General features: G+C 73.3%; 71 protein-coding genes and 2 pseudogenes (1 of these 73 running past the window's edge). 33 read left to right on the forward strand and 40 right to left on the reverse strand.

Going from position 1 to position 115,343, the window contains the following annotated elements; translation table 11 throughout:
* Positions 1 to 102 precede the first annotated feature (102 nt).
* The 5 genes and pseudogenes from EWH70_RS25865 to EWH70_RS25885 all read left to right on the forward strand — a co-directional run.
* Positions 103 to 7,248, forward strand: a pseudogene (locus tag EWH70_RS25865) (SDR family NAD(P)-dependent oxidoreductase); the annotation flags it as partial.
* Complete coding sequence (locus EWH70_RS36300; RefSeq protein ID WP_130478136.1) at positions 7,245 to 16,118, forward strand: type I polyketide synthase; 8,874 nt, start codon at positions 7,245 to 7,247, stop codon at positions 16,116 to 16,118. The pseudogene EWH70_RS25865 and the gene EWH70_RS36300, both read left to right, overlap by 4 nt.
* Before the next feature lie 103 nt (positions 16,119 to 16,221).
* Positions 16,222 to 21,795, forward strand: a pseudogene (locus EWH70_RS25875) (SDR family NAD(P)-dependent oxidoreductase); the annotation flags it as partial.
* Positions 21,792 to 22,997, forward strand: coding sequence for a cytochrome P450 (locus EWH70_RS25880; RefSeq protein WP_130478138.1), 1,206 nt, complete (start codon positions 21,792 to 21,794; stop codon positions 22,995 to 22,997). The pseudogene EWH70_RS25875 and the gene EWH70_RS25880, both read left to right, overlap by 4 nt.
* Position 22,998: 1 nt before the next feature.
* A complete protein-coding gene (locus EWH70_RS25885) occupies positions 22,999 to 24,033 on the forward strand; it encodes a ketoacyl-ACP synthase III family protein (RefSeq protein ID WP_130478139.1) in 1,035 nt (344 codons plus the stop codon).
* Here EWH70_RS25885 and EWH70_RS25890 read toward each other — a convergent pair.
* A complete protein-coding gene (locus EWH70_RS25890; protein ID WP_130478140.1) occupies positions 23,964 to 25,202 on the reverse strand; it encodes a glycosyltransferase in 1,239 nt (412 codons plus the stop codon). The two genes, EWH70_RS25885 and EWH70_RS25890, sit on opposite strands and share 70 nt — an antisense overlap.
* A 76-nt stretch (positions 25,203 to 25,278) precedes the next feature.
* On the opposite strand from EWH70_RS25890, the gene EWH70_RS25895 reads away from it, so the two are divergent.
* On the forward strand, positions 25,279 to 26,454 hold the full coding sequence (locus EWH70_RS25895; RefSeq protein ID WP_130478141.1) for a glycosyltransferase: 1,176 nt from the start codon (positions 25,279 to 25,281) through the stop codon (positions 26,452 to 26,454).
* On the opposite strand, the gene rox is transcribed toward EWH70_RS25895, so the two are convergent.
* The 4 genes from rox to EWH70_RS25915 form a co-directional block, all read right to left on the reverse strand.
* On the reverse strand, positions 26,441 to 27,871 hold the full coding sequence (gene rox, locus EWH70_RS25900; protein WP_130478142.1) for a rifampin monooxygenase: 1,431 nt from the start codon (positions 27,869 to 27,871) through the stop codon (positions 26,441 to 26,443). The two genes, EWH70_RS25895 and rox, sit on opposite strands and share 14 nt — an antisense overlap.
* A 676-nt stretch (positions 27,872 to 28,547) precedes the next feature.
* Entirely contained in the window at positions 28,548 to 29,723 is a 1,176-nt protein-coding gene (gene yidC, locus EWH70_RS25905; protein WP_130478262.1) for a membrane protein insertase YidC, read from the reverse strand.
* A 127-nt stretch (positions 29,724 to 29,850) separates the two neighbouring features.
* On the reverse strand, positions 29,851 to 31,140 hold the full coding sequence (locus EWH70_RS25910; RefSeq protein ID WP_240687234.1) for an alginate lyase family protein: 1,290 nt from the start codon (positions 31,138 to 31,140) through the stop codon (positions 29,851 to 29,853).
* A gap of 89 nt (positions 31,141 to 31,229) precedes the next feature.
* Positions 31,230 to 32,438: an ROK family transcriptional regulator gene (locus EWH70_RS25915; RefSeq protein WP_130478143.1), complete on the reverse strand. Its 1,209-nt coding sequence runs from the start codon at positions 32,436 to 32,438 to the stop codon at positions 31,230 to 31,232.
* Between the two features lie 74 nt (positions 32,439 to 32,512).
* Here EWH70_RS25915 and xylA point away from each other — a divergent pair, with 74 nt between their 5' ends.
* Both xylA and EWH70_RS25925 read left to right on the forward strand, forming a co-directional pair.
* Positions 32,513 to 33,685, forward strand: a complete 1,173-nt coding sequence (gene xylA, locus EWH70_RS25920; RefSeq protein ID WP_130478264.1) for a xylose isomerase — start codon at positions 32,513 to 32,515, stop codon at positions 33,683 to 33,685.
* 849 nt (positions 33,686 to 34,534) lie between these two features.
* On the forward strand, positions 34,535 to 35,134 hold the full coding sequence (locus tag EWH70_RS25925) for a class I SAM-dependent methyltransferase (protein ID WP_130478144.1): 600 nt from the start codon (positions 34,535 to 34,537) through the stop codon (positions 35,132 to 35,134).
* On the opposite strand, the gene EWH70_RS25930 is transcribed toward EWH70_RS25925, so the two are convergent.
* The 16 genes from EWH70_RS25930 to EWH70_RS26005 all read right to left on the reverse strand — a co-directional run bounded on the left by EWH70_RS25930 (position 35,124) and on the right by EWH70_RS26005 (position 62,890).
* Positions 35,124 to 35,972, reverse strand: coding sequence for a hypothetical protein (locus EWH70_RS25930; protein ID WP_130478145.1), 849 nt, complete (start codon positions 35,970 to 35,972; stop codon positions 35,124 to 35,126). The two genes, EWH70_RS25925 and EWH70_RS25930, sit on opposite strands and share 11 nt — an antisense overlap.
* Positions 35,969 to 37,774: a class I SAM-dependent methyltransferase gene (locus EWH70_RS36305; RefSeq protein ID WP_240687235.1), complete on the reverse strand. Its 1,806-nt coding sequence runs from the start codon at positions 37,772 to 37,774 to the stop codon at positions 35,969 to 35,971. The genes EWH70_RS25930 and EWH70_RS36305 overlap by 4 nt, the downstream gene beginning before the upstream one ends.
* Positions 37,771 to 38,913 carry a glycosyltransferase gene (locus EWH70_RS25940; RefSeq protein ID WP_130478146.1) on the reverse strand — a complete coding sequence of 381 codons (1,143 nt, stop codon included), beginning with the start codon at positions 38,911 to 38,913 and terminating at the stop codon, positions 37,771 to 37,773. Before EWH70_RS25940 ends, EWH70_RS36305 begins: the two co-directional genes overlap by 4 nt.
* On the reverse strand, positions 38,910 to 39,692 hold the full coding sequence (locus EWH70_RS25945) for an alpha/beta fold hydrolase (protein WP_130478147.1): 783 nt from the start codon (positions 39,690 to 39,692) through the stop codon (positions 38,910 to 38,912). The genes EWH70_RS25940 and EWH70_RS25945 overlap by 4 nt, the downstream gene beginning before the upstream one ends.
* A complete protein-coding gene (locus EWH70_RS25950; RefSeq protein ID WP_130478148.1) occupies positions 39,693 to 39,980 on the reverse strand; it encodes an acyl carrier protein in 288 nt (95 codons plus the stop codon). It lies immediately after the preceding gene.
* On the reverse strand, positions 39,977 to 43,846 hold the full coding sequence (locus EWH70_RS25955) for a type I polyketide synthase (protein ID WP_165436419.1): 3,870 nt from the start codon (positions 43,844 to 43,846) through the stop codon (positions 39,977 to 39,979). The genes EWH70_RS25950 and EWH70_RS25955 overlap by 4 nt, the downstream gene beginning before the upstream one ends.
* Positions 43,834 to 50,547, reverse strand: a complete 6,714-nt coding sequence (locus EWH70_RS25960; protein WP_240687236.1) for a type I polyketide synthase — start codon at positions 50,545 to 50,547, stop codon at positions 43,834 to 43,836. Before EWH70_RS25960 ends, EWH70_RS25955 begins: the two co-directional genes overlap by 13 nt.
* Before the next feature lie 622 nt (positions 50,548 to 51,169).
* Positions 51,170 to 52,612 (reverse strand): alpha/beta hydrolase, encoded by a 1,443-nt coding sequence (locus EWH70_RS25965; RefSeq protein WP_130478151.1) that lies wholly within the window; start codon positions 52,610 to 52,612, stop codon positions 51,170 to 51,172.
* Between the two features lie 156 nt (positions 52,613 to 52,768).
* A complete protein-coding gene (locus tag EWH70_RS25970) occupies positions 52,769 to 54,451 on the reverse strand; it encodes an HAL/PAL/TAL family ammonia-lyase (RefSeq protein WP_130478152.1) in 1,683 nt (560 codons plus the stop codon).
* Positions 54,360 to 55,727 (reverse strand): MFS transporter, encoded by a 1,368-nt coding sequence (locus EWH70_RS25975; protein WP_130478153.1) that lies wholly within the window; start codon positions 55,725 to 55,727, stop codon positions 54,360 to 54,362. The genes EWH70_RS25970 and EWH70_RS25975 overlap by 92 nt, the downstream gene beginning before the upstream one ends.
* Positions 55,728 to 55,751: 24 nt before the next feature.
* Entirely contained in the window at positions 55,752 to 57,011 is a 1,260-nt protein-coding gene (locus EWH70_RS25980) for a M20 family metallo-hydrolase (protein ID WP_130478154.1), read from the reverse strand.
* The gene (locus EWH70_RS25985; RefSeq protein ID WP_130478155.1) at positions 57,008 to 58,084 is read right to left on the reverse strand and encodes an S-methyl thiohydantoin desulfurase domain-containing protein; all 1,077 of its coding nucleotides are present in this window, start codon (positions 58,082 to 58,084) and stop codon (positions 57,008 to 57,010) included. The genes EWH70_RS25980 and EWH70_RS25985 overlap by 4 nt, the downstream gene beginning before the upstream one ends.
* Entirely contained in the window at positions 58,084 to 59,733 is a 1,650-nt protein-coding gene (gene hutU, locus EWH70_RS25990; RefSeq protein WP_130478156.1) for a urocanate hydratase, read from the reverse strand. Before hutU ends, EWH70_RS25985 begins: the two co-directional genes overlap by 1 nt.
* The gene (locus tag EWH70_RS25995) at positions 59,723 to 60,517 is read right to left on the reverse strand and encodes an IclR family transcriptional regulator (protein ID WP_130478266.1); all 795 of its coding nucleotides are present in this window, start codon (positions 60,515 to 60,517) and stop codon (positions 59,723 to 59,725) included. The genes hutU and EWH70_RS25995 overlap by 11 nt, the downstream gene beginning before the upstream one ends.
* A gap of 2 nt (positions 60,518 to 60,519) precedes the next feature.
* Entirely contained in the window at positions 60,520 to 61,863 is a 1,344-nt protein-coding gene (locus tag EWH70_RS26000; RefSeq protein ID WP_130478157.1) for a dihydroorotase, read from the reverse strand.
* A gap of 67 nt (positions 61,864 to 61,930) precedes the next feature.
* Positions 61,931 to 62,890 carry an acyl-CoA desaturase gene (locus tag EWH70_RS26005; protein WP_240687237.1) on the reverse strand — a complete coding sequence of 320 codons (960 nt, stop codon included), beginning with the start codon at positions 62,888 to 62,890 and terminating at the stop codon, positions 61,931 to 61,933.
* A 261-nt stretch (positions 62,891 to 63,151) separates the two neighbouring features.
* On the opposite strand from EWH70_RS26005, the gene EWH70_RS26010 reads away from it, so the two are divergent.
* From EWH70_RS26010 to EWH70_RS26020, 3 genes are all read left to right on the forward strand, one after another.
* The gene (locus EWH70_RS26010; RefSeq protein WP_130478158.1) at positions 63,152 to 63,361 is read left to right on the forward strand and encodes a hypothetical protein; all 210 of its coding nucleotides are present in this window, start codon (positions 63,152 to 63,154) and stop codon (positions 63,359 to 63,361) included.
* Between the two features lie 300 nt (positions 63,362 to 63,661).
* Positions 63,662 to 66,601 (forward strand): hypothetical protein, encoded by a 2,940-nt coding sequence (locus EWH70_RS26015; RefSeq protein ID WP_130478159.1) that lies wholly within the window; start codon positions 63,662 to 63,664, stop codon positions 66,599 to 66,601.
* A 7-nt stretch (positions 66,602 to 66,608) separates the two neighbouring features.
* Positions 66,609 to 67,139 (forward strand): hypothetical protein, encoded by a 531-nt coding sequence (locus EWH70_RS26020; RefSeq protein WP_130478160.1) that lies wholly within the window; start codon positions 66,609 to 66,611, stop codon positions 67,137 to 67,139.
* Here EWH70_RS26020 and EWH70_RS26025 read toward each other — a convergent pair.
* On the reverse strand, positions 67,094 to 68,482 hold the full coding sequence (locus EWH70_RS26025; protein ID WP_130478161.1) for a M20/M25/M40 family metallo-hydrolase: 1,389 nt from the start codon (positions 68,480 to 68,482) through the stop codon (positions 67,094 to 67,096). The genes EWH70_RS26020 and EWH70_RS26025 overlap by 46 nt on opposite strands.
* Before the next feature lie 16 nt (positions 68,483 to 68,498).
* Positions 68,499 to 69,062 carry a hypothetical protein gene (locus EWH70_RS26030; protein WP_130478162.1) on the reverse strand — a complete coding sequence of 188 codons (564 nt, stop codon included), beginning with the start codon at positions 69,060 to 69,062 and terminating at the stop codon, positions 68,499 to 68,501.
* Between the two features lie 184 nt (positions 69,063 to 69,246).
* Between EWH70_RS26030 and EWH70_RS26035 the strand changes: the two genes are divergently transcribed.
* The 4 genes from EWH70_RS26035 to ligA are packed head-to-tail and all read left to right on the forward strand — an operon-like array spanning position 69,247 to position 73,884.
* Positions 69,247 to 70,707 carry an aldehyde dehydrogenase family protein gene (locus tag EWH70_RS26035; protein ID WP_130478163.1) on the forward strand — a complete coding sequence of 487 codons (1,461 nt, stop codon included), beginning with the start codon at positions 69,247 to 69,249 and terminating at the stop codon, positions 70,705 to 70,707.
* Positions 70,708 to 70,729: 22 nt separating this feature from the next.
* Positions 70,730 to 70,972, forward strand: a complete 243-nt coding sequence (locus EWH70_RS26040; RefSeq protein WP_130478164.1) for a hypothetical protein — start codon at positions 70,730 to 70,732, stop codon at positions 70,970 to 70,972.
* Positions 70,969 to 71,841: an ADP-ribosylglycohydrolase family protein gene (locus EWH70_RS26045; protein ID WP_130478165.1), complete on the forward strand. Its 873-nt coding sequence runs from the start codon at positions 70,969 to 70,971 to the stop codon at positions 71,839 to 71,841. Before EWH70_RS26040 ends, EWH70_RS26045 begins: the two co-directional genes overlap by 4 nt.
* Before the next feature lie 51 nt (positions 71,842 to 71,892).
* Entirely contained in the window at positions 71,893 to 73,884 is a 1,992-nt protein-coding gene (ligA, locus tag EWH70_RS26050; protein ID WP_130478166.1) for an NAD-dependent DNA ligase LigA, read from the forward strand.
* A gap of 21 nt (positions 73,885 to 73,905) precedes the next feature.
* Here the strand turns inward: ligA and EWH70_RS26055 are convergent, their stop codons facing one another.
* The 4 genes from EWH70_RS26055 to EWH70_RS26070 form a co-directional block, all read right to left on the reverse strand.
* On the reverse strand, positions 73,906 to 75,807 hold the full coding sequence (locus EWH70_RS26055) for a hypothetical protein (RefSeq protein ID WP_130478167.1): 1,902 nt from the start codon (positions 75,805 to 75,807) through the stop codon (positions 73,906 to 73,908).
* 102 nt (positions 75,808 to 75,909) lie between these two features.
* Positions 75,910 to 80,055 (reverse strand): nSTAND1 domain-containing NTPase, encoded by a 4,146-nt coding sequence (locus tag EWH70_RS26060; RefSeq protein WP_130478168.1) that lies wholly within the window; start codon positions 80,053 to 80,055, stop codon positions 75,910 to 75,912.
* Between the two features lie 55 nt (positions 80,056 to 80,110).
* Positions 80,111 to 81,052: an SMP-30/gluconolactonase/LRE family protein gene (locus EWH70_RS26065; RefSeq protein WP_130478169.1), complete on the reverse strand. Its 942-nt coding sequence runs from the start codon at positions 81,050 to 81,052 to the stop codon at positions 80,111 to 80,113.
* Positions 81,053 to 81,061: 9 nt separating this feature from the next.
* Positions 81,062 to 82,429: a DHA2 family efflux MFS transporter permease subunit gene (locus tag EWH70_RS26070; protein ID WP_240687238.1), complete on the reverse strand. Its 1,368-nt coding sequence runs from the start codon at positions 82,427 to 82,429 to the stop codon at positions 81,062 to 81,064.
* Between the two features lie 82 nt (positions 82,430 to 82,511).
* Between EWH70_RS26070 and EWH70_RS26075 the strand changes: the two genes are divergently transcribed.
* Positions 82,512 to 83,135 carry a TetR/AcrR family transcriptional regulator gene (locus EWH70_RS26075; RefSeq protein ID WP_130478170.1) on the forward strand — a complete coding sequence of 208 codons (624 nt, stop codon included), beginning with the start codon at positions 82,512 to 82,514 and terminating at the stop codon, positions 83,133 to 83,135.
* Between the two features lie 100 nt (positions 83,136 to 83,235).
* The gene (locus EWH70_RS26080) at positions 83,236 to 84,489 is read left to right on the forward strand and encodes a GGDEF domain-containing protein (RefSeq protein WP_165436420.1); all 1,254 of its coding nucleotides are present in this window, start codon (positions 83,236 to 83,238) and stop codon (positions 84,487 to 84,489) included.
* 3 nt (positions 84,490 to 84,492) lie between these two features.
* On the opposite strand, the gene EWH70_RS26085 is transcribed toward EWH70_RS26080, so the two are convergent.
* Complete coding sequence (locus tag EWH70_RS26085; protein ID WP_130478172.1) at positions 84,493 to 85,437, reverse strand: NAD(P)-dependent alcohol dehydrogenase; 945 nt, start codon at positions 85,435 to 85,437, stop codon at positions 84,493 to 84,495.
* Positions 85,438 to 85,646: 209 nt separating this feature from the next.
* Here EWH70_RS26085 and EWH70_RS26090 point away from each other — a divergent pair, with 209 nt between their 5' ends.
* Both EWH70_RS26090 and EWH70_RS26095 read left to right on the forward strand, forming a co-directional pair.
* Positions 85,647 to 88,103: a beta-L-arabinofuranosidase domain-containing protein gene (locus tag EWH70_RS26090; RefSeq protein ID WP_130478173.1), complete on the forward strand. Its 2,457-nt coding sequence runs from the start codon at positions 85,647 to 85,649 to the stop codon at positions 88,101 to 88,103.
* 88 nt (positions 88,104 to 88,191) lie between these two features.
* A complete protein-coding gene (locus EWH70_RS26095) occupies positions 88,192 to 88,752 on the forward strand; it encodes a TetR/AcrR family transcriptional regulator (RefSeq protein WP_205669273.1) in 561 nt (186 codons plus the stop codon).
* A 134-nt stretch (positions 88,753 to 88,886) separates the two neighbouring features.
* On the opposite strand, the gene EWH70_RS36785 is transcribed toward EWH70_RS26095, so the two are convergent.
* Together EWH70_RS36785 and EWH70_RS26110 are read right to left on the reverse strand one after the other, a co-directional pair.
* Positions 88,887 to 90,653 (reverse strand): HNH endonuclease signature motif containing protein, encoded by a 1,767-nt coding sequence (locus EWH70_RS36785; RefSeq protein WP_476692393.1) that lies wholly within the window; start codon positions 90,651 to 90,653, stop codon positions 88,887 to 88,889.
* Between the two features lie 178 nt (positions 90,654 to 90,831).
* The gene (locus tag EWH70_RS26110) at positions 90,832 to 91,434 is read right to left on the reverse strand and encodes a TetR/AcrR family transcriptional regulator (protein ID WP_205669262.1); all 603 of its coding nucleotides are present in this window, start codon (positions 91,432 to 91,434) and stop codon (positions 90,832 to 90,834) included.
* Positions 91,435 to 91,493: 59 nt separating this feature from the next.
* Between EWH70_RS26110 and EWH70_RS26115 the strand changes: the two genes are divergently transcribed.
* The 4 genes from EWH70_RS26115 to EWH70_RS26130 are packed head-to-tail and all read left to right on the forward strand — an operon-like array spanning position 91,494 to position 94,125.
* A complete protein-coding gene (locus EWH70_RS26115; protein ID WP_130478176.1) occupies positions 91,494 to 92,282 on the forward strand; it encodes an SDR family oxidoreductase in 789 nt (262 codons plus the stop codon).
* Positions 92,283 to 92,291: 9 nt separating this feature from the next.
* Positions 92,292 to 93,359, forward strand: a complete 1,068-nt coding sequence (locus EWH70_RS26120; RefSeq protein ID WP_130478177.1) for an NAD(P)H-dependent amine dehydrogenase family protein — start codon at positions 92,292 to 92,294, stop codon at positions 93,357 to 93,359.
* Positions 93,360 to 93,415: 56 nt separating this feature from the next.
* A complete protein-coding gene (locus EWH70_RS26125; RefSeq protein WP_130478178.1) occupies positions 93,416 to 93,766 on the forward strand; it encodes an arsenate reductase family protein in 351 nt (116 codons plus the stop codon).
* 50 nt (positions 93,767 to 93,816) lie between these two features.
* Positions 93,817 to 94,125, forward strand: coding sequence for an antibiotic biosynthesis monooxygenase (locus tag EWH70_RS26130; protein ID WP_130478179.1), 309 nt, complete (start codon positions 93,817 to 93,819; stop codon positions 94,123 to 94,125).
* Positions 94,126 to 94,129: 4 nt separating this feature from the next.
* On the opposite strand, the gene EWH70_RS26135 is transcribed toward EWH70_RS26130, so the two are convergent.
* Positions 94,130 to 94,870, reverse strand: coding sequence for a hypothetical protein (locus EWH70_RS26135; protein ID WP_240687239.1), 741 nt, complete (start codon positions 94,868 to 94,870; stop codon positions 94,130 to 94,132).
* Positions 94,871 to 94,878: 8 nt separating this feature from the next.
* Positions 94,879 to 95,448, reverse strand: coding sequence for a papain-like cysteine protease family protein (locus tag EWH70_RS26140; protein ID WP_338078615.1), 570 nt, complete (start codon positions 95,446 to 95,448; stop codon positions 94,879 to 94,881).
* A gap of 198 nt (positions 95,449 to 95,646) precedes the next feature.
* Between EWH70_RS26140 and EWH70_RS26145 the strand changes: the two genes are divergently transcribed.
* Positions 95,647 to 96,609, forward strand: a complete 963-nt coding sequence (locus tag EWH70_RS26145; RefSeq protein ID WP_130478181.1) for a hypothetical protein — start codon at positions 95,647 to 95,649, stop codon at positions 96,607 to 96,609.
* Between the two features lie 87 nt (positions 96,610 to 96,696).
* A complete protein-coding gene (locus tag EWH70_RS26150; RefSeq protein ID WP_130478182.1) occupies positions 96,697 to 97,914 on the forward strand; it encodes a serine hydrolase domain-containing protein in 1,218 nt (405 codons plus the stop codon).
* Positions 97,915 to 97,923: 9 nt separating this feature from the next.
* Here EWH70_RS26150 and EWH70_RS26155 read toward each other — a convergent pair whose 3' ends face one another.
* Positions 97,924 to 98,736 (reverse strand): SAM-dependent methyltransferase, encoded by an 813-nt coding sequence (locus tag EWH70_RS26155; protein ID WP_130478183.1) that lies wholly within the window; start codon positions 98,734 to 98,736, stop codon positions 97,924 to 97,926.
* Between the two features lie 61 nt (positions 98,737 to 98,797).
* A complete protein-coding gene (locus tag EWH70_RS26160; protein WP_130478184.1) occupies positions 98,798 to 100,021 on the reverse strand; it encodes a sigma-54-dependent transcriptional regulator family protein in 1,224 nt (407 codons plus the stop codon).
* A gap of 143 nt (positions 100,022 to 100,164) precedes the next feature.
* On the opposite strand from EWH70_RS26160, the gene EWH70_RS26165 reads away from it, so the two are divergent.
* The 5 genes from EWH70_RS26165 (at position 100,165) to EWH70_RS26185 (ending at position 106,010) form a co-directional block, all read left to right on the forward strand.
* Positions 100,165 to 101,982 (forward strand): flavin-containing monooxygenase, encoded by a 1,818-nt coding sequence (locus EWH70_RS26165; protein ID WP_130478185.1) that lies wholly within the window; start codon positions 100,165 to 100,167, stop codon positions 101,980 to 101,982.
* 57 nt (positions 101,983 to 102,039) lie between these two features.
* Entirely contained in the window at positions 102,040 to 102,564 is a 525-nt protein-coding gene (locus tag EWH70_RS26170) for a MarR family winged helix-turn-helix transcriptional regulator (RefSeq protein ID WP_130478186.1), read from the forward strand.
* Positions 102,565 to 102,654: 90 nt separating this feature from the next.
* Positions 102,655 to 103,482, forward strand: a complete 828-nt coding sequence (locus EWH70_RS26175; RefSeq protein ID WP_130478187.1) for a hypothetical protein — start codon at positions 102,655 to 102,657, stop codon at positions 103,480 to 103,482.
* The gene (gene fahA, locus EWH70_RS26180) at positions 103,479 to 104,654 is read left to right on the forward strand and encodes a fumarylacetoacetase (RefSeq protein ID WP_130478188.1); all 1,176 of its coding nucleotides are present in this window, start codon (positions 103,479 to 103,481) and stop codon (positions 104,652 to 104,654) included. Before EWH70_RS26175 ends, fahA begins: the two co-directional genes overlap by 4 nt.
* A 93-nt stretch (positions 104,655 to 104,747) precedes the next feature.
* Positions 104,748 to 106,010: an RICIN domain-containing protein gene (locus EWH70_RS26185; protein WP_130478189.1), complete on the forward strand. Its 1,263-nt coding sequence runs from the start codon at positions 104,748 to 104,750 to the stop codon at positions 106,008 to 106,010.
* 707 nt (positions 106,011 to 106,717) lie between these two features.
* Here EWH70_RS26185 and katG read toward each other — a convergent pair.
* Genes katG through EWH70_RS26205 form a run of 4 tightly spaced genes read right to left on the reverse strand, consistent with a single transcriptional unit; the run spans position 106,718 to position 111,897 of the window.
* Positions 106,718 to 108,994 carry a catalase/peroxidase HPI gene (gene katG / locus EWH70_RS26190; RefSeq protein ID WP_130478190.1) on the reverse strand — a complete coding sequence of 759 codons (2,277 nt, stop codon included), beginning with the start codon at positions 108,992 to 108,994 and terminating at the stop codon, positions 106,718 to 106,720.
* Positions 108,995 to 109,435 carry a Fur family transcriptional regulator gene (locus EWH70_RS26195; protein ID WP_130478191.1) on the reverse strand — a complete coding sequence of 147 codons (441 nt, stop codon included), beginning with the start codon at positions 109,433 to 109,435 and terminating at the stop codon, positions 108,995 to 108,997.
* Positions 109,436 to 109,484: 49 nt separating this feature from the next.
* Entirely contained in the window at positions 109,485 to 110,735 is a 1,251-nt protein-coding gene (locus EWH70_RS26200) for an SLC13 family permease (RefSeq protein ID WP_205669263.1), read from the reverse strand.
* A 31-nt stretch (positions 110,736 to 110,766) separates the two neighbouring features.
* Positions 110,767 to 111,897, reverse strand: coding sequence for a PrpF domain-containing protein (locus EWH70_RS26205; RefSeq protein WP_130478192.1), 1,131 nt, complete (start codon positions 111,895 to 111,897; stop codon positions 110,767 to 110,769).
* Between the two features lie 116 nt (positions 111,898 to 112,013).
* On the opposite strand from EWH70_RS26205, the gene EWH70_RS26210 reads away from it, so the two are divergent.
* A complete protein-coding gene (locus EWH70_RS26210) occupies positions 112,014 to 112,967 on the forward strand; it encodes a LysR family transcriptional regulator (protein ID WP_130478272.1) in 954 nt (317 codons plus the stop codon).
* Between the two features lie 6 nt (positions 112,968 to 112,973).
* Here EWH70_RS26210 and EWH70_RS26215 read toward each other — a convergent pair whose 3' ends face one another.
* Positions 112,974 to 113,375, reverse strand: a complete 402-nt coding sequence (locus EWH70_RS26215; protein ID WP_130478193.1) for an arsenate reductase ArsC — start codon at positions 113,373 to 113,375, stop codon at positions 112,974 to 112,976.
* Positions 113,376 to 113,432: 57 nt separating this feature from the next.
* Between EWH70_RS26215 and EWH70_RS26220 the strand changes: the two genes are divergently transcribed.
* A complete protein-coding gene (locus EWH70_RS26220) occupies positions 113,433 to 113,753 on the forward strand; it encodes an ArsR/SmtB family transcription factor (RefSeq protein ID WP_130478194.1) in 321 nt (106 codons plus the stop codon).
* The gene (gene arsB, locus EWH70_RS26225) at positions 113,750 to 114,826 is read left to right on the forward strand and encodes an ACR3 family arsenite efflux transporter (RefSeq protein WP_276320578.1); all 1,077 of its coding nucleotides are present in this window, start codon (positions 113,750 to 113,752) and stop codon (positions 114,824 to 114,826) included. Before EWH70_RS26220 ends, arsB begins: the two co-directional genes overlap by 4 nt.
* A gap of 14 nt (positions 114,827 to 114,840) precedes the next feature.
* Here arsB and EWH70_RS26230 read toward each other — a convergent pair whose 3' ends face one another.
* Positions 114,841 to 115,343 carry the 3' portion of a LysR family transcriptional regulator gene (locus EWH70_RS26230; RefSeq protein ID WP_130478195.1) on the reverse strand. 346 nt of this gene lie beyond the right edge of the window, so the window shows 503 of its 849 coding nt (coding positions 347-849); the start codon falls outside the window, past its right edge; it ends in the stop codon at positions 114,841 to 114,843.

Consider the following 115,343-nt stretch of genomic DNA (forward strand, 5'->3'; position numbering starts at 1 on the left):
CGGATGCTCACCTCCGCCGCCGAACTCCACGTCCACGGTGTCCCTGTCGACTGGACCACCGCCGTGGACGGCGGCCGTCTCGTCGACCTGCCCACCTATCCCTTCCAGCGCCAGCACTTCTGGCTCACCGGCACACCCGCGGGCAACCTCGGCCACCCCCTGCTCGACACCGCCGTCACCCTGCCCGACGGCGTCCTGTTCACCGGCAGGCTCAGCACCGCCGCCCAGCCGTGGCTGGCCGACCACACCGTCCTCGGCGCCGTTCTGCTCCCCGGCGCCGCCGTCGCCGAACTCGCCGCCCACGCCGGGGCTCACCTCGGCTCTCCCCGGGTCGCCGACCTCACCCTCGAACACCCCGTCGAACTGTCCGGCGAGGTCCAGCTGCGCCTGCACGCCGCCGGACCCGACCCCACCGGGCACCGGGCGTTCACCATCCACACCGACGCCGGCGGCACCTGGCAGCGCACCGCCACCGGCACCCTCACCCCCGCCACCGCGCCCGCCGAACCCCTCGCCCTGCCGGACGCCGAACCCGTCGACATCACCGGCCTCTACACCGACCTGGCCGCCGCCGGACTCGGCTACGGCCCCGCCTTCCAGGGCCTGCGCGCCGCCTGGCGGCACGGCCGCGACCTGCACGCCGAAATCGAACCACCCGCCGGACCGCACGGCTTCGGCCTCCACCCCGCCCAGCTCGACGCCGCCCTGCACGCCGTCGCACTTCTCGGGCCCGCCCGCGCGCTGCTCCCGTTCTCCTGGACCGGCATCACCGTCCACGACGGCGGCACCACCGGCATCCTGCGCGCCCGGCTCACCCCGCTCGGCGACGACACCGTGGCACTGCGGATCGCCGACACCCAGGGCCGCCCGGTCCTGACCGTCGACACGCTCCGGCTACGGCCCGCCACCGGACACGGCGGCCTGTTCCACCTCGACTGGACCCCGCTGACAGACCCGCCCAGCGGCGAACCCGGCGAAGTGCTCACCGTCCCCACGGGCACCCTGCGGGAAACCCTCGCCTGGACACTGCAACGCTGCCAGGACTGGCTCACCCGGCCGGACGGCCGCCTGGTGTTCGTCACCTCCGGCGCCGTCGCCACCGACACCCCGGACCCCGTCCAGGCCGCCGTGTGGGGCTTCGTCCGCGCCGCCCAGACCGAATCGCCCGGCCGCTTCGCCCTGATAGACACCGACACCGGTGACCTGGCCGCCGCACTGGCCACCGGCGAACCCCAGCTCGCCGTCCGCGGCGGCACCGTGCTGGTACCCCGACTCACCCGCCGCACACCGTCCACAGTGGAACCGGCTTCGCTCGGCGGCACCGTGCTCATCACCGGCGGCACCGGCGGCATCGGCACCCTGCTGGCCCGGCACCTCGCCGCCGAACACGGCGTGACCAAGCTGATCCTGCTCTCCCGCCGGGGCAGCGACGAGCCGGCACCGCCCGGCGTCACCGTCGTCGCCTGCGACGCCGCCGACCGCGACGCACTCGCCGCCGTCCTCGCCGAGCACACACCGGCCACCGTGATCCACGCGGCGGGCGTCCTCGACGACGGCGTGGTGACCTCGCTGACCCCCGATCGCGTCGACCGCGTCCTGCGGCCCAAGGCCGACGCCGCACAGCACCTGCACGACCTGCTCGACGAGCACACTGAGCTGATCGTGTTCTCCTCCGCCGCCGGGGTTCTCGGCGGAGCAGGCCAGGCCGGGTACGCCGCCGCCAACGCCTACCTCGACGCCCTCGTCACCCGGCGCCGCGCCGCCGGACTGCCCGGACGGTCGCTGGCCTGGGGCTTCTGGGACTCCGACGGCGCGATGACCGCACACCTCACCGCCGCCGACCGGCGGCGCCTGGCCCGCTCCGGCGTCGGCGCCCTGCCACCCGCCGAAGGCCTGGCCCTGTTCGACGCCGCACTGCGCGACCCGGAACCGGTCCTCGTGCCGATGCGGCTGGACACCCGCGAGCTGACCGACGTCCCGCCCGTGCTGTCCACCCTGCTCGGCGCGCCCGCCCGCGACCGGCGCCCGGCGGAGCTGCCCGCGGCGGACCGGGAACGCGTGCTCACCGAACTGGTCCGCACCCACGCCGCCGCCGTGCTGGGCTTCGACACCACCACCCCGATCACGCACGGCACCGGCTTCGGCGATCTCGGATTCGACTCGCTGACCGCCGTCGAACTCCGCAACCGGCTCGCCGCCGCCACCGGCCTCACCCTGCCCGCGACGCTGGTGTTCGACCACCCCACCCCGGCCGCGCTCGCCGAGCACCTCGCCGCCGAACTGGGCACACCCGCACCCGCCCCCGCCGTCCAGCGGGTGGCCCGCGACGGGGATCCGGTGGCCATTGTCGGCATGGCCTGCCGGTTCCCCGGGGGCGTCACCAGTCCCGAACAGCTCTGGGACCTGGTGGCTTCCGGTGGTGACGCCGTCGGGCCACCGCCGGCCGACCGCGGCTGGGAACCCGGCGTGGCCCGCGACGGCGGATTCCTGCACGACGCCGCCGACTTCGACGCCGCCTTCTTCGGCATCTCCCCGCGCGAGGCACTGGCCATGGACCCGCAGCAGCGGCTCCTGCTGGAAACCTCCTGGGAGGCACTGGAACGCGCCGGCATCGACCCCGCCTCGCTGCGCGGCAGCGACACCGGTGTGTTCGCCGGCGTGATGTACCACGACTACGGCTCCTGGCTGACCGAGCCGCCCGCCGACCTGGAGGGCTACCTCGGCACCGGCAGCGCCGGCAGCGTGGCGTCCGGCCGGGTGGCCTACACCCTCGGCCTGCGCGGCCCGGCGCTGTCGGTCGACACCGCGTGCTCCTCCTCGCTGGTCGCGCTGCACCTCGCCGCACGGGCACTGCGGGACGGCGACTGCACACTGGCGCTGGCCGGCGGCGTCACCGTCATGTCCACCACCGCCACCTTCGCCGAGTTCACCCGGCAGGGCGGGCTGTCCCCGGACGGCCGGTGCCGGTCGTTCTCCGCCGACGCCGACGGCACCGGCTGGTCCGAAGGCGCCGGCATGATCGTCCTGGAACGGCTGTCCGACGCCCGGCGCAACGGCCACCGCGTCCTGGCGGTCGTCGCCGGGACGGCGGTCAACTCCGACGGCGCCAGCAGCGGCCTGACCGCCCCCAACGGGCCGTCCCAGCAACGCGTCATCCGCGCCGCGCTGGCCGACGCCGGCCTCGAACCGTCCGATGTGGACGCGGTGGAGGCACACGGCACCGGCACCCGGCTCGGCGATCCGATCGAAGCCCAGGCCCTGATCGCGACCTACGGGCAGGGCCGGGACCGGCCGCTGTGGCTGGGGTCGCTGAAGTCCAACCTCGGCCATACCCAGGCCGCCGCAGGGGTCGCCGGGGTGATCAAGACCGTGCTGGCCATGCGGCACGGCGTCCTCCCGCCGACCCTGCACGTCGCTGAGCCGACAGACCAGGTCGACTGGTCGGCGGGCGACGTGCGGCTGCTCACCGAAGCCCGCGACTGGCCCGGTGGAGGCCCGCGCCGCGCCGGGGTGTCCTCCTTCGGCATCTCCGGCACGAACGCCCACGTGATCCTCGAACAGGGCCACCACGAACCCGTCACACGCGACGGTGACCGTCCCGGGCCCGTGCCCTGGCTGCTGTCCGGACGCACCGAGGCGGCGCTGCGGGACGCGGCCCGGCGGCTGATGTCCACCACGGACAACCCGGCCGACGTCGCGTACTCGCTGGCCACCACCCGCGGCCGGTTCGAGCACCGGGCCGTGATCGTGAGCACCGACCCGCACGAGGGACTGGCCGCGCTGGCCGCGGGACGCGAGTCGGCGGCCGTCGTCCGCGGGGTCGCAGCACCACGCGGCCGCGTGGTGTTCGTGTTCCCCGGGCAGGGCACCCAGTGGGCCGGCATGGCAGCCGGCCTGCTCGGCGAGCCGGTGTTCGCCGAGTCGATGGCCGAGTGCGCCGCCGCGCTGGAGCCCCACCTCGGCCGGCCGCTGCCGGAGGTCCCGGAACCCGCCGACCTGGACCGCGCCGACGTCGTGCAGCCGCTGCTGTTCGCCGTCATGGTGTCGCTGGCGCGGCTGTGGCGCAGCCTCGGCGTCGTCCCCGACGCCGTCGTCGGCCACTCCCAGGGCGAGATCGCCGCCGCCTGCGTCGCCGGTGCCCTGTCGCTGGACGACGCCGCCCGCGTCGTGGCCCTGCGCAGCCGGGCGCTGACCGCACTGGCCGGGCAGGGCGGCATGGTGTCGGTCGCCGCAGGCCGGGACCGGCTCGCCGGGTGGGCCGAGCACGTCGCCGTGGTCAACAGCCCGTCGTCCACCGTCGTCGCCGCCGATCCCGTCACACTGGACCGGCTGCTGGCCTGGTGCGCGACCGAGGGGCTGCGAGCCCGCCACCTCGCCGTCGACTACGCCTCCCACTCGGCACAGGTGGAACGGCTGCGCGAGACGATCCTCGACGACCTCGCCCCGATCACCCCCGCCACACCGGCGATCCCGCTGTACTCCACCGTCACCGGCGCCCGGCTGGACGAGCCGCTGGACGCCGGGCACTGGTACCGGAGCCTGCGGCAGCCGGTCGAGTTCGAAGCCGCCACCCGCGCGCTGGTCGCCGACGGTCACGACGTCTTCGTCGAGGTCAGCCCGCACCCGGTGCTCACCACCGCGGTGCAGGAGACCGCAGGCGACGTCCTCGCCGTGGGCACACTGCGCCGCGACGACGGCGGCCGGGACCGGCTGCTGCGCTCGGCCGCCGAACTGCACGCCGGTGGCGGCACCGTCGACTGGCCCGCCGTACTGCCCGGCGGACGTGTCGTCGACCTGCCCACCTATCCGTTCCAGCGCACCAGGTTCTGGCTCGGCCGGCCCGCCGCGGCACCCGGCGACCTCCGATCGGCCGGCCTGGAGACGGCCGGGCACCCCCTGCTGGCCGCCGAGCTGACCCTGCCCAACGGCGGCACGATGTTCACCGGCCGGGCGAGCCTGGACGCCCACCCGTGGCTGGCCGACCACGCCGTCCACGGCACCGTCCTGCTGCCCGGCACCGCCTACCTGGACCTGGCCGCCGCCGCGGGCCGTCAGCTGGGCTGCGGCCGGGTCGACGAGCTGACGCTGGAGCAGCCACTCCTGCTCTCCGGCGACGCCGTCCGGATCGGCGTGCACGCAGGCGAGCCCGACGGGACCGGGCGCCGCCCGGTGCGCGTGCTGTCCCAGCCGGACACCGGCGGGCAGTGGCGCGAACACGCCACCGGCACCCTCGCGCCGGAGCAACCGCCACCGCCGCCGCTGGACGTTCCCGCTGGCGCCGAACCACTGGACACCGGCGGCCTGTACGACACGCTCGGCGCCGCCGGCCTCGACTACGGCCCCGCGTTCCAGGGCGTGCGCGCGGCCTGGCGGCACGGCGGCGACGTCTACGCGGAGGTCGAACTGCCCGGCGGCACCGCGACCGCCGGGTACGGCATCCACCCGGCGCTGCTCGACGCCGCCCTGCACCCACTGGGCCTGGTCGAGCACATCGACCAGCCGAGGCTGCCGTTCACCTGGACCGGCGCGACCGTGTGGCCCGCGCCCGCCACCGCCGCCCGCGTCCGGCTGTCCCGGGCAGCCGACGCCCTGACGCTGACCGTCGCCGGTCTCGACGGCACGCCGCTGGTGTCGGTCGCCGCGCTGGCACTGCGGCCGATGCCGGAGGGCAGGCTCGCCGGCGGCTGCTTCGACGTCGCCCGCGTCCCGCTGCCGCCCGGCACCCCGCGCCCGGCGGCGGCACGGTGGGCCGTGCTGGGCCTGGAACTGGACATCAAGACCGCCGAGGTCCAGCTCGACCACTACGCCGACGCAGGGGAACTGCTGGCCGCGGCGCAAGTACCGGAGGTGGTGCTCCTGCCGTGCCCCGCCGGCACCGTGCGCGAGGTGCTCGCCGCGCTGCTGCCACCCGTGCGGACCTGGCTGTCCGACGAACGCTGCGCCGCCTCCCGGCTGGTCCTGGTCACCTCCGGCGCGGAACACGACCCGGCACAGGCCGCCGCGCGGGGCCTGCTGCGCTCGGCACAGGCCGAGGCACCCGGCCGGTTCACGCTGCTCGACCTGGACGGCGACCCGCCGGGCCGCGACGTCGTCACCGCCGTCGCCTCCGGCGAACCCGAGGTCACCGCGGGCGAAGCCGTCACCGTCCCCCGGCTCACCCGCCTGCCCGCGACGGAGGCACCGGCCGTGCGGGGCACCGTGCTGATCACCGGCGGGACCGGCACGCTCGGCACGCTCGTCGCGCGGCACCTGATCACCGAGCACGGCGCCCGCGACGTCGTGCTGCTGTCCCGCAGCGGCAACGGCGGGCAGGAACTGTCCTCGCTCGGCGCCACCGTGACCGTGGCCGCCTGCGACGCCGCCGACCGTGCCGCGCTGGCCGCCGTACTCGCCGAGCACCGCCCCTCGGTCGTCGTGCACGCCGCGGCCGTCCTCGACGACGGTGTGCTCACCTCGCTGACCCCGGACCGGTTCGACGCCGTGCTGCGGTCCAAGGTGGACGCCGCGGTGAACCTGCACGAACTGGCCGGTGACGTCGACGAGTTCATCGTGTTCTCCTCGGCCGCCGGTGTCCTCGGCGGCGCGGGCCAGGCCAGCTACGCGGCCGCCAACGCCGCCGCCGACGCACTCGTCCGGCAGCGGCGCGCCGCCGGACTGCCCGGGGTGTCGATCGCCTGGGGCCTGTGGGAACCACCCAGCGGGCTGACCGGCGACCTCGCCGCGGCCGACCGGCTGCGGATCGCCCGCTCCGGCCTCGCCCCGCTGTCCACAGCGGACGGACTCGCGTTGTTCGACGCCGCGCGGGGCGGCTCGGCGCCGGTCGTCGTGGCCGCCCGGCTGGACACCGCCGCGCTGCGGACCGCCGCCGCCGTGCCCGCCGCGCTGCGTGGCCTCGTCCCGGCCCGCCGGGACCGGGTCGCGCTCGGCCCGGACGACCTGCTCGACCTCGTCCGCGACACCGCCGCCGCCGTCCTCGGCCACGCCGGACGCGACGCCGTCGGGCCGCGAACCGGCTTCCTGGACCAGGGGTTCGACTCGCTCACCGCCGTCGAACTACGCAACCGGCTGGCCGCCGCCACGGGCCTGCGGCTGCCCGCGACGCTGGTGTTCGACCACGGCACGCCCCGCGCACTGGCCGAGCACCTGCGCGAGCGGATGTTCCCCGGCCGGAGCGAGGCCAACACTATCGACCAACTTGGCGTGGACGACCTGATCCGGCTCGCCACCGAACTGGGGGAGTCGCCGTGACCGACGTCGACAAGCTGGTCGGTGCCCTGCGCACCGCGCTGAAGGAGAACGAGCGGCTGCGCAGGCTCGCCGCACCACCCGAGCCGGTCGCGATCGTCGGCATGGCCTGCCGGTTCCCCGGCGGCGTGAGCACGCCCGAGCAGCTCTGGGACCTCGTCGCCACCGGCGGCGACGCCATCTCCGGGTTCCCCGCCGACCGCGGCTGGGACCTCGACACCCTCTACGACCCGGACCCCGGGCGGGCAGGCCACACCTACGCCCGCGGCGGCGGCTTCCTGCACGACGCCGGCGACTTCGACGCCGAACTGTTCGGCATCTCGCCCCGCGAGGCACTGGCCATGGACCCGCAGCAGCGGCTGCTGCTGGAGACGTCCTGGGAGGCCGTCGAACGCGCCGGCATCGACCCGCTGTCCCTGCGTGGCAGCCGCACCGGCGTCTACGCCGGCCTGATGTACCACGACTACGGCACCGGGGCCGCCGACCCGGACCTGGAGGGCTACCTCGGAACGGGCAGCGCGGGCAGCGTCGTCTCCGGCCGGGTCGCCTACACCCTCGGCCTGGAGGGCCCGGCGGTCACCGTCGACACCGCCTGCTCGTCGTCATTGGTCGCCCTGCACCTGGCCACCCGCGCGCTGCGCTCGGGCGAGTGCACCCTGGCACTGGCCGGCGGCGTGACCGTGATGGCGACACCGGCCGCGTTCGTCGAGTTCTCCCGCCAGCGCGGCCTGTCCGCCGACGGCCGCTGCCGCTCGTTCGCCGCCGGGGCCGACGGCGCCGGCTGGTCCGAGGGCGCCGGGATGCTGGTGCTGGAGCGGCTGTCCGACGCCCGCCGCAACGGCCACCCGGTGCTCGCCGTCGTGCGTGGGTCGGCGGTCAACTCCGACGGCGCCAGCAGCGGGCTCACCGCGCCGAGCGGGCCGTCCCAGCAACGGGTGATCCGCGCCGCGCTGGCCGACGCCGGGCTCGCACCGTCCGATGTGGACGCCATCGAAGCGCACGGCACCGGTACCGCGCTGGGCGACCCGATCGAGGCGCAGGCCCTGCTGGAGACCTACGGGCAGGAGCGGGACGAGCCCGCCTGGCTGGGATCGGTGAAGTCCAACCTCGGCCACACCCAGGCCGCCGCCGGGGTGGCCGGGGTGATCAAGACCGTGCTCGCCCTGCGCGAAGGGACCCTGCCGGCGACGCTGCACGCCGACGAGCCGACCCCCCGCGTCGACTGGGACGCCGGTGCCGTCCGGCTGCTTACCCGGCCGCGTCCCTGGCCGGAGACCGGACGGCCGCGCCGGGCCGCGGTGTCCTCGTTCGGCATCAGCGGCACCAACGCCCACGTGATCGTCGAGCAGGTCCCTGCCGAACCCGCGCAACCGGGCTCCGCGGGGCCCGCACTGCTGCCGCTCGCGGCGAGGACGGAACCCGCCCTGCGGGCACTGACCGCACGGTATGAGTCCACTGTGGACTCGGACGTGGGGTTCTCGCTGGCCACCACCCGCGCCGCGCTCGAGCACCGCGCGGTCGTCGTGGACGGCGAGGTCCGGGTCACCGGCCGGGTCACCGACGGCCGGACCGCCCACGTGTTCTCCGGCCAGGGCACCCAGCGGGCCGGGATGGGACGGCGGCTGTACGAGCGGTTCCCGGTGTTCGCCGCGGCGTTCGACGAGGCCTGCCGGTACCTGCCGGACGGCCTGCGCGACGCCGTGTTCGGCGACGACGGCCCGCTGGAGCGCACCGAATGGGCCCAGCCGGGCCTGTTCGCCGTGCAGGTGGCGCTGTACCGGCTGTTCGAACACTGGGGCCTGCGGCCCGGCTTCGTCACCGGGCACTCGATCGGCGAGGTCGCCGCCGCGCACGTCGCCGGTGTGCTGTCCCTGCCCGACGCCGCCACGCTGATCTCCGCGCGGGGCCGCCTGATGGGCGCACTGCCCGGCGGCGGCGGCATGCTGTCGGCCCGGCTGCCCGAAGCCGACGCGGCGGCGTTCACCGGACCCGGCGTGGAGATCGCCGCCGTCAACGGCCCGGACTCCGTGGTCTTCTCCGGCGACCGCGCCGCCCTCGGCGAACTGGCGTCCCGGCTGGACGTGCCCACCCGGTGGCTGGCCGTGTCCCACGCGTTCCACTCCCGCCTGATGGAGCCGATGCTGGCCGAGTTCCGCACGGTGCTCGACGGCCTGACCTTCCACGCCCCGGACATCCCGTTCGTCTCCACCCTGACCGGCGAGCGCACCGACCCCGGCAGCCCCGGCTACTGGGTGCGGCACGCCCGCGAGCCGGTCCGCTTCGCCGCCGCACTGGACACGCTGCACGACGCCGGTGTCCGGTCGCTGGTGGAATCGGCGCCGGTGCTGCGTGCCGACGACGAGGTGCGGGCGGCACTGACCGCACTCGGCGGCGCCTGGGTGCACGGCGCCGAACCGGACTGGGCCGCCGTGTTCCCCGGCGCCCGCACGGTGCCGCTGCCGACCTACCCGTTCCAGCGCACGCGGTACTGGCTGACCGCGGGCGACGCCGGCACCGGCGGCCTGCGGTACCGCGTCACCTGGCAGCCGGTCACCGCCGGACCGGCCACGCTGAGCGGCACCTGGCTGGAACTCGTGCCGCCAGGCCACGACGGCGACCCGCTGACCGGCGAGCACGGCGTGTGCCTCGTCGTCGACGAGACGGCGACCCGGGCCGGGCTGGCCGCGCGGATCGCCGGGATCGCCCCGGACGGCGTGGTGTCGCGGCTCGGGTTCACCGCGACCGTGCTCGCGCTGCAGGCGCTGGGCGACGCCGGGAGCACCGCGCCGTGCTGGCTGATCACCCGCGGCGCGGCCGCCGTCGACGACCCCGATCCGGACCAGGCGATGATCTGGGGGCTGGGCCGGGTCGCCGCGCTGGAGAACCCCGGCCGCCCGCTGGGCCTGCTCGACCTGGACACCCACGCCCCGGAGTCGCTGGAGCACGTCCTGGCCGGGCCGGTCACCGAGGACCAGCTCGCCCTGCGTGACGGCGGCCTGCTGGCCCGGCGGCTGGAACCCGCGCCCCGCGCCGGGACGCCGGGGCAGCGCTGGCAGCCCCGCGGCACGATCCTGATCACCGGTGGCCTGGGCGCGCTGGGCTCCGCCGTCGCCCGGTGGCTGGCCCGCGAGGGCGCCGAGCACCTGGTGCTCACCGGCCGCCGCGGCGCCGCCACCCCCGGCGCCGGTGACCTGACCGCCGAGCTGACCGCGGCCGGCTGCCGGGTCACCGTCGCCGCCTGCGACGTCGCCGACGGCGAGGCACTGGCCGCACTGCTGCGGAAACACCCGGTGTCCGCCGTCGTGCACGCCGCGGGCACCGACCGCCCCGGGCCACTCGCCGGCGCGGACCCGGCCGACGTCGACGCCGTCCTCGCGGCCAAGGTCCGCGGCGCCGCCCACCTCGACCGGCTGCTCGCCGGCACGCCGCTGGACGCGTTCGTGTTGTTCTCCTCGGTGGCAGGCGTGTGGGGCGGCGGCAACCAGGCGGCGTACGCGGCCGCCAACGCCTACCTCGACGCGCTCGCGCGGCGCCGCCGCGCCCGCGGCCTGCCCGCCACCGCCGTCGCCTGGGGGCCGTGGGCCGGTGAGGGCCTGGCCGCCGGTGCCGCCGACCGGCTGCGCCGTGCCGGCCTGGAGCCGCTGCCGGTGCGGCGCGCGCTGACCGCGCTGCGGGAGATGCTCGACGACGGCGAGTCCGGCCTGGTCGTCGCGGACGTGCGCTGGGACGACTTCGGTCCCGCGTTCACCGCCGCCCGTCCCAGCCCGCTGCTGTCACCGGTGTGGCGTCCGGCGCCCGCCGCCGTGCCGCGGGGGGACACCCCGGTGGAACTGGTGCGCGGGCACGTGGCCGCCGTGCTCGGGCACGACGACGCCGCGGGCGTCGACCCGGACACCGCGCTGCGCGACCTCGGCGTCGACTCGCTGGCCGCGGTGAACCTGCGCAACCGGCTGGCCGCCGACCTGGGCAGGCCGCTGCCGGCCACGATCGTCTTCGACCACCCCACGGTCACCGCGCTCGCCACGGCACTGTCCGGGCCGGAGCAGGACACGGCCGCCGTCACCGCACGCTCGGAGGAGCCCGTCGCGATCGTCGGCATGGGCTGCCGCTTCCCCGGCGGCGTACGGACCCCCGGGCAGCTGTGGGACCTGCTCGCCGAGGGACGCGACGCGATCACCGGGTTCCCCGGCGACCGCGGCTGGGACCTCGGCCCGCTGCGCGGGCACACCGCGGGCGGCGGATTCCTCGACTCCGCCGCCGAGTTCGACCCGGAGTTCTTCGGCATCTCGCCCCGCGAGGCCCGCGCGATGGACCCCCAGCAGCGGCTGCTGCTGGAAACCGCGTGGGAGGCACTGGAACGTGCCGGCATCGTCCCGGCGACCCTGCGCGGCAGCGCCACCGGCGTGTTCGCCGGGGTGACCCACCAGGGCTACGGCCCGCCGCCGCACGAGGGCGCTCCCGGCGTGGAAGGGCACCTGCTCGCCGGCGGCACCACCAGCGTCGCCTCCGGCAGGGTCGCCTACGCACTCGGCCTGGAAGGCCCGGCGCTGACCGTCGACACCGCCTGCTCGTCGTCGCTGGTCGCCCTGCACCTGGCCGTCCGGGCGCTGCGGGCGGGGGAGTGCACGCTGGCACTGGCCGGCGGCACGACCGTGATGGCTACCCCTGGCGCGTTCGTCGAGTTCGCCCACCAGGGCGGGCTCGCGGCCGACGGCCGCTGCAAGGCCTTCGCCGCCACGGCCGACGGCACCGCCTGGGCCGAGGGCGCCGGGATGCTGGTGCTGGAGCGGCTGTCCGACGCCCGCCGCAACGGCCACCCGGTGCTGGCCGTGGTGCGCGGGTCGGCGGTCAACTCCGACGGCGCCTCCAACGGCCTGACCGCCCCCAACGGGCCGTCCCAGCAACGGGTCATCCGCGCCGCGCTGGCCGACGCCGGGCTCGCACCGTCCGATGTGGACGCCATCGAAGCGCACGGCACCGGTACCGCGCTGGGGGACCCGATCGAGGCACACGCCCTGCAGGCCACCTACGGGCAGGACCGCGACCGGCCGCTCTGGCTGGGCTCGGTCAAGTCCAACCTCGGCCACACCCAGGCCGCCGCGGGCGTCGCCGGGGTGATCAAGACCGTGCTCGCCCTGCGCGCGGGTGTCCTGCCCGCCACTCTGCACGCCGGTGAACCCAGTCCGCACGTGGACTGGGACGCCGGGGCGGTGACGCTGGCGACCGAACCGGTGCCCTGGCCGGACACCGGGCGGCCGCGGCGGGCCGCCGTGTCGGCCTTCGGCATGAGCGGCACCAACGCACACGTCGTTGTGGAGGCCGTGGACACGGTGGAGGGCCCGGCACCGGACCCCCGCCCCGCTCCGTGGGTGATCAGCGCGCGGACACCGGAGGAACTGGACCGGCAACGGGACCAGCTGTCCGATATGGACGGTGTGGACGGACGGAACCCGGTCGACGTCGGCTTCTCCCTGGCCACCACCCGGACCGCGTTCGACCACCGGGCCGTTCTGCTGGACGGCGAGGAGATCGCCCGCGGCCGGGTCACCGGCGGCGAGGTGGGCGTGCTGTTTCCCGGCCAGGGCTCCCAGCTGGCCGGCATGGGCAGCCGCCTGTACGAGGCCTACCCGGTGTTCGCCGAGGCGTTCGACGCCGCCCGCGCCGCGCTGGGCCCGCTGCCGGACGGCCCGCTCGACGACACCGCGGTCACCCAGCCCGCCCTGTTCGCCGTCGAGGTCGCCTGGTTCCGGCTGCTGGAGTCCTGGGGGGTGCGGCCCGCGCTGCTGGCCGGGCACTCGGTGGGCGAGCTGGCCGCCGCGCACGTCGCCGGGATCCTCTCGCTGACCGACGCCGCAACCGTCGTGGCCGCCCGCGGCCGCCTGATGGGCGCCCTGCCCTCCGGCGGTGTCATGGTCGCCGTCCAGGCGAGCGAGGCCGAGGCCCGCGAGCTGCTCGACGGGACCCGGGCCGGGATCGCGGCGGTCAACGGGCCGGAGTCGGTGGTGCTGTCCGGCGAGGCCGGCGCCGTCACCGCCGCCGCGGACCGGCTGGCCGCACGGGGCCGCCGTACCCGGCGGCTGCCGGTGAGCCACGCGTTCCACTCGCCGCTGATGGAGCCGATGCTCGACGGGTTCCGCGACGTCCTCGCCGGGGTGCGCTTCGCACCCGCCCGCATCCCGGTCGTGTCCACCGTGGAACCCGGCGCTGACCTGTCCACAGTGGACTACTGGGTGCGGCATGCCCGCGACACCGTCCGCTTCGCCGGCGCGGTCGCCGAGATGTCGGCGCGGGGAGTCACCACGTTCGTCGAAGCCGGACCCGGCAGTGCGCTGTCGGCCGCCGGACCGGACTCCGCCGGTGACGCCGTGTTCGTCCCGGTGTCCCGGCGCGACCGCGACGAGGTGACCAGCACGCTGACCGCGGCGGCCACCCTGCACGTCCGCGGCGCCGCCGTCGACTGGCCCGCCGTGCTCGGCGGCGGCCGCCGGGTGGACCTGCCCACCTACCCGTTCCGCCGCGACCGGTTCTGGCTGAACTCCACCGGCGGCACCGTCACCGCGGCCGGCCTGGACCGGCTGGACCACCCGCTGCTGGCCGCCGCGACCCCGCGGCCGGACGGCGGGCTGCTGCTCACTGGCACGGTCTCGGCCACCGGCTGGCCGGCCGACCACGTCCTGCACGGCACCGTCGTGTTCCCCGGCACCGGGTTCGCCGACCTGGCACTGGAGGCCGCCGCGCACACCGGCACCGGCGGGGTCGCCGAACTGACCCTGCACACGCCGCTGCCGCTGCCCCCGGCCGGTGCGGTCACCGTCCAGGTCGAGGTGGAGCCACCCGACGACACCGGACGCCGCCCGGTCAGCGTGCACTCCCGCGCCGGCGGCGAGTGGACCCGGCACGCCACCGGCCTGCTCGGCCCGGTCCCGCCACCGGAGGCGGCACCGGCCGCGTGGCCGCCGGCCGGTGCCGTCCCCGTCGACGTCGCCACGCTGTACGACGGCCTCGCCGGGCAGGGCTACCGCTACGGCCCCGCCTTCCGCGGCGCCGTGGCCGCCTGGCGGCTCGGTGACGAGACGTTCGCCGAGATCCGCGGCACCGGGCCGTTCGCCGCCGTGCTCGACACCGCACTGCACCCGGCCGCCGCGGGCGGTGTCAGCGGACAGGTCCCGTACCGGTGGAGCGGCGTCGGCCGGTGGCAGGCCCCCGGCGGCACCCTGCGGGTACGGCTCGCCCCGGCGGGCGAGGACGCGCTGACGCTCACCGTCTCCGGTACCGACGGCAGGCCGGTGGCCGCCGTCGAGCGGCTCGAGCTGCGGGTGCCCGGCACCGCCCCACGCGGGGCGCTGCACCGCGAGGAGTGGACGGAGATCACCCTGCCCGAACCGGCCGGGGCACCGAGGGCCGTGGTCGTCCCGGCCGCCGACGTGTACAGCGCGCTCGACGAGATCCAGCGCTTCCTGCGCACCGGCGGCGACGCGACGCTGGTCCTGCTCACCCGGGACGCCGCCACCGACCCGGCCGCCGCGGCGGTGCGCGGCCTGACCCGGTCGGTGCAGGCCGAGCACCCCGGCCGGGTCGTGCTCGTCGACACCGACCACGACCCGTCGCCGCGGACCGTCGCGGCGATCCTCGCCTCCGGCGAACCCCAGGTCACGCTGCGCGGGGACACCGCCCGGGTGCCCCGGCTCACCCGGCTGTCGCCTGTGGACGGACGCCCGGGCGGGTTCGGCGCCGGGCCGGTGCTGATCACCGGCGGCACCGGAACCCTCGGCGGCCTGCTCGCCCGGCACCTGGTCACCCGGCACGGCGTCACCCGGCTGCTGCTGGTGTCCCGCCGTGGACCCGGCGCACCGGGTGCCGGGGAGCTGACCGCGGAGCTGACCGGGCTCGGCGCCGAGGTCACCGTCGCCGCCTGCGACGTCACCGACCGGGCCGCCGTGGCGGCGCTGCTGGCCGGGCACCCGGTCACCGCGGTCGTGCACGCCGCCGGGATCACCGACGACGGCGTCGTCGAGGCACAGACCCGCGACCGGGTCGGCAGGGTTCTCGCCGCCAAGGCCACCGCCGCCGCACACCTCGACGAGCTGACCCGCGACGCCGGGCCGGCCGCGTTTGTGTTGTTCTCCTCGGCGGCCGGGGTGCTGGGCACGCCGGGGCAGAGCGGCTACGCCGCCGCGAACGCCGCACTCGACGCCCTGGCGCGGCGCAGGCACGCCGCCGGCCTGCCTGCCACGTCGCTTGCCTGGGGGCTGTGGGAGGCCGACAGCGAGCTGTCCCGCGACGCCCGCCGCGACCGCGCCGAGGCGCTGTCCGACGCCGCCGGGCTCGCCTTGTTCGACGCCGCACTGGCCACCGGGGAACCCGTGCTCGTGCCGCTGGCCGGCCCGGTGCCCGTCCGCCGCCTGCCCGCCGCCGCGGGCACCGTCACCACCGACCGGCTCGACGAGCTGGTCCGCGCGGAGACCGCCGCCGTGCTCGGCTTCGGCTCGCCCGCGCGGATCGGCTACGACCGCGGGTTCGGCGACCTCGGCATCGACTCGCTGACCGCCGTCGAGCTGCGCAACCGGCTGGAGGCCGCCACCGGCCTGCGGCTGCCGCCGACCCTGGTGTTCGACCACCCCACCCCGGCCGCCGTCGTCGCCCACCTGCGTGCCGGGCTGGCCCCGGCCGCGCCCGAGCAGACCGTGCTCGACCAGCTGACCGCCGCGCTGCCCGGCCTGGCCGCCGACGCCGAGCTGCGTACGCTCGCGGTGAAACGGCTGCGGGAAGCACTGTCCACACTGGACGCACCCGAGGCGTCCGGTGACGTCGAGGACGCCACCGACGAGGAACTGTTCGCCCTGATCGACCGCGACTTCCCGGAAGGGCGGTGACGTCGTGGCCGACGAGGAGACACTGCGCCGCTACCTCAAGCGGGCCGTGACCGAGGCACAGCAGGCCCGCGAGCTGCTGCGCACCGAACGCGACCGCGCCCACGAACCGCTCGCCGTCGTCGGCATGGCCTGCCGCTACCCGGGCGCCGACTCGCCGGAGGCGCTGTGGCGGCTCGTCGCCGACGGGCGGGACGCGACCGGGCCGTTCCCCGCCGACCGCGGCTGGGACCTCGCCGCGCTCGCCGGCGACCCGGACCGGCCGGGAACCTCGGCCGCCACCCGCGGCGGTTTCCTCGCCGGTGCCGCCGACTTCGACAACGGCCTGTTCGGGATCAGCCCGCGCGAGGCACTGGCCACCGACCCGCAGCAGCGGCTGCTGCTGGAGACCACCTGGGAGCTGTTCGAACGGTCCCGGCTGGACCCCCGGTCGCTGCGGGGCAGCGCCACCGGCGTGTTCGTCGGCGTCATGTACGCCGACTACGGCGGCCGGTTCGCCACCGCACCCGACGGCTTCGAAGGCCTGCTCGGCAACGGCAGCGCCGCCAGCGTGGCCTCGGGCCGGGTGGCCTACACGTTCGGGCTGGAAGGTCCGACGCTGACCGTCGACACCGCCTGCTCCTCGTCCCTGGTCGGCCTGCACCTGGCCGGCCAGGCGCTGCGCCGGGGCGAGTGCTCGCTGGCCGTCGCCGGCGGGGTGACGGTCATGGCCACGCCCCGGGTGTTCCAGGAGTTCAGCAGGCAGGGCGGGCTGGCCCCGGACGGGCGCTGCAAGTCGTTCGCCGCCGCGGCCGACGGCACCGGCTGGTCCGAGGGCGTCGGCCTGCTGCTGCTGGAGCGGCTGTCCGACGCCGAGCGCAACGGCCACCCGGTGCTCGCGCTCGTGCGCGGCTCGGCGGTCAACTCCGACGGTGCCAGCAGCGCGCTCACCGCGCCCAACGGCCTGGCCCAGCAGCGGGTCATCCGCGCCGCGCTGGCCGACGCGGGCTTGGAACCGTCCGATGTGGACGCGGTGGAGGCACACGGTACGGGCACCCGGCTCGGCGACCCGATCGAGGCGCGGGCGCTGATCGCGGCCTACGGGCAGGGCCGGGACCGGCCGTTGTGGCTGGGATCGCTGAAGTCCAACCTCGGGCACACCCAGGCCGCCGCCGGGGTCGGCGGGGTGATCAAGATGGTGCAGGCCATGCGGCACGGCACGCTGCCCGCGACCCTGCACGCGGACGAGCCGACAGACCAGGTCGACTGGTCGGCAGGCGAGGTGCGGCTGCTCACCGAGCCCCGCGACTGGCCTGGTCCCCGCCGGGCCGCCGTGTCGTCCTTCGGCGTCTCCGGCACGAACGCGCACGTGATCCTCGAAGCACGTGACGGTGACACCACGAGTGGTGAAGGCTGTCCCGACCCAGTGCCCTGGGTGCTGTCCGGACACACCGAGGCGGCACTGCGGGAGGCCGCCGGACGCTTGGCGTCCTTTGTGGACACATCAGCGGCGGACCCGGCGGACCTCGCGCTGTCGCTGGCCACCACCAGGGCCGCGCTGGGACGGCGTGCGGCCGTCGTCGGCGACCGCGACCGTGCCGTCGCCGCCCTGCGGGCACTGGCCGCCGGTGAACCGGCCCCCGGCCTGGTCACCGGCAGCCCGGTTCCCGGCAGGCTCGCCCTGCTGTGCACCGGGCAGGGCGCCCAGCGGGCCGGGATGGGCCGCGAGCTGTACGCCGCGTCCGACGTGTTCGCCACGGCGTTCGACGAGGTCTGCGACCGCCTCGACGCCGAACTGGACCGGCCGCTGCGCCCGGTGATCCACGGCGAACCCGCCGGGCTGCTGGACCGCACCGGCTACGCCCAGCCCGCCCTGTTCGCCTACCAGGTCGCCCTGCACCGCCTGCTCGACCACTGGGGCATCCGGCCGGATCTGCTGGCCGGGCACTCGGTCGGCGAGATCACCGCCGCGCACCTGGCCGGGGTGTTCAGTCTCGGCGACGCGGTCACGCTGGTCGCCGCACGGGCCCGGCTGATGGACCGGCTGCCGGAGGGCGGCGCGATGCTCGCCGTCCGCGCCACCGAGGCCGAGGTCCTGCCACTGCTGGACGGCACCCGGGTCGCGGTCGCGGCTGTCAACGGCCCCCGCTCGGTCGTGCTGTCCGGGGACGCCGCCGCACTGTCCGAAGTGGAGCAGGCACTGGCCGCGCACACGCCGCGACGGCTGCGGGTCAGCCACGCCTTCCACTCCCCGCTGATCGACCCGGCACTGGACGAACTGCGCCGGGTCGCGGCCAAACTCGACCCGCGCCCACCGCGGATCCCTGTCGTGTCCACCGTGACCGGCCGCCCCGAGCACCTGTTCGACCCCGAGCACTGGGTCCGCAACGCACGCGAACCGGTGCGCTTCGCCGACGCCGTCCGGGCACTGGAACGCGAGGGCGCCACCGGGTTCCTGGAGCTGGGACCGGACGCCACCCTCACCACCGCGGCCGCCGAGAACCTCACCGCCACCGCCGTACTGGCCCCGGCCGGACGCCGCGACCAGCCGGAACGCGAGGCCCTGCTGACCGCCGTGGCCACCCTGCACACCGGCGGCTTCACCCCGGACTGGCCCGCGGTGCTGCCCGGCGCCCGCCCGGCCGACCTGCCCGTCTACCCGTTCCAGCGCACCCGGTTCTGGCTGGAGGACACCCCCGCCGTCCCGCCGGCGGGACACCGGGTCACCCTGCCCGGCGGCGACCGGACGGTGCTCACCGGCACCGTGTCCGCCGACAGCCAGCCGTGGCTGGCCGACCACCGCGTCGCAGGCACCGTGATCCTGCCCGGCACGGCACTGCTCGACCTCGCCGCCGCCGCGGGCGCCCAGGTCGGCGCGCCACACGTCGAGGAACTGACCCTCACCACACCACTGGCCCCGCCCGCCCGGCTGCAGATCGTCGCCGACGCGCTCGGCGACGGCAGGCACACGGTGACCGTCCACTCCCAGCCCGACGGCGCGGCGCCGGGGGAGTGGACCGAACACGCCGCCGGCACCCTCGGCCCGGCGCCCGGGCCCGCCGCCGTCGCGTCCTGGACCCCTGGCGAAGCCCTGCCCGTCGACGGGCTGTACGACCGGCTGGCCGCCGCGGGCCTGGACTACGGCCCGCACCTGCGCGGCCTGCGGGCCGCCTGGCGCGACGGCGCCGACCTGCTCGCCGAGATCGAGACCCCACCGGCCACCCCGGGCTGGCACGGCCTGCACCCGGCGGCGGCCGACGCCGCCCTGCACGCGCTCGCCCTGACCGCCACCGGCGAGCAGGCGCTGGTGCCGTTCGCCTGGCACGGCGTCACCACCGCGGCGGCCGGCGGGTCGCGGCTGCGGGTCCGGCTGAGCCCGGCCGGTGACCGCGCCTGCTCGGTCCAGGTCACCGACGAGTCCGGCACCCCGGTGCTGACCGTGCGGCGGCTGATGCTGCGCCCCGTCCGTACCGCGCCCGCGGCCCAGGACTGCCTGTACCGCCTCGACTGGGTGCCTGCCACCCCGGCGGCCGGGCCCGGCGCCACCGTGATGCACGCCGGTGGTGACGCCGCCGCGCTGCTGCCGGTGCTGCGGGACACGCTGGCCCACCTGGACACCCGGCTCGCCGTCGTCACCACCGGCGCCGTCGCCGCGGCCGAGGGCGACACCGTGCCCGGCCTGGCACACGCCTCGGTGTGGGGGCTGGTGCGCTCCGCGCAGTCCGAGCACCCCGGCCGGTTCACGCTCGTCGACACCGACGGCACCGCCGAGTCCGCCGCCGCGCTGGACGCCGCGATCGCGTCCGGCGAACCGCAGGTCGCCCTGCGGGCCGGGCGGCCGCTCGTGCCCCGGCTGGTCCGCACCACGGCGGGCACCGCGGCCACGCTCGCGCCCGGCGGCACCGTGCTGATCACCGGCGGCACCGGCGGGCTCGGCGCGCTGCTGGCCGGCCACCTGGTGCGCGAACACGGCGTCCGGCACCTGCTGCTGGTCAGCCGGAGCGGACCGGACGCCCCCGACGCCCCGGAGCTGGCCGCCGGGCTGCGGGCCGAGGGCGCCACCGTGACCGTGGCCGCCTGCGACGTCGCCGACCGGGACGCGCTCACCCGGCTGCTGGAGTCGCTGGAGCGGCCGCTGACCGCCGTCGTGCACGCCGCCGGGGTCCTCGACGACGGCATGCTCACCTCGCTGACCCCGGAGCGGGTCGCCGCCGTGCTGCGCCCCAAGGCCCGCGCCGCGTGGCTGCTGCACGAGCTGACCCGCGACGCCGGGCTGGCGGCGTTCGTGTTGTTCTCCTCGGCAGCCGGTGTCCTGGGCACGCCGGGGCAGGCCGCCTACGCCGCCGCCAACAGCTACCTGGACGCACTGGCACACCACCGGCACGCACTCGGCCTGCCCGCCGTGTCGCTGGCCTGGGGACTGTGGGACTCGGCCGGCATGGCGCGGGGAACGCAGGCCCGGCCGGGCATGTTGCCGCTGGCCGGATCCACCGGGCTCGCGGTGTTCGACGCCGCGCTCGCCGGTGGCCGGCCACACCTGGTGCCCGCACGGCTGGACCTGCCCGCGGTGCGGGCCGCCGGGCCGGTGCCGCCGGTGCTGCGGAAGCTGATCCCGCACGCCGAGCCCGCGCCCGCGGCGCCCGGAGCGCCGCTGGAGCTGGTCCGCCACCACGTGGCCGCGGCACTCGGCCACCCCGGCGCGGCGGCGATCGACCCGGACGCTCCGCTGGCCGAACTGGGTTTCGACTCGCTGACCGCCGTCGACGTCCGCAACCGGCTGGCCGCGGCCACCGGTGCCGCACTGCCGCCGACCCTGGTGTTCGACCACCCCACCGCGCGGGCGCTGGCCGACCACCTCACCGGCCGGACCGCGGTGGCCACAGTGGACACCACCGACACCGTGGACGCCCTGTACCGCGCCGCCTGCGCCGAGGGCAGGCACGCCGAGGCCCACGAGTTCGTCGTGGCCGCCTCCCGCCTGCGGCCGGTGTTCACCACCGCCGACGCGCCACCGGCCGGCCCGGTCCGCCTGGCGACCGGGCAGGCCTCGCCCCGGCTGCTGTGCTTCCCCACGGTGGTCGCGTCGTCGAGCCCGCTGCAGTACGCGCGGTTCGCGGCGGCACTGCGGGGCAGGCGGGAGGTCACCGTGCTGCCGGTGCCCGGCTTCACCGGTGACGAGCGGGTGCCCGCCGACCTGGACACCCTCGTCCGGACCCGGGCGGACGCCGTGCTGCGCTGCGCGGACGGCGAACCGTTCGCGCTGGCCGGGTACTCGGCGGGCGGCTGGCTCGCCAGCGCCGTCGCCACACACCTGGAAGATCGCGGCGCCCCGGCGTCGGCGCTGGTGCTGCTGGACACCTACTTCGGCGCCGAGCGCACCGCCGCGCTGCGGCCCGCGCTCGTGGCCGGGATGTTCGAGCGGGAGGACGAGCTCGGCCACATCGGACACGTCCGCTGGACCGCGATGGGCGCCTATCTGCGGATGTTCGCCGGTTTCGTCCCCGAACCCGGTGCCGCGCCGGCGTTGCTGGTGCGCGCGTCGGGCGAACTCGCCGGTGCCGGACCGGAATTCGCCGTCGAGGAAAGGACCGTTCCCGGCGACCACTTCACGATGATGGAGGCACACGCGGGGGCGACCGCGGCGGCGGTACACGACTGGCTTTCCACGACCCTGCAACGACGACGAGGTGATGTGTCATGACCGGAACGCGAGAGGTCGTCGACTTCCCGATCCCGCGCGAATGCCCGTACCACCCGCCCGCGGTCTACGCCGAGGCCAGGGCGGAAGGCCCGCTGTTCCGGGTGCGGCTCTACGACGGCAGGGTCGCCTGGCTGGTCACCCGCTACGCCGACGTGCGCGCGCTGTTCGCCGACGCCGACCGGTTCTCGTCCAACCGGGACAACCCCGACTTCCCGATCCCGGCCGAGCGGGAACGGCACTTCCGCGAGTTCTTCCGCACCCTGGCCGGCCTGGACGGCGAGGCACACAAGACACGGCGGTCGATGCTGGTCGGGCGCTTCACCGTGCGCCAGGTCGACCGGCTGCGCCCCTACATCCAGCGCACCACCGACCTGCTCATCGACCGGATGCTCGACGCCGGGCCGCCCGCCGACCTGATCTCCGCACTGGGCAGGCCGCTGCCGTCGATGGTGATCTCCGAACTGCTCGGCGTTCCCTACGCCGACCACGAGCGGTTCGAGAAGTGGTCGCAGGGGCTCATGCACGCGCCGACCGCGGAGGAGGCGTGGGAGTCCGGCCAGCAGCTCGTCGCCTACATGGACGCGCTGATCAAGGAGAAGGAAGCCGAGCCGACCGACGACCTGCTCGGCACGCTGATCACCGAGCGGATGCACACCGGCGAGCTGACCCGCGAGGAACTGGTGCGGCTCGCGCTGGCGGTGCTGGCCGCCGGCCACGAGACCACCGCCAGCATGATCGGCCTGGGCACGCTGACGCTGCTCGAACACCCCGACCAGCTCGACGTCCTCAAGGCCGACCCCGGCGCGGCACTGCGGGTGGTCGACGAGCTGTCCCGGTTCCTGTCCGTCGCCGACCTCACCACGCTGCGCGTGGTCACCGAGGACGTCGAGGTGGGCGGGCAGCTCGTGCGTGCCGGTGAGGGCGTCATCCTGTCCACCGCGGCCGCCAACCGCGACCCGGACGTCTATCCCGAACCCGACCGGCTCGACGTCAGCCGCCAGGCCCGCAACAACCTCGCGTTCGGCTTCGGCCCGCACCGCTGTGTCGGCGAGAACCTGGCCCGCGCCGAACTGGAGATCGTGTTCGGCACGCTGTTCCGGCGGGTGCCGAAGCTGCGGCTGGCCATGCCGCTGGACGAGATCCCGCGCAAGGTCGGCATGACCCTGGAGGGCATGCTGGAACTGCCCGTCACCTGGACCTGACGTGCGCACACCGGATCTCTACTTCGGGGGCATCGGCTCCTTCCTGCCGCCCAGCGTCCCGGTCGGGCAGGCCGTCGCCGACGGGCGTTACCCGGCCGAGGAAGCCGAGGCACACGGCTACGCCGGCGCCGCGGTCGCGGGCGACCGGCCGGCGCCGGAGATGGCACTGGAAGCCGCACACACCGCGGTGAAGCGCGCCGGGCAGCAGCCCGGGGAGCTGGACCTGTTGCTGTACACCAACACCTGGCACCAGGGGCCGGACGGCTGGCCGCCGCAGGCCTACCTGCAACGGCACCTGACCGGTGGCACCGTCCCGGCCATGGAGGTCCGGCAGGGCTGCAACGGCATGTTCGGCGCGCTGGAGCTGGCCGCGTCCTACCTGCGGGCCGACCCCGCGCGGCAGGCCGCGTTACTGGTGGCCGCCGACAACTACGGCACCCCGCTGATCGACCGCTGGCGGCTGGGTTTCGGCCTGGTCGTCGGCGACGCCGCGGCGGCCGTCGTGCTGACCACCCGGCCCGGGTTCGCGCGGTTGCTGTCGGTCTGCTCGGTCACCGCCCCGGAGGGGGAGGACCTGCACCGCAGCGGCGAGCCGCTGTTCCCGCCGTCGGCGACCGTCGGCCGCACCCAGGACTTCGGCGCCCGCCTGGACCACTACCGGGCCAACCCGCCGGAGGGCGCCCGGGTGCTGATGCGCATGCCCGACTACACGCTCGACGTCGCCAGGCAGGCGGCCGGCGAGGCCGGGATCGAGCTGGAGGACCTGGCCAGGGTGGCCTACGTCAACCACTCCCGCGAGGTCGTCGAGTACCGCTGCATGGAACTGCTCGGCCTGCCCATGTCCAAGTCCACCTGGGAGTTCGGCAGGACCATCGGCCACTGCGGCGCCGCCGACCAGATCCTCGCGCTGGAGCACCTGGTGACCACGGGCCAGCTGGCGCCGGGCGACCACGTGCTCATGCTGGGTCAGGCGCCCGGGGTGCTGCTCTCGGCCGCCGTGGTGCGCATCGTCGACGTCCCCGACTGGACCGGCTGACCGGCGGCCAGCGCGGGCAGGCGGGCGGCGACGTCGTCCGCGGACGGCATCGCCGCGATCTCCTCGGCCAGTTTCCTGGCCGCCGCGGCGTAACCGGGTCCGGCGAGCACCCGCGCCGCCGCGTCGGCGACCGCGTCGCCGTCGGCCGTGTCCGGTGGCAGGTGCTCCACCGCGCCGCTGGCGGCGATCCGGTCCAGCCCGTCGAACGCGTTGGCCCGCGACGGCAGCACCACCTGCGGCACGGCGGCGGCCAGCGCGGTCAGCGTCGTGTTGAACCCGCCGTGGTGGACCACGAGATCGGCCAGCGGGATCACGTCGGCCTGCGGCACCCACGGTTGCACCGTGACGTTCGGCGGCAGGTCGCCCAGCACGTCGGCGGACACCGACGGTCCCGTCGCGACGAGGATGTCGGCGTCCAGTGCGGACAGTCCGTCGGCGGCCGCGCGCAGCACGTCGGCGGCACCGATGACCGTGCCCAGCGTCAGGTACACCAGCGGCCGCCCGGGAACCCGGTCGCGGACCACGGCGGGCAGCTGCGCTGGCGGCGCGAACGGCGCCGGGCGCAGCGCGACGGCGGGCACGGCTTCGGCGAGTTCGGTGCGCTGCAAGGACGGCGGGCACAGGTCGAGGTAGGGGTCACCCGCGGTGCCCAGCGCCGGGCCCGACGGCAGGGTGACCCCGGCGTCGGCCGCCACGGCGTGCAGTGCCTCGGCGAAGCCCGGCCCCAGCTCGATCGGGGCGAGCCCGAACGCGTGGCACACCGTCGGCACACCGGCGTGCTTTCCGGCCAGCGCCGCACCCGGGTTGCCCGCCTCGTGCACGACCAGGTCCGGGCGGTCCCGCTCGATCAGCGGCAGCAGGCCGGCCAGGAAGGCACGCGGCAGGACGTCGCCGAACGCCTTGGCGTACAACAGCTCGCGCTCGGTGTCCGGCAGGGTCGGCGGCGGCTGGGGCGACCGGCCGAGATGGCTGCCGAACGTGGTGAAGAACGCCTCCCGCAGCCCTTCGCCCGCCTCGGCGACGGCGCAGCCGGCGTCGGCGAGCACCGGATGCAGCTCGGCCGAGGTGGCGAAGAGGACCTCGTGTCCCGCCGCCACGGCCGCCCGTGCCAGCGGGATCAGCGGATAGGTGTGGCCGGGCGAACCGAGGCTGGAGAACAGGATGCGCACACACCCGATGCTAGATCCGCGATCCGCGCTCGCGAGGCGTCGCCAGCGGCCAATCCCGTTCGTATAGTGGGGTGTCGTGCGGATCCTGTTCTCCAGCCTGCCCGTCCACGGTCACACCTACCCGCTGATCCCGCTCGCGCTCGCGGCACGCGAGGCCGGGCACGAGGTCGTGTACGCCACCGGTGAGGAAATGCTGCCGTCGCTGCGCACGGCCGGCCTGACCGTCGAACCGGTGGCGCTGGACATGCGCGAGGCGTTCGGCCGCGCACTGGCCGGCCTGCGCGTCGCCGTGCCCAGGGACATCCCGGAGGACCAGCGCGACGACGCCACCGTCGAGGTGTTCAGCTCGATCGCGCCGAGGGCGTTCGTCGACGGTCTCGCACCGCTGATCGGCCGGTTCCGGCCCGACCTGGTGATCCACGAGTCCGGCAACCCCGGCGCGGGGCTGGCCGCGATCCTGGCCGGTGTGCCCAACGTCGTGCACTCCTACGGCCGCGGCACCCCGTCCACCGGCGACGGGCTGCGCGGCCGGATCCGGCAGCGGCTGCTGGAGCTGGCCGCCGAGCTGGGCGCGGCGGGCGCGACCGCGCACCCCGGTGGCCTGCTGTCCAAGGGCTATCTCGACATCTACCCGAGGTCGATGCAGGACGAGACGTTCCTCGCCGAGGTGGACCGGACACCGCTGCGGCCGGTGTCCTACGGCGAACCAGCCGAGCTGCCCGCCACCGTGGTGAACCGGACCGATCCGCGGCCGCTGGTGTACCTGACCCTGGGCACGGCGTTCGGCTCGCCCGACGTGCTGCGCGACGCCATCGCCGGACTGTCCCAATTGGACTGTGAGGTGCTGGTGGCTGCCGGGCCCACGGTCGACGTGCACGAGCTGGGGGACTGGCCGGGCAACGTCACCGTCGAGACCTGGGTGCCGCAGGCGCGGCTGCTGCCGCACGTGGACCTGGCCGTGCACCACGGCAGCGCGGGCACGGTGCTGAGCGTGCTCGCCGCCGGGGTGCCGCAGCTGATCCTCCCGCAGGGAGGCGACGGGTTCATCAACGCCGCGGCCGTGGCGCAGGCCGGTGCGGGCGACTGGCTGCCGCCCGCCGAGTGCGACGCCGCCGCCGTCACCGAGAAGGCGGGGAAGCTGCTGGCCGACCCGGCCTGCCGGGAGGCGGCAGGCCGGGTCGGCAGGGAGATCGCGGCGATGCCCACGCCCGCCGAGGTGGCGGCCCGGCTGGAGCGGTTCACGGCGAGCTGACCGCGCCGAACCAGCGGGCGAGGTGCCCGGCCAGCTCCCGCTGGTCCTGCCCGGCCCAGGCCACGTGGCCGTCCGGCCGCAGCAGCACGGCGGGCACGTCCAGTTCCTCGCTGACGTCGGCGACGTGGTCGACCCGGTCCGCCCAGCCCTCGACCGACAGCCGGCCGGTCTGGTCGAGCAGCAGCCCGCGGCCGCCGTGCATCAGCTCGTAGAGGCTGCCCCGCTTCAGCCGCAGGTCTCGCAGCCGCCTGCCGAGCAGCTCGTGGCCGTCGCCGAAGTCGTAGCGCACGCGCAAGGCGGTGATCTTCTCGGTCAGGTACCGGTTGACCTCGTCGAAGTCCATCAGCTCCGCCACCAGCTTGCGCAGCGCTCGCGGTCCCGGCTCCAGCGACATCAGTTCCGTCTGCGCGCGGGTGTTGTCCAGCACGTCGGCGGCCACCGGGTGACGTTCGGCGTGGTAGGTGTCCAGTAATCCCTCCGGTGCCCAGCCCGCGACCGCGGCGGCCAGCTTCCAGCCGAGGTTGAACGCGTCCTGGACGCCGAGGTTGAGCCCCTGCCCGCCCAGCGGCGGGTGGATGTGCGCCGCGTCGCCCGCCAGGAAGACCCGGCCGTCCCGGTAGCGCTCGGCCAGCCGCGTGGCGTCGCCGAAGCGGGACAGCCAGCGCGGGGAGTGCACGCCGAAGTCCGTGCCCGCGTAAGTCCGCAGCTGTTGCCGGATCTCCTCCAGCGTCGGCGGCACGGTGCGGTCCTCGGCGACGGTCGCGGCCGGCACGACCAGGCGGTACAGCCCGTCGCCGATGGCGCCCATGCCGAACCGCCGGTTGGTTTCGCGGATCTCGGCCGCCGTGGCGGCGATCGTCTCCGCCGGGGCGGTGGCCGCCAGCTCGCCCAGCAGCATGTCGACCCTGGACGGCTCGCCGGGAAAGCCGATGCCGAGCAGCTTGCGGACCGTGCTGCGGCCGCCGTCGCAGCCGACGAGGTAGCGCCCGCGCACGCGCGAGCCGTCGGCGAGTTCGGCGGTCACCCCCTCGTCGTCCTGGCGCAGCCCGGTCAGTTCGCGGCCCCGCCGCAGTTCCGCCCCGGACTCGACCGCGTACTCCAGCAGCAGCCGGTCGGTGACGTTCTGCGGAATGCCGAGCACGTAGGGGTGTGCGGTGTCCAGGCCGCCCGGTGACGGCTTGGAGATCCCGGCGAAGAACCCGCCGAGCGGATACTGGGTGCCGTGCGCGAGGAAGCGGTCGAGCAGGCCGCGCTGGGCCAGCACCTCGATGCTGCGTGCGTGCAGGCCGAGGCCCCGGATGATCGGGCTCGGCTCGGGGTCGCGCTCCAGCACGACCACCCGCACACCGTGCAGCCGTAGCTCGCCGGCCAGCATCGACCCGGTCGGCCCGCCGCCGGCGATGATCACATCGAACATGAGTCCCCGTTTCCGCCTGGTTGGAGTTCCGGCCGGGAAGTGTGCGGCATGACCGGGGTCTTGCGGCAAGCCCCGGGGTGGGCTATACGTTGAGAGTGGCGGGGAAGGTTCCCCGCCTTTGTCATGTCCGGCGTTGCTGACGGTGGAAAGCACGTGAAGGCCACCGTCACCACGTCTACGTCAGGCCTCGGCAAAGTCCGGTGACCGCGGCCGCGGCGCTGTTGCGAAGGGCACCTTGGTGGCGAGATTCGCCAGGATGGTGCCGTTGGCTGCGAGTGTGGGGTCTCGTTCGTGTGACCGGCGGTGCCGTTGTGGTGGCCGGGTCAGCTGGGTTGGTGTGAAGGCCGAGTTCCTGTCGTCTGGCTTGATGAAGGTGGCCTTCACGAGCCCCAGGCCGACGTCTCGCGACCTGGAACCGATGTCCCGGCCAGTGGGAGCAGGCGGGCGGGAACGTGCAACTCGCGGGTCGGGAACGGTCGACTCGCGGGTCGGGAACGGAGGACTCGCGCGAGCGGGCCGCACACGCGGGCGACCGGCACTACGTGAGAATCGTTCTGCGCTCGGGACCGCACACCTCGCACAGCCGGGCATCGGAGCGCGCTGGCGGTAAAGCACGTGAAGGCCACCTTCACCACGTCTCACGTAATGAAGGTGGCCTTCACGAGCTGGGGAGTCGCTAACGCCGCTTGCGGGTGGTCTTGCGCGGTGGCGTCTTCTGCTGCTTGGGGGCCGAGCCGTTGGTGCCGCTCGCGCCGCTGCCGTTCTGGCTGGACTTCGGTTCGCCGTCCGGCTTGGCCACGGTGCTGCCCGGCTTGCCGTCCCCGGACTTGTCGCCGTCGGACGCGGGCGCGGTCTGGGCGAAGCCGTGGGCCGAACCGGCCTTGGTCACCTTGCGCTTGCCCTGCTGTCCTTGCTGCCCCTGCTTGGCGCCGGAGCCGGACGCCGGGTTCTTCTTCTGCTGCACCGGCTTCTGGCCGGGCTTCGGCGCGGTCGGCTTCTGGCCCGGCTTGGGGGCGAGGTTGTTGCGCTTCTCCCGCGCCGCGACCTTCTTCTCTTCCTCTTCCTTGTCGATCTTCTTGTAGACCAGCATCTGCTGCATGAAGGTCCAGCCGTTGTTGGCGACCCAGTAGATCAGCAGGCCGATCGGGAAGAGTGCACCGAAGACGAGCACGCCCAGCGGGAAGACGTACATCGTCAGCTTCTGCATCATCGCCGTCTGCGGCGTCATGGTCGCCGGGTTCTGGCGAGCGGCCGAGTGACGGGCGTTGAGGTGGGTGGTGACGCTGGAGATGATCATCAGCGGGATCGCCACCGGCGCGACGTACCAGAGCCACTGGGCCCCGGCCTGGCCGCCGACCAGCCCGACACCGTTGTAGATGGCCTCGCTGAGGTGGACCCCGAAGAGCTTGGCGTGGGTGTAGGACTCGACGCCAGCCTGGTCGAAGAAGTAGTTCTCGGTCTTCGGCCCGCCGCCGGGCGGCGGCACGGTGAACGCCCGCAGGACCCAGTTCAGGCCGATGAACACCGGGATCTGCAGCAGCATCGGCAGGCAGCTGCCCAGCGGGTTGACGCCGTGCTCGCGCTGGAGCTTCTGCATCTCCATCGCCTGGCGCTGCTTGTCGTTCGCGTAGCGCTTCTGGACCTTCTTCAGCTCCGGCGCGAAGTCCTGCATCTTCTTCATCGACCGGACCTGGTTCACGAACGGCTTGAACATGATGCCGCGGACGGTGAAGGTCAGGAAGACGATGGCGATCACCCAGGAGGCCGCCGAGGCTTCGCCGAAGATGAAGCCGAACACCTTGTGCCAGCACCACAGGATGAACGACACAGGGTAATAGACGAAATCGAGCACCCGGAAACTCCTCGGCGACAGGCAGGCGACGGCGGACAGCAGCCGCGCAGCGTTCATTCACCAGCGTACGCACGTCCGCCGTCGCCCACTGTAACACCCGGGTACCCGGGTGCTTGCCCGGCGTCGGTCAGGGCCGGGGCGGGGTGAGCGAGATGTCGTCCAGCTGCTCGGCGGCGGGCCGCACCGGGTACAGATCGCCGCCCGGCGGCACCGGCACGCGCGGCAGCGCCGCCCGGGCCGCGCGGCTGCCCGCGTCGGCCGCGGCGTGCAGCACGTCGAGCGCCGCGTACTGGTGGAAGTCCATCTCCGGATACGGCCAGTGCGACTGGCCGCCGACGGCCGTGGGGATCAGGAAGTCGGTGGCCTTGAACAGGCTGCCGCCGCTGGAGGCCCGGTACCGCCACAGGTCGACGCCGACCCGTTCGCCGATCTGCGCGAGCCGGGTCAGTGCGACCAGGTTGAACGTGAAGTAGTGCCAGCTGCGGGTCCGCGTGCGTTCCTTCGGCTGGCTGCCCTCGGCGTCGATCTGCGGCGCGATGCGCTTCTCCCTGGCGTCGAGCACGATCTGCCTGGCCAGCTGCCGCTTGCCGGTGTAGAGCGCGAGACCGGCGCTGAGCATGTCGTAGAAGCTGCCGTGGTTGTTGTCCTCGGCTGCCTCCTCCCTGCCGTTCTTGCTCGTCAGCAGCCAGTCGTGGAACTGGCCGAGCCAGGTCTTCATGCCGCGGGTGTCGGCGGGGTTCCAGCCGGGCGCGCCGGTGTCGAGGATGGCGACGGCGTCGACCACCTCGGTGAGCGTGTAGGCGAACTCGATGATCCCGATCCCGCGACCGTCCACCCGGCACGGAATGCCCTGGGCGAAGTTCAGGTTCGGGTTCATCCTCGTTGCCGCGTCGAGGAACCAGGTCCGCAGGACCAGCGCGGCGTGCCGGGCGTAGGCGGGGTCGCGGGTGTAGTACCAGGCCAGGCTCAGCCGGTAGATCGCGCCGAACGCGGCCAGCCGCTCGGCCTTGTCCGGGATGGCGTCGGCGGCCGGGTTGCGCACGCCGTCACGCTGGACGTACGGGCAGCCCCGCGGATTGTCCGGAGTGGACGGTTGGCTGGGCCACCAGTACGGCGCCAGGCTCAGGTAGTCGTGCTTGTCACCGCTGGGCGGCGTCTGCGGCTTGTCCACCACCGTCCACGGCCCCTTGGACAGGTCGGCCCTGGCCTGGACGAGCAGGTTGTCCAGGGAGGTGCGCAGCGTCCGGTCGCCGGCGAGCAGCCGGACGCGGTTGCGGACCAGGTCGGCGCCGTCGAGCACGACCGTTCCCGGCTTGCACCACCGGCAGTGGTCCGCGGCGGCCGGGGTCGCGGTCACCAGGCTCGCCAGCACACCGATCACGGCGACTCCGGCGACGAGTCTCCTCAGTGAGAACACGGGTCACTCCGTTCATATTCATGAACAGCAGGTGAAATGGTGAACAAGTCTTACATATGTGAAGTCGGCTGACCAGGGCTTCTCTGGCTTCAGCCCGCGTCGACGAACGACTCCGGGTCGGCCAGGATCGCCCGGACCGCGGCGCCCGCCGCGCCCCGCGCCGCCGCCTCGCCGCCCAGGGCGGAGCGCAGCACGCGCACCGGCGCGAACGACGCGCTCATCACCCGTGCCCGCAGCCGCTCGGCGAGCGGGCCGGCCAGCCAGGGGTGCAGCCGCGCGTACGCGCCGCCGAGCACCACGGTCGGCACGTCCAGCAGATTGACCACGTCGGCCAGTGCCACGCCGAGCCAGTGGCCGGCGTCGGCCGTCGCCTCGAGCGCCGCCGGCTGTCCCGCCTCCAGCCTGCGGATCAGCTCGTCGAGCAGCTGCGACGGCCTGCCCTCCAGCGGGACCCCGGCCCGGCGCAGGACGGCCTCCTGTCCGGCCAGCCGCTCCAGGCAGCCGCGTGCGCCGCACGGGCACTCCGGCCCGCCGGGGTCGACCGCGAAGTGGCCGAGTTCGCCGCCGAACCCGCGCACGCCCTCGAACAGCGTCCCGTCGATGACGATCCCCGCGCCGATGCCGATCTCGCCGGACACGTGCACGTAGTCGTGCGGGCCGCCGGCCCACAGTTCGGCCAGCGCGGCGAAGTTGGCCTCGTTGCCGGGCAGGACCGGCAGCGTGCCCAGGTCGACCCTGGCGCGTAGCGCGGCGGGGATGTCGATGTCGTGCCAGCCCAGGTTGGGTGCCACGCGCAGGGTGCCGGTGCCCGCCTCGACCAGGCCGGGCAGTGCCACGCCGACCCCGCCTGCCCGCACGCCCAGCCGCGCCGCCTCGGCCAGGCACGCACGTACGGCCCCGGCCGCCCGGTCGAGGACGGCGGCGGCCGGCTCGGTGCGGTTGTCGGCCTCGCTGACCCACTGGCCGCGTGGCGTGCCGGTGAGGTCGACGAGGCAGGTCGCCAGGTAGTCGACGCCGATCTCCACCCCGAGCCCGTGCGGCCCGGCGGGCGACAGCGAGAGCGCGGCGCCGCGGCGGCCGGGGCCGTTGCGCGGCGCGGGCCCGGCCTCGGCCACCAGGCCGCCGTTCATCAGCCGTTCCACCAGGCTGGACACCGTCGCCTTGGTCAGGCCCGTGCGCGTGGCGACCTCGGCGCGGGACAGGCCGGGGGTGTCGGCGATGGCCCGCAGCACGAGTGCCGCGTTGTGCCTGCGCACCGTGCGCTGCCCGGCCGGGGCGGCGGGGTGGGAGGACGTCATGCGGGGAGAGGGTAGACGGCAGCCCCGTCGGCCGGATAAGTTCAGTCGTCAAACTAATTGGATCTGGAGGTCGCCTGGTGAACCGGCCCGCTCGCGAGGACAAGTTCAGCTTCGGTCTGTGGACGGTCGGCTGGCAGGCCGCCGACCCGTTCGGCGCCGCGACCCGCCCGGCCCTGGACGCGGTGGAGGCCGTCAACCGGCTCGCCGAACTCGGCGCCTGGGGGATCACCTTCCACGACGACGACCTCATCCCGTTCGGCGCGGACGTCGTCGACCGGGACCGCCGCATCACCCGCTTCCGCGCGGCGCTGGACGCGACCGGGCTCGTCGTGCCGATGGTGACGACCAACCTGTTCGGCCACCCCGTCTTCAAGGACGGCGCGCTCACCAGCAACGACCGCGACATCCGCCGGTTCGCCCTGCGCAAGGTCATGCGCAACATGGACCTCGCCGCCGAACTGGGCGCGTCGACCTACGTGCTGTGGGGCGGCAGGGAGGGCTCGGAGACCGACGCGGCCAAGGACGTCGGCGCCGCGCTGGACCGCTACCGGGAGGGCGTCGACACGCTCGCCCAGTACGTCCTCGACCAGGGCTACGGCCTGCGGCTGGCACTGGAGCCCAAGCCCAACGAGCCCAGGGGCGACATCTTCCTGCCCACGATCGGCCACGCGCTGGCGTTCATCGCCACCCTGGAGCACCACGAGATGGTGGGCGTGAACCCCGAGGTCGGCCACGAGCAGATGGCCGGGCTGAACTTCACCCACGGGATCGGGCAGGCGCTGTGGCAGGGCAAGCTGTTCCACCTCGACCTCAACGGCCAGCGGGGCCCGCGGTACGACCAGGACCTGATCTTCGGCCACGGCGACCTGCTGTCCGCGTTCTTCCTGGTGGACCTGCTGGAGCACGGTGGTTACGACGGGCCGCGGCACTTCGACTACAAGCCGCTGCGCACCGAGGACGCCGACGGCGTCTGGGCCAGCGCGGCCGCGAACATGCGCAGCTACCTGCTGCTGCGCGAGCGGGCGCGGGCCTACCGCGCGGACCCGGAGGTCCAGGAGGCGCTGGCGGCGGCCCGGGTCCCCGAGCTGGCGACGCCGACGCTCGCGCCCGGCGAGACCCCGGCCGACCTGCGGGCCGACACCAGCGCGTTCGAGGACTTCGACACCGACGCCGCGGCCGTCCGCGGCTACGGCTTCGTCCGGCTGTCCCAGCTGGCGCTGGAGCACGTCCTGGGTGCCCGGTCCTGAGCTGTGCCGTGCCGGTCGTGCCCCCGGGCACGTGAAGGCCACCTTCATTACGTGAGACGTCAGGGCCTCGGCAAAGTCGTGGGCAGCGACGGCCTGGGTCCGTCGGCAGGGGCGCTGTGGTTGCGTGTCGCGCAAGTATGGTGCCGTTGGTGGCGGCGGGGTGCCGGGGGTGTTGTCTCGTTCGTGGTGGCTGGTGGGGTGGGTGTGCTGGCTGGTGCCGGTGTGGCAGGTGTGCCCGCGTGGCGGGTTCGCGTCGGGTACGTGAAGGCCACCTTCATCACGTCTGGCGAGAGGAACTCGGCCTTCACACGCTCCCAGGTGTCCCGCTGGCATCGCAGGCCACGGCAGTCCCACCAGTCACACCCGTAAGGCAGCGAGGGAGCTTTACTACCCTTCTTCGCCAGTAAAGCTCCCTTGCTCACGCCCGACGCCCGACTTCGCCGGGACCCTGAGGTGAGATGTGGTGAAGGTGGCTTTCACGTGCTTTACCCAGGCCTGTTGTCTCGTGATCTGGAACCCGACGTGCCGGACAGTGGGACCAGGCGGGCGGGAACGTGCAACTCGCGGGTCCGGAACGGACAACTCGCGCGTGAGAACGTACGACTCGCGCCCCGGAACGTACGACTCGCGCGTGAGAACGTACGACTCGCGCGTGCGGGCCGGTCACGCGGGCTACCGGCGCCGCGTGAGAACCGGCGTCCACATCGTGAGTTCTGCGTTCCGGACCGCGAGTTCTGCGCTCGGGACCACCGATCTCGCCCTGCCCGAGGCCCGACTTTGCCGGGGCCCTGGCACGAAATGCCGTGAGGGCCCCCTTCACGGCATCCGGAACGCTTCTATCCTCGGGCGGTGACCAGCGATCTTGCCGCGGCCTTCGACGCCGCCGCCGAGCACTACGACGACGACTCCCACGGCCGGATCGCCGAGCGGCTGCTGGACGGGCTGCCGCCAGCCGGTGACGTTCTCGACGTCGCCACCGGCACCGGTGCCGCCGCGTTCGCGGCGCTACGCCTGCTCGGCGCGCGGCGGGTGGTGGCGGTGGACATCGCGCCCGCGATGATCGCCAGGGCCCGCGAGCGGGCCGCCGCCGGTGATCCCGGCGGGCGGATCGAGTGGTGGGTGGCACCGGCGGTCCCGGCCCCGGTGCCGGACGCGTCGGCCGACGCCGTGCTGTGTGCCTCGTCGCTGCACTTCCTCGGCGCGGGCGCACTGGCCGACTGGCTGCGGGTGCTGCGGCCCGGCGGGTCGGTGGCCTACACCCTGCCGGGTGCGGACACCTTCAACCCCAGCCCCGCGTTCGCCCGGCTGGTCGCCGCAGACCTGGTCATCCCGGCGACCGGGGAGCAGGCCGCCGAACCCGCTGTCGCCGCCGGGTTCACCGGCGTGCGGGCCACCCGGGCCGGCATCGGCGGCCGGACCGTGTACGTCGTCCACGGGGTCAGGCCGTGACGCGGGTGGCGGCGCGGGCCGGGCGGACGGTCAGGTAACGGGGCGGGCGCGCACCGGCGGCGTGGAACGCGGCCGAGACCGCCGCCCGCACGGCGGGGACGCGGTCCGGGGGCACCAGCGCGACGACCGGCCGCCCCGGATCGTCGACCAGCATCGACGCGCCGTAGGCACCGGCGTCCAGCGCGGTGCGTACGGCGAGGTCCTGCTCCGGCTCACTGGGCCGCGCCCGGTGGTACGCGGTCAGGCACCGCCCGACCTCCGCCGCCGACGTCCCGTCCGGGGCGGGAAAGTCCACAGGCGACACCGGGGTGTCCCGGCGGATCCGGGTGTCGGCCACCAGCACCACGGCTTCGGCCAGGTCGACGCCCTGCGCCTGCCCCGCGAACGGCGCGGGATCCGGCACCAGCGCGGCGACGTCGGCCAGCGACGGCCGGGTCAGATCACGCAGGGCGAGCGCGGCGGCGCAGGCCAGCGCGTTGCCGGCGGACAGCCCGGAGCCTGCGGGCAGGTCGACGCTGCACATCAGCGTGGCGCCCCCGGGCTCCAGCCGCCGCGCCACCTCCAGCACCGGCCGCGCCCACGCCGGGGCGTCGCCGGACAGCCCGCTCACCGGCTCGGCCGGCCGGTTGATGGACACCAGCTCGAACCGGCCGTCGGTGCGCCGCTCCCCGGCGACGATCGCGCCCCACCGGGCGCACACCGCCACCCCGGGCAGCAGGCGGACCAGGCCCGGCGCGTACCAGACGCCCTCGGCCGAGCGGCCGAACGCCTCCCGGAAGGCATGCGGCACCAGGCGGAGTTCGGGGGCGACGTCCGGGCGGTCGGCGAGGTCGATCACGCGGCCTCCTTGCGGGCCAGCACCCGGTAGGCGTTGCCCCGGTCGTGCTTGCGGACCATCCGCCGGTTGACCGTCCGGTCCAGCAGCGAGGCCAGGACCAGCCACGGGATGCCGACCGTCCACACCGCGGCCCCGCGCAGGCCGGCCAGCCGCGCCTTGCGTGGCCGCCACGGGGTGGGGGAGCGGGGTGCGAGCGTGGCCAGGAACAGGTAGCTGGACAGCGTGAGGTCGTTGCCCTGGTCGGCTTCCGCGCGCTGCTCGGCCACCGGTGTCAGGCCGCGGTCGGCGAGTGCCTTCTTCAGGTTGCCGATGGGCATCATGTGCTGGTGCTGCGGCTGGAACCACGGCATCCAGTACCGGCCCAGCCGCCTGCCCAGGCGGCATTCCGGGTCGGGCAGCTCGATCAGCAGGAAACCGCCGTCGGGCAGGACGTCGGCGGCCAGGTCCAGCTCGGCCCACGGGTCCCGGGTGTGCTCCAGGTAGTGGTGCATGCTGAGCACGTCGTACTGACCACGCAGCTCGGCGGCGAACTCGGGGAACTCGCCGCGGTAGGCGCGGTCGATCCAGCCGAGCGTGGCCGCGTCCTCGATGGCCGCGCCCTGGTCCAGTCCGTCGAACGTGGTGTCCGGCAGGATTTCCCTGGCGCCCCGGCAGAAGTGCGCGTGCCCGGAGCCGACGTCGAGCCACCGCTTCGGCGTGGTGAACGGCCGCACCATCCTGGCCCGGTCGTGGTAGGGCTCGGCCTTCCCTGCGAACACGGCCTCGGCGGCGCCCGCGCCGTGGCCGTCGTAGAAGTCGCGGTAGTAGAAACCGAGCCCTTCCGGGGTGAGCCTCGGGTTCTGGAACACGTGGCCGCACCCGGCGCAGCGCTCCAGGGTGAACTCGCCCGGCTTGAGCTGCACCAGATCCGCGCCGGTGACCCAGACCTCCAGCCGGTCGCCCTCGCAGGCCGGGCAGGTGTCCCGGCGCGGCTCGAAGAACCGGTCGGTGCCCCGCGCGATCTCGGCCTGGTAGTCCGGGGTGAGCGCGGCGACCTCGGCGTCACGTTCCCGCTCGGCGGCCGAGCGCCACCGGCCGGTCAGCGTGCGCACCCACACGTACGGCGTGTGCACGGCCCGCAGCAGCGACGCGACCGCGAGATCCCTGGGCCGCAACGGGGTTCCGGCGAACGCGAGCACCGGCTGCAGGCAGTACAGCCCGGCGGCGACCAGGCCCCACGGCCAGTTCCACACGGTGACGCCCGCGACGGCGAGGTAGCCGATCGCCGAGGCGACAGTGGCCAGGCCGGGCCGCCTGCCCAGCTGCCGCAGCCGGGCGGCCCGGGTGGACAGGTCGTAGGGCCGCGCGGGCAGCTCACGGGAGACCGCCAGGTCGACGCTGACCCCCTCGCGGTCCTTGACCCGGCGGGCGACCGCGACGAACCCGGTCGGGTCGGCCGGTTCGGTGACGCCGAGCCGGTCGATGGCCTTGCGCCCGCACACCAGTGCCTCACCGGCGCTGATGCCGCGCACCCAGCGTTCGCCGCGGTATCTGGCGGGCTCGACGCCGCGGAGCAGGTCGGTCGCGGCGGTCACCGTCAGGTTCGCCGGGACGATGTCGACCAGGCCGAGGTCCTCGGTCCTGGCGTACTCGACGGCCGAGGCCCGCACCGGGGCGGGCAGATCGGCCGGATAGGACAGGTAGTCGTCGGAGTCGCCAGCGGCCGGTTCGAGGGTACGCAGCTGACCGGCCCGCGCCCGCAACTTCAGCGCGTCCAGCAGGACGAACGCCACCACCAGGCCGAACAGGATCCACGAGATCACGCTGACACCGCCTCCAGATGATCGGCCGCGGCGGCCGCGCCGCCGCCGAGCCGGAACGACTGCTGGACGCGGCGCGCGGCCGCCGCGTAACCGGGATCGTCGAGCACGGTGTCCAGTGCCGCGCGGATCTCGTCCGCCTTGACCCGTGCGTACTTCAGCCGGACACCGGCACCGGCGTCGACCACCTGCTGGGCGACGATCGGCTGGTCGTCCCGGATCGGGGCGACCACCAGCGGCAGCCCGTGGGCCAGCGCCTCGCAGACGGTGTTGTGGCCGCCGTGGGAAATCACCGCGTCGACGTGGTTCATCAGGGCCAGCTGCGGAACCCGCTCGCGCACCAGCACATGGTCCGGCGCGGTCACCGCGTCCGGCGGCGCCACCATCACCACCTGGATCCCGGGCAGGTCCGCGACGGCGGCGGCCACCTCGCCGAAGAACCGGTGCCCGGCCGCGCCGTTGAGCGTGCCCAGCGACACCAGCACCCGCCGCCGCCCCTCGGCCAGCCAGTCCCACGGGAACTCGCCGTTGTCCGGGCGGCTCAGTGCCGGGCCGGTGAACACGTAGTGTGCCGGGAAGTCCTGCTTGCCCACCAGTTCGGCGGTGGTGAACGCGAGCACCAGCGTGCCGGAGAACCGGATGTCCACATCGGACCCGGACAGCTCGGCGAGCTGCTCGCGGACCCAGGCGTCCACCTTCGGCATCGTCCGCAGTGGATCGATCAGCTCGGCCGACGTGCTGGCCGAGGTCACCCACGGCAGCCCGGTCTCCCGGGCCACCACCGGACCGGCCAGTGCCTGCTGGTCGGCGATCAGCACGTCGGGTGCGAACTGGCCGACGGCCTCCCGCACGCCGGGCAGCATGGCGTACGCCAGCGGGATGAGGAACTCCTCCCAGAGGAACTTCAGCACCGCGATGCCCTTGAGTTCCAGCCAGCGCCGCCGCGCGGCCTGGATGTCGCGTTCCAGGGCGTCGTCCAGCGCGGGGAAGATCACCGCGCCCTCCGGCAGCAGGGGGCCGAGGGTGGGCGGGTGGCCGACCCAGGCGACCTCGTGCCCCCGGCGCAGCAGTTCGCCGCCGACGGCGGCGGTCGGGTTGATGTGCCCGGTCAGCGGCGGGACGACGAACAGGAACCGGCTCACTCGTGGGTTCCCATCCACTTGAGGACGAGGTCGAGCAGCTCGCCGGTCGCCTCCCGCAGCACCGTGTGCCCGAGTCCGGGCAGCACGTGCAGCTCGCAGTCCGGCACGTGCGCGCCGAGTTCCTCGGCCGCACCGGCCAGCTCCGACTCGGCGCCGAACACCCCCAGCACCGGGCACGCCACCCGCCGCAGGTCCACTTCGGACAGCAGCGCGCCGGTGGCCAGATCGTCGATCAGCGTGGTGCCGTTGAGCAGGGCGTCGGCGTTGCCGGCCAGCCGGGCGACCTTGCGCTGTCTCATCGCCCGCAGCTGCTCGTGGGTCCGGTCGAACTCCAGGCCGAGCGCGGTCACGCTGAGCGTGTTGACGATGTCCTCGATCCACAGCGTGCCGGTGGCCCCCGCGACGGCGGCCTCCACCAGCACCACCCCGGCCACCCGGTGCGGTGCCCGCAGCGCGGTGTGCATGGCGACCATGCCGCCGTAGCTGTTGCCGAGCACGTGCACCGGCTCGGTGACGCCCAGCTCGTCCAGGATGGCGAGCAGGTCCGCGGCGCTCTCGCCCGGCGAGTAGCCGGTCTCCGGCCGGGTGGACAGCCCGTGCCCGCGCAGGTCGAACAGGATCGTGCGGATCCCGGCGCGGGCCAGCGGTGCGGCCAGCGTGTAGTAGAAGCTGGACAGGTTGTCCATCACCAGGCCGTGCGCGAACACCAGCGCCGGCCCGTCACCGGGGCCGAGCTGCTGGACGTGGAACCGCAGACCGCGGGCGTCGACCTCGGCCATCTACCGGGTGCTCACCGCGGGCTGGGCCTCGATGTGCTCGACCAGCCTGCCGATGGTCATCGCCATGATCTCGTCGATGTCCATGTCGCCGAGGAACGCCACCAGGTCGACCCGGTCGCCGTAGCGGGCGCGCAGCTTGTCGGCCAGTGCGACGAACTCGATGCTCTCCAGGCCGAGGTCGTCGCTGAACGTGGTGTCCCGGGTGATCTCCAGGTCGAGCAGCACGTCCTGCCCGACCACTTCCACGATCATCCGGACGACGTCATCGAAAACGCTCGTCTCGCTCATTGCCGTATTCCTCTCGTGCCGATGTCGATCACGTAGCCGGTGTCGCCGGGCCGCACGCTGATCGCCGCGTCCTCGCCGACGACCGCCACCGCGCAGCCGCCGCCGGAGGGCTTGTCCGGGTCGGCGCAGTGCGCCACCGTGACCGGCGGCGTCCGCAGGGCGCCACCCACCCGCAGCGTCCCGTCCGTCTCGGACACGGTGATCTCCGCGGGGAACACCGCGCCCGCGCCGTGCTCCCACAGCCACTGCCGGACGGCGTCCTTCGCGGCCACGGCACGCACCAGCCACTGGCGTTGCGCACGCAGGTCCAGCCGGGCGTAGGCGGCCCGCTCGGCGGCGGTGAAGTACCGCCGCATCATCAGGTCCCTGGTGGCGCTGTCGGCCCACCGCTCGGTCACCTTCATCACCCCGCCGGGCTGGGGTTCGCCGAGCGTGCTGTGGCCCGCGTCGAGCTTGACCCGCCAGATGCGTTCGTCGGTGGTGAACCGGCGGGTGGTCCAGCCGTCCAGGCGGCACCACAGCCGCCCGTCGACGCGTAGTTCGGCGTCGGCCCGCAGCTGCCCGGCGGTGACCTCGGTGATCCACGCCGTGCACCGCACGCTCACCCCCGGTTCCGGTGCGGGGCCGTAGAACCGCACGGCGTCGATGCCGGTGGGCAGGACGTTCTGGTCGACCTCGCGGCTGACCTGGATCCAGTGGCCGATGAGCTGCCCGGCGTTGTCGAGCAGGGCACCCAGTGCGGGCAGGGTGGTGATCGTGCCGGAGATCCCGTTGTCCGCCAGCGTGTCGATCTCGGTGACGCCGGCGTAGGCCGGGCCGTGGAACATCCAGCCGTCTGTGTAGAGCCGGTCCGCGGCCACCGGTGCGGGGCGTGGCCCGGTGAACTCCGGCTGGGTGCGCTCGCCGGCTTCCGGATAGGCCGGCGCGATCCGGACCAGGCCCTCGGCGTAGTCGCCGACCCGGACCCGGACGCCGCCTGCTTCCCGGCGCACGGTGATCCTGGCCCGGGTGGCCGGTTCGACGATCAGCCACTGCATGGCCCGCACCTGCTCGACGCCGGTGACCACGCCCTCGGGCGCGACCCGGCGGGCGGCGTCGGTGATCACGTCGAGCAGGCCGGTGATCGGCACGGTGGGGAACCCGTCGGACAGGTCGGTCCAGCCGTCGGCCTGCGGGAAGATCGAGTGGTCGACCAGCTCGGGCAGGGTGGCGAAGGAGAACTCCCTGGTGAACTCGGCGGACTCGGGCACGGCCGGTTTCGTCAGCGCCTCGACCACCTGCCGCGATGCCGCGGTGGTTTCGGCCAGCAACGCGTTCAACGCCGATCCCAGCGGCGAACCGTCGTCGACCACCGGCGCCGCCGTGGTGACCGGCTCCAGCCGCATCCGGGGCAGGCCCAGCGAGAGCCGCCTGCCGCCGGTGCCGCGGTCCAGGCCGAACGCCCACAGCGCCGCCGCGGTGCGCTCTGCCGACTCGCCCGCGACGGTCAGGTGCTCACGCTCGCCAAGGGTGTCGTCGACGAACCCGGTCAGGCTCCCGGTGCCGACCTGGACGAACGCGCGGATCCCGGCCTCGTGCAGGCGCTCGATCATCGGCCGGAACCGCACCGGCTCGACCAGGTGCCGCAGCACCAGGTCGCGGATCTCGGCGGGGTCGGACGGCATCGGGGCCAGCGACGTCGCCGACCAGACCGGTACCGACGGCGGGTGCACGGCGAGGCCGTCGACCGTGGAGCGGGCGTTGTCCAGGAACGGTGCCAGCGCGGGCGTGTGGAAGCCGGTGCGAAACGGCATGACCTGGGCGAGGACGTCCTGCGCGCGCAGGGTCTCCAGCACCGTCTCCAGCTGGTCGGCGGGGCCGCAGATGACCGACTGGTGCGGGCAGTTGTCGTGGCTGAGCACCACGTCGCCGGTCAGCGCCGCCCGGGCCTTGTCGGCCGGGCAGCCGAGTGCGGCGTAGACGACGTCGGCGACGGCGACCATGCCGGGGCGCAGGGATTCGACGAACTCGTCGATGGTCGGGTAGATCCCGGCCACCACCATCGCCGTCCACTCGCCCATGGAGTGCCCGGCCAGCGCGGCGGGTACGACGCCGGCTGCCCGCAGCCGCCGGGCCTGTTCCCGGCCCGCCCGCAGCAGCGTGACGGCGTGGTCGACGACGGACTCCTCACCGGCCAGCTCGCCGGTGCCGCGGTGTTCGAAGCCGGGGAACAGCAACGCGACCTGGCCCTGGCCGGTCAGCAGCGGTTCGGGGGAGAACCAGATGTCGTGCCGCCCGGTCCACTTCCGGCCGCGGCCGACGATCTTGCGGGCCAGCGCCAGTTTGCGGGCGTCCGGAGCCCAGACGGTCAGCCGGCACGGCCGGTCCCCGGCCGGGGTTCGGCGGGCTGCCCTTGCCAGCAGGTCGGCGTCGTCGGCGATGAGGTCGCGTTCCAGCTCCTGCGCGCTGTCCGCGGACAGCGTCAGCACCGGGACCGGCGGCGGCGGGGCGACGGCGGCGGTGCCGCCTGCCGGTTCGAGTACGACGTGGGCGTTGATGCCACCGAACCCGAACGCGTTGACCACCGCGCGGCGCGGCGTATCCCAGTCGCGGGCCGAGCGCACCGGGTCGAACCGGGTGCCGCGCAGGGCCGCGTGCGGCTCGGTGATGTGCAGGGTCGGCGGCAGCGTCGCGTGGTGCACGGCGAGCGCGGCCTTGATCAGCCCGGCCATGCCCGCGGCCGGCATGGCGTGACCGATCATCGACTTGACCGTGCCGATGCCGACCAAATCACCGCCGGTCCCGAACGCCTCGGCCATGGTGCGCAGCTCGGCCGCGTCACCGGCCGGGGTGGCGGTGCCGTGGGCCTCGATCAGCCCCAGCTCCGCCCCGGGTTCCAGGCCCGCCTCCGCCCAGGCCCGCCGGACCGCCAGCAGCTGGCCGTCCGGGTTGGGCGTCATCATGCTCGTCGACCGGCCGTCGCTGGCCGTGCCGACACCGCGGATCACCGCGTAGATCCGGTCACCGCAGGCGATCGCGTCGGCCGCGCGCTTGAGCACCACCATGCCGACGCCCTCGGACAGCAGCGTGCCGTCGGCGGCCGCGTCGAACGGGCGGATCCGCTCACTCCGGCTCAACGCCTTGAGCTGGGTGAACACGCTCCACAGCGTCGGGTGGTGGGACACGTGCACGGCACCGGCGACCATGGCGTCACAGCGTCCGGCCGCCAGCTCGCGCACCGCGTGCTCGACGGCGACCAGGCCGGACGCGCAGGCGGCGTCCACCGTGTAGGCGGGCCCGCGCAGGTCGAACCGGTTGGCGATGCGGGACGCGGCCAGGTTCGGCACCAGCCCGATCGAGGCCTCCGGCTGTTCGGGAGCCAGCCGGGCCCGCAGCGCCCCGCGTAGCTCGGCCTCGTCCAGGCCGGGCACCAGGTCCCGCACCACCGAGACCAGTTGGTTGACCTGCACCCGCTGGTCCAGGCGTGCGCAGCCGGGCGTGAGGTAGCCGCCGCGGCCGACCACGACGCCGACCCGCGACCGGTCCGGCAGCGTCTGCTCGCCACCGGCGTCGGCAACGGCGTCCGCGGCCACCCGCAGTGCCAGCAGCTGGTCCGGCTCCGCGTCGTCCACAGTGGACGGCATGATGCCGAACCGGCTCGCGTCGAAAGTGGCCAGCTCGTCCAGGAAACCGCCGCGGCGGCAGTAGAACCGGTCACTGGCACCGGCCGCGGCCGGGTCGTAGTACAGCTCCGGATCCCAGCGCTGCGCGGGAATGGTGCCGATCGCGTCGACGCCGCCGGTGATGTTGCGCCAGAACTGCGCCGCGTCGCCCGCCCCGGGGAACAGCGCCCCCAGGCCGACGATCGCGATGTCTACCCCTCGCACTGGTAGACCACCTGCACGTCGCGGCCCGTGGCGATCTCGGCCAGCAGGCAGTCCACGCCCTCGACCGGGTCGATGAGCCGGATGCCCCGGCGCGCGTACTCCGCGGCCAGGTCGGCGGCCATGCCGCTGCCCGCCCAGGGACCCCAGTCGACGCTGAGCACCCGCGCGCTGGTCCGGGTGGCCCACAGCCGGGCCAGCCGGTCCAGGGTGTCGTTGGCCGCCGAGTAGTCGGCCTGCCCCCGGTTGCCGAAGACGCCGCTGATGCTGCCGAACAGCACCAGGAAAGCCGGATCGTGCTCCAGCGCGGCTTCCAGCGCCAGCGCGCCGCCGACCTTCGTGTCGTAGACGCGGGCGAACGCCTCCTGCGTCTTGTCCGCCATCAGCTTGTCGTCGAGGATCCCGGCCCCGTGCACAACGCCGTCGAGCCTGCCGAACCGGGCGGTGATGTCGGCGATCACGGCGTGTACCGCGGCGGTGTCGGCGACGTCGCAGGCGTGATAACGCACCGACGACGCCGTCTCGCGCAGGGCGTCCATGGTCGCGCGGATCTCGCGTTCGGCCAGCAGCGCACGGCTGCGGCGGGCGACCTCGTCGAGGTCGCGCACACCGGACTCGGCCAGTGCCCGCCGGATCGACGGTTCGTCGGGGGCGGCCGCCGTCCGCGGGTCCTCCGGGCCGCGCGGCAGCGGGGTGCGGCCGATCAGCTCGATGCGGCAGCCGGTGCGCCGCGCCAGCTCCCTGGCCACCAGCGCGGTGATGCCCCGGGCGCCGCCGGTGAGCAGCACGACGCCGTCGGCGTCCAGTGCCAGCTCGCCCGTGCCGTCCAGTTCGGCCGGCCGCAGTTCGATGGCGTGCCGCACGCCCTGCGTGTGGCCCACCACCGCCGGACCGTCCACTGTGGTCAGCTCGGTGACCAGCGCCCCGGCGATCTGCCGGTGGCTGTCCTTCGGGTCGACGTCCACGGCCCGCACGTGGACGTCCGGGTACTCGCGGGCTGCGGTCCGGATCAGGCCGTGCATGCCCAGATCGGGGGAGGCGGTGGTCCGGCTGAACCCGAACGTCCCGCCGCCCGCCGTGGCCACGACCAGGCCGCGCACACCTTCGGCCAGGCAGGCCCGGATCTCGGCGTACACCCCGGGCAGCAGCGTCTGGTTCTCCTCGGCCCGCAGGCCGCCGAGGTGGATGACATGGTCGGCGCCGGTGACCGGCCCGGTCAGCTCGCGGGTGTTGCGGGGCGTGCCGCCGAACCGCTCGACCAGGTCGGCGACCTCCAGCCCGATGTCGTCGCCGTTGTCGACGATGAGCACGCTGCGCCCGGCCAGTGCGTCCGCGGGGGTGGGCGGGCACGGGGTGAGGGTGACCAGTTCCGGCACCTGCCGGGACGGCCGCGCCCCGCCTGCCTCCGGTGCGGGCTCGCCGGCCGGCACCGTGACGGGCTCGGTGGGCTCGGCGGGACCGGTGCCGAACCAGTCGACTATCCCGGCGATGGTCTTGATCTTGGCGAGGGTTTCGATGGTGGTGGTGTCGCCGGTGATGCCGAGGGTGGTGGCGAGTTCGCCGATGATCTCGGTGCGTTTGATGGAGTCGATGGACAGGTCGGCTTCCAGGTCCAGCCCCGGGTCGAGCATCTCGGCCGGGTAGCCGGTGCGGGCGCTGATCGTGTCCAGCACCAGTGTCCCGACGTCGACACCCGGCTTCGCCGGCGCGGGCGCGGCGGTGGACCGCTGCCCGAACCAGTCGACGATGCCCGCGATGGTTTTGATCTTGGCGAGGGTTTCGATGGTGGTGGTGTCGCCGGTGATGCCGAGGGTGGTGGCGAGTTCGCCGATGATCTCGGTGCGTTTGATGGAGTCGATGGACAGGTCGGCTTCCAGGTCCAGCCCCGGGTCGAGCATGTCCGCCGGGTAGCCGGTGCGGGCGCTGATCGTGTCCAGGATCAGGCTGCCGACGTCGGCCACCGGTGCCGGCCCGGCCTCCACCACCACGGGAGCCGGCTGCTCGACGACGACCGGCGCCGGAGGCGGCGCCGCCGGGGCGGAGCCGAGGTAGCCGAGCAGGACGTCCCGCTGCGCCGCGACGGCCTCCCGCATACCGTCCAGGTACTCCTTGACGACCTGGTCACGCGACAGCGCGGCCGCGCCGCCCGCCAGCGGGCGGGGTGCTTCGGTCGCCGGGCGCAGGCCACCGGGCAACGCGTTTCCGGCGGAGTCACGCACGAGTCCTCCATCGACGTACCACTGGGGTTTGGCCGGAATCTCCTCCGGCTGGACGGGATCGGCCCGGCCGGTGAACAACGCGCCGGTGTCCAGCGGCACGCCCGCGGCAGCCAGCGCCCCCAGGGCGTCCAGCAGCGCCGGGATCCCCGGCTCGCCGGGCGCGTCCAGGCGGACCGCGGTGTGCGGCCGGTCGCCGAGGGTCTTGCGGACGAACGAGGTGAGCACCCCGCCCGGCCCGGCCTCGACGAACACCCGCGCACCGGCGGCGTACATCGACTCGATCTGCTCGACGAACCGCACTCCGCTGCCGAGCTGCCCGGCCAGCGGCTCGCGGATCTCCGCGCCGTACGGGGCGGCGTCGCGGTTGGACCACACCGGGAACGCCGGCTCACCGAGGTCCTCGGAGTCGAGCACACCGGCGAACGCCGTGGCCGCCGCGGCCACCACCGGGCTGTGGAACGCCGCGGCCACCGGCAGTGCGCGGACGGACAGGCCCGCGGCCTTCAGCGCCTCCGTCGCCTCGGCCACCGCCGCCGTGGGACCGGAGATCACCACCTGCCGCGGGGAGTTGTGGTTGGCCACCACCACACCGCTGGGCAGCAGCGGCAGCACAGAGTCCACGGCCGCCGACACCGCGGCCATGGCACCGGGATCCTCGCCGGCCGCGGCCACGATGGCGTCGGCGCGGGCCGCGCTCAGCGCGATCAGTCGCTCGGGGGAGAAGACCCCGGCACTGGCCAGGGCGACCAGCTCGCCGTAGCTGTGCCCGCCTGCCAGCGACGGCCGCACGCCCAGCGAGGCGAGCAGCTCGGTCGCCGCGAGACCGGCGATGCCCAGTGTGGGCTGGGCGACGGTGGTGTCGGTGATCGCGGCCCGCTGCCGCGCGGCCTCCGCCTCGTCCAGCGGCGCGGGCGGGAACATGACGTCCTCGTAGCGGCCGCCGGCCAGCCGCAGGCAGGACTGCAGCCGGGGGAACGCGGTGAACAGGTCCAGCAGCATGCCCGGCCGCTGGCTGCCCTGACCCGGGTAGAGGAACGCGACCGCCGGCTCGCCGGTGGTCTCCCGTAGTCTCACGCCGTCCGATGCCCGCCAGGCGCCGACCGCGTCCAGCACGGCGGGCAGCTCGTCCAGGCTCGCCACCACGGCGGTGGCCTGGATCGGCTGACCGCCCGCGGCGGCCGTCGCGGCCAGGGCACGCAGCGGCAGGGGACGTCCGGCGTCGTCGTTGGCCCGCACCAGCCGGGCCAGCCGCTGCGCCGACTTCCGCGCCGCGTCGGCGGTCTCGCCGCGGAAGACGAACAGCTCCGCGGGCCACTCACGCAGGCCGTGCCGGGGTTCCTCGGCGCCGTCGTAGCCGCTGATCACCGCGTGGAAGTTGGTGCCGCCGAACCCGAACGCGCTGATCCCGGCCACCCGCCTGCCCGCGGGCGCGGACCAGGTGCGGCTGCCGAAGGCGAACGGGCTGGTCTGCCGGTCCCAGAACGCGTTCGGCTCGCTGACGTGCAGGGTTCCCGGCCGGATCCCGGTGTGCACGGCGGTGGCCGCCTTGATCATCCCGGCCAGGCCCGCGGTGCACTTCGTGTGCCCGATCTGGGACTTCACCGACCCGATCGTGCAGCTGCCCGCCGGCAGCCCGGCGAACATCTCGGTCAGCGCGGCCAGCTCGGTCCGGTCGCCGACGACCGTGCCGGTGCCGTGTGCCTCGACCAGCCCGACCGCGCCGACCGGCACGCCCGCCTCGCCGTAGGCCCGGTGCAGTGCCCGCCGCTGGCCGTCGGCCCGCGGGGCGGTCAGGCCGAGCGAGCGGCCGTCGCTGGACGAGCCGATGCCCTTGATCACCGCGTAGACCCGGTCGCCGTCGCGTTCGGCGTCGGCCAGCCGCTTGAGCACCACGCAGGCCACGCCCTCGCCCAGCGCGATCCCGTCGGCCGACGAGTCGAACGTGGCACAGCGGCCGCTGGCCGACAGGGCGCCGACGGAGGCGAACATCAGGTAGTCGTGCGCGCTGTTGTGCAGGTCGACCGCGCCGCACAGCACCAGGTCGCTGGAGCCCGCGGTGAGTTCCTTGCACGCCACGTCCAGCGCGGCCAGGCTCGACGCGCACGCGGCGTCGACGGTGTAGTTCGCGCCGCCCAGGTCGAGCCGGTTGGCGATCCGGCCGGAGATCACGTTGCCCAGCACGCCGGGGAAGGAGTCCTCGGTCAGCCGGGGGAGGAACTCGTCCAGCTCCGGCGGTGTGCTGCCGTGCAGGGCGGGCAGTGCCGACCGCACGGTGTAGGCGTTGGCCAGGTCGGCACCCGCCTCCGCGCCGAAGATCACCGACGCGCGGTCGCGGTCGAACTCACGGTGGGCGTATCCGGCGTCGGACAGCGCCCGTGCCGCGGCCTCCAGCGCCAGCAGCTGGGCCGGCTCGATCGAGGTCAGCGACGCGGGCGGGATGCCGTAGGCCAGCGGGTCGAAGCCGACGGGGGACAGGAAGCCGCCCCAGCGGGACGGGGACTCCGGGTAGCGCTCCGGGTCCCAGCGGTCGGCCGGGACCTCGGTGACCGCGTCGACCCCGGCCACGATGTTGGCCCAGTAGGAGGCCACGTCGCCCGCGCCGGGCAGCATCGCCGCCATGCCGACGATGGCGATGTCCAGCGGTTCGGCGCTGGTGGGTTCCTCGTCCTCGGTCAGCTCGCCGTGGCGGGCGGTCAGCAGCCCGGTCCGGCAGACCTGCTCGTGCAGCGAGGCGATGTCGGTCAGCTCCCGGCGCAGGGTGGCGACCTGGCCGATCATGAACATCCCGTCGGCGCGCTGCTCGTCCTCACCCACCCGCTCCAGCACGTCCCCGGACCGGCGCAGCCCGCGGCTGGCGATCCGCAGCCTGCCGAGGTTGAGCCGTTCCAGCTCCGCCCAGGCGTCCTGGCGGGTCACCCCGTCTGCCGACAGCCGCTCCCGGGCAGCGGAGAAGGTGTCCACATAGGACGTGTCGGCGCAGCGGACGCTGTGCCCGGGCGAGGTTTCCAGCAGGACGGTCTGCTCGCACTCCACCGCGACCTGCTGGAAGACCGGCAGGATGGCGCCGTGCTCGACGGCCTCGGTGGTGAACAGGTACGCCGTGCCCATCAGCGCGCCGACGGCCGCCCCGCGGTCGGCCAGCCGCGCGCTGAGTGCGGAGACCATGGCGGCGGAGCGTTCGTCGTGGATGCCGCCGGCGAACAGCACGCTGACCTCGTCCAGCGACGGCTGCGCGAGCAGGACCTCGACCTGCTGCTCCCACAGGGTGAAGCTGGACCGCGGGCCGGTGTGCCCGCCGCATTCCCAGCCCTCGAAGACGAACTTGCGCGCGCCCTCGTCGAGGAACCGGCTCAGCAGGGCGGGGGAGGGCACGTGCAGGAACGCCGAGATCCCGGACTGCTCCAGGTCGCGGGCCTGCGCGGGGTTGCCGCCCGCGACGATCGCGTACCGCGGCCGCACCGCGTGCACGGCTTCCAGCTGGGCCTGCCGGATCTCCGGGTCGGCGAACCCGAGCACGCCCACCCCCCACGGCCGTTCGCCGAGCCGCTGGTCGGTGGCGTCGAGCAGCTTGCGGGTCTGCGCGCCGTCCATCAGCGCCAGCGCCAGGAACGGCAGCCCGCCGGCGTCGGCGACGGCCTCGGCGAACGCCGGCTGGTCGCTCACCCGGGTCATCGGCCCCTGCGCCAGCGGGTACCGCGGGCCGGGATTGCGCTCGCAGAATGTCCCGCCCGGGCGCAGCGGCGGATTCGCGGCGGCGGCCCGGAGATTGTTCCGCACCGCTTTACGGATTATTTGCAGCACGCCGCCCGCGGTGACGCCGTTATGCGCCAGTGATCGGGCGAGAGCGCCATCTTGGCCGACCGGCGGCGTGCTGTCCAGCCCGGGCCGGGACAGAATTCGGTGGCCTTCCTCGACAATCGTGTCGGCCCCGTCCATCGCGGCAATCGCGGTGGCGACACCGGCCGGCAAACAATCGCGGACCTCGCGCACGAGCGCCAGCTGGCTGTCCAGGACGACCCCGTGCGCGCCGCCGGCGACGGCCGCCGCGGCGGTGTGCGGGCCGATTCCGCCCGCCGCCCAGACCGGCACGTCGAACTCGGCGAGCAGCCGCTGCAGGAGCACGAACGTCGTCAGCTCGCCGACGCGGCCGCCGGCCTCGCAGCCGCGGGCGATCAGCCCGTCCGCGCCGGCCAGCACCGCGTCGCGCGCCTCACCCACCGAGGTGACCTCGACGAGCACCCGCCTACCGGGCGCCGGAACATGGTGGGGGACAACGATTGTGTCCACCAGGCCGGGCAGCTCCGCCGCGGTCAGCGGGCAGCCGGCGCCGATGCGCACGCCGAAGTGCCGCCCGAGCCTGCGCTCGACAACGGCGAGCTGGTCGCGTGCGGACACCGGGTCGGTGCCCAGGTCGAGCACCCCGAGCCCGCCCGCGCGCTCGACCGCGATCACCAGCGCCGCGTTGGGCAGGCCCAGCGGGCTCACACCGAGGAGGAGGTCACGACCCGAAAGAATACTCAATTGATTCTCCTACACATCGACAAGGAAGGAGATGTGAAAGGAATCGTTGGCGAACAACCGTAGGCGTTGCCCCCACAGGAAACGCTTACGTGCCGTTTACAACCGTTTCATCCTGACGCAACAGAAGCTTCGCAACACGAGTGCGGCGCACCGGAACGAATGGCCACCCCGGCCCGGCGCTTCGCTCGGCGCTCACCGTACACACACGAATACGACAGTGTCCACACCAGTGTGAAAATCCCTTACTCGATACGGGTGGTCCGCCGCAGGGCCGGTGGCCGACCGTGAGCGCCATTAGCCGAGATGGGTGGCCGATTCCGCGCGCGACCTCGGGCACCGGCGGGGTACTCATGAGTAATGAAAGTGCCAGTTGACGGCGGTGGCCCCAGGTCCACATGTTAGGAACCAACGAGTCAGCGGCGTACCCGGGTGGCGGCGAGCGGTCGCGGTACGACGCGGAGGCAGGCGGCCATGCCGGTGACGTCGACCAGCGTTTGGGTGACGATGATCACGGACGCCGCCAATGCACGTGAAGGCCACCTTCACCACGTCTCACGTAATGAAGGTGGCCTTCACGTGCTTGGGGTCAGCCGGTGAAGTCGGCCAGGCTGCGCGGCTTGGGCAGGACGGCCCCGGCCGAGACCGGGTTCTGCACCGGGCAGTGCGTGTTGGCCGGCGGGACGTCGCCCTTGAACAGGTAGTTGTGGATGTGCTCGCGCGAGCAGGAGTCCACGAAGTACATGCCGTGGCCACCACCGTCGTAGGTCACCAGCGGCATGCCGCTCTGCTCCGAGACGGCCTGCGCCCACGGGTAGACCGTGGCCGGGTCGTAGCGGGAGTTGGTGATCAGGATCGGCGGGACCTCGTCGCTCAGCGTCAGCTTGTGCGGCGGGTTGACCGGCTTGCCCTCCCAGCCCAGGCACACCACGGCCCAGGTGTCGTAGGAGCTGAACCGGACGTTCGGCGAGGCCTCGGCGAGTTTGTCGGTCAGCTCCCGCAGTTCGCCGAAGCTGCTGATCCGGTAGTCCCAGTCGTTGCACCAGATGGCCCGGGACGGGTCCGGACGCTGCGCCGCGGGGGCGGCGGCCAGGCTCGCCGGTGCGCCCTGCCCGAACGACTTGATGTAGTCGGCCAGCTCGGCCCACCGCTCGCTGAGCACCCGGGGTTCCAGGCTCAGCGCGAAGTCGACCGGGTTGAGCTTGCGGGCAGGGTCCTTCGGGTCGGCCAGCTCGCCCTTGGCGGCCTTGTCGTAGAGCTGCTTCATCAGCGCGGGGACGTCCCTGCCGTGCAGCGAGCAGGTGGCCTCTTTTTCACACCATTGGGTGAAAATGCCGAACAGTTCCTCGCGCAGGTGGGTCTCCGTGCGCATGAAGTCCCACGTGTTGTCGATGCTGTGGTCCATCGTGGAGTCCAGCACGAGACGGCCGACCCTGGTGGGGAAGTTCTCGGCGTACTGCTGGCCGCGCAGGGTTCCGTAGGAGACGCCGTAGTAGTTGAGCTTCTCCTCGCCGAGCGCGGCGCGGATGGCGTCCATGTCCTTGACGTCGCTGATGGTGTCGACGTGGTCGAACACCGGGCCGGTGCGCTTGCGGCAGTCCTCGATGTAGGCCTTGTTCTGCGCGACCTGCTTGGTGAACTGCTCCTCGGTCGAGGGCCACGCCCGGGTCTGGTTGGCGGTGTCGCACTGGACCGGGCTGCTCTCGCCGATGCCGCGCGAGTCGTAGCTGATGACGTCGTAGCGCTGGTAGACGGGGGTCTCGAAGATCGGATCGGACTTCAGATCCCTGGCTCCGGCGCCGCCGGGCCCGCCCGGTCCGTACATCAGGGTGCCGAGCTTGTCCCCGCCCTCGGCGCCCTTGCGCCGGGCCAGCGACAACTCGATCTTGTCACCGTCCGGCTTGTCCCAGTCGACCGGCACGGCGAGCCTGGCGCACTCCACCTCCGGCTTGTCCGCACACGGTTTCCAGTCGATCCCGGCACTCGCCTGCGCGGCCGGAACGGCCGTCAGCAACGGTCCGAGGACCGCCACCGCGGACGCTACCGACAGTAGTGAGCGTTTCACTATCGTCCCCTTGTCGTGGTCAAGATCCACCTGAACGGGGCGAGTCTTGCGTGGGTTTTCCACAAGGGGCTACCGCCGAAGGTATGAGCGAGGGTCGGCCATCTGGCCATTTCGACCGCCGGATCAGGCCGCAGCGCAGGAGTTCCGGCCCGCCGAGGCCACCGGGGCGGTGAACGCGCCGTCGCGGACCAGAGCGGTCGCCTTCTCGACGTCCGGGGTCAGGTGCCGGTCGTCCACCAGCGGCGTGACCCGCTGCCGGACGACGCCGTGCACCGCGGCGGTGCCCTCGCCCAGCCGCAGCGGGCCCATCGTGCCCCTGATCAGGTCGATTCCCTGCGCGCCCAGCATCACCTGCACGCCCAGCACGGTGTCCAGCCGGTCCAGGTTGGCCGCCAGCCCGCGCATCGACGCCATCGCCATCGTGTTGTGGTCCTCCTGCCCGCCCTTGACCGGACGCGACAGCGTTCCCGCCGGGGTCGCGGCGGCCTGCATCTCCGGGATCAGCGCGGCGGCCATGCTCTGCGCCTGCACCATGCCCGAGTTCAGCCCGACCGGGCCGCCGGCGAGGTTGGACGGCAGCCCGTAGCTCCACTTCGGATCGAGCAGCCGCCCGGACAGCCCCTCGGACAGCACACCGAGGTCGGCGATCTGCGCGTTCAGCGAGTCGATCTCGTGCCCGATCCGCGCGCCGTCCCAGTTGCCGCCCATCACGAACTCGTACCCGCCGCCGGGCCGTTCGAAGATCAGCGGGTTGGACGTCGACGCGTTCGCCTCCCGCACCACGGTCTCCCGCGCCGTGCCGAGCGTCTGCCGTAGCGCCCCGAGGATGTGCGGGGTGGCCCGCACCGAGGTCGCGTCCTGGATCCGTGGGTCGGCCTCGCCGGAACGGCGCCGCCCGTCGTCGGTCATCCACTGGGTCCCGCACACCATGGCCCGGATCTGCCGTGCCGCCTCGGTCTCCTCGGGGATCCGCCGCTCCTCGTGGGTGCGCGGGTCGAACGCGCCCTGCTCGGCCCTGGTCGCCTCCAGGAACAACGCGAACCCGGCGGTGAACGAGTCCAGCGCGCGGCCGGACCGGTCGATCGCGTCGGCGTAGCGGGCGGTGAGCACACTGCTGCCACTGATCAGCGGCAGCGCCTCGCCCGCCTCCAGGGTGAACGTCTCCGGCAGTTTCGCCGCCCGCAACGCCATCCGCGCCGCGACCTGCCTGCCGTCACGCAGCACCGGGTTGTCCTCGCCGATCAGGCTCAGCCCGGCCGCCGCCATCGGCTGCAGGTCACCCGTGCCCAGCGACCCGATCTCCGGCATCACCGGGGCGATCCCGGCGTTGACCATCGACAGCAGCCGGTCCACCAGCTCGGGCCGCACGCCCATCGCCCCGCGCGCCATCGTGTTGGCCCGCAGGACGAGCGCGAGCCGCGCGACGTTCGGCGGCAGCGCGGGACCGGTGCCCGCGGCGTGCGAGCGCAGCACCCGCTTCTGGAACTCCACCTGCTCGTCCGTCGTGAGTGGACGGTCCTTGTTCGGCCCGAGCGCCTGGTTCCAGCCGTAGACCCGCTCACCGGCCGCGACGGTCCGCAGCGCACCGGCACGGGTGGCCGCCATCTTCTGCCGCGCACCCGGCGCCAGGCGCACCGACACCGAATCGGCATGCAGGACCCGGGTCAGCGTCGGCCAGTCGAGGTGATCGCCGTCGAGCTGGACCGTGACGGTCTCACTCGAGGCCGGCGCGGGAGCTCCGCCTGCGACCTGTGTCGTCGCCGCGAGCAGCACGGCCGCCAGCGCGAGCCGGGTCGGTTTCAGCATGGGCAACCTCCTCGATCTGCCGGAACAGCGCCGGCGCGCAGGCGAGGCAGGCGACGACGCCGATCGCCACCCACAGGGCCGGGGCGTACACCGTGAGCTCCGCCGTGGCCCAGGTCATCAGTGCCGGGGTGAATCCGGCGAAGAAGATCGCCGCGATGTTGTAGCTCAGCGCGAGACCGGTCGTGCGCACCGCCGCGGGGAAGATCCGCGGCAGCAGCGACGGGGCCACGCCGACGAACGCCGCGACGTTCGCGCACAGCAGCGTGTGCACGACCACCAGCACCACCGTCGACGGCCAGTGGTGCAGGACCAGCAGGCTGAGCAGTGGCACGACCAGCATGGCCGCCGAGGACCGCAGCACCAGCGGCCGCGGGCCGATCCGGTCGGCCACCCGGCCGGCGACGAGGCAGCCGATCACCAGCACCACGTTGCCGACCAGCGACGCGAGAAACGCCTGCTGCGCGGTGAACCCGAGCCCGGAGCTACCGGCCCGGTAGTAGGTCGGCAGGTAGATCACGAACGCGTACACGCAGACGGTCCACAGCACGGAGAACAGGAACCCGGTGACCAGCTGCCTCGGGTACTCGGTCACGATCCGCAGCAGCGGGTTGCGGCCACCGGCCGCGGTGACCCGGTGCCGTTCGAACGTCTCCGTCTCCGGCAGCCGTCCCCGGATGTATACGCCGATCGGGATGATCAGCAGGCCGATGACGAACGGGATGCGCCAGGCCCATTCCTTGACCGTGGAGTCGGGAAGCGCCGTGGTGATGGCGACGCCGACGACGGCGGAGATGAGGTTCGAGATCCCCATCGATGCCTGCAGCCACGCGGCGTAGCGGGCCTTGCGGTCGTGCGGCGCGTGCTCGATCAGGAACGCCGCCGCGCCACCGATCTCGCCGCCCGCCGAGAATCCCTGCAGCAGCCTGCCGATCAGCAGCAGGATCGGTGCGCCGATCCCGATCACCGAGGCCGGCGGTGTCGCGGCCAGCACCAGCGTGCCCAGGCCCATGGTGGCGATCGACAGCATCAGTGCCGCCTTGCGGCCTTTGCGGTCGCCGTAGATCCCGACCACGACCGCCCCGAGCGGGCGGGCGACGAAACCGGCGCCGAACACGATGAACGTGTTGAACAACGCCATCGTCGGGTCCTGCGAGGTGAAGAAGCTGCCCGCGACGTAGCTGGCGAAGAAGGCGTAGACGGAGAAGTCGTACCACTCCATCGCGTTGCCGAGTGCCGCCGCGGCGACCGAGCGCCTGGCGACCGGATTGCTGGCCATGATCGGGCTCCGCTCTATGAGGCTCTACGAGTGGCGCACACCGTCGCGCCGGTCGAGGGACATCAGGGTGGCGGCCAGGACGTGCGCCCCCCGCGCGATGTCCTCGGTCGCGGTCAGTTCCTCGGGGCAGTGGCTCCTGCCGCCTGCCGAGGGGACGAAGATCATGCCCATCGGGCCCAGCCGGGCCAGGTGAGCGGCGTCGTGCCCGGCGCCGGAGGGCACCGCCGTCCAGGACAGCCCCAGCCCGCCTGCCGCCTCGGCGACGACGTCCTGCAGCAGTGGCGAGGTCGGCACCGGGTCCTGGTCGGAGATCCAGTCGACGTCGATGTCCACCCCGCGGGCGCGGGTCTCCGCGGTGATCTCGTCGACGATCCGCCGCCGGGCACCGCGCAGCCAGTCCCCGTCGACGCTGCGGATCTCCGCCCACAGCCGCGCGCGGTCGGTGATCACGCCCATCGAACCGGGGGAGGACTCGATGTGCCCGGTCGTGGCGACGCCGTGCACCGGCGCGCCGCAGCCCACCCGTTCCACGGCGAGTACCGCGGCCGCGGCGGACACCAGCGCGTCGTGCCGGTCCGGCATGGGCGTGGTGCCCGCGTGCCCGGCCAGCCCGGCGAAGTGCACCAGCATCCGGTCGATGCCCGCGATCGCGGTGACCACCCCGATGCTCGTGCCGGACCGCTCCAGCAGCGGCCCCTGCTCCACGTGCAGTTCGACGTAGGCGTGCACGTCCGCCGGATCCCACGCCTGCCGCAGCGCCGCCTGCGGGTCGAGGCCGAACGCCGCCATCGCGTCTCCGAGCCGCTGCCCGCTGCCGTCGACACGGTCCAGGTGCTCGGGCAGCAGCACCCCGGCGACCGACCGCGAGCCCATGCAGGAGATACCGAACTCGTTGGCTTCCTCGCCGAGGAAGTCGGCCACCACCAGGTCGTGGGCGAGCCGGACGCCGGTCTCCCGCAGCCGCTGGGCCACCTCGATCCCGGCCAGCACGCCGACGATGCCGTCGAACCGGCCGCCCTGGCGGACGGTGTCGGTGTGCGAGCCGGTGACCAGCGCCGGTCCGCCGTGGGTGCCGGGCAGGCGGCCGACGATGTTGCCGGCGGCGTCGGCCGTCACCTCCAGGCCGGCCTCGGCCATCCGCCCGCGGACCCAGTCGCGGGAGGCGCGGTAGGGCTCGGAGAACACCTCGCGGCTCCAGCCCGGCAGCGACGAGTCGTGGAACCGGGCGATCTCGGCGATCCCGTCCGCGAGCCGTTCCGCGTCCGGTTCGGGCACGTCGATCATGCCGCGCTCGGCAGGTAGCGCAGGAAGTCGATGCCCATGAGCTGCTCGCACTCGCCGACGGCGACCGGGTCGAGTGCCGAGGTGGACAGCGGCAGCGTGGCCGCGTCGGCGATGAGCAGCACGACCTCCATGCCGGCCACCGCGTCCTTGACCGCCAGCGGGAAACCGTCGTCGGCCCGCAGGATGGCGATCGTGTCGGGATAGCTGGCGACGCGCTCGCCGCCGGAGTCGACCGCCATGTACTCGTTGAGGTAGGGCACGGTGAACTCACCGATCCGGAACGTGCCGTGGTCCCAGCCGCCGGTGGTGACCAGCTCGCTCTCGTGCCCCAGCGGCCCGCGCGCCAGCTCCCTGGCGCCGATCGTGGCGCACACCGCCTCGACGACCGCGTCGCCCTTGCCCTGGCACGCCTCCATGGCCGCGCCGAGGTCGAGTGCGAGCGAGATCGAGCCGAGTGCCGCGTGCTCGCGGACCCAGGACAGTTCCACCGGGTTGCGGGCCGAGGCGATGAACCCGCCGGTGCGCACCGAGATGTCGCGCAGCACGTCGTCGCAGGTGGCCACGCTGCCCTGGTTGACCGACAGGAAGTGGCCGTGCAGCTCGCGGTTGCCGCCGGATACGACCTGGGTGGACACGTACCCGGGCCGGGTGGTCAGGCCCAGCGAGCCGAGCTTGCCGGTGGGGTGGGCGCGGACGTCGCCCGCCGCGTCGAGCACCTTGACGCCGAGCACGGCCGACTGGATCCAGCCGTTGTGGGTGGTCGAGTAGCCGTTCTGCGCGGTCATCACCGCCGAGATCGGGTGCTCGCAGACCTCGATCAGCTTCTGCAGCGCGTGCACGTAGTCGACCGGCTGGATCTCCCAGTTCTTCGACGCCGGTGCGCCGATCGCGGTCACCGTGGCCACCCACGAGTCGGCTGGCAGCTCGTCGACCGAGGCCAGCACCGGCCTGCCGACCGACGTCGCCAGGCCGCCCATCAGCTCGCCGTGGTGCTGCCATCCGCCGCCCCCGCAGGCGAACACGCCGCCGCCGAGCACACCCCGGCGGGCGTCGTCGCTGGTCAGAACCCGCATCAGCGTTCCTCTCCGTGTACGTCGATCCAGTGCAGTGGTGGACAGTCGTGGGGCCGCTTGGCCGACCGTTCGACCTCGTCGGCGGCCTCCTCGTAGCCGGCGGTGGCGTGCCGCAGCACGCCGAGGCCGGAGTCGAGGTCGAGCGCGAGCCGCAGCCGCGACGCCGCACCGGTGCTGCCGTCGGCCACCACCGACACCCCGGCCGACTGCATCCAGCCGCTGTAGCCCGCGCCGCCGGAGTGGACGGCGACCAGGTCGGCGCCGCCGGTGGCGAGCAGCATCGCGTCCAGCAGCGGCCAGTCGGTCACGCCGTCGGAGCCGTCGCGCATCCCCTCGGTGCCGATGCGCGGATGGGTCATGCCCGCGGAGTCGAGGTGGTCCCGGCTGAACAGCACCGGCGCGCTGATCCGGCCCGCCCGCACGGCGTCGTTCACGGCGGCGGCGAGCCGGGAGCGCTCGCCGTAGCCGAGCCAGCACGAGCGGGCCGGAAGTCCTTGCGCGGGAACGTGTTCCCGGGCGAGCCGGATCCACTCGGCGACCTCGGGACGGTCCGGGAACATCGTCGCGGCCAGCTCGTCGACCACCGCCAGGTCGGCCTCGTCGCCGGACAGGGCCACCCAGCGGAACGGGCCGATGCCGCGGCAGAACAGCGGCCGCAGGTAGCCCTCCATGAAGCCGGGGATGCCCAGCACCCGTCCGGCGCGTTCGGGGTCGAGCGCCGAGGCCGCCTGGACCCGCAGGTTGTTGCCGTTCTCGAACACGACCGCGCCCCGCTCGGCGAGGTCGAGCATCGCCAGCGTCTGCCTGGCCATGCTCTCGCGGGCCAGCCGTTCGACCCGCTCCGGCTCGGCCTGCCGCCAGGTGCCGAGGTCCATGCCCTCCGGGACGTAGCCGTGCCGGGCGTCGTGCGCGGCGGTCTGGTCGGTCACGACGGCTGGCAGCACGTCCCCGGCCGCGATCTCGGCGAACACGGTGGCGGCGTTGCCCAGCAGGCCGACGGCGACCGGGCCGGGACCGTCCACCAGGGACAGTGCCGCGCGAAGGTCGTCGGTGACGTGGTCCAGCCCGCCCGCGGCGCGCAGCTTGTCCAGCTTGGCTGGGTCGACCTCGACGGTGAGCGAGCTGATGCCCAGCATCCGGGCGCTGATCGGCTGGGCCGAGCCCATGCCGCCGAGGCCGGAGGTGAGCAGCCAGCCGGGCACCCGGCCGTCGAAGTGGCGGCGCAGCACGGCGCGCAGCAGTTCGTAGGTGCCGCCGAGGACGCCCTGCCGTCCGATGTACTGCCACGCGGCCGCGGTCAGCCCGCCCCAGATCGTCTGTCCGGAGTGGACTCTGCGGTAGAAGGTCTCCTCGGTGGCCCAGTTGCCGACGGTGTTGTTCACCGCGGAGACGACCATCGGCGCCGACACGTGGGTTTGCAGCACCCCGACCGGGCGGCCGGACTGCAGGACGAGCGTCTGGTCCTCCTCCAGTTCGGTCAGCGCGCGCACGATCGCGTGGTAGGACGGCCAGTCGCGGGCGGCCTTGCCCTGCGCGGCGTAGACGACGAGGTCCCCGGGCCGTTCGCCGACGGCAAGGACATTCTCCAGCATGCGCAGCAGCGCCTCGGCCCGCCAGGTCCGGCAGCGCAGTGTCGGGTCAGCGGTCATCGGCCGGCCTTTCGATGTCGGGGGAGGTCCACACGGTCGCGGGATGGCTGGGCAGGTTCGCGGTCAGCTCGGCGACGGCGTCACGCAGCAGGGCGACCGGCCGGGTGACCTCGGCCAGTTCACCGTCCGTGCCGATCAGCGACAGCGCGCACAGGCAGTGGCCTGCCACGATGACCGGCATGCCGACCGCGGTCATGCCGGGGGTGAGCCAGCCGCGGGAGACGTGGTAGCCCAGGCGTTCGGCCGTTTCCAGCTCGACCCGCAGCGTCGCGGCGTCGGGCGTGGCGGCGGTGAACCGCTGCAGCTTGCCGCGCAGCACCTGCCTGCGCACCGACGCGGGCGCGGCGGCGAGCAGCGGGGTGGCGCTGGCACCGGCGTGCAGCGCCAGGATCTCGCCGGGGTGGAACGCCATGCTGCCGGTGCGGGCCCGGCGCGTGTCCAGGCACAGCGCCGCGGTGTGCACCCGCACGGCGAGGGCGACGTTGAGACCGGACCGCCCGCGTAGCCGGGTGAGTACCGGCCGTGCGGTGTCGACCAGGTGTTCCGCGGGCTGCTCGGACGGGTCGGCGAGGCGTTCGCTGGGCATCAGCACGCCGTCGACCTCGGTGAGGAAGCCGGCCGTGCGCAGCAGCCGCACGTAGCGGTAGGCCGACGAGGACGGGATGTCCAGGCCCGCGATGATCTCGGCCGTGCCGACCCGCCCGTTGTCCTGCACGAACGCGAGAATGCGTAAGCCGCGTTCCAATGAGGACAGTTCAGCGGCCAGTCTGCGTTCCAGCGCCATCGTCACCTCCGGTACACCTGCCGTCCACGGCCGGGGGAGGCGCTCAGGCCCGTGCCCGCGTCCCAGACGACGGTGCCCCGGCTGAGGGTGAGTGTGACCCGGGCACCGGGCAGGTGCCGGTGGTAGGGGCTCCAGCCCGCGTTGGAGTGCAGTGCCGACCCGTCGATCCGCCAGTCCTCGTCCGGGGTCAGCACCAGGATGTCGGCGTCATGGCCGGGCGCGAGCCTGCCCTTGCGGTGGCCGATGCCGTACCGGTCGGCCGGGGCCGCGGTGAGCGCGTCGACCGTGCGGGCGAACTCCGGGCCGGGGCCGTAGCGGCGCAGGCACTCACCGAGGGTGGTGGCGACCATCGTCTCCGTGCCCGGTACGCCGGAGTGGTTGGCCAGAATCCGGTCGTGGTCCTTCAGCGCGGCCGGCCACGGAGCGTGGTCGGACGAGATCACTCCGGCCAGGCCGGTGGTGACCGCCGCCCACATGGCCTCGCGTTCGGCCGCGCCCCGCAGCGGCGGGTTGATCTTGAGCCGGCCGTCGCGCATGTCCGCCGCGGTGAGCAGCAGGTAGTGCGGGCAGGTCTCGAACGTGACGTCGGCGCCCTGGCCCTGGTACCAGGCGACCAGGTCCGCCGAGCGGCCGAGCGAGAGGTGGCACAGGTGCAGCGCGTTGCCCTGGTGGGCGGCGATCTCCATCGCGGTGAGCACGCCGAGGGTCTCCGACACCGGCGGCCGGGTGGCGGCGTGCACGGCGGGGTCGGTCGAGGCCTGGTTCGCCGCGTCGGCCAGCAGCGCCTTGATGATCTCGTTGTTCTCGGCGTGCGTGCACAGCGTCGACCCGCTCTCGCCGACGGCCTTCATCACGTCGAGCAGCTCGGCGTCGCCGATGCGGGGGAAGCGGAACGGGTCGGTGTCGAACAGCGACACCTTGAACCCGACCACCCCGCCGTCGGCCAGTTCCCCGGCCCGCCGCCAGCCGCCGCCCGGTTCGAGCGTGCCCAGCAGCGCGACGTCCACGACGGCCTCGTCGGCGACCCGCTGCTGCTTGGCCTTGAGCCGGTCGAGCGAGTTGACCGGCCCGGTGGCGTCGAAGGGCATCTCGACGATCGTCGTGACCCCGCCGGCCGCGGCGGCCGAGGTGGAGGCCAGCAGGCCCTCACCGGCGTGGGAGTAGGAGTGGACGTGGGCGTCGACCGCGCCGGGCAGCACGAACGCCTCGCCGACGTCGATCGTGGTGTGCGGGCTCGGGGTGTCGCTCACCTCGGTGATCACGCCGCCGGCGATCGACACCGAGCCGCGGCCGAACGAGCCGTCCGGTTTGCCCAGCCTGCCCGTGATGACCTGCGCCGTTTCCATGGCGAGGAAACGTAAGCAGCGTCACGGCACGGGCAAACGGTCTTCCCGTGGATCGGGAAGGCCTACCTCATGCTCCGTAGCCCGGGTTGAGCTTGCGGGCCAGCCGGGCCGGCTTCGGCCAGCGCACCTGCGTCGCCCAGCCGAGCTTCTCGAACAGCCAGATGAGGCGGGCGGAGATGTCGAGCTGGCCCCTGCGGACGCCGTGCCGGGCGCCGGTGGGGTCGGCGTGATGGGAGTTGTGCCACGACTCGCCCAGCGACATGATCGCCAGCGGCCAGAAGTTGGCCGACCGGTCCCGCGCGGCGTACGGGCGGTCGCCGATCATGTGACACAGCGAGTTGACCGACCAGGTGACGTGGTGCAGGAGGGCGACGCGGACCAGGCCGGCCCAGAAGAACGCGGTCAGCGCGCCCCACCAGGACATCGTGATCAGGCCGCCGAGCAGGGCCGGGGCCAGCAGGGTGACCACGGTGAGGACGGGGAACAGGCGGTCGATCCTGGCGATGTCGCGGTCCGCGAGCAGGTCGGGGGCGAAGCGCTTGGCGTTGGTCTTCTCCCGCTCGAACAGCCAGCCCATGTGGGCGTGCCAGAAGCCCTTGGCCAGCGCCGCCGGGGTGCTGCCGAACCGCCAGGGGGAGTGCGGGTCGCCGTCACGGTCCGCGTACGCGTGGTGACGCCGGTGGTCGGCCACCCAGCCGATGACCGGGCCCTGCATGGCCATGCTGCCCGCGACGGCGAGCGCGACCCGCAGGCCGCGGCTGGCCTTGAAGGCGCCGTGGGTGAAGTACCGGTGGAAGCCGATGGTGACCCCGAGGCCGGTGAGGAGGTAGAACCCCACGGCGAGGCCGATGTCGACCCAGCCCAGGCCCCAGCCCCAGGCGAACGGCACGGCGGCGGCAAGTGCCACCAGCGGTACCACGGCGAACAGCTTGACCAGGAAGTTCTCGGTCCGGGTCTTGGCGCCCGACAGCATCGGTTCCGCGCCCGGGCGTGGCTGTGCGGACGGGCGTTCCAGGGTTGTTGTCATGTTCGTGTTCTCTCGGGTTACGACTGCCTGGTCCTTGGGTGACCGCGGCAGCGGGTTCCAAACGTGCGGGCTGCGATCGGCGTTGTTCCGTGCGACCGTGCAGCGAGAACACGAACACTCAAGAGCTTCGACGACTACTCTGGACAACGGCGCAGGCTGCCCGGGAGTTCCCGGGCCGGGTGGGCAGATCCATCTCTCGGCGCGCGGCTGATCCGCCGCGTGACACGTGGCCGCACAACGGCCCAGCATTCCGGAGGATTCATGACCACACGGCGTCATTCGGGTAGTGAACGGCTGGCGAACGCCCGCGCCTCCCAGGAACGGCGGGAACTCGACCAGCACGCGAAGGCGCTCTGCACGGTCGACGAGCACGCCACCGACCCGCGCGACCGGGCCATGCTGATCGCCATGCTCGGCCTGGACGAGGCCTCGTCACCCGCGCCGGTGCGTGACGTCGGCCCGCTCAGCTGACCGGCGCCCCGGCCACCCGGCAAGGCCGGGGTCTCGGAGGCAGGCGAGTGGCTGGTCTCGAACGCAGAACTCGCGTGCGTGAGCGCAGAACTCACGATGTGGACCGGGTTCTCACCTGGTGCCGGTCGCCCGCGTGAACGGGCCGTGACCGTGGCAAGGAGGGTGGCAGGAACGTGCCACCGGGACCCGGTGACCGGCCGGGCGGGCTAGCGTCCGATCCGTCTCGACAGTGGCGGTATCGGCCGGTCGGAGGGGTTGCCTTTCATGGATGCCACGGCAAAGACGGTAAGCAGAGTCCTGTTGTACACGTTGTCCGGTGGTGCGTTGTCGGTGTTTTTCGTGCTGGCGGCGGCGCAGCAGGCGCATGCCGAGCCGAGGGACACCGCCGGTGGGCGGATCGGGGTGTCGGCGAAGAACACCAGTGGGTCGGCGAATGCCGCGGAGCGGCGGCAGGGCAATGAGGAAAAAGGCAAGCGGCAGGCCAAAGCCACTGAGGACCGGCGGCAGGCGGAGAACCGGCGGCGGGTCGACAGTGGGCCGTCAGGGCGTAACGAGCAGACCGAACGGCGGTCGCGGAAGGCACGCTCGGACCCCGAGCGCCAGAAGCAGGAACGGCGCAAGGTCGACGATGGGCCGTCGGGGAACAAGGATCAGCGGGAGCGGCTGGCTCGTAAGCGGCAAGGGGAGAAGAAGGCCGAGGAAGGTCGTAAGCAGGAGGAGAACCGGCGGCGGGTGGACAGCGGTCCCTCGGGGCGCAACGAGCAGACGGGTAAGCGGGCTCGGCAGGCGCGGTGGGAGAAGAGTTCACCGGAGGACAAGCGGCGGGCCGTGGAGGCCGAGCAGGGGCGGCGTAAGGCCGAGGAGGAACGCCGCCAGGTCGAGAACCGCGATCGGGTCGACCGTGGTCCGTCCGGGCGTAATGAGCAGACGGGTAAGCGGGCTCGGCAGGCGCGGTGGGAGAACCTGTCGCCGGAGAACAAGCGGCAGGCCGAGCTGGGTCGCCAGGCGGCTGAGCAGGGGCGGCGCAAGGCCGAGGAGGCCAACCGGCGCCGCGCCGAGGACCTGCGCCGCCAGGTGGAGGAACGCAAGCGGATCGACAGCGGCCCGTCCGGGCGTAACGAGCAGACGGGTAAGCGGGCGCGGCAGGCGCGGTGGGAGAACCTCTCGCCGGAGAACAAGCGGCAGGCCGAACTCGGGCGGCAGGCCGCCGCGGAAGCACGGCGCAAGGCCGAGGAAGCCCGGCAACGCGAAGAGAACAAGAGCTGGCGCGAGAAGGTCGGCGACACCCTGCGTGGCGCCGAGGAGGCGTTCGAGCGGAAGCTGGCCGAGGACCGCGCCTGGGCCGAAGACCAGATCAACCAGGAACGCAACGCCCCGGACAAGTCCACCGACCTCGCCACCGGAGCGAGGCGGTTCTCCGCCGGTGTCTACAAGTCCGTGTACGACAACGTCCACGCGGCCGGTGAGTACATGGAGAAGCTCGACCGGGCCAGCAAGGGCGACCAGCAGGCCCAGCGGGAAGTCGAGCAGGACGCCAGAAACGCCGTCGAAGGCGTGAAACGCACCGCCACCGACGCGTGGAACGACCCCAAGGGCTCGTTCGACAAGGTGGTCGAGGCGGGCCGCAAGGCCGTCGACAACTTCCGCCGCGCGCCGATCTCGGGTGCCGGGGAACTCGTCGGCGACCTCGTCGGGGCCGGCAAGGTGACCAAGTCCGCGAAGGCGGTCGCCGGCGGGGACAGCGGGCGCTCGCCCGAGCCGGGTTCCGGCCCCGACGCCGGGCGCCCGGACACCCCGGCGCCGCAGGGCTCGCCGGATCCTCCCGGCGGCTCCGCCGGGCGGGCCGGTGGCGAGGGGAGCGGGACTGCGGCCGGTGGAGGTGACCGGGGTGCTCCGCCCGCCGGGACGGGCGCGAACCGCGGTGGAGATCGTGGTGGTGAATCCGGTCGGGGCGCCGCTGACAACGCCGGGCCCCGGGGCGATGCGGGGTCGCGGGGTGGTGGTGAGTCCCGGCGCGGAACGGCTGGTAGCACCGGGGACCGTGCGCCCCGGGGTGACGCGGATCGGGATGGTGAGTCTCGTCGCGGGGGTGCTGGTGATGCGGGGTCGCGGGGTGACGGCCAGTCCCGGCGCGGAGCCGCCGGTAGCCGTGCCTCCCGGGATGACTCGCGTGACTCGGACGACGCCCGTGAGGCGTCCGGGCGCCGCGACGACGACTCACGGCGCGCCGCGCCCGCGAACCCCGCACGGGAACGCGCCCGCACTGCGGACAACGACGACAACGACAGGCCGCGGGGAGCCATCCCGTACCACGGTGGCGACTCCGACTTCCGCCCGCTTCCGGTCAGGCTCGGCGACGAGCCGGTCGGGCCGCCGGCGTGGACGCTCTCGGAAACCGTCCACCCGGGGGCCGGCGCGGAATTCCTGGGCGTGGGCGGGCCCCGGGCCGTGCGGTGGGACGTCGAGCCGATGCACCGGGCCGACGACCCGGACAGCAGCCTCGTCCGCTACGAAGGCGGTGCGACGGCCGGTCACAAGGAACACAAGAAACCCGGCGGCAAGTTCAGCGCCGAGAGGAAGTTCGCCGTCGACGGCAGCGCGTCGGCCGGTGTGAGCCACGGGTTCTTCGTGAAGCCGCTCGGCCAGGACGTCAAGCCCAACACCGCCGGCTGGAGCGCCGAGGCGAGCGTCAAGGGCGGCATCGGGCAGAAGGGTTCCGTGTCCTACGACACCGGGAAGGACAAGCCGGTCCGGGCCCGGGTCAAGGGTGACGGATTCGCCGGCGCCGAAGCCAAGGCGACGGCGAGGTCCAACCGGGATGCGTTGCTGCTCCTCGGGGAGTTCTTCGCCGGCCTCAAGGCCGGGCTCCGTGGCGGGGTCGACTTCCGCGGGATCGGGATCAGCGCCAACGTCGAGGGGATGGCCGGGGTCGGCGGGCTGGCCAAGTTCGGCTTCGAGCGGGGACCCAACGGCATGCACCTGGGTGGCTACCTCGGTGGCTCGCTCGGTCTCGGCGGCGGCGCCGGGGTCGACATCACGTTCGACCGCAAGAAGGGCAAGCAGACCGTGCAGGACGGCGCCGAGGCGATCAACCGGATCGGCAACCGTGCCGCACTGGCCAACGCCGTCGACCGCGCCGACGCCGGCAACAAGACCACCCCGCGGAAGAAGGGGGTCCCGGTCAAGAAACCGAACAAGGGCAAGCACGCCACCAAGGGCAACAAGAAGAGGAAGGGCTAGGGTCACGATGCCGACCGAGACACAGTACCGAGAGGACGAGGCCGTGCCCGCCGAGCTGCCGATCCCGATCTCCTTCCGGCTGCCCGAGGGCTGGCATCCGGTGTCGCCGGACGACGTCGGCTCACCCGGCGCGGCGTTCGTGGCGCTGAACGTGGCCACCGTCGGGTCCGGGTTCACCGCCAACATCACGCTGGAGGGCGAGTACCGGCCGGACGACGCGACGCTGACCCAGCTCGCCGACGCCTCGCTGCGTCAGATCGCCGAGGGCACCACGGCGTGCCGCCTGCTCGACCGGGAGGAGGTCGGCGGCCCGGACGCACCGGGGCTCACCCAGTTCGTCGGGATGACGGCCACCGTCAACGACACCGAGCAGCAGGTCATCCAGGCGGAGTTCTATCTCAGCCTGCACGACGTCGACGACCCGCGCGAACGAGTGGTGCTGCGGACGGTCCTGACCGCGACCGAGGCGCAGTTCCCGGAACTCGTCGACGACTACCAGTCGTTCGTCGGCTCCCTGGAGCCCGACGGCGGCGAGTAGGCCTCCAGCCGCAGCAGGATCGCGGCGATCGACTTGACGCCGGTCAGGAACCGGTCCAGGTCCAGGTTCTCGTCGGGCGCGTGGTTGTTCTCGTCCACGTTCGCACACGGCACGCCGAAGGTGGGCAGGCCCAGCTCGTCGGTCAGTGGCGAGATCGGCAGCGTTCCCCCTTGCGGTGGCAGGAGAACGGGCGGCTCACCCTGCGCGTCCCGCATGCCCGCGGCGATCGGCGCGGTCCACGGGCTGTCCATCGGCGTACCGGACGCCTCGGCCGACATCAGCAGCCGCGCGGTGATCCCGGGCTGCCGCTGCAGGTGGTCGCGGATCAGCGGCCACACCGTGCCGGCCCGCTGGCCGGGGACGAGGCGGATGTCGCAGCGCGCCACCGCCCGGTGCGGGATGACCGTGCGGATCCCGGGACCGGTGTGGCCCGACGACAGCCCGTTGACGGAGAGCGTCGGGTAGGCGGCCAGCCGGTCGCCGATGCTGCGGCCGGGCGGCCCGTCGAGTGCGTCGGCGCCGATGCCGGCGAGCAGCGCGGCCGGGTCGGGCTCGTGCTCGGCCAGCGTGGCCCGCTCCAGTTCGCCAAGCTCCGGGACGGTGTCGTCCCAGCCGTCGACCAGGATCCGGCCGTCGGCGTCGCGCAGCGAGCCCAGCGCGTGGACCAGCCGCCACGCGGCGTTCGGTGCGACGCCACCCCAGTTGCCGGAGTGCAGGTCGGAGGCCGCGCCGGACGCCTCCACCTCGAAGGTGAGCGCGCCCCGGACGCCGAACACCAGCGCCCAGCGCCCGCTCTCGTGCACCGGCCCGTCGGCCCAGATCGCCAGGTCGGCCGTCAGCAGCTCGCGGTGGGCTTCGGCGATGGCGGCCAGGTGCGGGCTGCAGATCTCCTCCTCGCCGTCCAGCAGGACCTTGACGTGACAGCCGACGCCGCCGGTCACCCTGGCCACCGCGTCCACGGCGAGCAGCGCGGCCAGGTGCTGGCCCTTGTTGTCGGCGGTGCCCCTGCCGTAGATCCGGCCGTCGCGGACCTCCGCCTGGAACGGCGGGCTGGTCCACTCGGCCGGATCACCGGGCGGCTGGACGTCGTAATGGCCGTAGAGCAGCACGGTCGGCCCCGGCCGGTCCGCCGGGCGGTCGCCGAACACGGCAGGCCAGCCCGCACCCGCGTCGAGCGGCCGGGCGGCGAACCCGAGCTCGCCCAGCAGGCCGGCCGCCGCGGCCGGTGCCCTGTCCATGCCCTCGCCGGTCGAACTGATGCTCGGCACGGCCACCCACCGGCGCAGCCGGTCGATGTACTCGTCACGCCTGCCGTCGATGTGGTCGAACAACTCGCTCAGCACGCCATCGACAATACGGTCACCGGCCGGTGCGCTGGCGGTCCTTCCCGCCGTCGTCGGTCAGCAGGTCCTCGAACACGGTGCGGTACTGGACCATCGCCTCGCGTAGCTGCTCGGTGGAGGTCTCGGTCCGCTGCTGACCGCGCAGGGTGTCGTGGGCCCTGCGGTAGTTCTCCAGCGTGCGGGAGTGCTCGACCGACAGGTCGGCGGCCTGCTGTTCGTACCCGTCGGTGGGGTAGCCGCGCTCGGCCATCAGCTCCACCAGGACCCGGTCGGCCTCGGCGAGGGCGGAGGACGGGCGGTCGACGAACGTCTCCTGGATCAGCGCCCACCGCTGCGTGTAGCGCTCCCGTGCCGACGGCGGCAGCGGCTTGATGTCCAGCTCGGAATGCCGCTTCTCCCGCTCGGACAGGTCCTTGTGCGCGGCGCGGGGATCGTCGTGCTCGTGGACCGCGCGGTCGTACTCGGGGCCGAACTTCTCGCGCAGGCGTTTGCGCCGCAGCTCCCGCAGCACCAGCCAGCCGACCGCGGCGACGACCACGATCGCGACGATGACGATGAGAACAACCAGCCACGTGGGCATTTCGACTACTCCTCGAATCGTTGCCGGGCAGCGCCCCCCGACAACGTCGGTGTGCCCCGCACGGCGGGCGCGAAACGACGGACGGCCCAGGTTGGGCCGACCGGACGCACGTTCACCGGCCCGTCCGGCAGCGCCACGTGGTAGGCAGGCAGCAGGCCCGGTACCGGACACGACGGGAGCGACAGTGACGATCACGCGAGAGCTGTTCATCGGCGGCGAGGACGTGCCTGCGCTGGACGGCGGGACGACCGAGGACCTGAACCCCTACACCGGCCAGGTGTACGCGGCGGTCGCGGCGGGCGGCCCCGCCGACGTCACCCGCGCCGTGGACGCGGCGGCCGAGGCGTTCCCGGAATGGGCGGCCACCGCGCCCGGACAGCGCAGGCGCATCCTGCTGCGGGCCGCGGACATCCTGGAGGACAGGGCCGAGCAGGTGCGGGCGCTGATGGCCGCCGAGGTCGGCGAGGTCGCGGGCTTCGCCGCCTTCAACGTCGGCCTGGCGGCCGGAATCCTCCGCGAGGCCGCCGCGGCGGCGGGCGGGCCGGTGGGCGAGGTGCTGGCCACCGACGCCGGGGACCGGATGTCGCTGGCGCTGCGCGAGCCGGCGGGCGTCGTGGCGGCGTTCGCGCCGTGGAACGCGCCGCTCATCCTGGGCACCCGGTCGCTGGCCGTGCCGCTGGCCGTCGGCAACACCGTGGTGCTCAAGCCGAGCGAGGCCGCCCCGATCGCGTGCGGGCTGTTCATCGCCGACGTGCTGCGCGAGGCCGGGCTGCCCGCGGGCGCGCTGAACGTGGTGACCAACGCGCCCGCCGGCGCCGCCGCGGTGGCCCGCACCCTGATCGCCGACGCCCGGGTAAGGATCGTCAACTTCACCGGGTCCACCGAGGTCGGCCGGATCATCGGCACCACCGCCGCCGAGCACCTCAAGCCGGCGCTGCTGGAACTGGGCGGCAAGAACGCGCTGCTGGTACTCGACGACGCCGACGTCGGCTACGCGGTGAACGCCGCGACGTTCGGCTCGTTCAACAACGCGGGCCAGATCTGCATGTCGACCGACCGGGTGCTGGTCCACCGGTCGCTCGCGGACGAGTTCACCGAGAAGCTGGCCGCGAGGGCCGCGTCGCTGCCGCACGGTGACCCGGCCGACCCCGGCACCGTGATCGGCCCGCTGATCAGCGCGGACGCGGCGCGGCGGGTGGCGAAGCTGGTGGACGAGGCGGTCGCGGCAGGCGCGTCGCTGCGGGCGGGCGGCGGCGAGGCCGACGGTGCCCGTTATCCGGCGACGGTGCTGGCCGGGGTCACCCCGGCGATGCGGATCTTCACCGAGGAGATCTTCGGCCCCGCGGTCACCGTGATCACCGTGGACGACGACGAGGAGGCCCTCGCCGTCGCCAACGGCACCGACTACGGCCTGACCGCCGGGGTCATCACCGAGGACTCCCGCCGCGGCCTGGCGATCGCGCGGCGCCTGCGCACCGGCATCGTGCACGTCAACAACCAGACCGTCGACGACGAGCCGCAGGTGCCGTTCGGGGGCGTGAAGAACAGCGGCTACGGCCGGTTCGGCGGCCGGTGGGGCGTCGAGGCGTTCACCACGACCAAGTGGGTGACGGTCGCCGGGGAGCACGCCGTCTTCCCATACTGACAGGGCAGGGAAGGAGCAGCCGATGACCGAAGCCGACGGTGAGCGTCCGGCCACCGACTACACCGACGACGGGGTGCCGAACTTCGACTACGTCCGCGACCGCATCGACCAGCGGTTCGCCACCGCGACCGGGGCGACCGAGCTGGCCGGGCTGGGCGGCGGGGAGACCGTCGAGTCGCTGGACAAGAAACTGGCCGAGCGGGACGAGGCCGCGAAATCGAAACTGGACGAGATCCGCCGGTCCCTGCGGGAGGACCGCGGGTGAGCTACGAGTCCCGCGCCACGGCCAGCATCATCGGCCTGGCCGTCGGTGACGCGTTCGGCTCGCAGTTCCTGCTGCCGGGCGACCATCCGGCGATCCTCGGACGGCGGACCCCGCCGGGGCCGTGGTCGTGGTCGGACGACACCGAGATGGCCTGCTCGGTCTACTCGGTGCTGGACCGCTACGGCCGGATCGACCAGGACGCGCTGGCCGCCTCCTTCGCCGGGCACATGGATCCCGACCGCGGCTACGGCTCGGGCGTCGAACGGCGGCTGCTGCGGCTGCGGGCGGGGGAGCACTGGCGCGACGTCGCGGCGCAGGGCGGCGGCTCGTGGGGCAACGGCGGCGCCATGCGCGTCGCACCGCTGGGCGCCTGGCTCGCCGACGACCTCGGCGTGGTGATCGACCAGGCAGCCCGCTCGGCGGAGATCACCCACGCCCACCCCGACGGCATCGCGGGCGCGGTGGCCGTGGCTCTGGCCGCCGCGCTCGCGTCGACCCGCCTGGAACTCGGCCCGGCCGGTCTGCTCGACGAGGTGCTGCGGCACCTGCCCGCCGGCGAGGTGCGGCAGCGTGTCCGGCTCGCCCGGGACCTGCCCGGGGACACCGACGTCCGCGACGCGGCTGGGCGGCTCGGCAATGGCCGCGAGGTCAGCGCGCTGGACACCGTGCCGCTGTCGCTCTGGCTGGCGGCCTGGCACCTCGACGCCTACGCCGACGCGCTGTGGCAGGCCGTCCGGGTCGCCGAGGACGTCGACACCGTCTGCGCGATCACCGGCGGCATCATCGCCGCCCGCACCGGCAGCGCCGCCATCCCGGCGGACTGGCGTGCCGCCACCGAGCCGTTCCCCGGTTGGGCGGACGTCCGCTGACCTCCGGCGTCGCTGAGCGGGGGTGTCGGTGCGGCGGGGTAGCGTTGCGCCGTGGACGCACGGGAGCGCATCGAGGAGCTCGCTGACCAGGTCGTGGTGCTGCGCGACGCCTACTACCGGGGCTCGCCCATGGTGGCCGACGCGGAGTACGACGCGATCGAGGACGAGCTGCGGGAGCTGATCCGGGCCAACCCCGGGCTGGCGCCGGACCCGAACCCGCTGGACCAGGTGGGCGGGCCCGCCGTGCTGCACGCGCCGGTCCGGCACTCCCGCCCGATGCTGTCGCTGGAGAAGGCGACCCAGCCCGAGCAGGTCGTGGCGTTCTTCGACCGCTTCCCCGGGCAGCCGGTCGCCGTGATGCCCAAGCTGGACGGCCTGTCGCTGGCCGTGGTGTACGAGAACGGCAGGCTCGCGCGGGCGGTCACCCGGGGCGACGGCACCACCGGCGACGACGTGACCATGCTGGTGCGGGCCCTCACCGACGGGATCCCGGACCGGGTCGACGCGCCGGGCCGGGTGGAGGTCCGCGGCGAGGCGGTCATGCTGCGGTCCACGTTCGCCGCCTACAACACCGCGCACCCGGACCGGCCGCTGATCAACCCGCGCAACGCCGCCGCGGGCACCCTGCGTGCCAAGGACCCGGCCACCGTCGCCGAGCGCAGGCTGCGGTTCTTCGCCTTCGACCTGGACACCGACCCGGACAGTGTGGAGACCGATCTCGACCTGGCGCTGCGCACACTCGGGTTCACCGCGGCCGACATGCGCCGCTGCACCGACGCGGCGGCGGCCCAGGACGTGATCGCGACGATCGAACGGCAGCGCGACGACCTCGACTACGACCTCGACGGCGCCGTGCTGCGGCTGGCCGACCGCGACGCGTTCGCCGCCGCCGGAACCCGGTCCAGCTCGCCGCGCGGCGCGCTGGCGTACAAGTTCGCCGCCGAGGAGAAGACCACGGTGCTGTCCGATGTGGTCTGGGACGTCGGCAAGACGGGCAAGATCGCCCCGGTCGCCTGGCTGGAGCCGGTGTTCGTCGGCGGGACGACGGTCAGCCGCGCCACGCTGGCCAACCAGGAGGTGATCCGCGCCCGCGGGATCAAGATCGGCGACACCGTGCTGGTGCGCCGGGCGGGCGACGTGATCCCGTTCGTCGCCGGGGTGCTGGACGCGTCCAAGCGCACCGGCGCGGAACGCGAGATCGTGCCGCCCACCGTGTGCCCGTCCTGCGGGCAGCCGCTGACCGAGCAGGGCAACAGCCGGGAACTGTTCTGCACCAACGTGTCCTGTCCCGCCCAGACCGTGCGCAGGCTGATCCACTGGGCCTCGCGGGCGGCGGCCGACATCGACGCCATCGGCGGCGTGTGGATCGAACGGCTGGCCGAGACGGGGATCCTGGAACACCCGTCGGACTTCTACACGCTGACCAGGGAGCGGTTGCTGGAGTTCGACCGCATCGGCGAGGTCTCGGCCACCCGTATGATCGAGTCGATCGACGCGAGCCGTTCGGTCGGCCTGCGCCGCGCGCTGATCGGGCTGGCGATCCCGATGGCCTCGGAAGGCACCGCGGCCCGGCTGTGCCGGGCGGGTTTCGGTTCGCTGGAGGAGGTCGCCGACGCCGGGGTCGACGGGCTGGTGGCCGTCGACGACATCGGGCCGAAGGTCGCCGCGTCGCTGATCGAGCACCTCACCCGGCTGCGGCCCGAGCTGGAGCGCCTGCGGGAGCGCGGGGTGTCGCTGGACGTGCGCGAGGAGGACCTGCCGCCGGTCGTCGCGGCCGGTGCGCCGCTGGCCGGGAAGACGGTCGTGATCACCGGCACGATCAGCGATCCGCGCTCCGGCGAGAAGGTCGCCCGGCCGGCCTTCCAGCGACTGTGCGAGAAGGCCGGCGCGACCGCGGCGTCGTCGGTCTCGGCGAACACCGACATGCTCATCACCGGCGCGGGCGTCGGGGACAGCAAGCTGGCCAAGGCCGAGAAGCTCGGCGTCGAGGTGGTCGACCAGGGCGAGATCTGGCAGCGGCTGATCGCCGCCGGCGTCGCCTGACGAACCGGCCGTGCGGCCGGCTCACTTGCCGACGGTGTAGGCGGCGGTGACGGTCTGGGTGACCGAGTTGCCTGCGGCGTCGGTCGCGCTGGTGCGCACGGCGACGTCCTGGCGCGCCGCGGAACGCGGGTTGAACCAGTGTGCCCGGTAGCGGCCGTCGCCGAGCGGCACCAGCGCGGTCTTCTGCCAGGTCGCGCCGTCGTCGAAGGACACCTCGACGGCGGCCTGCGTGACGGCTTGCTCCGGCGCGCCGGGCGCGGGGCCGAAGGCGACCGTCAGGCGTGCCGGGCCGACCGGCATCGTGCCGTCGAGCGCGGTGTCCAGGCGGGGTGCCACGGTCAGCAGCGGCAGCGCCGAGCACGCCGCCGGGGTGTCGTCGGAGCAGCGCCAGTTGTCCGGGACGGTCTGCTCGGCGGAATGGCCCGAGGTGAACGTCCACTCGGTACGGCTGGCCGTGGAGTGGTGGAACCACGGACCGCTGCGCCGCAGCTCCATCACCGCCCGGTACCGGCCTCGCGCGGCGGGCACGGTGGCCTGGCCGCCGTAGAAGCCGGTGACGTCCAGCAGGCTGGTGCCGTCGGCGGTGAGCAGCCGCAGGCGCGCACTGGTCGTCGTGCCGCCGGACGGGCTGTCCCAGAAGTACACCTTGCCGTCGGGATCCAGCAGCGGTGCCAGGTGGAACCGCATCGAGTCACCCTGCCGGCAGCCCGCGCAGATCCAGGAACTGTTGTCCGGCGCGGGTTCGGCGATGCCCGGCACCATCGGGCCGTGGAAGTAGTCCCTGGGCACCGTCGTGCCCGGCCGGTAGGTCTGCGCATAGCCGATGTGCCTGCCGTCGCCCATCCGGTTGGCGATGACGTTGTCCTGGTACCACAGCCCGGGTGAGCCGACCACGTACTCGGTCCGCCGCACCGGGGTGTCGAAGTAGCGGAAGAAGGCGGCGCCCGCGCTCTCGTGAGCGAAGCGGGACACCCGGGCCACGCCGGTCTGGTGGGCGACGTCGCCGTGGTAACCCACCCGCAGCGCGGCGAGATCCGCGGGCCGGTAGGTGTGGCGCAGGTTGTCGCCGAGGGCGCCGTCGGCCCGGAACTTCAGGTCGTAGGTGTAGGGCTCGGCGGCGCCGGCGGGGGACCGCTTGTGTTCGCCGACGGCGATGTGCCGGTTGCCCACCTCGGCGGCGGGCGCCGGGTTGAACAGGAACTCCGCGGGCTGCTGCGAGTGGAAGTTGAACGCGACGCCGGTGGCACCTTTGGCGTCGGCGGCCTGGTAGTGGACGGAGTTGCCGACCAGTTCGGCCGGTCGCGGGGTGGTGCTTCCTGCGGGCACCGTCGCCGTGCGCGCGTCCAGGGTCACGCTCGTCCCGGCGGTGACGGTGAAGTTCTTGATCACGGTCCGGACCCACCACTTGCCCCCGGTGAAGTCGGGCACGAACGCGGCGGCCTCGTAGTGCCCGCCAGGGACGTCGACGGATGCCGCGCCGTCCACAGTGGACACGAAGCGGGTGTAGCTGGTCTTGTCGTCGAGGTTGGTGACGGCCACCGTCCCGTTGTTCGGCCCGCCGGTTTCGTCGAGGACCGTCAGCCGCAGCGGGTGGGTGGCGGCCACGGGCGGGCTGTCGCCGTGGCCCGGGGCCGTGACGGTGAACAGCGAGCGGTCGAGGCCGGGTGGTGCGCTCGCCGGAATCACGTACAGCCCGCCGTCCGCGTCCCGCTGGGTGACGAACGCGTCCGCCGAGCCGGCCCGGGGCCGCAGCACCGCGGTCTCCTGGCCGCGCGGGCCGTGTACGTCCACCCGGTCGCCGGTCGCCAGCAGCACCGAGCGAACGCCGTCGGCGGGCTCGGCGGCGGCGACCGCCGGGGCGGGCGCGGCCAGCACGCTCAGCCCGCTCAGTGCGGCGGCGATGACACCGGTCCTTCGTCGCATGCAACGACCTCCTCGTCGTCCAGACCCTGACGAGGATGCAATAAACAGAAGATCGATTGCAAGATGTTGACTTACTCTCGAAAGTTCGCGACTGTTGCGGTGTCAGGGGCAGCCGAGCCCGCTCAGGTCCCTGGCCCCGCCGTCGGCGAGGCTGCGACAGATGTCTTCCACGGCGCGGTCCGGCCGCACCCGCCAGACCGCGACGTCGGTGTCCTGCCCGCCGGCGGCGAGGAGGCTGCCGTCGGGGGAGAACACGACGTCGTTGGGTGCGCCGAGCAGCCCGGTGGCGTTGGCCTGCAGGCTGCCGTCGGCGACGTTCCACAGCCGGACGGTCGCGTCGTCGGTGGCCCCGGAAGCCAGCGTCGAGCCGTCGGGGGAGAAGGCCAGGTCCCGGATGGTGGACGGATGCCGGGCACCGAGGTCGCGCAGCACCCGGCCGTCGGCGGGATCGCGCAGCTGGATCTGGCGGTTGCCGCCCGCGGTGGCCAGCAGCGTGCCGTCCGGGCTGACGGCCAGGCCGGTCATGAGTTCCGGGCCGGTCGGAACCGACCACGTCTCGGTGAAGTCGGCGGTGCGCCAGTTCCGCAGCGTGCCGGTGGTGGCGAACCCGCCCGCGGCGTCGGCCGCCGACGCGGTGGTGGCGACGAGATTCGCCCCGTCGGGGGAGAACACCACGCTGTGGGCGGATTCCGGGCCGAGTTCGATCGTCGTGCGTTCGGTCAGCGTCGCGGTCTCCAGGATGTGGATGCGGTAGTCGTCCGGCGTCTCGTCGCCCGCCGTGACCGGGAGGCCCGAGATCACCGCGATCAGGCGGCCGTCCGGGGACAGCGCCATGTCGGTGCGCAGCTGCCGTCCCGGCAGCGGGTGCCTGCGTGGCGGACCGCCGTCCGGGGCGGTGACCTCGACGGTGCCGTCCTGCAGGGCGGTCACCCGGGTGCCGTCCGGGCCGTAGCGGACGGTGGTGGTGATGCTGTCGCCTGCCGACGGCGGTCCGGCCGCCCGGCCGGTGTCCGGGTCCCAGGTGTGCACCGCGCGGTCGCCGTCGGAGGCGGTGACCGTCTTCCCGTCCGGCGCGAACGCGATGCTGATGACCGAGCCGGTGGGGCGGGAGTACCAGGAGGTGTTGCGCTGCCAGCGGGTGACGGTGCCGGTGGTGGTCGCCACCGCCACGGTCGTGGCGTCGGAGGACACGGCGAGGTCGGTGATCGGACCCGAGTCCCACGGGTAGTTGCCCAGCCGCTGACGGCTGGCCATGTCCCAGCGCTGGACCTCGGCCCCGGTGCCCGCGAACAGGCGCAGCCCGTCGGCGCTGAACGCCAGTGCCACCGGGCCGAACCCGCCGCCCATCCGGACCGGGTCCTCCCGCCGGCCGGTTTCGCTGTCCCACAGCCGGATGAGGGTGTCGCCCTGGCTGCTGGTGGCCAGCAGACCCGGGCCGAAGGCGACCCGCATGCCGCCCTCGGCCGGATGCTCGGCCAGCCGGGTGACCAGGGTGGCGTCCGCCGTCCGCCACAGCTCCACGGTCCTGCCCGCGCGGGCGACGGCCAGCCGGGCCGAATCCCCGCTGAAGCCGAGGTCGTGGACGACCGCGCCGTCGCCGGGCAGGCGCCGCGTTTCCTGACCGCTGCGCGGATCCCAGCCGATCACCGGATAGCCGCGGTCGAGCCCGATCGCGGCGATCTCCCGGCCGTCCGGGCGCCAGGCGAGCTGGAAGACACCGGGCAGGGTGCGGACGAGGCGGCCGCTGGGAATCTCCCAGATTCGCACCCCATCGGCCTCCGCGGACGCGGTGGCCAGCAGCGTGCCGTCGGGGGAGAACTCCGTGTCGGACACCGGCTCGGTGTGCCCGGCGAAGCCGGCGGGCAGCGGCCGGCCGGCGCGGACGTCCCACACCACGACCTTGCCGTCGGCCCCGCCGACGGCGGCCAGGCGGCCGTCCGGGCTGAGATCGAGGCTGTAGGCCGTTTTCAGCCCGGAGTCGAACGCCGCCGGGGCGGCCAGCGTGCCCGCCGACAGCAGCGCGCCACGGGCCTCGGCGGTGGGGGCGGCCTGCCACGCCGCCAATGCCTTGCGCATCGACTCCCCGGGGTCGGCGTCGGTGTTGAGCAGGGACTCCGCGGCGAGCTGGCGGGACAGCGCCGCCCGGCGGTCGCGCTCGGCGTCGTCGCGGGCGACGAGCGCGACCACGCCCGCGGTCAGTGCGGCCACGAGCAGGACGGCGAGCCCGGCGACCAGTCCGCGCAGCCGCCGCGTCGAGCGCTGCTGGGCGCGTTCGCTGGCCCGCAGGAAGTCGCGCTCGACGCTGCTCAGATCGGTCCGCCCTTCGGCCCAGTCCTGGGCGGAGGCCAGCCGGACGCCCCGGTACAGCGCGCTCTCGTCGCGGTTGGTGCCCGCCCAGTACCGCGCCGCCTCGTCGAGCTGCTGGCGCACCAGCAGGCCCTGCCGGTCGCGTTCGACCCAGCCCCGCAGCCGGGGCCACGCGGTCAGCAGCGCCTCGTGGCTGAGCTGGGCGCCGTCCTGGCCCGCGGTCACCAGCCGGGCGTCCACCAGCGGTGCCAGCACGGCGGTGTCGACCTCGTCCCGTCCGGCACGGCGGCGGACCACCCCGCCGTCGACGACGGTGACCATCCGCAGCAGCGTGCGCCGCAGTGCCTCCCTGCCCGGGTCGTCCAGTGCGGCGAAGATCCGTTCGGCGGTGGCGGCGACGGCGTTGTCGATGCCGCCGGTCTCGGCGTATCCCCGTGCGGTGAGGGTGTTCCCGCTCCGGTTGCGCCAGGTGGCCAGCAGGGCGTGGGCCAGCAGCGGCAGTGCGCCGGGGTCGTAGTCGGCGCCGTCGCGGACGCCGAGATCGGCCAGCAGCCGGTCGGCCAGTCCGGTCTCGACCGTCAGGCCCGCTGTCGTGGCGGGCTCGGTCACCACCCGGCGCAGTTCGGCCGGTGTCATCGGGCCGAGGACGTACTGCTCGCGCAGCGCGGGCACCAGCGGCTCCAGCCGGGTGCACTGCTCGTAGAAGTCCGCCCGGACGGCGAGCACGACGACGGCGGGTCCCGCGTGCGCCAGCGCCGTGGCGAAGGCCAGCCGCTCACCGGCGTCGGCGCACTGGGTGAACAGCTCCTCGAACTGGTCGACCACGATCACCAGCCGCGCCCGGTCCCCGCCCCGGGCGAGTGCGGCCTGCCTGGTGAGCGCGCCGAACCCGGCGGGTGACTCGCGTAGCTGGCCGGCCGCGGCGACGGCGGGCACACCGGCCAGCGTCGCCACCCGCGCGGCCAGTTCGGTGACCGGCGTGGCGCCCGGCGTCAGCACCAGCCGTGGCCAGTGCGCGGAGTCGGCGGCGGGCAGGTCACCGGCGGCCAGGGCAGGCAGCAGGCCCGCGCGCAGCAGCGAGGACTTGCCCGCGCCGGACGCGCCCACCAGCACCAGCGGCCCACCGGGCCGTTCGGCGAGCCTGGTCAGCAGTTCGGCCACGGCGTTCTCCCTGCCGTGGAACCATTCGGCGTCGCCGGGCTGGAAACTGGCCAGGCCGGGGTAGGGGCAGGGACCGTCGGCGGGCGGTTCGGTCTCGCGGCGCTCGCCGGGCCGCAGCCACTGCCGCACCCTGGTCACCGCGACCAGGAACCGGTGGGTGACGTCGCTCTGCTCGCGTTGCTCGGTGCGGGCCAGCAGCAGCTCGCGCTGGACGCCGGCCAGCGCGGTGGCCGAGTCGGACAGGGCCTGGCGCAGCTCGGTGAGCATCCACCGGAACTCGTCGAAGTCGCTGCCCAGCACCGCGATCGCGCCGACCAGTTCCTGGTGCAGTTCCTGGGCGTGGGCCGCCGATTCGGTCAGTGCCGCGCCGATGCCGTCGACGGCCCGCAGCAGCCTGCCCACCTCGTCCCGCAGCTGCTCGCTGTCCTCGTCCGCGGATTCCAGGCGTGCCAGCAGTTCCTCGGCGACCGCGTCGCGCCACTGCTCGGCCGAGGGCTCGATGCCCTTGCCGCGCATCCGGTCGGCGGTGTCGGCGAGCACGCCGGCCAGGTAGTTGCCGCCCATGCCGCCGAGCTGGTCGAGCGCGGCGGCGAACGCGTCCGCGCCGCCCAGCGCCGCCCCGGCGACCGGTGCCACGGCCGAGGCGGTGAGGAAGGCGTACATCCCGTACGGGGTGGCTTTGCGCAGGCCACGCCCGGTACCCCGGCCCGCCGCCCGCACCCACTCACGGACTCCCCGTCGTGCTGCTGTCCCCGGATCACCGTCGGATGCCGGCGGCATGGCTCAACCCCCTTTGTCGGACAGGGTCAAACCAACCACGCCACGGGGCGTGCGATCACGGTAGTTCTGCCGACAAGCCGTCCAGCCTGGCGATCGCGGTGCCGACCAGGCTGCCGAACCAGAGCGTGCCGTGGTGTTCCCGGACGCCGGTGAGCACCTGGAAGCCGGCCAGCTCCCCGCTCAGGTCGTGCACCACCTCGCCGTCCGGCCGTACGCCCAGCACCCCGCACCGGCGTGCCGGGGACGGCTGGGCCCACGTCGGCAGCGCCCGCACGGCCGCGCGCAGCGGCGCGGGCAGGGCACGGACGATCCTCAGTGCGGCCACCGTGGGGCTGGCCTGGGTGATCCAGAGCAGGCCGTCGGTTCCGGTCGAGCTGTTGTCCGGGTGCCCGGGCAGCCCGTCCAGGAACGTCCGCGCGGTGCCGCCGCTCAGCTCGACCGCGCGGACCCGGCAGGCGCCGGTCTCGGCGACCGTCACGAAGGACTCGTCCGGGGCCAGTGCCACGCCGTTGGCGAACTGCAGGCCGTCGAGCAGCAGGTCGATCGCGCCGTCCGGCGTCCGGCGCAGCAGCCGCCCGGTCCCGGTCTGCTCGATCAGGTCCTCGCGCCAGCGCGGGATGGGGAACCTGGTGGAGGAGTCGGAGAAGTAGACGGTGCCGTCCGCGGCGACCGCGGCGTTGTTGCACGCCAGCAGCTTCCGCCCGCCTGCCCGGTCGGCGAGCTGCCGGACCCGCCCCGAGGCCGGGGTCACCACGAGCAGCCCGCGGTCCTGGTCGCACACCAGCAGCTCGCCCGGCCCGTACAGCTCGATGCCCAGTGGCCGCCCGCCGGTGTCGGCGACGGTCCGGATCAGCGCTCCGCCCTCGGACACCGCGATGATCCGGCCGTCGGCGAGTCCGGTGTAGACGGTCCCGTCCGCGTCGACGACGACGTCCTCCGGGCCGGAGCCGTTGACCGGGACGACGGTGGTGCGGGCGAAGTCGGGGTAGCCAGCCATTCCCCGACACTAGCGCCGTGGGCGGGGAAACAGCAGCGCGGGCACGATCGCCACGGCGGACAGCGCGATCGCCCACCAGAACGTGGTGCCGTAGGCCGCTTCCGGTGCCGTGTCCTGGCCGAGCAGGACCATGGTCAGCACGGCCGTCCCGACGGATCCGCCGATGCGGTTGAGCACGTTGACCGCACTGGCCGCGCGGGCCGTCTGGTCGGTTTCGACGCTCGCGTAGGCCGCCCCCATCGTCGGCCCCATCACCGCGCCGAGCCCGGCGCCGCGGACGAACAGGGCCAACGACAGCAGCCACCCGGGCAGTGCCCCGAGCGCGAACGGGACCGTGCCGGCGAGCGCGAGCACGATCCCGGCCGTCACCACCACGCGGAACCCCCGCCGGTCCGCCTGCGTGCCCGCGACGAGCGCGCCCGCCGCGGCGCCGAGTGCCTGCGGCACGAGCAGCAGGCCGACCTGGAGGTCGTCGGCGTGGTGGATCTGCTGGTAGTACAGCGGAAGCAGGACCATCGAGCTGTACAGCGACGCACCGGCGACGAACGAGGTGGCGGCGGCGACGGCGAACCCGCGCCGCGCGAACAGCCGGACGTCGATCAGCGGCGGCGTCTTCTTGCGCAACGCGTGCAGCACGTACCAGCCGATCAGCGCCGCGCCCGCGGCCAGCGCGGTCGTTCCCGCCGGGCTGAGCCCGCCGCCGTCGACGGCGGTCAGGCCGTAGACCACGGCCGCGAGCCCCGGCGACAGCAGCGCGAGACCGAGCACGTCGAACCGGTCGCCGCGGCGGGTGTCGCCGTCGGCGGGCACCAGCCGGGCCGCCAGCGGCAGCGCGACCAGGCAGATCGGCAGGTTCAGGAAGAAGATCCACCGCCACCCGGCGTTCTCGACGAGCACCCCGCCGAGGATCGGTCCCAGCACCGGGGCGAACGTGACCGGCGCGGACAGCAGGCTCATCAGCCTGCCGATGACGGCGGGCCCGGCCGCCTTGGCCACGATGATCTGGCCGACCGGGTTCATCAGGCCGCCGCCGACGGCCTGCAGCGTGCGGAACGCCAGCAGCGACGGCAGCGACCAGGCCAGGCCGCACAGCACCGAGCCGAGGGTGAACAGACCGACCGCGGCCAGCCACGTCCGGCGGGCTCCGAAGCGTTCGCTCACCCAGCCCGACACCGGCATCACCAGCGCGATCCCGAGCAGGTAGCCGGTCGCCACCCACTGCACGTCGGCGAGCGAGGCCTGGAAACCGGCGGCCATGTCGCCGAGGGCGATGCCGACGGCGGTCGCGTCGATCCCGGCGAGGACCGGTGCGCTGCCGAGCACCAGCCCCATCCTGAGCAGGCGCGGGTCGAGGCGGGGAGTTGTCGATGTGGTCACGAGCTAGAAATTAGGTCACGCCTAATCAATGGGTCAAGTACATTAACTGGGTCCTGCTCAGTCAGGGGGTACAGTGACGCGGGTGACGGCAGAACGGCTCCGGGAGCGCACCAAACGCCAGACGCGGCAGCTGATCTCGGACGTGGCGACCCGCCTGTTCGAGGAGAAGGGCTTCGGCAACGTGACGATCGCGGAGATCGCCGCCGCGGCCGGGGTCGCCAGGATGACGGTCACCAACCACTTCCCGCTCAAGGAGGATCTGGTCTTCGACCGGGCCGAGCAGCTGCGCACCAGCCTGGCCCGCACGGTCGCGGCCCGTGCGCCCGGGACGTCGGCGCTGGAGGCGCTGCGCCGGGAGTACGCGGAGCGGGTCGACTGTGGCGACGGCATGCTCGGCGGCACCGACGCGGCGTGGGCGCGCATGGTGTGCGACAGCCCGGTGCTGCTGGCCAGGCTGCGTGAGCTGTACGACCAGGCGGAGGCGGAGCTGGCGGCACAGCTGGCCGCGGAGTCCGGCGACGACGGCATCGTGCCGAAGATCGTCGCCGCGCAGCTGGCCGCGGTGCAGCGCCTGCTGTTCCACCACGCCCTGCGCCGCAGCGTGGCGGGGGACAGCCACGACGAGATCCTGCGGTCGCTCGGGCGGGCCGCCGAGGAGGCCTACGCCGTACTGGCCCCGGCGATCGGCGACTACGGACGCGCCTGACCTGGTGCGTCCGGGTGAACTATCGCGGTACGTGTCCGTATCGCGACCGTCCGGGCATACCGTGCTCCTTCAGGGGAGGGGCCGGATGGGTGTATTGCCGATGGCGGACAGACCCAGGGGCCACGCGGGCTGGACCGTGTGGTCGCACAGTGTGCCGTCGAAACTGTTGATCGTCTCGGTCGAGGTGGCGGCGGCGGTCTCGCTGGCCGCGAGCGTCGCGGTGTTCCGCGGAACGTGGCGGGACGCCGTCACCTGCGGTCTCGTGGTGGCCTGCGGCCTCGCCGCCGCGGAGGTCTCCCGCCGGGCCGAGCTTCGCCGCCGGCTGTTCGCCGACACCCCGCACGTCAACTTCTCCTCGGTGTGGACGCTGGCCGGCGCGCTCGTGCTGCCGCCCGCGCTGGCCGCGGTGGTGACCGTCGTGCTGTACGCCCACCTGTGGTGGCGCAGCGCCACCGCGGACGGTTACGTCTCGCGGTTCACCTTCAACGCCTGCAACGTGATCCTGTCCTGCCACGGCACCGCCTGGGTCGCCGGTGAACTGGGCCTGCTCCCGCTCGACCCGGCGGTCACCGTTCACGAGGCCGCGCTGCTCGTCGCCACCATCGCCGTCTACTTCCTGGTCAACTCGGCGATTGCGGCCGTGTCGATCGCGCTCGTGCGCGACGACCACAGTCCCCGCCAGCTGCTGGGGTCGCTGACGGAGAACCTGCTGGAACTGGCGACCCTGTGCCTGGGCGCGATCACCGCGCTGCTGCTGGCCTGGCAGCCCGCCCTGATCGTGCTGATCTTCGTGCCGCTCTACGCCGTGCACCGGACCGTGCTGCCCCGCCAGCTCGAACACGCCGCGACCACCGACGTCAAAACCGGTCTGCTCAACGCGGTGGCCTGGCGGGCCCTCGCCGAGGCCGAACTCGAACGAGTGGACCGGCGGGGCGGCGAGGCCGGGATCCTGATGATCGACCTGGACCACTTCCGGCGGATCAACAACGACTTCGGGCACCTCGCGGGTGACGCCGCCCTGCGGGCCGTCGCCGACGCGATCCGCGGCGAGGTCCCCGACTGCGAGCGGCTGTGTGGCCGGTTCGGCGGCGAGGAGTTCGTGGTGACTGTCCCCGGCGCCTCCGCTGAGACGCTGGAACGGGTCGCCGGCCGCATCTGCCGGGCGATCACCCGGCTGCGGGTGACCGGAATCCACGACCGGCCGGGCGCCCGCCCGCTCAGCGCGTCCATCGGCGGCGCGCTGTATCCGGCGGTGGGCCCGACGCTCCAGGAAGTCCTGCTCGCCGCCGACGCGGCGTTGCTCGCCGCCAAGTACGCCGGCCGCAACCGGGTGCGGGTCAGGGCTTCGGCCTGACCGTCAGGGGAACTCCACGACGATCTTGCCGCGCACGCCGCCCCGCTCCAGCGCCCGGTGGGCCTCGGCGACCTGGCCGAGCGGGAACACCCGGTCGACCAGCGGGCGGATCGCCCCGGACTCGACCCAGCGGCCCAGCTCGGCCAGCAGCGGGGTGGTCGGGTTACCGCTGAAGAAGCGCACCCAGCGTCGGCGGCGCACGGCGTTGGCCGCGATGTAGCCCAGTGACCGGACCGGGTGATCGAGGTCGAACGCGATCGCCACCATCCGGCCGTCCCGGGTGAGCAGCCGGCGGAAGGCGGGCAGCCCGGTGCCGACGGTGTCGAGCACGACGTCGAACCGGCCCAGCTCCCCGGGTGCCCGGTAGTCGGCCGCCTCGTCCGCGCCGAGTTCCTTCACCAGGTCCACATTGGACGAACTGACCAGCCCGGTGACGTGCGCGCCCATCGCCTTCCCGAGCTGCACCGCGACGTAGCCGACGCCGCCGGTGGCGCCGCGGACCAGCAGCCGCTCGCCGGGGGCGAGCGCGGCCAGGTCGCGCAGCGCGGTGATCGCCGTCGTCCCGACGGGCAGGGCGGCGGCCCGCACCGCGTCGAGCCCGGCGGGGACGTGGTCGAGCCGGCCGGCGGGGACCGCGACGTACTCCGCCGCCGATCCCATCCGCCGTCCGAGCAGCCCCCAGACCAGGTCGCCTTCGGCGAACCGGCCCGTGGCGGTGACGACCTCGCCGACCAGGTCGATGCCGACGCGCTTGGGGAAGCGGTTGCCGCTGAACGGGCGCAGCCGCCCGGCTCGCAGCGCCGGCTCGCCGCCGTTGACCGACACCGCCCGGACCCGGACCAGGACCTCGCCGGGACCCGGCCGCGGAACCGGCCCGGTGGACACCGACAGGACATCCGGTGGCCCGTACCGGTCGAAGGTGACGAGCCGCATCGAAGTGGAGACCATGCTCCACTTGTAGCAACGGAACGCGTCCGGGTGGGGCAAGTGAGAAGAACGCGCCGGGCCGTATCCCAGTTGGCAATCGCACAGCGAATCCAACATTGTCCAACATCAATCTGTTGATTATTGACTTCTTCCGTTTGAAGTTGAAATATGGCTGAGAGTTGCTCACGTCCTCGAACTCCCCCTGCCGCCCCGAGACGACGAGGTCCGCGATGAAGCGAGAGCCCGAATTCACGTCAGTTCCCGTTGGCAGACGGCGGTTTCTCGGCGGGCTCGCGCTCGCCGGTGCCGCGCTCGCGCTGCCCTGGCAGGCACATGCCGCCCCCGAGGGGATGCGTGGCGGGCCCCGGCCGTCCCGGGGCGGGCACTACGTGCCCAACCGCGCGCCGCTGCAGCCGGTGCCGTTCCAGAAGCTCCCGCCCGGCGCGGTCCGCCCACGCGGCTGGCTGCGTCAGCAGCTCGACCTGCAGATCCACGGCCTGGCCGGGCGGTTCGACGAGGTGTCCGGTTTCCTGGTCTACGACACCAACGGCTGGGTCAACCCCCGGCTGGGAGCCTGGGAGGAACTGCCGTACTGGCTGCGTGGTCTCGGCGATCTCGGCTACGTCACCGGCGACCAGGGCATTCTCGGCAAGGCCGAACGCTGGATCCAGGGCATCATGGCGACGCAGGCCGCCGACGGCTGGTTCGGCCCGGAGGGCCTGCGGACCTCGCTGGAGGGCGGCCCGGACTTCTGGCCCGGTATGCCGTTGCTGGGCGCGTTGCGGTCGTGGCAGGAGTACTCCGGCGACGACCGCGTGGTTCCGTTCATGACCCGCTACTTCGACTTCCAGAACCGTCAGCCTGCCGAGGTGTTCAACCGCTCGTGGGGCGCTTTCCGCTGGGGCGACAACATCGACAGCGTGTACTGGCTGTACAACCGCACGGGCGAGGGCTGGCTGCTCGACCTGGCGACGAAGATGCACCGCGGCTCGGCCGACTACACCACCGGAATCCCCACCTGGCACAACGTCAACCTGGCCCAGGGTTTCCGGGAACCGTTGCAGTACGGCCTGCTCGCCGGCGACGCCCGGTTCCGCGAGGCCACCTACCGCAACTACGGCACCGTGATGTCGCGCTACGGCCAGTTCGCCGGGGGAGGGTTCGCCGGCGACGAGAACTGCCGTCCCGGGTTCGGCGATCCGCGGCAGGGTTTCGAGACGTGCGGGATCGTCGAGTTCATGCACAGTTTCCAGCTGCTCACCCGGTTCACCGCGGACACCTCGTGGGCCGACCGGTGCGAGGATCTGGCGTTCAACCTGCTTCCGGCGTCCTACGACGCGGAGCAGCGCGTGCTGCACTACGTCACCAGCGCCAACAGCGTCCAGCTCGACGACGGGCTCAAGCACGGCCAGTTCCAGAACGGGTTTCCCATGCAGGCCTACAAACCCGGCATCCACGAGTACCGCTGCTGCCCGCACAACTACGGGATGGGCTGGCCGTACTTCACCGAGGAACTGTGGCTGGCGACCTGCGACGGCGGCCTGGCCGCGTCGATGTACTCGCCAAGCGAGGTCCGTGCGGTGGTCGGCGAGGGCACCGAGGTCGTGATCACCGAGGACACCGAGTACCCGTTCGACGAGCAGGTCCGGCTGACCGTCACCACGCCGAAACCGGTGGCCTTCCCGCTGTACCTGCGCATCCCGCACTGGGCGAGGGGAGCGACCGTGCAGGCACCCGGGGCCGCGCCCGTCCCCGCCGCCGCCGGACAGTGGTCCACAGTGGACCGGACCTGGCACAGCGGGGACGTGCTCACCCTGCGGCTGCCGATGCGGATCACGACCCGCCGCTGGCACGACAACCACGACTCGGTGTCGGTCGACCGTGGACCACTGACGTACTCGCTGGAGATCGGCGAACGCGTCGAACGGTTCGGCGGCACGCCGGAGTGGCCGGCGCTGGCGGTGTATCCGACCTCGCCGTGGAACTACGGGCTGGTCACCCCCGGCGGTTTCGACGTGGAGCGGCGGCCGGTGAGCGGGAACCCGTTCACCCACGACGGCGCACCGGTGCGGCTGCGGGCCCAGGCCAAGCGCATCGCCGAGTGGGAAGCCGACAGCGAGAACGTCGTCGGCCTGCTGCAGCCCAGCCCCGCCCGCTCCGACGCCCCGGCCGAGACGGTGACGCTGATCCCGATGGGGGCCGCGCGGCTGCGGATCACCTCGTTCCCGACGACACCGGCCGGGGGCGGCGGCCACCGCTGGCAGCGGCGGCCGCACATCACGGCGTCGCACGTCTACCAGCACGATTCCTACGAGGCCGTCAACGACGGCAGGACCCCGGCGGGTTCCGGTGACCAGTCGATCCCGCGCTTCACCTGGTGGGACCGGCGCGGCAGCACCGAGTGGATCCAGTGGGACCTGCGTGAGCCGCGCACGATCGGGCAGGCCGCGGTGTACTGGTTCGACGACACCGGCGTGGGGCAGTGCCGCGTGCCCGCGTCGTGGCGGGTGCTCTGGCTGGACGGCGAGACCTGGCGCCCGGTTCCCGGCGCCGGCCCGTACGGGACGGACCGGGACCGGGACAACGTCGTCCGCTTCGACCCGGTGCACGCACGGTTCCTGCGGGTCGAGGCGGTGCTCCGGCCCGGTTTCTCCGGCGGCATCCTGGAGATGTCCTTCACCCCGTGACCAGGCCCGCGGGCCCTGGCGACTCGCCGGATACCGACCGTTCTGTCTGTTACATTGTGTTCCGATGGCGCGCAACGCTCGAGGTCAGGTGTCCGAAGCACGGTCGCGGCTGCTGGCGACGGCCACGCAGCTCTTCTACGCGGAGGGGCTGCACGCCGTGGGGATCGACCGGATCGTCGCGGAGGCGAAGGTCACCCGTGCCACGTTGTACCGGCATTTCCCCAGCAAGGAAGACCTCGTCGTCGCCTATCTACGGGGCGTCCACGACATGGAGCGTGACGGAGTCGGCGAGGCTCTCGCCAGTGGCCTGCCGCCGGTCGAGGTCCTGCGGGCGGTCGCCAAGTCGATCGCGCAGGGAATCCAGTCGCCGCACTTCCGCGGATGTGCCTTCCTCAACGCGGCAGCGGAGTACCCGGATCCCCGGCATCCCGTGCATGCCGCCGTCCTCGCTCACCGGGAGTGGTTCCTCGGCACCATCACGGACTTGTTCGAGCAGGCCGGCGAGACGCCGCCGGATCCCGCCGGGCGGCTCTTCGTGATGCTGCGAGACGGTGCGATGGCGTCGGGCTGCCTGGCGGACCCGGTGGAGGTCTGCGACACCTTTCTCCGTGGCGTAGACGGAATCCTGCGATCCACGCGGTCCAAGTAGTCGACGGCCGCGCCCGGCGATCGATGATGAGGTAGAACGTTCGGTCTTGACACAGGGTGGGTGAGTCGGCCACTCTGAAAGAGATAGAACGTTCGGTCTTGTTATTCGAGAGGACTACCGTGACCACCGTTGACTCACCCGCGGGCGGGATCGCGCCGACGTTGCGCCGGCTGTACTTCGTGCGGTTCGCGTTCGCCATCGTCTGGGCCGGCTTGCTGTTCGTCACCAAGTCGCAGCTCGGGCCGCTGGCTGTGACCCTGCTGGTTCTGTATCCCCTGTTCGACGTGGTCGCGGCTGTCGTGGACGCTCGTTCGTCCCGCGCCGCCGGGCCGGTTCGTGGCCTGCTCGTCAACATCGCGATCAGCTTGCTCGCGGCCGTCGGCTTGGCTGTTGCCTGCACGTCCGGGCTGCCTGCCGTACTGCGGGTGTGGGGCGCCTGGGCGATCGTCGCCGGGCTCGTCCAGCTGATCGTTGCCGTGGCCCGCCGCGCGCTGGGAGGTCAGTGGCCGATGATCCTCAGCGGCGGTCTTTCCGTGCTGGCCGGAACGACGTTCGTCATCGGAGCGTCCGCCCCTGATCCGGTATTGACCAACGTGGCCGGCTACGCGGTCCTCGGCGGAATCTTCTTCCTTGTCTCGGCGATTCGCCTCGGCCGGACGGTCGGGCTGAAGGCGGACACCGTCCACTCCTGACTGTCGGGGTGGTGGGTCGTGTGCGGTGTTGCGGATGGGTCTTCGTTTCGGGTCGTACCAGGTGGGTGGGATCCATTCGATGGCGCCGTTGTGCAGGCGCATGGTCCAGCCGCCGTGGTGGAGCAGGTGGTGGTCGCGTTCGCAGGTGAAGCCGAGCCCAGCGAGGTTGGTGGGGCCGCCGTCGGCCCAGTGCACCGTATGGTGGGGCACGCACCATTTCGGCCCCCGGGTACACCCCGGCGCCGTACACCCCTTGTCCCGCAGGGCCAGTGCCCGCCGCTGGGCCGGGGTGGCGGTCCGCACGGCGCGCCCCAGGTCGAGGACCTCGCCTTGGCTTCCGAGGACGGCGGGCACGACGCGGGCGTCGCAGCACATCTTGCGTAGCTGGTCCACGGTGACCGCGCCGTAGCCGTCCAGGAACGCGGTCCCGGCCCGCCGCTGGAGTTCGTCCAGGCCGACTGTCACGGTGACCACGGCTCGTTCGGCGGCTTTGACCGGGAGGTCGGGGGCGCGGGCGGCCAGGTCGAACACCGCCGCCACCGCGTCGCCGTGGCGTTCCGCCGTGGTGCGCTGATCCGGCAGGCCCTGCACGGCGGCGTCGGGTTTGGCCAGCGGGACCAGCAACGCTTCGGCCAGCGCGGCGGTCTCCGGATCGAACTCCCCGGTGAACCGCATCCGGCCTTCCCGGGTGAACGTGTACCGGAACTCCCGCCGCGGCCGCGCCAAATCCCGATCGACATCCGCCGGTGGCTTGTCCTCCAGATCCCAATGGGCCAGCAACCGACGGCCCGCTTTGCGCACGTTCGCCGGCGGGGCTTGCTTCGCCAACTCCACCAAGGTCTGTTCGCTCGCCGACAACTGCTCCGGTGTCACCGAACCCGGAGCCTTGGACAGCACCTGCTCAATCTCCCGCACATGCTCAAAACTGATCTCCCCCGCCGCCAACGCGGCCCGCAGTACGGGGAGGTCCGCGGTGGCGGCGGCGACCCGGGCGCGGGCTTCCCGGCGGGAGACCCGCATCCCCCGCTCCAACAGCGCCGCCGTATCCCGAAACCCATTACTCCCCGCCAGACCGCGTTTGTCCGCCTCGGCCACCAGTTCAAGGTTGCGGGCGTACTCCCGCGCCAACCCGGCCTCGGACGCGACCAGAGCGGCCGACAACTCCCCCTCCGAGAGCTGCCACGCCGGAATCACCCCGTCAACGTCCACACACCCATTCTAAACGAACACCTGTTCGAATAAACCACTCTCCCGTGGGACAAATTGGCGATTTTTACCCGGCGGCGCGGTTCCGCGCCACTCCCGGCGCGCCGCGAACGCGATGGCCGAGCCTGCCGTCTCCTGGACACTCGTCGTCAGCCCGGCGGGCCAACCGGGCATGGCGGGACTAGGCCGCCGGGGCGAACAACATCGCGTGCAGCATCGCGGCGATATCGGCCAGTGCGTCGGCCGACGACGTCGCGGTGCCCGCCTCCACGGCCCGCTCGTGGTCGGCCAGCAGGGCGAACTCGGTGGTCGCCAGCGCGGACAGCCGGCGCGCCCGCAACGCGGCCGGTATCGGCTTCAGTGCACGCTCCAGCCGCGCCAGGATGATCCGGATCGCCGGCGGCTGGGTGTCCGGCGCGCCCAGCGCACGCATCGCCGGATGGGCGCGAACCTGTTCGAGGAACCGCGCGTGATGGGTCGCGCCGTCTCGCCGGGCGACGGTGAAGATCGGCTCGACCAGCGTGGCGATCAGCCGCCGCGGATCGGCGCCGTCACCGGCGGCCTCCAGTTCGGCCAGGCGGCGCAACCGCTCGTCCTCCTCGGGACCGAGCCGGTGGCCGACGATCGCCGCGATCAGCCCGTCGCGGTCGCCGAAGTGGTACTGCACGGCGGAGTTGTTGCGCTGCCCGGCCGCCACGCAGATCTCGCGCAGCGGCACGTCCGGCCCGCGCTCGGCGATCAGCCGTTCGGCGGCCAGCATGATCTGCTCACGGGGACTGGACACGGGCATATTTTAATACACACACCTTGACCTATTAAGCATTGACGCTTAACACTGGAGCCATGGTTCCCGACATGTTCCGGCTGACCGGCCGGGTCGCCGTGGTGACCGGTGCGGGCCGGGGGATCGGGGCCGCCGTCGCGGTGGCGTTCGCCGAGGCCGGAGCTGACGTGGTGATCGCCGCCCGCACCGGGACCGACCTCGCCGACGTGGCCGGGCGGGTGGCCGAAACCGGCCGCCGGGCCCACGTGGTGGCGGCCGATCTGTCCGAACCGGACACCGCCGCCGGGCTCGCCGGGACCGCGCGGGCGGAGTTCGGCAGGCTCGACATCGTGGTGAACAACGTCGGCGGCACCTACCCGATGCCGTTCCTGGACACCACGCCGGAGTTCCTCGACGAGGCCTTCCGGTTCAACGTCGGCACCGCCCACGCGCTGACCAGAGCCGCCGTGCCGGTCATGCTCGACGGCGGCGCGGGCGCGGTCGTCAACATCTGTTCGACCATGTCGTGGGCGGCAGGCCGCGGGTTTCTCGGCTACGGCACGGCGAAAGCCGCCCTGGCCCACTACACCCGGCTGGCCGCGGCCGACCTGGCGCCGAGGATCCGGGTCAACGCCATCGCCGTCGGCTCCACGCTGACCTCCGCACTCCAGGTCGTCGCGGGCAACCCGGAGATCCGGGCGCGCATGGAGAACGCGACGCCGCTGCGCAGGCTCGGCACCCCCGAGGAGATCGCCGCCACCGCGCTGTACCTGGCCAGCGACGCGGGCGGTTACGTCACCGGCAAGATCCTGGAGGTCGACGGCGGAGTCCAGGCACCCAACCTCGAACTCGGGCTACCGGATCTGTGAGGGAGAACGATGACCTATCGCGTGGTGCAGTGGAGCACCGGCAACGTCGGCAGGCACGCCATCGCGGGCATCGACGCCCGCCCGGACCTGGAACTGGCCGGCGTCTGGGTGTCCAGCGAGGCCAAGGCGGGCAGGGACGCCGGTGACCTGGCCGGTCTCGGCCGCACCCTCGGCGTCACGGCCACCACCGACGCCGACGCGCTGCTGGCCCTGCGCCCGGACTGCGTCGTGCACTGCGCCATGGCCGACGACCGGCTGACCGAGGCCGTCGAGGACCTGCAACGGTTCCTGCGCGCCGGCATCAACGTCGTCTCCTCCGGCCCGGTGTTCCTGCAGTACCCCTACGGCCTGCTGCCACCGGACTCCATTGCCGCCATCGAGCAGGCCGCCACCGAGGGCGGCGCGTCGCTGTGGGTCAACGGCATCGACCCCGGCTTCGCCAACGACTGGCTGCCGCTGGCGCTGACGTCGGTGTCCGAGCGCATCGACCAGGTCCGCTGCCTGGAGATCCTGGACTACTCGACCTACGACAACGCCAAGGTCCTGTTCGACATCATGGGATTCGGCAAGCCACTGGACGAGAAACCGCTGCTGCTGCAGCCGGGCGTGCTGACCCTGGCGTGGGGCAGCGTCGTGCGCCAGCTCGCCGCCGGGCTCGACGTCGAACTGGACGGCGTGGAGGAACAGGTCGAGCGGATCCCCGCGCCGGAGTCGTTCGACATCGCCAGCGGCCGCGTCGAGGAGGGCACCGCCGCGGCGCTGCGCTTCGAGGTCCGCGGCATGCGGGGCGGCAGGGCGGTGACCGTGCTGGAACACATCACCCGCCTGCGTGGCGACCTCGGGCCGGACTGGCCGCAGCCCACCGGCCAGGGCGGCTACCGGGTGGTCGTCACCGGCGAACCGAACTACACGCTGGACCTGCGGATGCTCGGCACCGACGGCGACCACAACACCGCCGGGCTCAAGGCCACCGCCATGCGCCTGGTCAACGCCGTCCCCGCCGTCGTGGAGGCCCGGCCGGGCCTGCTCACGGCACTGGACCTGCCGCTGGTCACCGGGCGCGGGCTGGTCAGCTGAGCGGTTCGCCTGCCACCTCCGCGCCCACGGGGACGCGCCTGCTGGACAATGCCGGGATGGAGATCTGGCACAACCCGCGCTGCAGCAAGTCCAGGGCGGCGAAGCAGGCCCTGGACGAGGCGGGTACCGAGTACACCGAGCGGCGTTACCTCGACACCCCGCCCACGGCCGCCGAGCTGACCGAGGTGCTCGCCAAGCTGGGCCTGGAACCGTGGGACATCACGCGTACCGGGGACCCGGCCGCCCGGGACCTCGGCGTCGCGGACCTGCCCCGCGACGCCGCGAACCGCGACCGCTGGATCCGGCTGCTCGCCGGCAACCCGGCGCTCATCCAGCGCCCGATCGTGATCGACGGCCCGCGCGCCGTCGTGGCCCGGACCGAGGAATCCCTGCGCGAGATCCGGTAACTTCGGCGCGTGAAGGGGCGAGCGGGGGTGGCCCGACCGGGAGGACAACCGTGATCGCACGCATCTGGCGCGCGTCCGCCACGGCGGACAACGCGGCGCGGTACCGCGAGCATTTCACCAGCGCCGTGCTGCCGGAACTGCGGACCGTCGACGGATTCCTCGACGCCGTGCTGCTGGAACGCGATCGCGGCACGGACGTCGAGATCCAGGTGATCACCCGGTGGAGTTCGCTGGACGTGATCGGGAGTTTCGCCGGTGCCGACGTCACCGCCGCCAACGTCGCGCCGGACGCCGTCGCGGTGCTGACCGAGTTCGACTCGACCGTCACGCATCACACGGTGACGGCCGAGTCGAACTGACGGTTCAGCCGCGGACGGCCCGGCGCAGCCGCAGCCCGGCCACGCCGGCCGCGACCAGGCCCAGCCCGCCGAGGGCCAGCGGCAGGACCGGGGAGTCCTCTTCGGACGAAGGCCCGTAGCCGCCCGCCTTCCCGTCGGCGGCGTAGCCGGACCCGGCCTGCTTGTCGCCGTAGCGCTCGCCGACCGCCCGCTGGTAGTCCGCCACCGTCACGACGTCGCCCGCGGCCCGGCCGCTGCCGCCGGGGTCGAGGACGGTCAGCCGGCCGGACTCCGTGGCGTACCAGGCGTCCACCTGCGGCTCGTGCAGCAGGACCGCGCCGCCGGGCAGCTTCCCGGCGAGCCGGAACTCCTCGTCACCGGAGGCCAGGTTGCCGACCGTCCAGCCGCCGCCGTCGCGCACGACCTGGACCGTCGCGGTCCGGCCGTCACCGGCGACGGCGGGCACGGCCAGGTAGGCGAGCCTGCCCGGCTCGGCCCCGGCGGCACCGGCGACGAACTCCGCCGACAGCGTGTACACCGGCAGCACCGTCTCGCCGACGGTCACGGCCGTCGCGGCTGCCGGGGCGCCCTCGCGGACCCGCAGGTCGCCGAGGAAACCGGCCAGGGCGTGGACGGTCGACGGCGCCGCGGCGGCGGACCGCGCGGCGTCGGCGTCGGCGGGGACCGGCGCGGCTCCTGCCGCGCCCGCCGTGGCGAACATGCCCGCCGTCAGCACGGCACCGGCGATCAGGACACGGGTCATCATGGCCGCGTTCACCTCGCGATTCCGGTCAGGGTGTGGGTCCAGGAGAACTGGTTGTTGCTGATGTAGTTGCGGTAGGTCGAACGGTTGTAGCGGGGGTTGCTGCCCCACGGATCGGCCCAGTCGACGTACTGCCCGCCGCTGTCGCTGTAGCCGTAGATGGCGTGCATGTGCCCGCCGCCGGACGACCACAGGATCCGGGTCTCGATCGGCTGCCTGCGGTCGATCTGGGTGCGGATCGCGCTGTAGCTGAGGTAGTTCGACAGGTAGTTGCCCGGATCGGAGTAACCGAGCCGCTGGAACGCGTACCGGACCTCGCCGAGGTGGCCCTGGTTGTTGTAGCAGTCGCGGCCGGACTCGTCGTGGGCCAGCTGGCAGAACCGCGTCTGGTTGACCGACGTGCCGTGGTAGACGGCGATGCTGGTGCCCGCGGCGGCCCAGCACCAGTTGCTCTTCTGCTGGGCCTGCATGGTGAAGTCCAGGCGGGCGTCCGGCTCCGCGGTGGCCGGCAGCTGCGCGAGCAGCATGCTGCCCAGGACCGTCCCGATGGCGATGGCGGCGCGTGAACGCAGGGTGCTCACAGGCGCTCCTTCCATGGTGACTCGAGGTGGGGGAGCGCCACCGTGGCCGGACGCGCGGACCTGCCGCAAGAGCCCCGGTTTCACGCCGGGACCGTTCCGCCCGGCAGTGCGTCGTGCGGTACCCGCCGTCCGCCGGTTGTGTGAACGTTCCGCCCTGTTCACACTGGCCGAAAGTCACAATCCAGCCGGAGGGCGACGATGCCCGATCACGCGACCGAGGAACTGCCGCCCGGTCTGGCCAGCGCTCTCCGTTACGGAACGTTCCACGACGCCCTGCGCCTGGCGATCACCCACCGCGGCCTGTCGCTGTCCCGGCTGCGTGCCCACCTCGTGCGCCACCACGTCGCGGTCGGCCAGTCGACGCTGAGCTACTGGCAGCGGGGCCTGCGCAGGCCCGAGGTGCCGCACGCCCTGCCGACGGTCCGCGCGCTGGAGAGCGTGCTGCACCTGCCCGCCGACTCCCTGGTGACCCTGCTCGGCCCGCGGCGGGCCCGCACCCCGTGCCTGTCGCTGAAGACCTCGTTCTCCCAGCTGCGCCCGGCCACCACCGGCCCGGTGGTGGACGACCTGCTGGCCGAGCTGGGTGCCTACCCGGCGCCGACCCGCTACAACGCCGACGTCGACCTGCTCACCGTGCACACCGAGGTGACCCTGAACAGCCGCGGCGCCATGGCCGAGGTCGCCTCCCGGCTGGTGGTCCGCGGCAGGGCGGGCAGGCCCGACCGGTACACGATCGTCCACACCGCGGACCCGGGGCAGCGCAGCGGACCGGTCGAGCTGCGTGCCGCCGACGGCTGCCGGGCCGGGCGCATCCGCAGGCACGGCGACGGGATCCTCGCCGCCGAGCTGCTGTTCGACCGCAGGCTCGCCGAAGGCGAGGTGCACGTGTTCGGCTACGCCGTGCGCGACACCTGCGAGACGACCTCGCCCGGCTACTTCCGCATGCTGCGCGATCCGGTGTCCAGTTACCTGCTGCAGATCAGGTTCTCGCCGGCGACCCTGCCCGCGCGCTGCGTCCGCGAGTTCCGGGCCTACGAACACAGCGCCCCCACCGAGGAGGAGGACCTGGTCTGCGGCCTCGGCGCCGTGGCCAGCGCCTACTTCGACGGCGCCGGCCCCGGCATCGCCGGAATCGGCCTGGAGTGGAACCAGACTCCCTGACCCGTGTCAGCGCCGTGGCGGCCCGGTGTCAGCAACGCCGGTGATCGTGGTCCTCGTCAACGGGGATCAACGACAAGGAGACAGGCAATGACTGGCACGAACGGTGTCGAGGACGGCTGGGGCAAGGTCGCCGACGTGTTCCGCGCCAACTTCGACCGGGGCGACGAGCTGGGTGCGGCGTGTGCGGTCTACGTGGACGGCCGCCCGGTCGTCGACCTGTGGGACGGCGTGGCCGACCGCGCGGCGAACCGGCCGTGGGGGCGGGACACCATCGCACTGGTCGCGTCCACGACGAAGGGCGCCGTCGCGATCTGCGCGCACCTGCTGGCGCAGCGCGGTGAGCTGGACCTGGACGCGCCGGTGACCCGCTACTGGCCGGAGTTCGGTGCGGCGGGCAAGCAGGACATCCCGGTGCGCCTGCTGCTGTCGCACCAGGCCGGCCTGCCGGTCGTCGACGGGCCGCTGACGTTCGACGACGTCGTCGCGTGGGACCCGGTGATCCGCGCGATCGAGGCGCAGAAGCCGTTGTGGCAGCCGGGAACCGAACACGTCTACCACAGCGTGACCTTCGGTTTCCTGGTCGGCGAGGTGATCCGGCGGATCTCCGGGAAGTCGGTCGGCCGGTTCTTCGCCGACGAGGTGGCCGCCCCGCTGGGGCTGAGTGCCTGGATCGGGCTGCCGGAGGAGCAGGAGCACCGGGTGGCGCACATCGAGAACGCCGCCCCGCTCAGCCTGGAGGACATGATCGCCGGGCTGATCGAGGTGACCGGGCTCGACGCGGACACGGTCACCGCCTGGATCAACACCATGTGGGGACCGGACTCGGTCCAGGCCCGTGCCAACGTGCTCGGCGGCGCCTTCACCGACCCGGAGGCACACAACACGCGGGCCTGGCGGGCCGCCGAGATCCCGGCGGGCAACATGCTCACCGACGCGCGGTCGCTGGCCCGGATGTACGCCGCCACGGTCAGCGACGTCGACGGCGTGCGGTTGCTCGATCAGGCGACGGTCGAGCGGGCGACGGTCGTCCAGACCGACCGGACGCCGATGCACGGCCTGCCGCCGGAGCTGGACGTCCCGGCCGACCGGTCCTTCTACATGTCGCTGGGGTTCTGGCGGGCGTGCGCGCCGATGCCGATGCTCGGCCCCGGGTCGTTCGGTCACCCCGGCGCCGGCGGGTCGATCGCGTTCGCCGACCCCGACGCCAAGGTGGGCTTCGGCTACCTCACCAACCTGTGGAACTACCGCAGCGACGACCCGAGGGCGCTGGAGCTGATCAAGGCCGTCCGGGCCTGCCTGGGCTGACCGCTGGGGTCAGGGCTTGTACCCGACGCCGCCGGTCATGAAGCGGACGCCGACGGTGGTCGCGTCGGTGATCACCTTCTCCGGGCGCCACAACGGAAGCGGGACGATGCCCGGCGGGATCAGCTCGAGGCCGGTGAAGAACCGGGCGAGTTCCTCCGGGCTGCGGACGCGGCCGGTGCCCAGCTGGGAGAGCAGGACGCGCTCCAGTTCCTGGCTCTGCGGCGAGTCGCCGAGCTTGGTGAAGTTGGTGATGAACAGGTACGAGCCCGACGGGACGGCCTCGCGCAGGGTGTCGACGATGTTCTGCGGATCCTCCTCGTCGAGGATGTGGTGCAGGATGCCGCAGAGCATCACGCAGACCGGCTTGGAGAAGTCGATCAGCCCGCGCACCTCCGGGTTGTCGAGGACCTCCCTCGGCTTGCGGATGTCCGCGGTGATGATGCCGACGTTGTCGTTGTCCTGCAGGCGTGCGCGGCCGTGGGCGAGGACGATCGGGTCGATGTCGACGTAGGCCACGCGGGCGTCCGGGTTGGCCTCCTGGGCGACCTCGTGGGTGTTGCGCACGGTCGGCAGACCGGACCCGAGGTCGAGGAACTGGGTGATGCCGGCCTCGGTGGCCAGGTGCCTCACCACGCGGTGCAGGATCTCGCGGTTGTGCCGGGCGATCTCCTTCAGCTCCGGCATGACCGCGAGACTGGCCTCGGCGACCTGCCGGTCGATGGCGTAGTTGTCCTTGCCGTCCAGCATCACGTCGTAGACGCGGGCGGCGGTGGGGACGCCATCGTCCAGGATCACCGGCTCCGGCTGTTCTGTGGCTGACATCGGTGTCAGATCCTCCTCGCGGCCCCGACTGCAAACTCGGTGCCCGAGGATAGCGGTTCGGTCACGTGGTGTCACCAGCGGCACCACCGGGCCGGATGACGAGGCTGACCCCGGCGGCGAGCCGGTACGGCCGGGTGGCCACGACGGCGCCCAGCAGCCTGCGCAACCGGGACACCTCGGCCCGCGCGGTCACCACGTGCCCGGCGTCGCCGAACAGCGCCCGGCTCAGTGCCTCCGCGGACAGCCCGGCCGGACCCGCCTTGTGCAGCAGGGTCAGGATCTCCGCGTGGCGCCGGGTGATGGCCCGGCGCCAGCCGGTGTCCCCGGTGCGCACCCGCAGCAGCGGGGTGGCGCCCAGTTCCAGGTCGAGCAGCAGGGTGCGGCCGTCACCGGCCGGCCGGATCAGCCAGCCGTGCGCCAGGCGCTCGGGCAGGCAGGCCCCGACGCCGGGGACCGCGACCGGCCGGTCCGCCCGGGGCGCGGCGACGCGGTCGCCGACCGCGACACCGCTGCTGTGCGCGACCCAGCCGTCGTCGTCGACGACGAGCGCGGCGCCGGAAATACCGGCCAGCACCGGCTCGGCGCTGCGCCGCAACCGGTCCAGCCGCTGCTGGTGGGCCCGCCACAGCTCGGCCTCGGCCAGCCGCCTGCCCGTCTCGACCAGCGCGCCGACCGCCGGGTGCAGCGCCAGCGCCGGGCCGCTGACGTCGATGATGCCGAGCAGGTCGCCGGTACGCGGGTCGTGGATCGGGCAGGCACTGCAGTACCAGGGATGCTGGCCCTGCTCGAAGTGCTCGCCCGCGAGCAGCTCGACCGGGGCGGCCTCGGCCAGCGCCGTGCCGATCGCGTTGGTCCCGACCCGGGCCTCGGTCCAGTCGGTGCCCTCGATGAAGCCGAGGTCGTCGGCGCGGCGGCGGACCGCGGCGGTGCCCGAGCGCCACAGGATGACGCCGTCGGCGTCGGTCACCACGAACAGCATGTGGGCGGCGTCGGAGGTGGCGCCGATGATCTGCCCGAGGCCGTCCACGACCTCCCGCAGCGGTGAGTCGTTGCGGCGCCGCGCGAGCTCGTCCTCGCCGAGCGAGTCGCGTTCGTTCATGCCGTCCGCGGTGAGCCCGAGCCGCAGCATCCGCGACCACGACTGGGACACGACGTCGCGCGGGCGCACCGGCGGGCGGCCGCCACCCAGCACGGCCTCGTGCATGCGGACCAGGTCCCTGGCGTAGGCGGGCAGATGCCGCCCCGGCGGGAGAGCGCCGTGCACCGACCTCACCTCCCGCGTCATCGCGTCAGCCGTCCCAGGATAGGTGCGGTGCCGGACCGGTCGCCAGGCCACCGGCGTGCAATTCCGTGCAACCCTTTCGGCGCCCCTCCCGCCGCGGGTGTGATCGGCGCTACACCACGATCGCCGTTGCTGGAGGAGTTGCGATGTCCCAAACGCTGGACCGGGTGCAGGTGGAGCCGTCCGCCCAGGCCCGGGTGGACGCCTGGCTGGCCCGCTTCGAGTCGGCGCTCGCGGCCCGCGATGCCGAGGCCGCCTCGGCGCTGTTCGCCGTCGACAGTTACTGGCGGGATCTGGTGGCGTTCACCTGGAACCTCAAGACGGTGGAGGGCCGGGCCGGGGTGGCCCACCTGCTCACCGCGTGCCTGGACGCCGTCGACCCGTCCGGGTTCCGCACCACGGAGCCGCCCGCGGAAGCCGACGGCGTCGTCGAGGCGTGGATCGAGTTCGAGACGGCGGCCGGCCGCGGCAGGGGACACCTGCGGCTGACCGACGAGGGTGCCTGGACGCTCCTGACCAGCCTGCGTGAGCTGAAGGACTTCCCGGAACCACGCGGAGACCGCAGGCCCAAGGGCGTGCGGCACGGCGCGCTCGAGGACCGCAGTTCCTGGGCCGAGGAACGGGACCGCGAGCGCGCGGAGCTGGGCTACACCCGGCAGCCGTTCGTGGTGGTCGTCGGCGGCGGGCAGGGCGGTATCGCGCTGGGGGCGCGGCTGCGCCAGCTCGGCGTGCCCGCGCTGGTCGTCGAGCGCAACGACCGTCCCGGCGACTCCTGGCGCAAGCGTTACAAGAGCCTCTGCCTGCACGACCCGGTCTGGTACGACCACCTTCCGTACCTGCCCTTCCCGGACAACTGGCCGGTCTTCGCGCCGAAGGACAAGATCGCGGACTGGCTGGAGATGTACACCCGGGTCATGGAGGTGCCCTACTGGACGCGGTCGACGGTCACCTCGGCCGCGTTCGACGAGCAGGCGGGGCGCTGGCGGGTCGTCGTCGACCGCGACGGCGAGCAGGTCGTGCTCACCCCGGAGCACCTGGTGTTCGCCACCGGCATGTCCGGCAAGCCGAACCTGCCCTCGTTCCCCGGCATGGACGTGTTCGAGGGAGACCAGCACCATTCCTCGCAGCACCCCGGCCCGGACGCCTACGCGGGCAAGAAGGCCGTCGTCATCGGCTCCAACAACTCCGCGCACGACATCTGCGCCGCGCTGTGGGAGCACGGCGCCGACGTGACCATGGTGCAGCGCTCGTCCACCCACGTCGTGAAGTCGGACTCGCTGATGGAACTCGGCCTCGGCGACCTGTACTCGGAACGGGCCGTGCGCGCGGGCATGACCACCGAGAAGGCCGACATGGTGTTCGCCTCGCTGCCGTACCGGATCCTGCACGAGTTCCAGATCCCCATCTACGACAAGATCAGGGAACGGGACGCGGAGTTCTACCAGCGGCTGGAGAAGGCCGGTTTCCGGCACGACTGGGGTGACGACGGGTCCGGGCTGTTCCTGAAGTACCTGCGCCGCGGCTCCGGCTACTACATCGACGTCGGCGCGTCGGAACTGGTGGCGGACGGCAAGATCGCGCTGGCGCACGGCCAGGTCGACCACCTCACCCGGACCGGAGTGGTCCTCGCCGACGGCACCGAACTCGACGCCGACCTCGTCGTCTACGCCACCGGCTACGGCTCGATGAACGGCTGGGTCGCCGACCTGTGCGGGCAGGAGATGGCCGATCGGGTCGGCAAGTGCTGGGGCCTGGGCTCGGGCACCACCAAGGACCCGGGGCCGTGGGAGGGCGAGCAGCGCAACATGTGGAAGCCGACCCAGCAGCCCGGGCTGTGGTTCCACGGCGGGAACCTGCACCAGTCCCGGCACTACTCGCTCTACCTCGCCCTGCAGTTGAAGGCACGGTACGAGGGGCTGCCGACCCCGGTGTACGGCCTGCAGGAGGTGCACCACCTGTCCTGAGGCGCACCGTCAGGTAGTTTAGATATTGACTATCTGAGTGGACGGCGGGGCGTGAACATGGCCGAGGGCGAGCTCGACTTCTGGTCCTTCATCGAGCTCGCCCACCGCCGGCTCGCCGGTGAGTTCGGCTTCGAGCACCAGCTGGCCACCGAGGTGCTGCTGACCCTCAACCGCGCCTCCAGCGTCGTCACCTACGACCTGGAGGCCAGCGTCCACCGGCCGAGCGGCCGGTCGTGGTCGGCGTTCCGGCTGCTGTTCGTCACCTGGCTCGCCGGGCCGCTGGAGGCGAAGAAGGCGGCCGAACTCACCGGGATGAGCCGCGCCGCGGTGTCCAACCTGGCCAAGCCGCTGGTCGCGGACGGGCTGCTGGACCGGTCGCCGAGCCGCAGTGACGGGCGCTCGGTCCTGCTGGCCCTCACCGCGCGCGGCCACCGGGAGATGGTCGAGGTGTTCGGGCGGCAGAACCGCCGCGAGCACGAGTGGACCAGCGTGCTCACCGAGGCCGAGCAGCGCATCCTGGTCCTGCTGCTGAACAAGCTCATCACCAACCGCGACCAGTTCGACGTGCGGGGCCGTAGCTGAGGCGGCGCGGGGGCCGGCGGGCCCTTGCGCCCGCATAGGGTAGTAAATACCTTGACTACATTGGCCCGAGCCGGAGGAAGGAACTGCGGGATGAGCGTCTTCGCCCGGTTGCTCGACGACGCGGCGGTGTTCCCGCCGGGACTCACCCCGCTGCCCGAGGCCGTGCCCGCCCACGCCCGGCACCGGCGGTCCCGTTACCGCGACATGGTCGGCCCGCTCGTCCTGGCGGCACCCGCGCTGGACGAGCTGGGCGCGCTCCTGGACGGCCCGCTCGAGCTGAGTGTGACGGCGCCGGGCGGGCCCGCGCAGCTGCCCGGCGTCATGGCCGCCGCGGCGGCGCTGCCCGTCCGGCTGCAGAGCCTGGAGGTCGCGGCGCCGGAGGGCATGAGCGCCACCGGGTTCTTCGGCGCGCTCGGCCCGGCGGGGGAGGTGCCCGTGTTCGTCGAGATTCCCCGCGACGAGCGGCGCGCGGACTTCCTCGCGGCCTGCGCGGACACCGGCCGTCAGGCGAAGTTCCGCACCGGCGGGGTCCGTGCCGAGCTGTACCCGGACGAGGCCGAGCTGGCCGCGGCGGTCGGCGCGGCCGTGCGGGCCGGGGTGGCGTTCAAGGCGACCGCCGGGCTGCACCACGCGATCCGCAACACCGACCCGGAGACCGGTTTCGAGCAACACGGTTTCCTGAACCTGCTGCTGGCCACCGCGGCGGCGATGTCCGGCGCGGGCGACGCCGAACTGGCCGCCGTGCTCGCCGAGCGGGACGGCGCGGCGGTCGCCGCCCAAGTGTCCACTGTGGACGAGTCGGTGCGCGAGCGGTTCCGGTCGTTCGGCACCTGCAGTGTCATCGAACCCGTCACCGAGCTGGCGGCACTCGGCCTGGTACCGGCCGGGCTGGCCGAGGAAGAGGGAGAGACCGCGTGACCAGGATCGACATCCCCCGGGATTCGCTGTTCGGCAAGGACAATCTGCCCTACGGCGTGTTCTCCGTGGCAGGCGGCGAGCCGCGGGTGGGCGTGCGGGCGGGCGACCACGTCGTCGACCTCGCCGCCGCGCTCGGCGACGACGTCTTCGCGCGGTCGTCGCTGAACGCGTTCATGGCACGGGGATACGACTTCTGGACCGGGACCCGCCGCCGGATCGGCGACCTGATCGCCGGGGACGTCCCGGACGCCGCCGTGCACCCGGTGAGCGAGGTGCGCCTGCACCTGCCGGTGGAGATCGCGGACTACGTCGACTTCTACGCCTCCGAACACCACGCGAGCAACCTCGGCAGGCTGTTCCGGCCGGACGCCGAACCGTTGCTGCCCAACTGGAAGCACCTGCCCGTGGGCTACCACGGCCGGGCCGCGACGGTGGTGGTCTCCGGCACCGACATCGTGCGCCCGAAGGGCCAGCGCAAGGCCCCGGCCGAGACCGAGCCGACGTTCGGCGAGTGCCGCCGGCTCGACATCGAGGCCGAACTGGGCTTCCTCGTCGGCACCGGCTCGCCGCTGGGATCGGCCGTGCCCGCCGCGGAGTTCTCCCGCCGGGTGTTCGGCGCGGTTCTGGTCAACGACTGGTCGGCCCGCGACATCCAGGCGTGGGAGTACGTGCCGCTGGGCCCGTTCCTCGGCAAGAGCTTCGCCACCTCGATCTCGCCGTGGGTGGTGCCGCTGCAGGCGCTCCAGGCTGCCCGCGTGCCCACCCCCGTCCAGGACCCGCGGCCGTTGCCGTACCTGCGCGAGGACGAGCCGTGGGGACTGGACATCGACCTGTCGGTGTCCTGGAACGGCGAGGAGGTCTCCCGGCCCCCGTACCGCACGATGTACTGGTCGCCCGCCCAGATGCTGGCGCACCTGACGGTGAACGGCGCGTCGACGCGGACCGGCGACCTGTACGCCTCGGGCACCATCTCCGGGCCGGAGAAGGCGCAGCGTGGCGCGTTCATCGAGCTGACCTGGGGCGGCAAGGAGCCGGTCCGCGTCGGCGGCGAGGAACGCACGTTCCTGGAGGACGGCGACGAGGTCGTCATCTCGGCCACCGCGCCGGGCGCGGACGGCGGCCGGATCGGCTTCGGCGAGGTGCGTGGCCGGATCCTCCCGGCGGTCAGCTGAGCCCCTTTCCTGTGGTCGGACCGTGAAGACCGGCCGGGCCCGCGCGGTCAGGATTGACGACGGCCGCGCGATCCCGAGGGAAGGTGGCAACACATGGGAACACACCGGTTCAGAACCCTGGTGCCGGTCGCCGTGCTGGCGATGGCGGGACTGCTGGTGCCCTCGGCCGGGGCGTCCGGCGGGAGCCCGGTGGTGGCCGATCCGCCGTCGGCGTTCACCGACGCGCCACCCGCGCCCAGTGCCGGAGCCGCCGCGACCATCTGCGAGGGCGACGGCGTCAGCGGCCGCCGCGTGCAGGCCATCTACGTGCGGGGCGACCAGCAGCCGGACCGGCACGGTCAGCTGCGCGAGCAGTTCCAGTCCTACGCCGACCAGATCGACCAGGCTTTCGTCGAGGCCGCCGCGCGCACCGGCGGCGTCCGGCACGTGCGGTTCGTGCACGACTCCGCCTGCCGGGCGGTGATCGGCAACGTCGTGATCCCGCAGTCGTCGATGACCGACTGGCGGACCATCACCGACGCGCTCAAGGCACGCGGCTACGACCGGTCCGACCGCAAGTACCTGTTCTGGTACGAGAACTCCGGCTGCGGCCTGGCCTACGGCAACGGCGGCGACGACCGGCCAGGCGCGGACAACCCCTACAACGCCGGCCCGCACTACGCCGCGCTCGGCACCGGCTGCTGGTCGTGGCAGGCCAGCGCACACGAACTGCTGCACACGCTCGGCGCCGTGCGTGCCAGCGCGCCGCACGCCAGCAAGCACGGCCACTGCTGGGACGACGAGGACATCATGTGCTACGACGACGGCGGCCTGCCGAACCCGCCGGGCGGCCTGGTCAAGGTGTGCCAGGGTGCGCCGGAGAACCAGATCGACTGCGGCAACGACGACTACTTCCACCTCAACCCGCCGGCCGGCAGCTACCTGGCCACCCACTGGAACGTGGCCAACAGCCTGTATCTCACCGGCTCCACCGGCGGCTCGGGACGCATCATCGGTGTCGGCGGCAGATGCCTGGACGTCCAGCAGAGCAACACCGCCGACGGCACACCGGTGCAGCTGTGGAACTGCAACTGGACCGGTGCGCAGCAGTGGACGGTCCGCGGCGGCACCGTCTCCGCGCTGGGCAAGTGCCTCGACGTCGCCGAGAGCGGCACCGCCAACGGAACCCCGGTGCGGCTGTGGACCTGCAACGGCACCGGCGCCCAGGTGTGGGAAACCGGCTCCGGTGGCGCACTGCGCAACCCGCAGTCGGGCCGGTGCCTGGACACCAGCGGCGGCGCCTCCGCCGAGGGCACCCGCGTGGTCATCTGGGACTGCACCGGCGCGGCCACCCAGAACTGGGGCCCGCACGCCTGACGAAGCACGTGAAGGCCACCTTCACCACGTCAGACGTCAGGGCCGCGGCAAAGTCCGGGTGCTGTGCGCCCCCAATGTGGCATTGGGGGAGTTGAAGTTCCCCAATGCCACATTGGGGGAGGTTGCTGGGTCTCTTTCGTGGTGACGGCTGGGTCTGCTGGGACGGGTGTGACTGGTGAGGCCGCGACCGCCGGGCGGGATGGTCGTGAAGGCCACCTTCATCACATGAGACGACAGAAACTCGGCCTTCACACCGAACAACGACGCTGCCCGCCCACGTGTCCAGGCCAACATGCCGTGAAGGGGGCACTCACGGCATGAGACGCCGTGAGTGCCCCCTTCACGGCAACGTCACCTCGGGCGTCACCTCGGGCAGGGCGAGGTGGGTGGTCCCGAGCGCAGAACTCGCGTGCCGGAATGCAGAACTCGCGTACGTGAGCGCAGAACTCACGATGTGGAGCGGGTTCTCACTCGGTGCCGGTCACCCGCGTGAACGGGCCGTTCGCGCGAGTCCTCCTTTCCCGACCCGCGAGTCGACCGTTCCCGACCCGCGAATTCCACGCTCCCGCCGTGCCACCGGGCCACTCGCCGCGAGTCACGCGCTCAGGAACGCGAGTGTCGGCTTCCGGAACGCGAATGACGCGCTCCGGACCACCCGACTTTGCCGGGCCCTGGCGTCTCATGCCGTGAGGGCCCCTTCGCGTGCCTCAGGCCAGGTCGAACCGGTCCAGTTCCATGACCTTCGTCCACGCCGCGACGAAGTCGGCGACGAACTTCTCGTGCGCGCCCCGGCCGGAGTAGACCTCGGACAGGGCCCGCAGCTGGGAGTTGGAGCCGAACACGAGGTCCACCGCGGTGGCGGTCCACTTCACCTCGTCGGTGGCCGCGTCGCGGATCTCGTAGACGTTCTCCTCCGACTCCGACACCTTCCACCGGGTACCCGGCGAGAGCAGGTTGGTGAAGAAGTCGTTGGTGAGCACGCCGGGCCGGTCGGTGAGCACGCCGTGCCGGGTGCCGCCGAAGTTGGTTCCCAGGCCGCGCAGGCCGCCGACGAGGACGGTCATCTCGGGCGCGGTCAGGCCGAGCATGTAGGCGCGGTCGACCAGCAGTACCTCGGGCTGGAGCTTCTCCCCGGCCCGCAGGTAGTTGCGGAACCCGTCGGCGTGCGGCTCGAGCACGGCGAACGACTCGACGTCGGTCTGCTCCTGGGTGGCGTCGGTGCGGCCGGGGTGGAACGGCACGGTCACCTCGGCACCGGCCTCACGTGCCGCCTTCTCCACGGCCGCCGAACCGGCCAGCACGATCAGGTCGGCCAGCGAGATCTTCGCGCCGCCCGCCGCGTTGAACTCGCGCTGGATGCCTTCCAGGGTCTCCAGGACCCGCGCGAGTTGCTCAGGCTGGTTGACCTCCCAGTCGCGCTGCGGCTCGAGCCGGATCCGGGCGCCGTTGGCCCCGCCACGCTTGTCGGTGGACCGGAAGCTGGCGGCGGAGGCCCAGGCCGTGGTGACCAGCTGCGCCACCGAGAGACCGGAGTCGAGCACCTTCGCCTTCAGGGCGGCGATGTCGGCCTCGCCGACGAGTTCGTGGTCGACGGCGGGAACCGGGTCCTGCCACAGCTGTGGCTCGGGCACCCACGGGCCGAGGAAGCGGCTGACCGGGCCCATGTCCCGGTGCAACAGCTTGTACCAGGCCTTGGCGAACGCCAGCGCGAACTCGTCGGGGTTGTCCAGGAAGCGGCGGGAGATCTTCTCGTAGACCGGGTCGAAGCGCAGCGACAGGTCGGTGGTGAGCATGGTCGGCTTGTGCTTCTTGGCCGGGTCGTACGGGTCCGGGATGATCTCCGGCGCGTCCTTGGCGACGTACTGCTTGCCGCCACCGGGGCTGGTGGTCAGTTCCCACTCGTAGCCGAACAGGATCTCGAAGAACCGGTTGCTCCACTCGGTCGGCCGGTCGGTCCAGGTCACTTCCAGGCCGCTGGTGATCGTGTCCGGGCCCCCGCCGCTGCCGTGGGTGCTCAGCCAGCCCAGGCCCTGCGCCTCCAGCGGCGCGGCCTCGGGTTCGGGGCCGACGTGGTCGTCGGCGACACCGGCGCCGTGCGTCTTGCCGAAGGTGTGGCCGCCGGCGATAAGGGCCACGGTCTCCTCGTCGTTCATCGCCATCCGGGCGAAGGTCTCCCGGATGAAGTGGGCCGCCGCCCGGAAGTCCGCGCTGCCGCGCGGCCCCTCGGGGTTGACGTAGATCAGGCCCATCTCCGTCGCGCCGACGTCGGGCACCATCTCGGTGTCACTGGCGTAGCGCTCGTCTCCGAGCCAGTCGTCCTCCGGGCCCCAGAAGATCTCCTCGGGTTCCCAGATGTCCTCGCGGCCGAAGCCGAACCCGAACGTCCGGAAGCCCATCGACTCCAGCGCGACGTTTCCCGCGAACACGAGCAGGTCGGCCCAGGAGATCCGCTGGCCGTACTTCTCCTTGACCGGCCACAGCAGCCTGCGTGCCTTGTCCAGGTTGGCGTTGTCCGGCCAGCTGTTGAGCGGGGCGAACCGCTGGGTGCCGTCGCCGGCCCCGCCGCGGCCGTCGTGGATGCGGTAGGTGCCCGCGGCGTGCCAGCTCATCCGGATCATCAGGCCGCCGTAGTGGCCGAAGTCGGCGGGCCACCAGTCCTGCGAGGTGGTGAGCACCTCGGTGATGTCCCGCTTGAGCGCCTCGACGTCGAGCTTGGCGAACTCCTTGGCATAGCTGAAGTTCTCGCCCAGCGGGCTGGCCTTCGGCGAGGGGGCGTGCAGGACCGAGAGGTCGAGCTGGTTGGGCCACCAGTCCCGGTTGGTGCGCGGACGGCCGCCGGTCTTGGCCGTCGGCGAGTCGATCGCCGGGTTCTCGCTCTCGCTGCCGTGTGCGGTGACCGAGTCGTGTGCCACCGGGCAGCCCGCCGCGGCCTTCTTGTCCACACCCTGTGCGCTGGACGGTGTGTTGTCCGGGATGTCGCTCATTTACGTCCTTCCGGGTTCGTGGTGGGTGGGCAGGGCCGCGCAACCGGGGCAGGTGCCCCAGTAGACGACCTCGGCCTCGTCGATCAGGAAACCGTGGTCTGCCGAGGCGGCCAGACACGGAGCGGGACCGGCCGCGCAGTCGACGTCCTCGATCGCACCGCAGGAACGGCAGACGACGTGGTGGTGGTTGTCGCCCACCCGGGTCTCGTACCGGGCGAGCGCGCCGGCGGGCTGGATGCGCCGCACCAGGCCGGCGTCGGTCAGCGCGCGCAGCACGTCGTAGACAGCCTGGTGTGACACGCTGGGAAGCTCCGCCCGTACCAGCGTGAGAACAGTCTCGGTGTCGGCATGCGGGTGGTCACGCAGTGCGGCGAGCACGGCCAGCCGGGGCCGGGTCACCCGCAACGAGGCCGCCCGCAGCTGCGCCTCGAATCCGGACATCACCCAGGACCCTAGGACGGTATCTGGAACCGGTCAAATTAAGCGCGGTCTACAGGGCGCCGGGCAGCACGAAGACACCCCACGCCACGGCCGGGCCGAAACCGACGATCGCGCAGGTGTACCCGACCACCTGCCGGTAGAAGCGCTGCCGGTCGACGCCCTTGGCGTTGCTGAGCACGAGTGCCCCGTTGGTGGAGAACGGGGAGACGTCGACGATGGTGGTCGAGATCGACAGCGCGGCGATCAGTCCGGCGGCGTTCAGGTGGCTGGACAGCAGCAGGGGGACCGCGATCGGGATGATCGCGGTGAGGATCGCGGTCGACGAGGCGAACGCCGAGGTGACCGCGACCGTGAGGCACAGCAGGAAGGCGACGAGCAGCGGGGCACCCATGCCGGCGGCGTGCTCGGAGATGGCGTCGATGGTTCCCGCCTTCTCCAGGATGCCCACGTAGGTGACCATTCCGGCGACGAGCAGGATGGTGGACCAGCTGATGCCCTCGACCGCCTTCGCCTGGTTCTTCATGTCGGTCAGCGCGAGCAGGGCACCGGCCGCCAGCGCCAGGAAGCCGATCTGCAGGTGGAAACCGAGCGCGCCGACGATGAGGCCGGCGAGCGCGGCCAGGGTGAGCCACTGCCGCCAGGAGACACCGTCGTGCTCCGGCCCGGCGCCGCCGTCCGCGTCCGTGCCGGCCGGCCCGGGCCGGTTTCTATTGCGCAGCCACAGGAACGTCACCGCCGAGAGCAGGGCGTTGAACCCGAAGCTGGCGAGGAACAACACCACCGGCGCCACCTGCAGCTGGGTGTCGGCGATCATCCCGTTCACCAGGACGCCGGACACCGCGATCGGGGAGAAGGCGCCCGCGTGCCCGCCGCAGATGATCATCATGCCCATCATCAGCGGGCTCATCCCGTGCCGGAACGCGATGTTCATGCCGACCGGGACGAGCAGCGCGACCGCGGCCGGGGTGAACGTGCCGAACGCGGTCAGCACGGCGGCGACGGTGAACAGCACCCACGGGATCAGCGCGACCTTGCCGCGGACCAGCCGCACGCCGTAGCTGACGATCAGATCGACGGTCCCGTTGCGCTGCGCGACCGAGAACAGGTAGGTGACCCCGACGATCGTCACGAACAGCGAGACCGGGAAGCCTTCGAAGATCTGTTCCTCGTCCAGGCCCAGCGCCGCCGTTCCGATGACGAACGCGGCGACGAAGGCCAGGATTCCGATGTTGATCGGGAGCAGCGTCCCGACCACGAACATCACGGCGAGTGCGCCGATGGAGATCAGCTCTGGAGACATCGTTGTCCTTGGGGTCAGTGGGTGGACGAGACTAACCGGGGGAGTGGGCCAGGGTCCGGCGCCGCGGGTCCGGGACGAGGATGCGGGCCTCGCAGATGACCCGCGCGGCACGCCGGACGGTGACCCGCCGCGGATATCCGCCTTCGGTGTCCGCGCAGGCGACGTCGACGACACCGGCCGGCGTGCCGATCCGCACCCGCGGCAGACCGGCCGCGGTGGACGCGCGGTGGACCACGGACCCGTCGATCAGGTTGGCCAGCGCGATGCCGACCGCCGAGGTCAGCCCGATCGCCGGATGCGGTGCGTTCATCGACAGCATCCGCACCGTGACGTCGTGGTCGCGGGCGGAGACCGGCTCGCCGGTGGAACTGAGGTAGCCGGCCGGCGGGCCGACCAGGCCCACCTTGGGAACGGCGTCGGTGTGCGCGGCTCCCGCCGGGCGAAGCCCCATGACGTCGGCGGCGGCATGCCGGATCGCCCGCAGCCACGGCACGTCGGCTCCGAGAACGGCCGGGGACTCGGCGCCGGTGCGTCCCACCGAACCGGCGTCGACGAGGCTCATCGGTGCCCCGGCGTCGAGCAGGCTCACCCGCGCGCGCCTGCCGCCCGCGTCCAGCCGCTCGGCGGCGGCGCCGGTGGGCAGCAGTGAGCCGGTGGTCCCGCCCGCCGGGTCGAGGAACGTCAGGCCCACCGCGACGCCACCGGAGCGGGTGCCCGGCACGGTCACGTCGCCGAACTCGTGCACCACGCCACCCGCGGTGTCCACCGTGGCCTCCAGGACGGCGCCGGTGTTGACGTTGCGCAGCACCACGGTCGTCCGGTCGCCGGTAACCGGCACCAGGCCGCGGCCGACCGTCCACAGTGCGATGGCCGTGGCGCAGTTGCCGCAGTTGCTGCCCCACTCGACCGCGGGAACCCCGATGCCGACCTGGCCGAAGAGGTACTCGACGTCGATGCCCGGGGCGTGGCTGGGCCGGACGACGGCCGCCTTCGATGTGGTCGGGGTGGCTCCGCCGACCCCGTTCAGTTGCACCGGGTCGTCGGCGCCGTAGGCGTTGACGAGCAGTTCCTCGATGCCGGCCAGGGACGCGGGAACGTGCTGCTGGTCGAACAGCCAGCACTTGCTGGTGCCGCCACGGACCAGCGTCGCGGGAACGTGCACTCCGGACACCTCACTCTCGCCTGCCGGACGCAGTTCACCCTGACGACACCGAGGGTTGAGCACAATGCCCGTTCTCTTACACTGGCTTAAGCACGGCTAAAGTCGAAGGGGTGCCGATGCCGGACGTCCGCCGGATCCTGCTGCTCGCCGAGGTCGCCACGCACGGCTCGCTCACGGCGGCGGCCGAGGCCTCGGGAATGACCACCTCCGCCGCTTCCCAGCAGATGTCGCGCCTGGAAGCCGAGGCGGGCCAGCCGCTGCTGGTCCGCCTTCCCCGGGGCATCCGGCTGACCGACGCCGGTGCCGCCCTCGCCGAACGGGGGCGGGCCATCCGGCGGCAGCTGCGCGCGGCGCAGGCGGACCTCGACGCGTTCGCCCGGCTGGACAGCGGAACGCTGCGGCTCGGCTCGTTCCCGACGGCCAGTGCGAGCCTGCTCCCGCTGGCGCTGACCCGGTTCTCCCGCAAGTTCCCCGGCACGCACACGACCGTCCGCGCCGCGATGCTGGCGCAGCTGCTGGATTTCCTGCACACCGGCGAGGTCGAGCTGGCCCTGCTGTGGGAGTACGACTGGCGCCGGGTCGAGGACGACCAGCTGAGCCTGACCCGCCTGCTGGACGATCCGACGGTGCTCGTCGTGCCCGCCAACTCCGAGTTGCTGGAGCGGGCCGAGGTCAGCCTCACCGCGCTGGCAGGCCAGTCGTGGATCATCCGCGCCGACAATCACCCGGTCGCCGAGGTGCTGCGCCGCAGTTGCCGTCTCGCCGGCTTCGAACCGGTCATCGCCTACGAATCACACGACTACCAGGAGGCGCAGGCGATGGTCGCGGCCGGGCTCGGCATCGCGCTGGCCCCGCGGCTGGCACTGACCAACCGCCGCAACGACGTGCGGCTGGTCCCGTTCGGCTCGGACGTCCCGGCGCCCACCCGGCGCATCCTGCTCGCCCGCCCCGAGGGGCGCGAGCCCACCCCCGCGGCCGCGGCGATGACCACGATCCTTCAGGCCGTGGCGGCCAAGTTCAGCGAACCCGACCTGCGCCGCAACCAGCTCGGCACCGTCCACACGCGATAGTCCGGCTCAGTCGAGCAGTTCGGCGAGCAGCCGGCGGACCCGGCGGTCGATGTCGTCGCGGATCGGGCGGACGGCGTCCACGGCCCGGCCCGCCGGGTCGTCGAGCTGCCAGTCCAGGTAGCGCTTGCCGGGGAACACGGGGCAGGTGTCGCCGCAGCCCATGGTGATCACCACGTCGGACGCCTCGACCCCCTCGGCCGACAGCTTCGCGGGGATCTCGCCGGTGATGTCCAGGCCCCATTCGGCCAGCGCCTGCGCGGCGGCAGGGTTGACCCGGTCGGCGGGCTCGGAGCCGGCCGAGCGGACGGCGACGCGGCCCAGGGCGTAATGCCGCAGCAGCGCCGCGGCCATCTGCGAGCGGCCCGCGTTGTGCACGCAGACGAACAACACTTCCGGAACGGCGGGCACGGCGTTCTCCTTCGTGAGCGCTGACTACGCTTGAGTGTAACCTGATACCATCGGAGAATGAATTCAGTGTCACCTGATGTGTTGCCGGTGGAGCTGCTGCGGCTGGTGGCCGATCCGCTGCGTGCCCGGATCATCGGCCTGCTCGCCAGGGAGACCCTGTGCGCCAGTCACCTGGTCGAGGAGACCGGGGCGAGCCAGACCAACGTGTCCAACCACCTCAAGCTGCTGCGCGAGGCCGGTCTGGTGACCACCGAGCCCTGCGGCCGCTACACCTACTTCACCCTGCGGCCGGCCGTGCTGCGTACCCTCGGCGAATCCTTCACCCGGCTGGCCGAGATCGCCGAAACCCACGCCGGCACCAAGCGGGCCTGCCCGTGAACGCCGGGGCCCCAGCCAGGCTGTCCTTTGTGGACCGGTTCCTGCCGGTATGGATCATCGCCGCCATGGGCGGCGGGCTGCTGCTCGGCAGCGCGGTTCCGGGCCTGCAGGGCCTGCTGGAGTCGGTGAAGGTCGGGAGCATCTCGGTGCCGATCGCGCTCGGGCTGCTGCTGATGATGTACCCGGTGCTGGCCAAGGTGCGCTACGACCGGCTCGGCACCGTCACCCGCGACCGGCGCACCCTGCTGCTGTCGCTGGTGCTGAACTGGGTCGCCGGGCCCGCCCTGATGTTCGCCCTGGCCTGGCTGATGCTGCCCGACCTGCCCGAGTACCGCACCGGCCTGATCATCGTCGGCCTGGCCCGGTGCATCGCCATGGTCGTCATCTGGAACGACCTCGCCTGCGGCGACCGCGAGGCCGCCGCCGTGCTGGTGGCGCTGAACTCGGTGTTCCAGGTGCTGATGTTCGGTGTGCTCGGCTGGTTCTACCTCGACCTGCTGCCCGGCTGGCTCGGCCTGCACAGCGAAGCCGTCGCGTTCTCGTTCTGGGAGATCGTGCTCAACGTCGCGGTGTTCCTCGGCATCCCGCTGCTGGCCGGCTACCTCACCCGCCGCTCCGGCGAGAAGGCCAGGGGCCGCGCCTGGTACGAGGCGGAGTTCCTGCCCCGGATCGGCCCGGTCGCCCTGTACGGCCTGCTGTTCACCATCGTCGTGCTGTTCGCGCTGCAGGGCGAGACCATCACCGCCCAGCCGTTCGACGTCGCCCGCATCGCCCTGCCGCTGCTGGTCTACTTCGCCGTGATGTGGGGCGGCGCCTACGCCCTCGGCAAGGCCGCCGGGCTGACCTACGAACGCACCACCACGCTGGCGTTCACCGCCGCGGGCAACAACTTCGAGCTGGCCATCGCCGTGGCCATCGGCGTCTTCGGCGTCACCTCCGGCCAGGCGCTGGCCGGCGTCGTCGGCCCGCTGATCGAGGTGCCCGTTCTCGTCGCGCTGGTCTACGTGAGCCTCCGGCTGCGCGGGCGCTGGGCTGCCCGCGAGGGGGGCGCTGCCCGGGCCGGCACGTCCTGATCCGGCGCACGGCGTCAGTCGCCGAAGGCCACCCGGTGTGCCGCGACGCAGGCAGCCGGAAGGTCGTCCGGCACGGCGACACTTCCGGTGATCGTCGTGCGCGGTGCGAGCGGGAGCGCGCGCACCCGGGTGGAGCGGATCTCGGCCGCCTGATCGGCTGGCAGCACCGTCCAGCCGCGGGGGTCGGAGCCGACCTCCACGATCGTGTCCTGGACGGTCCCCGTCCGGCGGGCGGGCAGCGCCTGGACCCCGGCCTCCCGCAGCGCGGTGACCACGGCGGGGTCGTGGTCCTGGGAGATCCGGAGAGGTCCGCCGGCCAGCTCCGCCACGCCGACCTCCGCCGCGGCGGCGGCCGGATGCCGCGTGGACACCACCGCCAGCAGCGGCTCGGTCCACGCCGACAGGACCCGCACCCCGGCCGCCGAACGCACCCCGCGCGCCAGCGCCAAGTCGATCTCCCCGTGCCGCAGGGCGCTCAGCCGGGCGGGCAGCGGCAGGTCGACGAGCACGACGTCGA

Origin of the sequence: Amycolatopsis suaedae, from assembly GCF_004214935.1 — a bacterium.
In the GTDB taxonomy this organism is placed as follows: domain Bacteria; phylum Actinomycetota; class Actinomycetes; order Mycobacteriales; family Pseudonocardiaceae; genus Amycolatopsis; species Amycolatopsis suaedae.

Coding starts and splice junctions, on each gene's coding strand:
- katG (WP_130478190.1), bottom strand. CDS start 108,994: ATGAGCGACATCCCGGACAACACACCGTCCAGCGCACAGGGTGTGGAC.
- EWH70_RS26185 (WP_130478189.1), top strand. CDS start 104,748: ATGGGAACACACCGGTTCAGAACCCTGGTGCCGGTCGCCGTGCTGGCG.
- EWH70_RS26170 (WP_130478186.1), top strand. CDS start 102,040: ATGGCCGAGGGCGAGCTCGACTTCTGGTCCTTCATCGAGCTCGCCCAC.
- EWH70_RS25980 (WP_130478154.1), bottom strand. CDS start 57,011: ATGATCGACGTGCCCGAACCGGACGCGGAACGGCTCGCGGACGGGATC.
- EWH70_RS26220 (WP_130478194.1), top strand. CDS start 113,433: ATGAATTCAGTGTCACCTGATGTGTTGCCGGTGGAGCTGCTGCGGCTG.
- EWH70_RS25975 (WP_130478153.1), bottom strand. CDS start 55,727: ATGGCCAGCAATCCGGTCGCCAGGCGCTCGGTCGCCGCGGCGGCACTC.
- EWH70_RS26020 (WP_130478160.1), top strand. CDS start 66,609: ATGCCGACCGAGACACAGTACCGAGAGGACGAGGCCGTGCCCGCCGAG.
- EWH70_RS26005 (WP_240687237.1), bottom strand. CDS start 62,890: ATGACAACAACCCTGGAACGCCCGTCCGCACAGCCACGCCCGGGCGCG.
- EWH70_RS26135 (WP_240687239.1), bottom strand. CDS start 94,870: ATGATGACCCGTGTCCTGATCGCCGGTGCCGTGCTGACGGCGGGCATG.
- EWH70_RS25985 (WP_130478155.1), bottom strand. CDS start 58,084: ATGCGGGTTCTGACCAGCGACGACGCCCGCCGGGGTGTGCTCGGCGGC.
- EWH70_RS26145 (WP_130478181.1), top strand. CDS start 95,647: ATGCCCGATCACGCGACCGAGGAACTGCCGCCCGGTCTGGCCAGCGCT.
- EWH70_RS25945 (WP_130478147.1), bottom strand. CDS start 39,692: ATGGCCGAGGTCGACGCCCGCGGTCTGCGGTTCCACGTCCAGCAGCTC.
- EWH70_RS25950 (WP_130478148.1), bottom strand. CDS start 39,980: ATGAGCGAGACGAGCGTTTTCGATGACGTCGTCCGGATGATCGTGGAA.
- EWH70_RS25970 (WP_130478152.1), bottom strand. CDS start 54,451: ATGCTGAAACCGACCCGGCTCGCGCTGGCGGCCGTGCTGCTCGCGGCG.
- EWH70_RS26165 (WP_130478185.1), top strand. CDS start 100,165: ATGTCCCAAACGCTGGACCGGGTGCAGGTGGAGCCGTCCGCCCAGGCC.
- EWH70_RS26210 (WP_130478272.1), top strand. CDS start 112,014: ATGCCGGACGTCCGCCGGATCCTGCTGCTCGCCGAGGTCGCCACGCAC.
- EWH70_RS25995 (WP_130478266.1), bottom strand. CDS start 60,517: ATGGCGCTGGAACGCAGACTGGCCGCTGAACTGTCCTCATTGGAACGC.
- EWH70_RS26080 (WP_165436420.1), top strand. CDS start 83,236: ATGGCGGACAGACCCAGGGGCCACGCGGGCTGGACCGTGTGGTCGCAC.
- EWH70_RS26090 (WP_130478173.1), top strand. CDS start 85,647: ATGAAGCGAGAGCCCGAATTCACGTCAGTTCCCGTTGGCAGACGGCGG.
- EWH70_RS26195 (WP_130478191.1), bottom strand. CDS start 109,435: ATGTCCGGATTCGAGGCGCAGCTGCGGGCGGCCTCGTTGCGGGTGACC.
- EWH70_RS26010 (WP_130478158.1), top strand. CDS start 63,152: ATGACCACACGGCGTCATTCGGGTAGTGAACGGCTGGCGAACGCCCGC.
- hutU (WP_130478156.1), bottom strand. CDS start 59,733: ATGACCGCTGACCCGACACTGCGCTGCCGGACCTGGCGGGCCGAGGCG.
- EWH70_RS26175 (WP_130478187.1), top strand. CDS start 102,655: ATGAGCGTCTTCGCCCGGTTGCTCGACGACGCGGCGGTGTTCCCGCCG.
- EWH70_RS26125 (WP_130478178.1), top strand. CDS start 93,416: ATGGAGATCTGGCACAACCCGCGCTGCAGCAAGTCCAGGGCGGCGAAG.
- EWH70_RS26150 (WP_130478182.1), top strand. CDS start 96,697: ATGACTGGCACGAACGGTGTCGAGGACGGCTGGGGCAAGGTCGCCGAC.
- EWH70_RS26030 (WP_130478162.1), bottom strand. CDS start 69,062: ATGCCCACGTGGCTGGTTGTTCTCATCGTCATCGTCGCGATCGTGGTC.
- EWH70_RS26060 (WP_130478168.1), bottom strand. CDS start 80,055: ATGCCGCCGGCATCCGACGGTGATCCGGGGACAGCAGCACGACGGGGA.
- EWH70_RS26200 (WP_205669263.1), bottom strand. CDS start 110,735: ATGTCTCCAGAGCTGATCTCCATCGGCGCACTCGCCGTGATGTTCGTG.
- EWH70_RS26065 (WP_130478169.1), bottom strand. CDS start 81,052: ATGGCTGGCTACCCCGACTTCGCCCGCACCACCGTCGTCCCGGTCAAC.
- EWH70_RS26040 (WP_130478164.1), top strand. CDS start 70,730: ATGACCGAAGCCGACGGTGAGCGTCCGGCCACCGACTACACCGACGAC.
- EWH70_RS26055 (WP_130478167.1), bottom strand. CDS start 75,807: ATGCGACGAAGGACCGGTGTCATCGCCGCCGCACTGAGCGGGCTGAGC.
- EWH70_RS26000 (WP_130478157.1), bottom strand. CDS start 61,863: ATGGAAACGGCGCAGGTCATCACGGGCAGGCTGGGCAAACCGGACGGC.
- EWH70_RS25880 (WP_130478138.1), top strand. CDS start 21,792: ATGACCGGAACGCGAGAGGTCGTCGACTTCCCGATCCCGCGCGAATGC.
- rox (WP_130478142.1), bottom strand. CDS start 27,871: ATGTTCGATGTGATCATCGCCGGCGGCGGGCCGACCGGGTCGATGCTG.
- EWH70_RS26155 (WP_130478183.1), bottom strand. CDS start 98,736: ATGTCAGCCACAGAACAGCCGGAGCCGGTGATCCTGGACGATGGCGTC.
- EWH70_RS26120 (WP_130478177.1), top strand. CDS start 92,292: ATGACCTATCGCGTGGTGCAGTGGAGCACCGGCAACGTCGGCAGGCAC.
- EWH70_RS26115 (WP_130478176.1), top strand. CDS start 91,494: ATGGTTCCCGACATGTTCCGGCTGACCGGCCGGGTCGCCGTGGTGACC.
- EWH70_RS25915 (WP_130478143.1), bottom strand. CDS start 32,438: ATGACGTCCTCCCACCCCGCCGCCCCGGCCGGGCAGCGCACGGTGCGC.
- EWH70_RS26085 (WP_130478172.1), bottom strand. CDS start 85,437: ATGGTCTCCACTTCGATGCGGCTCGTCACCTTCGACCGGTACGGGCCA.
- EWH70_RS26160 (WP_130478184.1), bottom strand. CDS start 100,021: ATGACGCGGGAGGTGAGGTCGGTGCACGGCGCTCTCCCGCCGGGGCGG.